At 60.7% G+C, this 114718-nt stretch carries 102 protein-coding genes, 1 tRNA gene and 1 pseudogene (2 of these 104 only partly in view); 61 read left to right on the top strand and 43 right to left on the bottom strand.

Going from position 1 to position 114718, the window contains the following annotated elements:
- The 5 genes from VLL26_RS07300 to VLL26_RS07280 form a co-directional block, all read left to right on the top strand.
- Positions 1-2558 carry the 3' portion of a YPDG domain-containing protein gene (locus tag VLL26_RS07300; RefSeq protein WP_342318460.1) on the top strand. The gene continues 1783 nt to the left of window position 1, outside the view, so only the last 2558 of its 4341 coding nucleotides appear in the window; its start codon lies off the left edge, out of view; its stop codon occupies positions 2556-2558.
- Positions 2559-2847: 289 nt separating this feature from the next.
- A complete protein-coding gene (locus VLL26_RS07295; protein ID WP_342318459.1) occupies positions 2848-3126 on the top strand; it encodes a hypothetical protein in 279 nt (92 codons plus the stop codon).
- Between the two features lie 451 nt (positions 3127-3577).
- A complete protein-coding gene (locus tag VLL26_RS07290; protein ID WP_342318458.1) occupies positions 3578-10255 on the top strand; it encodes a YPDG domain-containing protein in 6678 nt (2225 codons plus the stop codon).
- 315 nt (positions 10256-10570) lie between these two features.
- Positions 10571-11911 carry a phosphate acetyltransferase gene (pta, locus tag VLL26_RS07285; protein WP_342318457.1) on the top strand — a complete coding sequence of 447 codons (1341 nt, stop codon included), beginning with the start codon at positions 10571-10573 and terminating at the stop codon, positions 11909-11911.
- Positions 11912-13111, top strand: coding sequence for an acetate kinase (locus tag VLL26_RS07280; RefSeq protein WP_342318456.1), 1200 nt, complete (start codon positions 11912-11914; stop codon positions 13109-13111).
- 222 nt (positions 13112-13333) lie between these two features.
- On the opposite strand, the gene VLL26_RS07275 is transcribed toward VLL26_RS07280, so the two are convergent.
- From VLL26_RS07275 to VLL26_RS07265, 3 genes are read right to left on the bottom strand one after another with little or no spacing between them, the layout of a single operon-like run.
- The gene (locus VLL26_RS07275) at positions 13334-15739 is read right to left on the bottom strand and encodes a serine/threonine protein kinase (RefSeq protein WP_342318455.1); all 2406 of its coding nucleotides are present in this window, start codon (positions 15737-15739) and stop codon (positions 13334-13336) included.
- Complete coding sequence (locus tag VLL26_RS07270) at positions 15736-16773, bottom strand: glutamate ABC transporter substrate-binding protein (RefSeq protein WP_342318454.1); 1038 nt, start codon at positions 16771-16773, stop codon at positions 15736-15738. Before VLL26_RS07270 ends, VLL26_RS07275 begins: the two co-directional genes overlap by 4 nt.
- A complete protein-coding gene (locus VLL26_RS07265; RefSeq protein WP_342318453.1) occupies positions 16770-18227 on the bottom strand; it encodes a hypothetical protein in 1458 nt (485 codons plus the stop codon). The genes VLL26_RS07270 and VLL26_RS07265 overlap by 4 nt, the downstream gene beginning before the upstream one ends.
- 59 nt (positions 18228-18286) lie before the next feature.
- Here VLL26_RS07265 and VLL26_RS07260 point away from each other — a divergent pair, with 59 nt between their 5' ends.
- The 3 genes from VLL26_RS07260 to VLL26_RS07250 are packed head-to-tail and all read left to right on the top strand — an operon-like array spanning position 18287 to position 20397.
- Positions 18287-18754 carry an NUDIX hydrolase gene (locus VLL26_RS07260; RefSeq protein WP_342318452.1) on the top strand — a complete coding sequence of 156 codons (468 nt, stop codon included), beginning with the start codon at positions 18287-18289 and terminating at the stop codon, positions 18752-18754.
- On the top strand, positions 18747-19676 hold the full coding sequence (locus tag VLL26_RS07255) for an ABC transporter ATP-binding protein (RefSeq protein WP_342318451.1): 930 nt from the start codon (positions 18747-18749) through the stop codon (positions 19674-19676). The genes VLL26_RS07260 and VLL26_RS07255 overlap by 8 nt, the downstream gene beginning before the upstream one ends.
- A complete protein-coding gene (locus VLL26_RS07250) occupies positions 19669-20397 on the top strand; it encodes an ABC transporter permease (protein ID WP_342318450.1) in 729 nt (242 codons plus the stop codon). Before VLL26_RS07255 ends, VLL26_RS07250 begins: the two co-directional genes overlap by 8 nt.
- An 85-nt stretch (positions 20398-20482) precedes the next feature.
- Here the strand turns inward: VLL26_RS07250 and cls are convergent, their stop codons facing one another.
- From cls to VLL26_RS07230, 4 genes are read right to left on the bottom strand one after another with little or no spacing between them, the layout of a single operon-like run.
- Positions 20483-21946, bottom strand: coding sequence for a cardiolipin synthase (gene cls / locus VLL26_RS07245; RefSeq protein WP_342318449.1), 1464 nt, complete (start codon positions 21944-21946; stop codon positions 20483-20485).
- Positions 21943-22734, bottom strand: a complete 792-nt coding sequence (locus tag VLL26_RS07240) for an exodeoxyribonuclease III (protein ID WP_342318448.1) — start codon at positions 22732-22734, stop codon at positions 21943-21945. The genes cls and VLL26_RS07240 overlap by 4 nt, the downstream gene beginning before the upstream one ends.
- A gap of 10 nt (positions 22735-22744) precedes the next feature.
- A complete protein-coding gene (locus tag VLL26_RS07235) occupies positions 22745-23710 on the bottom strand; it encodes an N-acetylglutamate synthase, CG3035 family (protein ID WP_342318447.1) in 966 nt (321 codons plus the stop codon).
- On the bottom strand, positions 23711-24283 hold the full coding sequence (locus tag VLL26_RS07230) for a peptide deformylase (protein WP_342318446.1): 573 nt from the start codon (positions 24281-24283) through the stop codon (positions 23711-23713).
- Between VLL26_RS07230 and VLL26_RS07225 the strand changes: the two genes are divergently transcribed.
- The 3 genes from VLL26_RS07225 (at position 24282) to VLL26_RS07215 (ending at position 26697) form a co-directional block, all read left to right on the top strand.
- Complete coding sequence (locus tag VLL26_RS07225; protein WP_342318445.1) at positions 24282-24512, top strand: DUF3263 domain-containing protein; 231 nt, start codon at positions 24282-24284, stop codon at positions 24510-24512. The two genes, VLL26_RS07230 and VLL26_RS07225, sit on opposite strands and share 2 nt — an antisense overlap.
- Before the next feature lie 51 nt (positions 24513-24563).
- Entirely contained in the window at positions 24564-25307 is a 744-nt protein-coding gene (locus tag VLL26_RS07220; protein WP_342318444.1) for a hypothetical protein, read from the top strand.
- A gap of 259 nt (positions 25308-25566) precedes the next feature.
- A complete protein-coding gene (locus VLL26_RS07215; RefSeq protein ID WP_342318443.1) occupies positions 25567-26697 on the top strand; it encodes a glutamate--cysteine ligase in 1131 nt (376 codons plus the stop codon).
- A gap of 1 nt (position 26698) precedes the next feature.
- Here VLL26_RS07215 and VLL26_RS07210 read toward each other — a convergent pair whose 3' ends face one another.
- From VLL26_RS07210 to VLL26_RS07180, 7 genes are all read right to left on the bottom strand, one after another.
- Positions 26699-27088 (bottom strand): monovalent cation/H(+) antiporter subunit G, encoded by a 390-nt coding sequence (locus VLL26_RS07210; RefSeq protein WP_342318442.1) that lies wholly within the window; start codon positions 27086-27088, stop codon positions 26699-26701.
- Positions 27085-27363 carry a monovalent cation/H+ antiporter complex subunit F gene (locus VLL26_RS07205; protein WP_342318441.1) on the bottom strand — a complete coding sequence of 93 codons (279 nt, stop codon included), beginning with the start codon at positions 27361-27363 and terminating at the stop codon, positions 27085-27087. The genes VLL26_RS07210 and VLL26_RS07205 overlap by 4 nt, the downstream gene beginning before the upstream one ends.
- A gap of 7 nt (positions 27364-27370) precedes the next feature.
- Positions 27371-27880: a Na+/H+ antiporter subunit E gene (locus VLL26_RS07200; RefSeq protein ID WP_342318440.1), complete on the bottom strand. Its 510-nt coding sequence runs from the start codon at positions 27878-27880 to the stop codon at positions 27371-27373.
- A 2-nt stretch (positions 27881-27882) separates the two neighbouring features.
- Positions 27883-29595, bottom strand: a complete 1713-nt coding sequence (locus tag VLL26_RS07195) for a Na+/H+ antiporter subunit D (protein ID WP_342320176.1) — start codon at positions 29593-29595, stop codon at positions 27883-27885.
- A gap of 17 nt (positions 29596-29612) precedes the next feature.
- Positions 29613-30101, bottom strand: a complete 489-nt coding sequence (locus VLL26_RS07190) for a Na(+)/H(+) antiporter subunit C (RefSeq protein WP_342318439.1) — start codon at positions 30099-30101, stop codon at positions 29613-29615.
- Positions 30102-33230, bottom strand: coding sequence for a Na+/H+ antiporter subunit A (locus VLL26_RS07185; RefSeq protein WP_342318438.1), 3129 nt, complete (start codon positions 33228-33230; stop codon positions 30102-30104). It abuts the gene before it with no gap.
- A 166-nt stretch (positions 33231-33396) separates the two neighbouring features.
- On the bottom strand, positions 33397-34761 hold the full coding sequence (locus VLL26_RS07180; RefSeq protein ID WP_342318437.1) for a dipeptidase: 1365 nt from the start codon (positions 34759-34761) through the stop codon (positions 33397-33399).
- A gap of 424 nt (positions 34762-35185) precedes the next feature.
- On the opposite strand from VLL26_RS07180, the gene groL reads away from it, so the two are divergent.
- A complete protein-coding gene (gene groL, locus VLL26_RS07175; RefSeq protein WP_342318436.1) occupies positions 35186-36826 on the top strand; it encodes a chaperonin GroEL in 1641 nt (546 codons plus the stop codon).
- Positions 36827-36908: 82 nt separating this feature from the next.
- On the opposite strand, the gene VLL26_RS07170 is transcribed toward groL, so the two are convergent.
- Positions 36909-37955 carry an alpha/beta hydrolase family protein gene (locus tag VLL26_RS07170; protein ID WP_342318435.1) on the bottom strand — a complete coding sequence of 349 codons (1047 nt, stop codon included), beginning with the start codon at positions 37953-37955 and terminating at the stop codon, positions 36909-36911.
- Between the two features lie 505 nt (positions 37956-38460).
- Here VLL26_RS07170 and VLL26_RS07165 point away from each other — a divergent pair.
- The 4 genes from VLL26_RS07165 to VLL26_RS07150 all read left to right on the top strand — a co-directional run bounded on the left by VLL26_RS07165 (position 38461) and on the right by VLL26_RS07150 (position 40912).
- Entirely contained in the window at positions 38461-38649 is a 189-nt protein-coding gene (locus tag VLL26_RS07165) for a PorH family porin (RefSeq protein WP_342318434.1), read from the top strand.
- A 35-nt stretch (positions 38650-38684) separates the two neighbouring features.
- On the top strand, positions 38685-38888 hold the full coding sequence (locus tag VLL26_RS07160) for a hypothetical protein (RefSeq protein ID WP_342318433.1): 204 nt from the start codon (positions 38685-38687) through the stop codon (positions 38886-38888).
- 401 nt (positions 38889-39289) lie between these two features.
- Positions 39290-40189, top strand: coding sequence for a polyphosphate kinase 2 (gene ppk2 / locus VLL26_RS07155; protein ID WP_342318432.1), 900 nt, complete (start codon positions 39290-39292; stop codon positions 40187-40189).
- Positions 40190-40912, top strand: coding sequence for an enoyl-CoA hydratase-related protein (locus VLL26_RS07150; protein WP_342318431.1), 723 nt, complete (start codon positions 40190-40192; stop codon positions 40910-40912).
- A 117-nt stretch (positions 40913-41029) separates the two neighbouring features.
- On the opposite strand, the gene VLL26_RS07145 is transcribed toward VLL26_RS07150, so the two are convergent.
- The 3 genes from VLL26_RS07145 to VLL26_RS07135 all read right to left on the bottom strand — a co-directional run bounded on the left by VLL26_RS07145 (position 41030) and on the right by VLL26_RS07135 (position 45714).
- Positions 41030-44827 (bottom strand): Pls/PosA family non-ribosomal peptide synthetase, encoded by a 3798-nt coding sequence (locus tag VLL26_RS07145; protein ID WP_342318430.1) that lies wholly within the window; start codon positions 44825-44827, stop codon positions 41030-41032.
- 69 nt (positions 44828-44896) lie between these two features.
- Complete coding sequence (locus tag VLL26_RS07140) at positions 44897-45337, bottom strand: MarR family winged helix-turn-helix transcriptional regulator (protein WP_342318429.1); 441 nt, start codon at positions 45335-45337, stop codon at positions 44897-44899.
- A 77-nt stretch (positions 45338-45414) separates the two neighbouring features.
- Entirely contained in the window at positions 45415-45714 is a 300-nt protein-coding gene (locus VLL26_RS07135; protein WP_342318428.1) for a rhodanese-like domain-containing protein, read from the bottom strand.
- A 113-nt stretch (positions 45715-45827) separates the two neighbouring features.
- On the opposite strand from VLL26_RS07135, the gene VLL26_RS07130 reads away from it, so the two are divergent.
- The 3 genes from VLL26_RS07130 (at position 45828) to VLL26_RS07120 (ending at position 48803) form a co-directional block, all read left to right on the top strand.
- Positions 45828-46640 (top strand): hypothetical protein, encoded by an 813-nt coding sequence (locus VLL26_RS07130; protein ID WP_342318427.1) that lies wholly within the window; start codon positions 45828-45830, stop codon positions 46638-46640.
- A 134-nt stretch (positions 46641-46774) separates the two neighbouring features.
- Positions 46775-47491, top strand: a complete 717-nt coding sequence (locus VLL26_RS07125; RefSeq protein WP_342318426.1) for a hypothetical protein — start codon at positions 46775-46777, stop codon at positions 47489-47491.
- Between the two features lie 121 nt (positions 47492-47612).
- Complete coding sequence (locus VLL26_RS07120) at positions 47613-48803, top strand: hypothetical protein (protein WP_342318425.1); 1191 nt, start codon at positions 47613-47615, stop codon at positions 48801-48803.
- Positions 48804-49018: 215 nt separating this feature from the next.
- On the opposite strand, the gene VLL26_RS07115 is transcribed toward VLL26_RS07120, so the two are convergent.
- The gene (locus VLL26_RS07115) at positions 49019-49504 is read right to left on the bottom strand and encodes an inorganic diphosphatase (protein ID WP_342318424.1); all 486 of its coding nucleotides are present in this window, start codon (positions 49502-49504) and stop codon (positions 49019-49021) included.
- 68 nt (positions 49505-49572) lie between these two features.
- On the opposite strand from VLL26_RS07115, the gene dacB reads away from it, so the two are divergent.
- The 15 genes from dacB (at position 49573) to VLL26_RS07040 (ending at position 66740) form a co-directional block, all read left to right on the top strand.
- Positions 49573-50823, top strand: a complete 1251-nt coding sequence (gene dacB, locus VLL26_RS07110) for a D-alanyl-D-alanine carboxypeptidase/D-alanyl-D-alanine endopeptidase (RefSeq protein WP_342318423.1) — start codon at positions 49573-49575, stop codon at positions 50821-50823.
- Positions 50824-51717, top strand: coding sequence for a tRNA lysidine(34) synthetase TilS (gene tilS, locus VLL26_RS07105; protein ID WP_342318422.1), 894 nt, complete (start codon positions 50824-50826; stop codon positions 51715-51717). It abuts the gene before it with no gap.
- Between the two features lie 140 nt (positions 51718-51857).
- Complete coding sequence (hpt, locus tag VLL26_RS07100; protein ID WP_342320175.1) at positions 51858-52496, top strand: hypoxanthine phosphoribosyltransferase; 639 nt, start codon at positions 51858-51860, stop codon at positions 52494-52496.
- A 46-nt stretch (positions 52497-52542) separates the two neighbouring features.
- Positions 52543-54924, top strand: a complete 2382-nt coding sequence (gene ftsH / locus VLL26_RS07095) for an ATP-dependent zinc metalloprotease FtsH (RefSeq protein WP_342318421.1) — start codon at positions 52543-52545, stop codon at positions 54922-54924.
- Complete coding sequence (gene folE, locus VLL26_RS07090; RefSeq protein ID WP_342318420.1) at positions 54921-55499, top strand: GTP cyclohydrolase I FolE; 579 nt, start codon at positions 54921-54923, stop codon at positions 55497-55499. The genes ftsH and folE overlap by 4 nt, the downstream gene beginning before the upstream one ends.
- A 19-nt stretch (positions 55500-55518) precedes the next feature.
- Entirely contained in the window at positions 55519-56370 is an 852-nt protein-coding gene (gene folP / locus VLL26_RS07085; RefSeq protein ID WP_342318419.1) for a dihydropteroate synthase, read from the top strand.
- A gap of 2 nt (positions 56371-56372) precedes the next feature.
- Positions 56373-56753, top strand: a complete 381-nt coding sequence (gene folB / locus VLL26_RS07080; protein WP_342318418.1) for a dihydroneopterin aldolase — start codon at positions 56373-56375, stop codon at positions 56751-56753.
- Between the two features lie 2 nt (positions 56754-56755).
- Entirely contained in the window at positions 56756-57214 is a 459-nt protein-coding gene (folK, locus tag VLL26_RS07075; RefSeq protein WP_342318417.1) for a 2-amino-4-hydroxy-6-hydroxymethyldihydropteridine diphosphokinase, read from the top strand.
- Positions 57211-57678, top strand: a complete 468-nt coding sequence (locus VLL26_RS07070; RefSeq protein ID WP_342318415.1) for a DUF3180 domain-containing protein — start codon at positions 57211-57213, stop codon at positions 57676-57678. The genes folK and VLL26_RS07070 overlap by 4 nt, the downstream gene beginning before the upstream one ends.
- 10 nt (positions 57679-57688) lie before the next feature.
- Positions 57689-58753, top strand: a complete 1065-nt coding sequence (locus tag VLL26_RS07065) for a DUF6779 domain-containing protein (RefSeq protein WP_342318414.1) — start codon at positions 57689-57691, stop codon at positions 58751-58753.
- Positions 58754-59482 (top strand): hypothetical protein, encoded by a 729-nt coding sequence (locus VLL26_RS07060; RefSeq protein ID WP_342318413.1) that lies wholly within the window; start codon positions 58754-58756, stop codon positions 59480-59482. It abuts the gene before it with no gap.
- A complete protein-coding gene (locus VLL26_RS07055; protein ID WP_342318412.1) occupies positions 59472-60266 on the top strand; it encodes a pantoate--beta-alanine ligase in 795 nt (264 codons plus the stop codon). The genes VLL26_RS07060 and VLL26_RS07055 overlap by 11 nt, the downstream gene beginning before the upstream one ends.
- Before the next feature lie 313 nt (positions 60267-60579).
- Positions 60580-61779 (top strand): hypothetical protein, encoded by a 1200-nt coding sequence (locus VLL26_RS07050; RefSeq protein ID WP_342318411.1) that lies wholly within the window; start codon positions 60580-60582, stop codon positions 61777-61779.
- Positions 61780-61814: 35 nt separating this feature from the next.
- On the top strand, positions 61815-63365 hold the full coding sequence (lysS, locus tag VLL26_RS07045) for a lysine--tRNA ligase (protein ID WP_342318410.1): 1551 nt from the start codon (positions 61815-61817) through the stop codon (positions 63363-63365).
- A 639-nt stretch (positions 63366-64004) separates the two neighbouring features.
- On the top strand, positions 64005-66740 hold the full coding sequence (locus VLL26_RS07040; RefSeq protein ID WP_342318409.1) for an ATP-dependent Clp protease ATP-binding subunit: 2736 nt from the start codon (positions 64005-64007) through the stop codon (positions 66738-66740).
- Between the two features lie 92 nt (positions 66741-66832).
- On the opposite strand, the gene VLL26_RS07035 is transcribed toward VLL26_RS07040, so the two are convergent.
- Positions 66833-68167: a lipase family protein gene (locus VLL26_RS07035; protein ID WP_342318408.1), complete on the bottom strand. Its 1335-nt coding sequence runs from the start codon at positions 68165-68167 to the stop codon at positions 66833-66835.
- Positions 68168-68208: 41 nt separating this feature from the next.
- A complete protein-coding gene (zupT, locus tag VLL26_RS07030) occupies positions 68209-68982 on the bottom strand; it encodes a zinc transporter ZupT (protein ID WP_342318407.1) in 774 nt (257 codons plus the stop codon).
- Positions 68983-69031: 49 nt separating this feature from the next.
- On the opposite strand from zupT, the gene VLL26_RS07025 reads away from it, so the two are divergent.
- On the top strand, positions 69032-69202 hold the full coding sequence (locus VLL26_RS07025) for a DUF4236 domain-containing protein (protein WP_342318406.1): 171 nt from the start codon (positions 69032-69034) through the stop codon (positions 69200-69202).
- On the opposite strand, the gene VLL26_RS07020 is transcribed toward VLL26_RS07025, so the two are convergent.
- On the bottom strand, positions 69181-70068 hold the full coding sequence (locus VLL26_RS07020) for an A/G-specific adenine glycosylase (RefSeq protein ID WP_342318405.1): 888 nt from the start codon (positions 70066-70068) through the stop codon (positions 69181-69183). The genes VLL26_RS07025 and VLL26_RS07020 overlap by 22 nt on opposite strands.
- Here VLL26_RS07020 and VLL26_RS07015 point away from each other — a divergent pair.
- Together VLL26_RS07015 and VLL26_RS07010 are read left to right on the top strand one after the other, a co-directional pair.
- Positions 70067-70681, top strand: a complete 615-nt coding sequence (locus tag VLL26_RS07015; RefSeq protein WP_342318404.1) for a carbonic anhydrase — start codon at positions 70067-70069, stop codon at positions 70679-70681. The genes VLL26_RS07020 and VLL26_RS07015 overlap by 2 nt on opposite strands.
- 10 nt (positions 70682-70691) lie before the next feature.
- A complete protein-coding gene (locus tag VLL26_RS07010) occupies positions 70692-71405 on the top strand; it encodes a hypothetical protein (RefSeq protein WP_342318403.1) in 714 nt (237 codons plus the stop codon).
- Positions 71406-71421: 16 nt separating this feature from the next.
- Here VLL26_RS07010 and disA read toward each other — a convergent pair whose 3' ends face one another.
- Positions 71422-72486: a DNA integrity scanning diadenylate cyclase DisA gene (disA, locus tag VLL26_RS07005; RefSeq protein WP_342318401.1), complete on the bottom strand. Its 1065-nt coding sequence runs from the start codon at positions 72484-72486 to the stop codon at positions 71422-71424.
- 20 nt (positions 72487-72506) lie between these two features.
- Positions 72507-72758, bottom strand: a pseudogene (locus VLL26_RS07000) (DNA repair protein RadA); the annotation flags it as partial.
- 61 nt (positions 72759-72819) lie between these two features.
- Between VLL26_RS07000 and VLL26_RS06995 the strand changes: the two are divergent.
- Positions 72820-74060, top strand: a protein-coding gene (locus VLL26_RS06995; protein ID WP_342318167.1) for an IS3 family transposase whose coding sequence is annotated in 2 segments (ribosomal slippage) — positions 72820-73147 and positions 73147-74060 — 1242 coding nt in all. Because the reading frame shifts where the segments join, the coding sequence is not laid out codon by codon here.
- Here the strand turns inward: VLL26_RS06995 and radA are convergent.
- Together radA and VLL26_RS06985 are read right to left on the bottom strand one after the other, a co-directional pair.
- On the bottom strand, positions 74057-75238 hold the full coding sequence (radA, locus tag VLL26_RS06990) for a DNA repair protein RadA (RefSeq protein ID WP_342318400.1): 1182 nt from the start codon (positions 75236-75238) through the stop codon (positions 74057-74059). The genes VLL26_RS06995 and radA overlap by 4 nt on opposite strands.
- Positions 75239-75337: 99 nt before the next feature.
- Positions 75338-75889 (bottom strand): hypothetical protein, encoded by a 552-nt coding sequence (locus VLL26_RS06985; RefSeq protein ID WP_342318399.1) that lies wholly within the window; start codon positions 75887-75889, stop codon positions 75338-75340.
- A gap of 258 nt (positions 75890-76147) precedes the next feature.
- Here VLL26_RS06985 and VLL26_RS06980 point away from each other — a divergent pair, with 258 nt between their 5' ends.
- From VLL26_RS06980 to rlmB, 5 genes are read left to right on the top strand one after another with little or no spacing between them, the layout of a single operon-like run.
- Positions 76148-76759, top strand: coding sequence for a CarD family transcriptional regulator (locus tag VLL26_RS06980; protein ID WP_342318398.1), 612 nt, complete (start codon positions 76148-76150; stop codon positions 76757-76759).
- Positions 76760-76766: 7 nt separating this feature from the next.
- Positions 76767-77456 carry a 2-C-methyl-D-erythritol 4-phosphate cytidylyltransferase gene (gene ispD, locus VLL26_RS06975; protein WP_342318397.1) on the top strand — a complete coding sequence of 230 codons (690 nt, stop codon included), beginning with the start codon at positions 76767-76769 and terminating at the stop codon, positions 77454-77456.
- A 5-nt stretch (positions 77457-77461) separates the two neighbouring features.
- Entirely contained in the window at positions 77462-77944 is a 483-nt protein-coding gene (gene ispF / locus VLL26_RS06970; protein WP_342318396.1) for a 2-C-methyl-D-erythritol 2,4-cyclodiphosphate synthase, read from the top strand.
- An 8-nt stretch (positions 77945-77952) separates the two neighbouring features.
- Positions 77953-79353 carry a cysteine--tRNA ligase gene (cysS, locus tag VLL26_RS06965; protein WP_342320174.1) on the top strand — a complete coding sequence of 467 codons (1401 nt, stop codon included), beginning with the start codon at positions 77953-77955 and terminating at the stop codon, positions 79351-79353.
- Between the two features lie 10 nt (positions 79354-79363).
- The gene (gene rlmB / locus VLL26_RS06960; protein ID WP_342318395.1) at positions 79364-80305 is read left to right on the top strand and encodes a 23S rRNA (guanosine(2251)-2'-O)-methyltransferase RlmB; all 942 of its coding nucleotides are present in this window, start codon (positions 79364-79366) and stop codon (positions 80303-80305) included.
- A 4-nt stretch (positions 80306-80309) separates the two neighbouring features.
- On the opposite strand, the gene VLL26_RS06955 is transcribed toward rlmB, so the two are convergent.
- Genes VLL26_RS06955 through VLL26_RS06940 form a run of 4 tightly spaced genes read right to left on the bottom strand, consistent with a single transcriptional unit; the run spans position 80310 to position 83770 of the window.
- On the bottom strand, positions 80310-81104 hold the full coding sequence (locus tag VLL26_RS06955; RefSeq protein ID WP_342318394.1) for an alpha/beta hydrolase family esterase: 795 nt from the start codon (positions 81102-81104) through the stop codon (positions 80310-80312).
- A gap of 9 nt (positions 81105-81113) precedes the next feature.
- Positions 81114-81965 (bottom strand): metal ABC transporter permease, encoded by an 852-nt coding sequence (locus VLL26_RS06950; RefSeq protein WP_342318393.1) that lies wholly within the window; start codon positions 81963-81965, stop codon positions 81114-81116.
- Positions 81966-82670, bottom strand: a complete 705-nt coding sequence (locus VLL26_RS06945) for a metal ABC transporter ATP-binding protein (protein WP_342318392.1) — start codon at positions 82668-82670, stop codon at positions 81966-81968.
- A complete protein-coding gene (locus VLL26_RS06940; protein WP_342318391.1) occupies positions 82667-83770 on the bottom strand; it encodes a metal ABC transporter solute-binding protein, Zn/Mn family in 1104 nt (367 codons plus the stop codon). Before VLL26_RS06940 ends, VLL26_RS06945 begins: the two co-directional genes overlap by 4 nt.
- Positions 83771-83854: 84 nt before the next feature.
- Here VLL26_RS06940 and VLL26_RS06935 point away from each other — a divergent pair, with 84 nt between their 5' ends.
- Positions 83855-84940 carry a LacI family DNA-binding transcriptional regulator gene (locus VLL26_RS06935; RefSeq protein ID WP_342318390.1) on the top strand — a complete coding sequence of 362 codons (1086 nt, stop codon included), beginning with the start codon at positions 83855-83857 and terminating at the stop codon, positions 84938-84940.
- Here the strand turns inward: VLL26_RS06935 and otsB are convergent.
- The 5 genes from otsB to thrE form a co-directional block, all read right to left on the bottom strand.
- Complete coding sequence (otsB, locus tag VLL26_RS06930) at positions 84906-85649, bottom strand: trehalose-phosphatase (RefSeq protein WP_342318389.1); 744 nt, start codon at positions 85647-85649, stop codon at positions 84906-84908. The genes VLL26_RS06935 and otsB overlap by 35 nt on opposite strands.
- Complete coding sequence (locus VLL26_RS06925) at positions 85646-86086, bottom strand: hypothetical protein (RefSeq protein ID WP_342318388.1); 441 nt, start codon at positions 86084-86086, stop codon at positions 85646-85648. Before VLL26_RS06925 ends, otsB begins: the two co-directional genes overlap by 4 nt.
- The gene (locus VLL26_RS06920; RefSeq protein ID WP_342318387.1) at positions 86083-87387 is read right to left on the bottom strand and encodes an alpha,alpha-trehalose-phosphate synthase (UDP-forming); all 1305 of its coding nucleotides are present in this window, start codon (positions 87385-87387) and stop codon (positions 86083-86085) included. The genes VLL26_RS06925 and VLL26_RS06920 overlap by 4 nt, the downstream gene beginning before the upstream one ends.
- 14 nt (positions 87388-87401) lie before the next feature.
- Positions 87402-87773, bottom strand: a complete 372-nt coding sequence (locus tag VLL26_RS06915; RefSeq protein ID WP_342318386.1) for a hypothetical protein — start codon at positions 87771-87773, stop codon at positions 87402-87404.
- A gap of 72 nt (positions 87774-87845) precedes the next feature.
- Positions 87846-89327, bottom strand: a complete 1482-nt coding sequence (gene thrE / locus VLL26_RS06910) for a threonine/serine exporter ThrE (protein ID WP_425292258.1) — start codon at positions 89325-89327, stop codon at positions 87846-87848.
- Positions 89328-89454: 127 nt separating this feature from the next.
- Between thrE and VLL26_RS06905 the strand changes: the two genes are divergently transcribed.
- The 3 genes from VLL26_RS06905 to VLL26_RS06895 all read left to right on the top strand — a co-directional run bounded on the left by VLL26_RS06905 (position 89455) and on the right by VLL26_RS06895 (position 91902).
- Positions 89455-89530: transfer RNA gene (locus VLL26_RS06905), tRNA-Thr, on the top strand.
- 204 nt (positions 89531-89734) lie between these two features.
- Positions 89735-90442, top strand: a complete 708-nt coding sequence (locus VLL26_RS06900) for a response regulator transcription factor (protein WP_342318385.1) — start codon at positions 89735-89737, stop codon at positions 90440-90442.
- 68 nt (positions 90443-90510) lie between these two features.
- On the top strand, positions 90511-91902 hold the full coding sequence (locus VLL26_RS06895; RefSeq protein ID WP_342318384.1) for a sensor histidine kinase: 1392 nt from the start codon (positions 90511-90513) through the stop codon (positions 91900-91902).
- Between the two features lie 21 nt (positions 91903-91923).
- Here the strand turns inward: VLL26_RS06895 and VLL26_RS06890 are convergent, their stop codons facing one another.
- Complete coding sequence (locus VLL26_RS06890; protein WP_342318383.1) at positions 91924-92346, bottom strand: HIT family protein; 423 nt, start codon at positions 92344-92346, stop codon at positions 91924-91926.
- A gap of 31 nt (positions 92347-92377) precedes the next feature.
- On the opposite strand from VLL26_RS06890, the gene purD reads away from it, so the two are divergent.
- Together purD and purB are read left to right on the top strand one after the other, a co-directional pair.
- Entirely contained in the window at positions 92378-93631 is a 1254-nt protein-coding gene (purD, locus tag VLL26_RS06885) for a phosphoribosylamine--glycine ligase (protein ID WP_342320172.1), read from the top strand.
- A 28-nt stretch (positions 93632-93659) separates the two neighbouring features.
- Positions 93660-95099 carry an adenylosuccinate lyase gene (gene purB / locus VLL26_RS06880; RefSeq protein ID WP_342318382.1) on the top strand — a complete coding sequence of 480 codons (1440 nt, stop codon included), beginning with the start codon at positions 93660-93662 and terminating at the stop codon, positions 95097-95099.
- Here purB and VLL26_RS06875 read toward each other — a convergent pair.
- The gene (locus VLL26_RS06875; protein ID WP_342318381.1) at positions 95096-95791 is read right to left on the bottom strand and encodes a hypothetical protein; all 696 of its coding nucleotides are present in this window, start codon (positions 95789-95791) and stop codon (positions 95096-95098) included. The two genes, purB and VLL26_RS06875, sit on opposite strands and share 4 nt — an antisense overlap.
- Positions 95792-95893: 102 nt before the next feature.
- Here VLL26_RS06875 and VLL26_RS06870 point away from each other — a divergent pair, with 102 nt between their 5' ends.
- The 4 genes from VLL26_RS06870 (at position 95894) to VLL26_RS06855 (ending at position 100424) form a co-directional block, all read left to right on the top strand.
- Complete coding sequence (locus VLL26_RS06870) at positions 95894-96790, top strand: phosphoribosylaminoimidazolesuccinocarboxamide synthase (RefSeq protein WP_342318380.1); 897 nt, start codon at positions 95894-95896, stop codon at positions 96788-96790.
- Positions 96791-97015: 225 nt separating this feature from the next.
- Positions 97016-99196 carry a S9 family peptidase gene (locus tag VLL26_RS06865; RefSeq protein WP_342318379.1) on the top strand — a complete coding sequence of 727 codons (2181 nt, stop codon included), beginning with the start codon at positions 97016-97018 and terminating at the stop codon, positions 99194-99196.
- Positions 99197-99204: 8 nt separating this feature from the next.
- Positions 99205-99885: a DUF2334 domain-containing protein gene (locus VLL26_RS06860; RefSeq protein WP_342318378.1), complete on the top strand. Its 681-nt coding sequence runs from the start codon at positions 99205-99207 to the stop codon at positions 99883-99885.
- 32 nt (positions 99886-99917) lie between these two features.
- Positions 99918-100424, top strand: coding sequence for a glutathione peroxidase (locus tag VLL26_RS06855; protein ID WP_342318377.1), 507 nt, complete (start codon positions 99918-99920; stop codon positions 100422-100424).
- A gap of 4 nt (positions 100425-100428) precedes the next feature.
- Here VLL26_RS06855 and VLL26_RS06850 read toward each other — a convergent pair whose 3' ends face one another.
- The gene (locus VLL26_RS06850) at positions 100429-103050 is read right to left on the bottom strand and encodes an ExeM/NucH family extracellular endonuclease (protein WP_342318376.1); all 2622 of its coding nucleotides are present in this window, start codon (positions 103048-103050) and stop codon (positions 100429-100431) included.
- A gap of 265 nt (positions 103051-103315) precedes the next feature.
- On the opposite strand from VLL26_RS06850, the gene purS reads away from it, so the two are divergent.
- From purS to purL, 3 genes are read left to right on the top strand one after another with little or no spacing between them, the layout of a single operon-like run.
- Positions 103316-103546: a phosphoribosylformylglycinamidine synthase subunit PurS gene (purS, locus tag VLL26_RS06845; protein WP_342318375.1), complete on the top strand. Its 231-nt coding sequence runs from the start codon at positions 103316-103318 to the stop codon at positions 103544-103546.
- A complete protein-coding gene (gene purQ / locus VLL26_RS06840; RefSeq protein ID WP_342318374.1) occupies positions 103543-104214 on the top strand; it encodes a phosphoribosylformylglycinamidine synthase subunit PurQ in 672 nt (223 codons plus the stop codon). The genes purS and purQ overlap by 4 nt, the downstream gene beginning before the upstream one ends.
- Positions 104215-104222: 8 nt before the next feature.
- Entirely contained in the window at positions 104223-106517 is a 2295-nt protein-coding gene (purL, locus tag VLL26_RS06835; protein WP_342318373.1) for a phosphoribosylformylglycinamidine synthase subunit PurL, read from the top strand.
- A gap of 18 nt (positions 106518-106535) precedes the next feature.
- Here purL and VLL26_RS06830 read toward each other — a convergent pair whose 3' ends face one another.
- Complete coding sequence (locus VLL26_RS06830) at positions 106536-107486, bottom strand: acyl-CoA thioesterase (protein WP_425292257.1); 951 nt, start codon at positions 107484-107486, stop codon at positions 106536-106538.
- A gap of 52 nt (positions 107487-107538) precedes the next feature.
- Here VLL26_RS06830 and VLL26_RS06825 point away from each other — a divergent pair, with 52 nt between their 5' ends.
- The 3 genes from VLL26_RS06825 to purM are packed head-to-tail and all read left to right on the top strand — an operon-like array spanning position 107539 to position 110583.
- Positions 107539-107955 carry a sterol carrier family protein gene (locus VLL26_RS06825; RefSeq protein WP_342318371.1) on the top strand — a complete coding sequence of 139 codons (417 nt, stop codon included), beginning with the start codon at positions 107539-107541 and terminating at the stop codon, positions 107953-107955.
- 36 nt (positions 107956-107991) lie between these two features.
- Positions 107992-109506 carry an amidophosphoribosyltransferase gene (gene purF / locus VLL26_RS06820; protein WP_425292308.1) on the top strand — a complete coding sequence of 505 codons (1515 nt, stop codon included), beginning with the start codon at positions 107992-107994 and terminating at the stop codon, positions 109504-109506.
- A 3-nt stretch (positions 109507-109509) separates the two neighbouring features.
- Positions 109510-110583, top strand: coding sequence for a phosphoribosylformylglycinamidine cyclo-ligase (gene purM, locus VLL26_RS06815; RefSeq protein ID WP_342318370.1), 1074 nt, complete (start codon positions 109510-109512; stop codon positions 110581-110583).
- A gap of 54 nt (positions 110584-110637) precedes the next feature.
- On the opposite strand, the gene VLL26_RS06810 is transcribed toward purM, so the two are convergent.
- The gene (locus VLL26_RS06810) at positions 110638-110817 is read right to left on the bottom strand and encodes a DUF3073 domain-containing protein (protein WP_342318369.1); all 180 of its coding nucleotides are present in this window, start codon (positions 110815-110817) and stop codon (positions 110638-110640) included.
- Between the two features lie 144 nt (positions 110818-110961).
- A complete protein-coding gene (locus VLL26_RS06805; protein WP_342320170.1) occupies positions 110962-112074 on the bottom strand; it encodes a YgfZ/GcvT domain-containing protein in 1113 nt (370 codons plus the stop codon).
- Between the two features lie 34 nt (positions 112075-112108).
- Between VLL26_RS06805 and VLL26_RS06800 the strand changes: the two genes are divergently transcribed.
- On the top strand, positions 112109-113029 hold the full coding sequence (locus VLL26_RS06800; protein WP_342318368.1) for an aminodeoxychorismate lyase: 921 nt from the start codon (positions 112109-112111) through the stop codon (positions 113027-113029).
- Here the strand turns inward: VLL26_RS06800 and VLL26_RS06795 are convergent.
- A complete protein-coding gene (locus VLL26_RS06795) occupies positions 113026-113682 on the bottom strand; it encodes an FABP family protein (RefSeq protein ID WP_342318367.1) in 657 nt (218 codons plus the stop codon). The two genes, VLL26_RS06800 and VLL26_RS06795, sit on opposite strands and share 4 nt — an antisense overlap.
- 31 nt (positions 113683-113713) lie before the next feature.
- Positions 113714-114511 carry an LmeA family phospholipid-binding protein gene (locus VLL26_RS06790; RefSeq protein WP_342318366.1) on the bottom strand — a complete coding sequence of 266 codons (798 nt, stop codon included), beginning with the start codon at positions 114509-114511 and terminating at the stop codon, positions 113714-113716.
- A gap of 28 nt (positions 114512-114539) precedes the next feature.
- On the opposite strand from VLL26_RS06790, the gene mshD reads away from it, so the two are divergent.
- On the top strand, positions 114540-114718 hold the 5' end (the start) of the coding sequence (gene mshD / locus VLL26_RS06785; RefSeq protein WP_342318365.1) for a mycothiol synthase. It continues 682 nt past the right edge of the window; 179 of the gene's 861 nt are visible here — the first part of the coding sequence; the start codon lies at positions 114540-114542; its stop codon lies beyond the right edge, outside the window.

The raw sequence follows: 114718 nt of genomic DNA, 5'->3' as shown, positions 1-114718 counted from the left end.
CTTTGGATAAGGACACCATTGAGCAGTTCGATGTTCCGGTTGTGGTGACGTATCCGGATAATTCGGTGGATAACACTGATGCGCCGTTCCAGTTGGATACTGATGGTGATGATGACCCAGATGTCACGGATCCGGATGATGACAATGATGGTGTTCCGGATGGGGACGAGATTGATGCGGGTACGAACCCGAAGGATCCGGACCAGTCTGCGTACTACGACCCGACGTATGATTTGACGCTTGTTGTTCCGGGTACGCCTGCAACCTCGGCGCCGAAGTTTAAGAACAAGGCCGGTAAAGATGTTGCAGCGCCTGAAGGTGCGAAGTACGCCATCAAGGAAGGCTATGTCAAGCCGGCGGGTTATTCCGTTGAGATTGATGAGAACACCGGTGTGATCACGGTGATGGCTCCGCAGTCTTTGGATAAGGACACCATTGAGCAGTTCGATGTTCCGGTTGTGGTGACGTATTCGGATAATTCGGTGGATAACACTGATGCACCGTTCCAGTTGGATACTGATGGTGATGGTGACCCTGATGTCACGGATCCGGATGATGACAATGATGGTGTTCCGGATGGGGACGAGATTGATGCGGGTACGAACCCGAAGGATCCGGACCAGTCTGCGTACTACGACCCGACGTATGATTTGACGCTTGTTGTTCCGGGTAAGCCTGCAACCTCGGCGCCGAAGTTTAAGAACAAGGCCGGTAAAGATGTTGCAGCGCCTCAAGGTGCGAAGTACGCCATCAAGCAAGGCTATGTCAAGCCGGCGGGTTATTCCGTTGAGATTGATGAGAACACCGGTGTGATCACGGTGATGGCTCCGCAGTCTTTGGATAAGGACACCATTGAGCAGTTCGATGTTCCGGTTGTGGTGACGTATTCGGATAATTCGGTGGATAACACTGATGCACCGTTCCAGTTGGATACTGATGGTGATGGTGACCCTGATGTCACGGATCCGGACGATGACAATGATGGCTACCCGGACGGCGAAGAAATCGATGCGGGTTCGAACCCGAAGGATCCGGATAGTGTTCCTGGCAAGCCGAATTGGGAGGACACTTCCACTACCCCGGATCGGCCGGTGACGCTTCCGAACGTGGGCGCTAAGGTTCCGGAAGGCTCGACTGTTGCGACCACTGGTCCGGGCAGTGCACGCCTAGAGGGAGATGGCAGCTTGGTTGTCACTCCGTCGGGGGCTGCTAAGCCGGGCGACAAGATTGTCATTGTGGTTAACAACAAGAACGGCAGGGAGCTCGACACGGTTACCGTGACGATCGTTGCACCTGCGCAGGCTCCGGATTGGAATGACACTTCCACTACTCCGGATCGGCCGGTGACGATTCCGAACGTGGGCGGTAAGGTTCCGGAAGGAACGACTACTGTGACCACTGGTCCGGGTACGGCTGTGCTTGACGGCAATGGCAGCTTGGTTGTCACTCCGTCACAGGGTGCTAAGCCGGGCGACAAGATTGTCATTGTGGTTAGGGACAATGACGATAAGGTCATTGACACGGTTACCGTGACGATCGTTGAGCCTGCGCAGGCTCCGGATTGGAATGACACTTCCACTACTCCGGATCGGCCGGTGACGATTCCGAACGTGGGCGGTAAGGTTCCGGAAGGAACGACTGTTGTGGCCACTGGTCCGGGTACGGCTGTGCTTGACGGCAATGGCAGCTTGGTTGTCACTCCGTCGGGGGCTGCTAAGCCGGGCGACAAGATTGTCATTGTGGTTAGGGGCAATGACGATAAGATCATCGACACGGTTACGGTGACGATCGTTGCACCTGCGCAGGACCCGAATTGGAATGACACTTCCACTACTCCGGATCAGCCGGTGACGATTCCGAACGTGGGCGGTAAGGTTCCGGAAGGAACGACTGTTGTGACCACTGGTCCGGGTACGGCTGTGCTTGACGGCAATGGCAGCTTGGTTGTCACTCCGTCACAGGGTGCTAAGCCGGGCGACAAGATTGTCATTGTGGTCAGGGACAATGACGATAAGGTCATTGACACGGTTACCGTGACGATCGTTGAGCCGACTAAGGGCTCTAGCTTGGATGAGGATCAGCTTGGCCGTTGTATCGCTACGAGCCTTGGTTTTGGTCTTCCGTTGCTGGGCTTGATTCCGCTTGCGATTGCTTCGGAGATGCAGATTCCGGGTCTGGCCCCGATCACGGATCAGATCAACTCGCAGCTTGCGGATTTCAACGCGATGATTCAGCAGCGTTTGGGTCTGTTTGATCCGGCTCTTGCTGCGCAGGCTGAGCAGATCGACAACGAGTTGCGTAAGTTTGGTCTGAACCTTTCGCAGGCGATTGGTAGCCTCGCGGCGATCAGTGCCGTGGTGCTTGCAGGCCTCGTTATCGCGGATGCGTGTACTCCGGGTGGTCTTGGTTCTTCGGATAATAATCAGCAGGCTGGATCGTCCTTGGATGTGATTGGTGGTTCTTCGCAGGAGGGGATTGATAAGATTTCCTCTGAGAACAACTTGGGGTCTGGTGAGGGTAATACCAACGGTGGTTCTTCCTCGTTGGGATCTTCCTAGGGACTGATTCCGGTTGGAATGAGGAGCCAGTGTTGAAAGGCAGTAGCTTTTCAACCTAAAGCGCTTAGACCTCGCCTTCGATAGGAAGGTGGGGTCTAAGCGCTTTTAACGCGCAAAAAGCTGTGTTAACTGCTTCAAGTATTGTTTTCGCCGATTGACGCGGTTTTCATGGTCTTGTGGTCAGGGCTACCGGCCAAAGGGTTTTCTCGGCTTCAGTCGGTTTACGGTAGTCCGGACTATGGTGAAGCGATGAATCGTTGTACCACGTGGCCTATTCAAACGTCGCTTTATGGGAGCGGACATTGGTAATGTCAGGCGTCCATTATCGACTCGGCTGAGATCCTCGAAATTCACAGCTTATGATTTCGGTATTGCGCTTGACGCAGCAACTCTTGTTGTGGGAACGGGGGATCTTTCTTACGATGCTGACGTGGCGAGCGCTTTGGGTGTTGGCTTGCTTGTTTTGGCGGATTCCGAGCAGCGTGAGACTTATGTGGCGCGCAGGGCTGGTGAGTTGGGGGCGACGCTCGTAGGTGTTGTCACTGAAGATGGTCTTGAGGCTGCCTGAGCAACTTCTCCATTGCCTTAACAAGTCGGGGCCTCGGCCGGCTTTAAAGCCAAAAAGACTTGATTCTTCGTGGTCAAAAGCTGCATAGAGGGAATGGGATTACGCCTGAAACTTCAAATAATGGCACCATTCTGTGAAATTGATCAAAAAATGCATCCACAACTAACGTGTCGCGATGACTTATGAAAAATACCTGCCTGGTAACTGTGCGCTGCGTGGAATTATTGAAGAATCAGCCGACCCGCCTATCAAAAAAATGACACTTTGCTTGCCAATCACTGGGTTCTAATTTAAGTTTGTTTACGGAAGTAATCAATCCAGTATGCAATTTTCCTGCTGAATGTAGGTTGTTGTGTGACTTGCGGGCGGATGTTTTTGATTCCGTAGGCAAATCTGAGGACTTGTGTACTTCGTTCTTGAAATATTCGTCTCTTAAATGAGGAGATCCTCGATGCATTCTCGAAAGAATGGAGTTCGGCGGGGTACGACAATCGCCGCAGCGGCGTTGTCGCTTGCTCTTGTGGCCCCTGCCGTGGCCACTGTCTCGCCGGTCAAGGCTGGGTTTGTTGGTGCTGCGCAAGCGCAGACATCGGCACAAAATACTATCGATGCTGATGCAATCGCTAGCGGTTACGTTGCTAGCGAAAGTCACATGCAGGTCAAGCAGCATGTGCTGTCCGGTCGCGCGTATGTTCTTGATTCCACCGACATGAACACGTCGAATACCACGTGGACTGATCCGGTTCCGGAAGGAACGACGGTCTACTTGCGGTGGATTGACTCGGATGGTGCTGTGTCTCCGCTGTATACGGCGAAGACTTCCAACGCTTTGTCGAGTGTTGCCACTAGCCAGGCTGGTCCTGGTGCGTACGCGTTTGATCTGCGGGCGCCGTGGACGGATAACTTCGGCAGGGAGCACATCTACGAGGCGAAGTCTGATCAGCATTTCCGTATCTGGGTTGATCCTTATGATGATCCTGTCAACGGTGTGCGTCTTGAGCCTTTCCGTCAGGCGCCGGGTTTCTTCCCTGGTTCTTATGCTGAGTCTAGGTCTTTGCTCGGTGCGACCAAGGGTGGTTCCGGTATTAAGAATATGCAGCGGACTGCTGTTTTCATGACGCCGGCTAATGTTTCTAGCTACATGCACAAGCCGGAATCGGAGTGGAAGTATGATACTGAGACTCGGAATTTGTCTAATGTTGCGGTGAACCTGAATGCGAAGGGGACGACTTCAGGTTTTGTGTGGTTGGATACCCGCGATATTCGCATTGATGGGCCTAGCAAGACCGGAAGGGATGCTGCAGCTCCGAACTACGAGGTTGTTCTTTCGTATCTGACGCCGCAGGGTATTGCGGAGTATGCGGCAAGGGTGGAATCCTTGCCCATTCCGAACCAGCAAGCGGCTGCTCGCGAACTGCTGACTGATCATCCAGAGTATATCGCTGAGACAGTTTCGACCGAGACTACTGGGGATGGCTACTACGCTGTTCGCTTCAATGAGGCAACCTTCACGAATGAGACCAAGAGCTACATGTTCGGTTTCGTGCGCGATCCTGAAGGAAGGATTGTCAAGACGTACTCGCCGTTTATTGAGCAGTTGTATGTCCGGCCGAACGATAAGTTGGGGGTTACGCCGCAGACTGTTCCGGCGGCAAACCTTGTTGCCAACCCGATGTGGTACAACCTGAACTTCGCTATCATTCCGTACGCGGATGTTGATTTGCGGATTACGAACTTCAATACCACTGATCGTCCGGCTCAACCTGGGCAGACCGCGCTTATTGATGTCACGGGTATTTTGCCGCCGTCTGCAGGTGAGGCTACTAACCGTATTGTGTGGACGAACTCTGCGGGTGCTGAGCTGAAGGTGTGTGAAAACATCACCACTCTCGCCCAGGCGAATGAATGCACCTTGACGATTCCGAATAATGCTCAGCCTGGTGAGATTATTCGCGCCACGTTGTACTACGGGGATGCCCCCTTGGCGGCGGATTCGCTTATCGTGGCGAATGAGCCGATGAACAAAACTTTCGACCCGAAGTATGATTTGACGCGCGTTGTTCCGGGTACGCCTGCAACCTCGGCGCCGAATTACGGCGAGGATGCTGTTGGCAATGACATCGTTCCGCCTGCGGGGACGAAGTACGCCATCAAGCAAGACTATGTCAAGCCGGCGGGTTATTCCGTTGAGATTGATGAGAACACCGGTGTGATCACGGTGATGGCTCCGGAGTCTTTGGATAAGGACACCATTGAGCAGTTCGATGTTCCGGTTGTGGTGACGTATCCGGATAATTCGGTGGATAACACTGATGCGCCGTTCCAGTTGGATACTGATGGTGATGATGACCCAGATGTCACGGATCCGGATGATGACAATGATGGTGTTCCGGATGGGGACGAGATTGATGCGGGTACGAACCCGAAGGATCCGGACCAGTCTGCGTACTACGACCCGACGTATGATTTGACGCTTGTTGTTCCGGGTAAGCCTGCAACCTCGGCGCCGAAGTTTAAGAACAAGGCCGGTAAAGATGTTGCAGCGCCTCAAGGTGCGAAGTACGCCATCAAGGAAGGCTATGTCAAGCCGGCGGGTTATTCCGTTGAGATTGATGAGAACACCGGTGTGATCACGGTGATGGCTCCGCAGTCTTTGGATAAGGACACCATTGAGCAGTTCGATGTTCCGGTTGTGGTGACGTATTCGGATAATTCGGTGGATAACACTGATGCGCCGTTCCAGTTGGATACTGATGGTGATGGTGACCCGGATGTCACGGATCCGGATGATGACAATGATGGTGTTCCGGATGGGGACGAGATTGATGCGGGTACGAACCCGAAGGATCCGGACCAGTCTGCGTACTACGATCCGACGTATGATTTGACGCTTGTTGTTCCGGGTAAGCCTGCAACCTCGGCGCCGAAGTTTAAGAACAAGGCCGGTAATGATGTTGCAGCGCCTGAAGGTGCGAAGTACGCCATCAAGCAAGGCTATGTCAAGCCGGCGGGTTATTCCGTTGAGATTGATGAGAACACCGGTGTGATCACGGTGATGGCTCCGCAGTCTTTGGATAAGGACACCATTGAGCAGTTCGATGTTCCGGTTGTGGTGACGTATTCGGATAATTCGGTGGATAACACTGATGCACCGTTCCAGTTGGATACTGATGGTGATGGTGACCCTGATGTCACGGATCCGGATGATGACAATGATGGTGTTCCGGATGGGGACGAGATTGATGCGGGTACGAACCCGAAGGATCCGGACCAGTCTGCGTACTACGATCCGACGTATGATTTGACGCTTGTTGTTCCGGGTAAGCCTGCAACCTCGGCGCCGAAGTTTAAGAACAAGGCCGGTAATGATGTTGCAGCGCCTGAAGGTGCGAAGTACGCCATCAAGGAAGGCTATGTCAAGCCGGCGGGTTATTCCGTTGAGATTGATGAGAACACCGGTGTGATCACGGTGATGGCTCCGGAGTCTTTGGATAAGGACACCATTGAGCAGTTCGATGTTCCGGTTGTGGTGACGTATTCGGATAATTCGGTGGATAACACTGATGCGCCGTTCCAGTTGGATACTGATGGTGATGGTGACCCGGATGTCACGGATCCGGATGATGACAATGATGGTGTTCCGGATGGGGACGAGATTGATGCGGGTACGAACCCGAAGGTTCCGGACCAGTCTGCGTACTACGATCCGACGTATGATTTGACGCTTGTTGTTCCGGGTAAGCCTGCAACCTCGGCGCCGAAGTTTAAGAACAAGGCCGGTAATGATGTTGCAGCGCCTGAAGGTGCGAAGTACGCCATCAAGGAAGGCTATGTCAAGCCGGCGGGTTATTCCGTTGAGATTGATGAGAACACCGGTGTGATCACGGTGATGGCTCCGCAGTCTTTGGATAAGGACACCATTGAGCAGTTCGATGTTCCGGTTGTGGTGACGTATTCGGATAATTCGGTGGATAACACTGATGCGCCGTTCCAGTTGGATACTGATGGTGATGGTGACCCGGATGTCACGGATCCGGATGATGACAATGATGGTGTTCCGGATGGGGACGAGATTGATGCGGGTACGAACCCGAAGGTTCCGGACCAGTCTGCGTACTACGATCCGACGTATGATTTGACGCTTGTTGTTCCGGGTAAGCCTGCAACCTCGGCGCCGAAGTTTAAGAACAAGGCCGGTAATGATGTTGCAGCGCCTGAAGGTGCGAAGTACGCCATCAAGGAAGGCTATGTCAAGCCGGCGGGTTATTCCGTTGAGATTGATGAGAACACCGGTGTGATCACGGTGATGGCTCCGCAGTCTTTGGATAAGGACACCATTGAGCAGTTCGATGTTCCGGTTGTGGTGACGTATTCGGATAATTCGGTGGATAACACTGATGCGCCGTTCCAGTTGGATACTGATGGTGATGGTGACCCGGATGTCACGGATCCGGATGATGACAATGATGGTGTTCCGGATGGGGACGAGATTGATGCGGGTACGAACCCGAAGGATCCGGACCAGTCTGCGTACTACGACCCGACGTATGATTTGACGCTTGTTGTTCCGGGTAAGCCTGCAACCTCGGCGCCGAAGTTTAAGAACAAGGCCGGTAATGATGTTGCAGCGCCTGAAGGTGCGAAGTACGCCATCAAGGAAGGCTATGTCAAGCCGGCGGGTTATTCCGTTGAGATTGATGAGAACACCGGTGTGATCACGGTGATGGCTCCGCAGTCTTTGGATAAGGACACCATTGAGCAGTTCGATGTTCCGGTTGTGGTGACGTATTCGGATAATTCGGTGGATAACACTGATGCGCCGTTCCAGTTGGATACTGATGGTGATGGTGACCCGGATGTCACGGATCCGGATGATGACAATGATGGTGTTCCGGATGGGGACGAGATTGATGCGGGTACGAACCCGAAGGATCCGGACCAGTCTGCGTACTACGACCCGACGTATGATTTGACGCTTGTTGTTCCGGGTACGCCTGCAACCTCGGCGCCGAAGTTTAAGAACAAGGCCGGTAATGATGTTGCAGCGCCTGAAGGTGCGAAGTACGCCATCAAGGAAGGCTATGTCAAGCCGGCGGGTTATTCCGTTGAGATTGATGAGAACACCGGTGTGATCACGGTGATGGCTCCGCAGTCTTTGGATAAGGACACCATTGAGCAGTTCGATGTTCCGGTTGTGGTGACGTATTCGGATAATTCGGTGGATAACACTGATGCGCCGTTCCAGTTGGATACTGATGGTGATGGTGACCCTGATGTCACGGATCCGGACGATGACAATGATGGCTACCCGGACGGCGAAGAAATCGATGCGGGTTCGAACCCGAAGGATCCGGATAGTGTTCCTGGCAAGCCGAATTGGGAGGACACTTCCACTACTCCGGATCGGCCGGTGACGCTTCCGAACGTGGGCGCTAAGGTTCCGGAAGGCTCGACTGTTGCGACCACTGGTCCGGGCAGTGCACGCCTAGAGGGAGATGGCAGCTTGGTTGTCACTCCGTCGGGGGCTGCTAAGCCGGGCGACAAGATTGTCATTGTGGTTAACAACAAGAACGGCAGGGAGCTCGACACGGTTACCGTGACGATCGTTGCACCTGCGCAGGCTCCGGATTGGAATGACACTTCCACTACTCCGGATCGGCCGGTGACGATTCCGAACGTGGGCGGTAAGGTTCCGGAAGGAACGACTACTGTGACCACTGGTCCGGGTACGGCTGTGCTTGACGGCAATGGCAGCTTGGTTGTCACTCCGTCTGAGGGTGCTAAGCCGGGCGACAAGATTGTCATTGTGGTTAGGGACAATGACGATAAGGTCATTGACACGGTTACCGTGACGATCGTTGAGCCTGCGCAGGCTCCGGATTGGAATGACACTTCCACTACTCCGGATCGGCCGGTGACGATTCCGAACGTGGGCGGTAAGGTTCCGGAAGGAACGACTGTTGTGGCCACTGGTCCGGGTACGGCTGTGCTTGACGGCAATGGCAGCTTGGTTGTCACTCCGTCGGGGGCTGCTAAGCCGGGCGACAAGATTGTCATTGTGGTTAGGGGCAATGACGATAAGATCATCGACACGGTTACGGTGACGATCGTTGCACCTGCGCAGGACCCGAATTGGAATGACACTTCCACTACTCCGGATCAGCCGGTGACGATTCCGAACGTGGGCGGTAAGGTTCCGGAAGGAACGACTGTTGTGACCACTGGTCCGGGTACGGCTGTGCTTGACGGCAATGGCAGCTTGGTTGTCACTCCGTCACAGGGTGCTAAGCCGGGCGACAAGATTGTCATTGTGGTTAGGGACAATGACGATAAGGTCATTGACACGGTTACCGTGACGATCGTTGACTCTTCGCAGAGACCAGATTGGAATGACACCTTTACTACTCCGGATCGGCCGGTGACGATTCCGAACGTGGGCGGTAAGGTTCCGGAAGGAACGACTACTGTGACCACTGGTCCGGGTACGGCTGTGCTTGACGGCAATGGCAGCTTGGTTGTCACTCCGTCACAGGACGCTCGGCCGGGCGACAAGATTGTCATTGTGGTCAGGGACAATGACGATAAGGTCATTGACACGGTTACCGTGACGATCGTTGAGCCGACTAAGGGCTCTAGCTTGGATGAGGATCAGCTTGGACGTTGTATCGCTACGAGCCTTGGTTTTGGTCTTCCGTTGCTGGGCTTGATTCCGCTTGCGATTGCTTCGGAGATGCAGATTCCGGGTCTGGCCCCGATCACGGATCAGATCAACTCGCAGCTTGCGGATTTCAACGCGATGATTCAGCAGCGTTTGGGTCTGTTTGATCCGGCTCTTGCTGCGCAGGCTGAGCAGATCGACATGGAGTTGCGTAAGTTTGGTCTGAACCTTTCGCAGGCGATTGGTAGCCTCGCGGCGATCAGTGCTGTGGTGCTTGTTGGCCTCGTTATCGCGGATGCGTGTACTCCGGGTGGTCTTGGTTCTTCGGATAATAATCAGCAGGCTGGATCGTCCTTGGATGTGATTGGTGGTTCTTCGCAGGAGGGGATTGATGAGATTTCCTCTGAGAACAACTTGGGGTCTGGTGAGGGTAATACCAACGGTGGTTCTTCTTCGTTGGGATCTTCCTAGGGACTGATTCCGGTTGGAATGAGGAGCCAGTGTTGAAAGGCAGTAGCTTTTCAACCTAAAGCGCTTAGACCTCGCCTTCGATAGGAAGGTGGGGTCTAAGCGTTTTTTGCGTGCTGAGCGCGGTTGTGGGGAATCGTTGTAACAGTGTTCGTGTGATGTGTTGGGGTTAGACGGGTTCAACTTGGGGCAAATTGGGTGGATTTTGTAGCCAGATGTGACACGACTAACGTTCTTCTGCCAAAAACGCAGCGTGTTCACAACTAGAATGTTGGCAGGTACATGCCCTTTATGCGGGCGCTCCCGAAAGGTGGAAATATGGCAGCTTCCCAGTCTGTGCTTCTAACTCTTGCAAATCGCAATTTTGCTGGGGTGGATGTTGATGAGTTGGCGCGGCGTTCGGATAAAGGCGTTGTGATACTTGAGGGCACTGCCCAGGATTTCGGTATTGCGCTTGACGCAGCAACTCTTGTTGTGGGAACGGGGGATCTTTCTTACGATGCTGACGTGGCGAGCGCTTTGGGTGTTGGCTTGCTTGTTTTGGCGGATTCCGAGCAGCGTGAGACTTATGTGGCGCGCAGGGCTGGTGAGTTGGGGGCGACGCTCGTAGGTGTTGTCACTGAAGATGGTCTTGAGGCTGCCGTGAGCACTACGACGGTAGCGCGACAGGTCATGTCCCCGGTGGTTTTTGAGTCGTGGTTGCTCAATCGTGCGCGGCAAGCTGATGCGCACATTGTGCTTCCAGAAGGCGAAGATGACCGCATTTTGTTAGCGGCGGGGGAGTTGCTTTCAGGAGGTGTGGTCAAGCTAAGTATTCTCGGAGATGCGGGAGAGATTTCTCGCCGTGCCGAGGAACTTGGAGTTGATGTTTCGCAGGCGCAGATTATCAACCATGTTGAGTCTGACCTTCTTGAGGAGTTCGCTGTAGATTTTGCTGAACTTCGCAAGGCGAAGGGAGTTTCGCTTGAGGATGCCCGCGAAGCCATGCGGGATATTTCCTATTTTTCAACCATGATGGTGCATAAAGGGTTGGCTGATGGGATGGTTTCTGGTGCTGCACATACCACTGCGCATACCATCAAACCTGCTTTTCAGATTATTAAGACTGTGCCTGGTGCGTCGGTAGTGTCCTCGATTTTCCTCATGGTTATGCGCGACCGTTTGTGGGCTTTCGGAGATTGTGCCGTCAACCCCAACCCGACGGCTCAGCAGCTTGGGGAGATCGCTGTTGTCTCCGCTCGGACCGCTTCCCAGTTCGGGATTGACCCGAAGGTGGCGATGCTGTCTTACTCCACCGGCACTTCGGGCTCCGGGCCTGATGTTGAGCGTTCGGTCGCCGCGGTGAAGGAAGCTCGTTTTCTCGACCCGGAACTTGTTGTCGATGGGCCACTGCAGTTTGATGCTGCCTGTGATGAAGGTGTTGGAAAGAAGAAAGCCCCTGATTCCCCGGTGGCCGGACACGCCAATGTGTTTATTTTTCCTGATCTTGAGGCGGGAAACGCTGGTTATAAGATTGCGCAGCGCACTGGTGATGCGCTGGCAGTCGGTCCGATTTTGCAAGGGTTGAATAAACCTGTCAACGACTTGTCTCGTGGTGCGACTGTCCGCGACATTATTAATACGGTGGCGATCACCGCGATCCAGGCTGGAGGTAAGTAAATGCACGCGCTGGTTATCAATTCGGGGTCTTCGTCAGTCAAGTTCCAGATTGTCGATCCATCTGCTGATGCTTCCCAACCCCCGCTGGTTTCCGGGCTCGTTGAGCAGATTGGGGAGCCTTCTGGACGCATTACCGTCAACCATCCGGACGGCAAGGAGGTGTCTCAGTTACCCATCCCGACGCACACTGTCGGGCTGCGCGAGGCGTTTCGAGTGATGGATAGTCGCGGTGTTGGCCCAACTCAGTTGGATTTGGCGGCTGTCGGTCATCGAGTTGTTCATGGCGGCATGGTGTTTTCCGAACCGGAGTTGATTGTCGATGCGGTCGTTGACAAGATCCGTGAGCTTATTCCGCTTGCACCGTTGCATAATCCCGCCAACATCGACGGTATTGATGTCGCGCGTGCATTGCTTCCCGACGTCCCGCATGTTGCTGTTTTCGATACTGGCTTCTTCCGCCACCTTCCGCCCGCTGCGGCTCTTTACGCCATCAATGCTGACGTTGCGGGCGCCAACAACATCCGTCGCTACGGCTTCCACGGCACATCCCATGAGTTTGTGTCCTCTCAGGTGCCCGGACTGATTGACCGTCACCCTGATCACACCCGCCAGATTGTGCTTCATTTGGGCAACGGAGCTTCTTGCTCCGCGGTGGCTAATGGTGTGCCCATCGACACCTCAATGGGGATGACGCCGCTGGCAGGTTTGGTGATGGGCACCCGTTCTGGAGACATTGACCCGGGCATCATTTTCCATCTCGCGCGCCATGCGGGGATGTCTATCGACGATATTGACAACCTGCTCAACCGCAGTTCAGGGGTCAAGGGTTTGGCCGGTGTCAATGATTTCCGCGAATTGCGCAAAATGATCGACAACGAAGACCCCAACGCTTGGTTGGCGTACAACGTCTACATCAATCAACTTCGACGCTACATCGGTTCTTACATGATTGCTCTTGGGCGCGTTGACGCCATTACCTTTACCGCTGGGGTTGGTGAAAACGACAAGTTCGTGCGTATGGACGCTTTGGATAACTTGGATATGTATGGCATTGAAATTGACCCGCAGCGCAACGAACAGCCCAACGACGGACCGCATATCATCTCGACTGATCAATCGCGCGTGAAGGTTCTCGTCGTTCCCACTAACGAAGAATTGGCGATAGCGCAGAAGGCCGCTCAGGTAGCGCAGAAGGTTTAGAGCTCGGGCGGAAAGTTTTGGATGCGTAAAGCCGGTGTCAGCGGGTTTTACGCGAGAAAGCGATCTTCGCTACGACGTGGTTGTCTTTCGCGTGTCGACCCTGTGGAAGTAAAGGCAGAGGGGCAAGGGGTCTGTGGCGTCGTTAAGCAAGCGGCGTGAGGTGGCGCTGGTTGTTGATCGGGGTGTGTTCATGCTGCGGGAAGTCTGTGTGGCTGCATGTAGTTAGAACCATGTTGGGGGTCGGACTTTGTTGGCCATGTCGACGAGAGCGTAGCGGTGATGTGCGTAGGGTGCGATGCGTGCCTGCTCGCGCAGGGTTATGGCGAGGCCAGTGCGCAGGCCGCGCTCGGTGAAGGGGAACTCAAAGAGGTAACGGTCGGAGGTGGCTTTGTCCACGCCCGCTTCGCGGAGGAAGGTCAGGGCGGCGCGCTGCACGTACACCTTGATTTGGAGGAAACGGGGCTCGTTGCTGGGGATTTCTTCGAGGCGTCGAGCGGCACGGCGAATCCGCGATTCGGTGAGTTCGGCGGAGACTAAGTCAAGGATTGTTGTGAGGCGTGCCATGCGATGGTGTCGGGAGGAGGGGGAGACGCGGTCGAGGGCGGCGACAGCTAGTTCCACCTCGTTTTCTGCCATGAGCAGGCGGGCCAGTCCGAAAGCGGCGGAGACGGTGGCGGGATTGGTCTGCCAGACGAGGGAATACAGGTGCAAGGCGTCGTAGCGTAGCAGGGCGGGGTCATCAGAGAGTATTTGCCACTCGGAGTTCATCAGGCCGCGTGCTTCCCAGTTTTCGAAAATTTCGGAGGGGAGGTCGGCGGGGTTGGTTCGGATGCCGGCGGTGGCGCGGGCGACGTCGTCTTTGAGCAGTTCGGTTGTTTCGGGTGTGGATTGTTGGGTGATGAGTTCGTTGATCGCGGCGAGCGCGAGTTTGGGAGCTGCTTCACCGGGCAGCATGTTGAGTACGCGTGTGAAATCTTCGCGGGCTTCGCGGTTGTCGCCGCGTAAGATGTTGATGACACCGAGGTACCAAGAGTAGCGCCAGTTGCGGTTGTGCTTGTCGCTTAGCGACGCCATCCAGTTTCTTGCTTGGTATGTCAGCCCGAGGTCGAGCATGGCGCGCACCACACCGAAGGGGATTTCCATGGATTCTTCGTATTGGGGGGTTCGGATGGCTTGTCGCAGGTTTTCCAGCATTTCTTGGGGTTCCTGGTAGGAGGAGCCTTGGAGCATGGCGGCGCCGATGTCGGAGCGGTCGACGAGGGGGGAGGGCAGTGCTGCGACGAGTTCTTGTGGGGTGATCTCGACGGTGCGGGAGATGCCGTCGATTAGCTGGTCGGTGCGAAAGACTAGGTGTTTTGTGCCGAAAGTTGTGCGGTGCGGCGAAAATAGTGAGTGCTGGGCGGGGTAGGTGACGCCGTCGCGGATGGCGAGACATTCGCGCAGCACGCCCAGCATTTGGGTTTCCAGCTCCGCGACGTTAGCGAAGCGTTGTTGGGGGTCGGGGTGGCAGCAGCGCCGGATGAGGCGGTAGAGCGACAGGTAGCGCCGGAAGGTGGTTTCGACGGTGGGGGAGGGAATGTCGGGGTTGTAGATGCCGTCGGTGCGTGGCAGGTCGACGACGAGGGCGGCGAGGGTGCGTCCGACGGTGTAAATGTCGCTGCTTATCGAAGGCCCTTCAGACGCTACCTCTGGTGCTTGGAATCCTTTGGTGCCGTAGATGTAGCCGAAAGCGCCGATGCCGGAGGCCGCTCCCAGGTCGATCAGTTTCACCTGGTCTTCGGTGACGATGATGTTGTCGGGTTTGAGGTCGTTGTAGACCACCCCGCGTGAGTGCAGGTAGTCGAGGGCGGGCAGTATTTCGAGGATGTAGGCCATTGCGATGTCGACGGGCAGCAGGTGGTTGGCTTCTTCGTTGCGGCGCTCGCGCAGTGAGGGCCCGCCGACGTATTCCATGACGATGAAGCCGCCGGTGACGCGAGGGTCGTCGACAAAGTTGAAGATTTTGACGATTCCGGGGTGTGTGATGTCGGCGAGGAATTCGCGTTCGGCGGCCGCCGCGGCAGCTTCGTCATCGCTTTTCGACGCCTGCAAGCCTTTCAAAACCACAACCCTTCCTGCTACGTGGTGGTCGTGCGCAAGGTAGATCCAGCCCATGCCGCCATGCGCGATGACGCCCAGGATTTCGTACTGGCTGGCGACGATGTCACCGGGGTGTAGCTGTGGCAGTGGGATGCCTTTTTGGGCGTGGGGAATTTCCGGGTCTTTGAGCGCTTCTCGCGGATCCGTCTGCGGCACCCAGGGAAGCTCCACCATGCCGTCAGCGACTATGCGGGCGTTGCGTTTCGCCCCGCGGCGCTCCCGGAAGGTGTCTAAGGCGCGGCGCCGCGAGAGTTGCGATGAGTTTTCACCTGCGCGTCCTTCGCGCAGGTTGTCGAGGTCTTTGAGCAACCCAGCCATCTCACCAAGCCCGGCGTATTTATTGCCGCCGGTGGTGTCGGTGTCCTCGTTGTCCTCGGCGAAGGGGTCGAACTTCACGGCCTCGGTGACGGGGTCGTCGGTGTCCTCATTGTCCTCGGCGAAGGGGTCGAACTTCACGGCCTCGGTGGGTTGGTGCTCGTGGCGACTCATTGGTTACCTCCTCGTGCCTTTTCTCCATCTGCTGTTGCGGCTTCCTCGGGTTCGGGTTCTTGGCGGTAGCGTCCCGGGGGCAGGCTGGGGCTGGAGAGGGCGTCGCGTAGCCAGGTGTTTTGCATTCTGGACCATGTGCCGTCGCGGCGGATGCGTTCGATGGTGGAGTTGACTTGGCGCACAAGGGCATCGTTGCCCTTAGCTACACCCACGGCATAACTTTGCGTCCCGTACGTTTCGTTGAGTACCCGGGAGTGCGGGTCTTGGGCGTAAATACCGGCGAGGATGGCGTCGTCGGCAAGCACTGCGTCCGCCTGGTATTGCTGCGTGGCCATGAGGCAGTCCGCCCAGGAGCGGGTGCGCAAAATCTTGCTTTCGGGGGCGACTTTGCGTGCCAGGTCGAGCAGGTTAGAGCCATCAACAATGCACACCGTTTTGCCCGAAACTTCGTCGAGCGAGGCAATCTGCCTGTTCATTGGGGTAAACAGACGCACTGAGCTAGTCAAATAGGGGGTGGAAAAATCCGCGCGCTCCGCCCGGTCCGGGGTGATCGACATGGTGCGCACAATGATGTCCACCCCGCCGTTTTCAAGGGCGTCGAGGCGCCGACTGGAGTCAACGAAACGGAAATCAACCTTGCTGGGGTCGCCGAATATGTCGCGGGCGATCTCATGTGCCAGGTCAATCTCGAAGCCGCGCAAGTCACCGACCGTCGTGTCGCGGTAGGACAGCAGGTATTGGGACTGGTCCACGCCCACGATGATGCGTCCTCGTGCCACGATCTCCGGGATGCGTTCTTCCGGGGTGGCGTCGTCAGGCGCGAGCGAGCCGGGCCAATCTTCGTCGTCTGTGAACTCCTGGCTGGGGATGATGCCAGCCGGGTTAAGCTCCGCGCCGGGCGGCAGCGGTAAACCGGCGTAGGCGAGTGGGGGATCAGCCGGGGCCACCGGCGCAAAGTCCGTGTTCGAACACCCCGCTAACCCTGCCGCAGCGACAACAGTGGCGAGACACACAGCACGACGAGCAGTTTTCATAGGTACTCCCCCAAACGGCGACGGATGCCCAACCAGATCGAAACGATGGACAAAAGTGTAAGCACCAACACCACGCCGGAGACGGCGCGAGTGGCGTCGAGGGAAGCGTGGATGTAGTCGCGCATGTCTGCGCGGGACTGCTTAATCAACTCTGCGAGCACCGAATCAAGTTGCGCATAGGCTAAGGCGGAGGAGTATTCCTCCGTGTTGCGCGAAGTGTCGGTGATGAGCCCCGCTGCGTGCTCGAAGCGGCCCTCCATGAGGGTAACGGTGAGGTCTTCGTGGGCGGCCGACCACTTCGACAAAGCGTCGCGTCCCGACTTGATCAGGTAGGGGTCTGTAGTCGGCTCGGCTGTGTTGAGCGCGTACTGAACCTTGGCGTAGGTGGTTTCGAAGGAGGTGGTGGATTCGTCGACTGTTTGGCGGCGCAACAGCGCGAAGATCTCGTCGGTGCGGGATTCCTGGGCGCTGATACGCGCAGTGGCCAGCTCCTGCCATGGTTTCGAGGCCCTTTCAAAGCCCACCACGCCCGAGTGCCAAGAGGCGTAATTAGACACACCGACCCAACCGGTGGCCACCATCATCATCACGGTGGCCGCGACGAGACCCTTGTTGAGGCGACGGCGAAAAACCTTCCACAGCCAAAACTGTGCCGCCGTAAGAAAGCCGAGGGCTGCGAGCAAGCCCGACAGCGGAACCCACTGGGGTGAAGAAAGCCGCGCCATTTGCTCGCTGACTTGCTGGCGGGAAAGGGCGAAAAGTTCGGCGGCGTCTTGCAGCATGCGTGTGCGCATGATGTGCGAAGCTTCCGACATGTATGCCACGCCCACCGGATTGCCCATGCGTTGATTCGCTTTTGCCCGCTCCATCATGCCTGCATATATAGGTACGTCGCGTTGCACGCTGGCCACTAAAGAGCGCACCGCTTCGCGGTTGTCGCCGGTGTCCACCGTTGCCTCGAGGATCTCTAGGGCCGCGACCACCCCGCGATCCAGCGAAGCCAAATACAGGTGCATGTCATCCTGCGAAACTGTGCCGGGTGAGATGAAGCTGGTGGTTGACACCGTATCTGCTTGCGACAAAGAGGTGTAAAGCAGGTGTGCCGAGTTGCTCATCGGTTCCGTCGACGTCAACAACGTATTGAGGGAGTCTTGGCGCTTCGCCATGGATTGGCTCATTGCCCACCCTGCCGCGAACAGCGCCAGCGTGAGCACCAACATCATTGCGATCAATTTGCCTGGGGTAGTGGCCGCAAAGTCAATCAGGCGGCGCACCCAGCGCAGCGGGCCCGTGAACGTATCCGCAATGAAAGAGCGCACTCCACGGTTTTCTGGGCGGTCCTCCATTTCGTCGAGCCAGGTGTCTGCAGAGCCCTCGGGTGCGGTGGTGTTGCCGGTTCGCGGGCGCGTTCGGCCCACGTACAGCTCCTCAGCTTCACGCACAGCCTCACGCATAAGGTTAAAGAATATCGGTTTGTGCGGTGGCGGAGGCAGATTTGCCTATTGTGGGGGATATGGAAGGCGACGGTAACGGCTGGGTGACAACGCAGGACGGAAGTAAATTGTGGGGCCGCTTCGGTGCAGCGGGTCTGTTTTTGCAGGCGGGGGGCCGTGTGTTGATGCAGCATCGCGCGGAGTGGACGGCTCAGGGCGGGACGTGGGGAATCCCCGGTGGCGCCCGCGATTCCCACGAAACCTCAGCCGAGGCCGCGGTGCGCGAGGCGGTGGAGGAGTGCGCTCTTGACCCCGAGCTTGTGCGTGTTGACGGCGAGTTGGTCACTATGGGCCCGCTCGCCAACGGCTGGTCTTACACCACCGTTTTGGCGAAGACTACTACTGGCGCGCCGATCGGCACTGACCCGAACGCGGAAAGTGTGGAGTTGCGTTGGGTTGCCATTGAGAAGCTACGTGAGCTTGACCTCCATCCGGGGTTCGACGCTTCCCTTGATCTCATTTTGAGGCATACTAAGGCGCATGATTGAAGCGCACGACCTGACAAAGGTCTATGGTGAGGTCCGGGCAGTCGACGGCCTTTCCTTCTCCGTCAAACCAGGGGTTGTTACTGGGTTCCTCGGACCGAACGGCTCCGGCAAATCCACAACGATGCGTATGATGGTGGGCCTTGACACGCCCACTAAGGGATATTCGCTTATCGACGCCACCCCCTACCGGGCACTCAAAGAACCAGCCCGTAAAGTAGGCGCTCTTCTTGACGCCCGCAGTGCCCACCCCAACCGCAGCGCCCGCAACCACCTCCTGTGGCAAGCCCACGCCGCGGGTCTGCCGACTTCCCGCGTCGACGAGGTCCTTGACCTGGTTGGTTTGACAAATGTCGCGGCAAAAAAGGTTGGTGGTTTCTCCCTCGGTATGGGCCAACGTCTGGGTATTGCCTCAGCGATGCTCGGCGACCCAGAAATTCTCATCCTTGACGAACCCGTAAACGGTCTTGACCCCGAGGGCATCCGTTGGGTCCGTTCACTTTTGAAATCGCTCGCAGCCGAGGGACGCACGATTTTGCTGTCGTCCCATTTGCTTGCTGAGATGGCGCAAACCGCCGATCACCTCATCGTCATCGGCCGGGGCAAGCTCGTCGCAGACACAACTGTCGAGGCTTTCATTAACGATAACTCCTCCGTCACGACCTTGGTCCGGACAACTAACCCGGATGCGCTCGAAAACGCGCTTGCCGCGGCGAACATCGCCTACACCCGCACGACCGACTCGGCGGGGCGCCCCCAGTGGAGTATTGAAGGCCACACCAGCGAAGAAATCGGCGAATTGGCCTTCAACAACCACCTTCCCCTTTCTGAACTTTCCGAGCGCCGCGCCACACTTGAAGACGCCTACATGCACTCCACCGAGGGCCACGCCCAGTACACCTCGAAAGAGACTCCAGATGCTTAACCTCCTCCACTCCGAATTCACCAAATTGCGCACCACCCCCGCAGCCTGGTGGACCCTAAGCCTCATCTTGCTCATTCCCGCCCTGGCGGCCTTCGCCCTCGCCGGTATGAGCCGCACCGGCGTTCCCTATATCCCTTTGTCTGTTGTAGGCGTCGGGATTATACCCGTCCTGCTTCTCGTCATTATCCAATCCGCCATGGTCGTCACCACCGAATACAGGTTTAACTTGCCGGCCACCAACTACAGGCTCAACCCGAGGAGGTGGCAAGTTGGCGTCGTCAAGCTTTTGCTTTCAGCGACGACGGCTGCGGCCGGGACTTTCGTCGCTTTCGTCATTGCTTTCTTCCTCGGCGACCTCATAGCTGCCGTGCCCGCCAACTGGACCCACAACCCCGCGGTCCAACGCGCCCTGTGGGCCTTGCCCCTAGCCATGGCCCTCACGAGCGTGCTCAGCCAAGGAATCGGTTGGTGTCTCCGCAACACCGCCGGCACAATCACCCTCGTCATGGTGCTGCAAGTCATCGTTGAAAGTATCGCGCCGGTGATCCCGCGCTACGGCCAAGAAATCGCACAGTATCTGCCTTTTAGCAACCTCTACGCTTTCATGCTTAACCAACCACGCTCCGAAATTGGCACGTGGGGCGCCCTAGGTGTCTTTGCCGTGTGGGCAGTCGCGCTGTGGCTTATCGGGCTAGTTTCGCTGGAAAGAAGGGACGCCTAGGTTTTTTCTGGCCCCTCCCGCCCGCAAGACGCGCCAGGCACACGCGCGAACCGGGCTTTGTTTGCCCCAAAAAAGCTTGCCCTTTCTACTGCAACGCGGAGGTCAGTTTCATGACGTTGTCGATGTAGCGCCGGTACCAGGGTCGCTTCAGCCAGGTTTCGCGGGTGAGGCGTTTGGAAACGGCGAGGTATGTGTTGGTCAGGGTGGTGAGTTGGCCGAGGAGGGGGCCGTCAGCGATGAAAAGGGAGCTTTCGTAGTTGAGGGTAAAGGAGCGCATGTCCATGTTGGAGGAACCAAAGACTCCGACGCTGCGGTCGTCGTGGGGGTCGGCAAGAGCGAATTTGGTGTGGAGAACATAGGGGGCGGGAAATTCCCAGATGTGGACTCCGGCGTCGAGAAGCTCCTCGTAGTAAGAAGACTGGGCGTGGTGGACCATGAATTGGTCGGCTTTCTCGCTGACGAGGAGGTCGACGTGGACACCTCGGTAACAGGCGGTGAGGATCGCTTCGAGCAGTGTCGCGTCGGGGACGAAGTAGGGGGAGCACAACACGAGCCGGTCGCGGGCGTGGTTGACGAGCGTGTTGAACATGCGCAGGTTCGGTTCTGCTTGGTAGCCGGGGCCGGAGGGGACGAGTTGGACGATGTTGTCCCCCGTTTCCGCGCTGGGTGGCTCTAGGTCAATCCTTTCATCAGATTCGGTGTACCAGTCAACGGCAAACATGGATTCCAATGAGGTGACGATGGGCCCTTCGATTTCGACGAAGGCGTCAACCCAGCGCCGTCCGGCACGGCGGTGTTTGCGCAAAAGGTAAGTACGGTCGATGAGGTTGAAGCTGCCGAGCATGCCGATATGCCCGTCAACGATGATAATTTTGCGGTGGTTGCGGAGGTCGGGGCGGCGCCAACGCCCGCGCAGGGGGTCGAGGGGGAGCATGCGGTGGCAGTCGACGCCTATGTCGAGCAAATGGCGGCGCATTTTGCGGTATCCGGGGTATTTCATGGAGCCGATGTGGTCGAAAAGCAAACGCACGTGGACTCCCCGGGCGGTGGCGCGCTCGATGGCGTCGAAGACGCGTTGGGTGGTGCGATCGCGGGCCACGGCGTAGATCTCGATGTCGACGAAACTTTGGGCGCTGTCGATCAGCTCGGCGATGCGCATCATGGTCAGGTCGTAGTCTGTCCACAGGTGGCGCACTGTTGCGGGCACCGCGGGAAAGCCGGTGAGAGCGCGGTTGAGGTGGACGAGTTCTTCGACGTCTCGGCTCAGACGGGATCCTTCGAGCAGATCAGCGATGCCTGCGTGGACGTTGACCAGTTCGGATTTGGCGGCTGTTTGGATGCGGTGGCGGCGTCGGGAAACAAAATTGGACCCCATCATGAGGTATAGGGGCAGGCCGACGACGGGCAGCAGGAGGATGAGGAGGAGCCAGGCGTTGGCGCTGGAGGGGCGCCGGTCGGAGGGCACCACGCCGATCATGGCGAATTTGATTCCGTAGTCCAGCAGCATTAGCGCAAGCTGCCACCACGACAGGTCGAGAGTGAGATTCATCGGACGTTGTCAAGCGCGAGCTCTAGTGCGTCGAATTCGGCGATAACGGGAGCGTGGTCGCTGGCGCCTTTGCCGTGGCGTTCGTCGGTGTCGACCCACGCTTTTGCTAATCGACGCCCCATCGCCTCCGACACCAGTTGAAAATCGATGAGCATGCCTTCATTTCTTTGAAAGCGCATTGATTTGTAGTCCCAAAATGAGTAGCGCTCTTCGTGGGTGACTTGGGTAAGGCCGGACTCGATAAGCATGTGGAAGGCTGCGCGTTCCGGTTCGGTGACGTGGGTTTTGCCTTCGAACCAGGAGATGTCCCACACGTCCTCGTCGCGGGGTGCGATGTTGTAGTCGCCGCAGTAGACAGCGGCAGTGGCGGGGTCGATGGAGTCGCGCAAAGAATAAAGAAACTGCAGTTTGTAGTTGTAGTGGGGGTCCCCGATGGCGCGTCCGTTGGGGACGTACAAGCTCCATACCTCGACCCCGCCGCAGTTGGCTCCAACGGCGCGGGCCTCTACCGCGGGAGCGCCTTCTTTGGCAAAGCCGGGCTGGCGCGCAAAGGAGTCCCTCACGTTATCGAGCCCGACCCGCGAGGCGATGGCGACGCCGTTCCACTGGCTGTAGCCCACGTGCGCTACTTCGTAGCCTGCGGACAGGAAGGTGGAGTAAGGGAATTTTTCGTCGGTGGTTTTGGTTTCCTGCATGGCCAAAACATCGATGTCGCGGCGTTCCAAAAAGGCGGCGATGCGCTCGGCGCGGGTCCGAACGGAGTTGACGTTCCACGTGGCAATGCGCATGCCCTCTACCCTAACCCAGCCGGGCGTAGCGGTGCCGGTGGTGCTCGACAAACCCGATTTTTGTATACATGGACACTGCCGCCTCGTTGGAGGCGCGTGTTTGCAAGTAGGCGCTGTCGGCGCCCTGTTCGTGGCCCCAAGCAAGAAGGCTCGCGGTCAGTTCGGTGCCGAGGCCTTGCCGGCGCCACCTGTGCGCTACCTCCACTGCTGAATAACCCAGCCACGCACGGCCATCCTCGGAGTTGGTCAACGTGGCGCGGGTCACGGCGACTGTTTCCCCGTCGATGATGAGGCGGGCGAAGGCGAGGTGGCCGTCGATGTCGTCCTTGACAGCGTCGAGGGCGGCGCGGGGCAGTTTCTGGCCCCGGAAACGGTACATGGAAAGCCAGGCTTGGTCAGGTGTGGGGTCGATGGCGAAGCGAGGTGAGAGCGTGTGGGAGATGTGGTCAAGGCTCTGGGTCATGACCAGGATTTCCTCGCCAAGTTCCCAGCCGCCTTGCTCCACCAACTTCAACGCCGGTTTGCCAATGCGCTCCGGAATCAAAAGTTGCACCGGTTGGTTAAAGCGCGCGTAAAAATTCTTCAGCCCCTCGAGGGGTACCGGCTCGAAACCCGCGCTGTGGCCCAGAGGTACCGCCGAGTTGGAGCGCTCGGCGATGTCGGAGCCGGTGCGCGCCAACCAGCCGTCGATAAGCGATTGCTCCTGCCCCGGGAAAGCTTTCGCGTACGCAGTCTCCACGGCGCGGATGTCGCTGTTGCGTACCGTGCGCGGTGAAAGCTTTTTCACAATGTGGACCTGGCGTACTTCGATGGCGTCCTTGAAGGAGGGCAATCCGCCAACTTCCTGCGGGCTGATCGTGAGCGGATCCAGCTTGATGACGTGGCCGAGTACATCACTGAAACGCTCACCGCGGCGCTGGCGCACCACCACGCGATCGCCCACCGCGATGTCGTCGGAGCGGAAAAACCTGTTCATCTAATGGCCGAACGGGTCTTCGTCAATACCCGGAGTCCATGTGTTGCCGGCCTCAGTCCACCCGTTTTTCTTAATCACGCGCTTTGCTTCACGTTTGTAGCGCCCAGTCAGCACATCTGTGTAGAGGAAACCATCAAGGTGGCCCACCTCGTGCTGCAGGCAACGTGCGAAGAAGCCTTCGCCTTCTATCTCGACCTCATTGCCGTTTTCGTCCAGGCCCGTCACTTTCGCCCAGTGTGCCCGTCCCGTCGGCCAGCTCTCCCCAGGCACCGACAAGCAGCCCTCGTCGTCTTCGCCGTCGTCGCGTGGCATCGTCTTTGGGATCTCGCTGGTTTCCAGCACTGGGTTGATCACGGTGCCGCGACGCATCACATCGCCGTCCGGGCAGTTGTAGACGAACAGACGCAGATCCACGCCAATCTGGTTGGCGGCCAGGCCCACACCGTACGCGGCGTCCATCGTTTCGTGCATGTCTGCGATCAGCTCCTGCAGTTCCGCCACAGGCTGGTCGACTTTCCGGGTGGGGTTGTGCAAAGCAGGGTCGCCGTGGATCACGATCGGTCGAATTGTCATGGCTAACATATTAGGCATGCTTGCCGACGACGATTTAGCCATCCTCGATTTCGAGGCTCGCGCCCCTCGTGGTGTCGGCGCCAAAGAGGAAGCTATCCGTCGGCACTTGGGTCTCAGTCCGGTGCGCTATTTCCAACGTCTCAATGTGCTTATCGACGACCCCCAAGCCCTCGCTGCCCGGCCCCAACTTGTTCGCCGCCTCCAGCGCATCCGGGACAAAGGCATGTAAGGGGCCTGTCGTTGCTTGTTTTGGCCCCACAATGAAATTAGAGTGACTGATATGAATAAAGATAACTCTGCACACCCTGATGACTACGAATACGTCGACGCCTACCCCGACGACGAGCCCGAGGAGTACCGCGGCTCCCATAGAGCTGAAGATACCGGGGTTGCCACCAAGGCTTCTTCCAGCGCCACTTCTGGAGCTATGCCGAAACGTGGCCTCGGCATGATCCTCATTGCCATCGCCGCCATCTTGCTCCTCTGGGGCATCTACGCACTGACCCAAGACAAAGGCGAGTCCACGGATGAATCCATCACACGCTCTCAGGCTTCTTCTGCGGCGCCCGAGTCCTCGCAAACGGCGCCCATGCCAGAGCAAGCCCAAGAGCCGCAACCGGACGCAGCCCAGCCCAACCCGGCTGAGGGCACTGAACAACTACCGGGCGAAGCCGCGCCCGCACCAGGGCTGAGCAGAGAAAACGCCAACGTCTTGGTGTTTAACAACTCGCCCATACCCGACCTGGCCAACCAAACCGCCGAGCAACTTTCCCGCGACTACATGGTGGGCAACCGCACCAACGACCCCGCCCGGATGAACTTGCCCGAGCAACAATTCGGCATCTTCCCCGAAACAGCCGTGTTTTTTGACCCGGCCGTCCCCGGCGCCGAGCAGATCGCAGCCGACATTGCTCAACGCGTCGGCGGACGACCCCTTTCCATTCACGACGTCCCGCCAGGGGCCGCGCTTCCCAACGAAGCTACCGCCAACGGAAACGCAGTCACCGTAGTTCTTGCCGGATAAGTAACCCAACACGGTTGTTGTCTAACGCACCGTGTGAACCAAACGCAAAACCTTGCGGGAACGAGCGAACTGGGGTTTTCACCCCAGTTCTTCTTTCCGCTTAGCCCGCCGCATCTTTACCCGCCGCATCTTTACCCGCCGCATCTTTGCCCGGCGCATCTTTGCCCGGCGCGGCCTCCAAGAACCGTCTAACCCAAGAACCGTCTAACCCAAGAATCTAAAAGCAGTATCAGCAGCTCTGGCCGGTAAGCTTTCACGCATGGATCCGTTCCGCGACTTCGCCCGCTCCCCGAAGCCCACGTTGGGCGTGGAATGGGAGATTTGCCTTGTTGACCCGACGACACGTGACCTCGTGCCGCGTGCCGCGGAGGTCATCGATGAGGTGGGGAGGCGTTTTCCTGGCGTTTCGTTGGAGAAGGAGTTTTTGCAAAACACCGTGGAGTTGGTCACACCGGTGTGCGAAAACACTCGCGAAGCGGTGAGGTATTTGCAAGATTCGCTGGACAAAGTGCGCGTCGTTGCGGAAGGCGAAGGGTTGAGATTGTGGGCGGGTGGTGGACACCCGTTTTCAGATTTCCGTGAGCAGCCGTTAAGCCCGAAGTTTACGTATCAGGAGATCATTAACCGGACTCAGTATTGGGGCCGGCAGATGTTGCTGTGGGGGATACACTGTCATGTCGGGGTTCGGCATGAGGATCGGGTGTGGCCGATTATTAATGCGGTGATGACGAAGTATCCGCATTTGTTGGCTGTCTCGGCGTCAAGTCCGGGGTGGGACGGCTTAGATACGGGATATGCGTCGAACCGGACGATGTTGTACCAGCAGTTGCCCACAGCGGGGATGCCATACCAATTCGGTTCGTGGGATGAGTGGGTGCAGTTTATGGTTGATCAGCGCACGTCGGGGGTGATTAATCACACTGGTTCAATGCATTTTGATGTTCGTCCGGCGGCGAAGTGGGGCACGGTTGAGGTGCGTATTTCGGATGCGACGTCGAACTTGCGAGAATTAGCCGCGGTCGTGGCGTTGACGCATTGTCTGGTGGTGCATTTCGATCGCATGATTGATGCAGGCGAAAAGCTGCCGTCGTTACAACCGTGGCATGTGGCAGAAAACAAATGGCGGGGGGCGCGTTATGGGCTTGAGGCTTTGGTTATTACATCGCGGGAGACAGACGAGCGTTGGGTAACGGAGGAGCTTGAGGAGCTAGTCGCCGTACTCCAACCTGTTGCCAAAGATATGGGCTGCGTGGATGAGCTCAATTTGGTGTTAGAAATCATGGAGCGTGGAGCGGGGTATAGCCGCATGCGCCGGCTCCATAGCGCAAATGGTGACTGGAAACCGGTGGTGGATGCCTCGTGCCAGGAACTTGTGGAGTGGACTGTGTAGCCTAATCCTGTTCGAGGCGCCGCGTTTGCAGTTGGCTGGGCCGCTGGTTGACGGACAGGACTGAGTCATCGCCGTAGAGCCCTTCGCGTCGGGCGATGCGGCCGAGACGTTGTGCGGTAACAGGGTTGGTCATCAAGGCGAAGATGACCAACAGGACAAGAACTCCGACGTCGCCGCGTTCATGGACGCCGAACTCGGGGTGGAAAACAACCCGGATGAGCGTTCCTATCACCATGAGCACCAAACCAGTGGTTTGGGGTTTGGTGATGGCATGCACCCGCGCCATGGTGGATTTAAAGCGCACTGATCCGACAGCGGCGGAAAAGACCATGAAAGCCCCGGGCAGGATGAAAACCAACGAGACGATGTCTGCGATGAGGTGGAAGTTCACAAGGAACCATCCCTTCTGCGGAAGCGGGCGATAGCAAGAGATGAGATGAAGCCCAAAAGGGCAATGACCATCATCATGTAAACGGCGGTCGTGTCAAGAGTCCAAGCGATATAGAGAGCGAGGGCGCATTGGAGGGAAGCGGTGAGGGCATCATTGCCAAGGACACGGTCCATGGAGTCGGGGCCGACGATGATCCGCCAGCTCAGGATGAAAAACCCGACGATGATAAAGATGGCGGCAATGGTGAGAAAGAATGTGTAGAGGTTCGGGTCCACGGTGGAGCTACCTCCTGCTTTCAAAAATGTCGATCATTTGGCGCTCCAGTCTGCGCACGTTGTCAATTTCGCGTTCTATGTCTTCTTCAGTATCCGCGTCGAGGACGTGGATCGTCCATTCGCGGTTGGCGATGTCGATGTCGGAGACCGAACCACCCGGCTGCAAATTGTAGGCGCAGGTCGCCAGGTAGAGGACAAACTCGTTAGCCACGCGCATGGGGACACGCAAAATGGCGTTGCGCGGCGGGTCAGCGGGCCGCAACGCGAGCCAGGAGACTTTGATGGAGGCGAGGATGAGGTCGCCGAGCCAGCACAAAATGAACAACACCAGGCGCGGGTAGTGAATTTTAGTGTCGCCAATCGGCAGTCGGGGCAGAGGCAAAACAACAACAACTGCGGTGGACAAAAGAAGACCCGCGATGAGGTTTCCCCAGGTGAGTTCTCCTTGGAGGAGGATCCACATGCAGGTCAACCAGAAAACGAACCAGGGGTGGAGGCGGTTGATGAGGCCTTGCATGACTAGCGCGCACCTCCTTCAGTGCGTTCGGTGCGGTTGGCGATGGCGTCGCGGGAGTTAGCGCCGGCGTGTGGGGCGGGGCGGTCAAGTCGTCGGGTCGGAGGGTCTTGGGGGGCGTCGCCAAGCACGGCTTTTCTGTAGATGGAACGGTCGCTGGTGGAGTCCGCGGCGCGGTCTGTCACCGCGGCCATGGGGCCTGCGAGCACCGTAATGGCGAGCGAGGCGGCAACTAGCGTGGCGGTGGAGGCAAACATGCCGAAAGGCATCCGTCCGACGTCGCCGCGTTCCTCGGCGGAAACCGTTTCTTTAACATCGGACAGGGCCGAAGGGCGCGCGATGACCACATCGCCTTCGGGGGCGTCGGCGCGGTCGCGCAAGAAGCCCTTCGACCACACAATCACCATCACGTACAAGGTGAGCAGCGAAGTCACGACCGCGCCGGCGATGAGCACCCACGACAACCACGAACCTTCATTGGCGCCAGCCTCAATGAGCATAATTTTGCCGAGGAAGCCGGAAAACGGCGGGATACCACCGAGGTTCAGCGCGGGAATCATGTAAAGCAGCGCGATCAAGGGGGCGGTGTAGAGCAAAGAGCCAAGACGGCGCAACTGGGAAGTACCCACCTGACGCTCAATCAGGCCCACGACCAAAAACAGAGATGTCTGCACCAAAACGTGGTGTACGGCATAAAAGATCGCGCCGGAAAGCCCTTGGACAGTGCCGAGGGCGACGCCGAAAAGCATATACCCAATATGGCTGACCAGGGTAAAAGACAGCAGGCGTTTGATGTCATTTTGGGCAAGGGCACCCATGATACCCACGATCATGGTGGCAAGAGCCACCCACATCAGCATGGTGTCGAGGGAGCCATCGGTAAACACGGTCGAGCGCATCCGGATGATGGAATAAATGCCTACCTTGGTCAAAAGGCCGGCGAAGACGGCAGTGACAAGGGAGGCGGCGGTGGGGTAGGAGTCGGGAAGCCAGGCGTCGAGAGGAAAGACCGCAGCTTTGATGCCAAAAGCGACAAGCAACGTGGCGAAGATCGCCGAGCGTGTGCCCTCCGGGATCGACTCCATGCGCATGCCTGCCTGAGCCATGTTGACCGTGCCCACAGAGGCATACACAGTGGCCAAAGCGAAAAGAAACACCAAGGAGGAAGCCATGGAAACCATCACGTAGGAAATACCGGAGCGCACCCGCGCCGGGGAAGCACCCAAGGTGAGCAGGATATAAGACGCCACCAGGAAAATTTCAAAGCCGACGTAGAGGTTAAACAGGTCACCGGCAAGAAAGGCGAGGTTGACCCCCATGGACAGCAGCATGTAGGTGGGCAGGAAAACGGCAACGGGATCATCGTCGTCGCCGTCGCGAAGCCCCTGCGAAATGCCGAACCACATGACGGCGAACAACACGATGGATGACACTAGCAACATGACCGTAGATAGACGGTCGGCGACCAGTGTGATGCCGATGGGTGCGTCCCAACCACCCATCTGGACTGTTTGGATACCGTAAATATCAGCAACGAGCAGCAGGGTGGCCGACATCGCTGCCATCGCCAACAGGGCGAAGAAGGCCACGGCACGTTGCAGTTGCAAGCGTTTGCCGGTCACGAGGATGAAAGCCGCGGCGATTGCGGGCAAAAGCACCGTCATCGGGATGAGGTTGTGGGCGTGCGGCAGCGCCCAGGCGGCCCATGCGGAGAACATGGTGGAGATCGTGTCAGTCACCCTTGGCCTCCTTCTTGGGGGTCCTCGAAGCTGCGGGACCCGAAATCGTCGCTGGCAGAGTTGGTGCGCCCGGTTTGCAGGTCGTCGGATGCGTCGTGGTCGGGCGCGGCCGACGGGGTGGTAGGGCGCGCCGCGATGGCCTTGTCTTCTTGGTCGAGGTCGATGACGTCGGCGGTGCGGTAACGGTACTGCCGGTAGGCCAAGGCCAGCATGAACGCGACCATTGCCATGGAGATCACGATGGCGGTCAGGATCATTCCTTGGGCGAGCGGGTCAGCGATTTTCTCGCCGTACAGCACGCTTTCGCGCCCCCGCACCGGCGGTGAGCCGGCTTGCCCGCCGGCCTGCAGGATGAGCAGGTTGGCGCCGTTGCCCATGAGCATCAGCCCGAGGATCATGCGCATCATCACCCGGTCGAGCACAAGGTAGACACCCGCGGCGATGAGCACGCCCGAGCCGATGAGCAAAAAGAGGTTGGCCTCCATTTACCTTCCGCTCCTTTCGCTTGTCGACGCCCCACCTGCTCCCGGTCCGGCGCTCGAACCCGATCCGGCGCTCGAACCCGGTCCGGCACTGGAACCCGGTCCGGCGCTCGAACCCGGCCCGGCACTCGAACCCGGCCCGGCGCCGGGCCCCCGCGGTACATGCGTCGAGATGGCGCTGACCGCGGCGGAGCCTGAGCGGGCGGCAGCTTCGCGCCGGGCCGCACGCTCGTGGCGGCGCCGCGTTTGTTCTTCGCGGCGCAAGCGGTTTTTCTTCTGCAGTTGGAGGGCGCGCTGCCGGGCGCGTTCCTTGCGGGTTTCCTCCTCGTGGTCGAGGTGGGCACCCATAGAGGTAAGAATATGCATGGTCAGGCCCACCACGATGAGGTAAACGCCGGCGTCGAAAGCCAACGCCGAGGTCACCGCCACCGTGCCGATGAGCGGCAGGACAGGTTCGATGAAACCAGTGGTCAGCGGCGGGTAGCCCCAAAGCATGGGGGTTAGCGCCACCACTGCGGAGAGGATGAGGCCACTGCCAAGCAGCTTCGCCGGGTCGATCGGCAAAGCCGCCTCAATTTCGCGGCGACCGCCAGCCAGGTAGCGCAAGGCCAGTGCCAGCCCAGCGACGAGCCCGCCGGCGAAGCCGCCACCCGGAGCGTTGTGGCCGCTGAAGAAGAAGTACAGCGACAACAGCAGCATCGCCGGAAAGAGCAGCCGGGTGGACACGTCGACCATGATTGAGCGGTTTTGTGCTGTTTCCGAATCGACGGTGGCGGCGTGCCAGCGTGGTTTGTCGGTAAGCAGCACTGGCCGGTGCGAGCGGCGGTCGAAGGAGCCAGTGCCGAAAATTAGGCTGGCCACGCCGGTGGCGGCGATGACCAAAACGGAGATCTCCCCCAGGGTGTCCATGGCGCGCAGGTCAACGAGCAACACATTGACGGTGTTAGCGCCATGGCCGATGTCGTAGGCCAGGTCCGGCATAGCGGTGGAAATAGGCTCGTCGACACGGGCGGAGATGGCAGTCATGGCGACGACGACCACGGAGACACCCGTGCCGATGGCCAACCACGCGCGCAGGCGGTTGTCGGTGTCGCGGGCTTCGATCTCGGTGGGCATCTTGCGCAGCACGAGCATGAATACAACCATGGAGATTGTCTCCACAAGCACCTGTGTCAAAGCCAGATCTGGGGCGCCGTGCAGGGAGAAGATCAGCGCCATGGAGTAGCCGGTCAGACCCACCATGATCACCGCCGAGAGGCGGTTGCGCTGCAGCGTGGCGGCCACGGCCATCAAAAGCATGAAGGCCACCACAACCCCTTGGATGGGGCTGTCCCACACGATCATCCGGATCGCATTGGATTGGCCCAGGACGAGGCTGGCCAGCGGCACAACCATGAGGACGAAGAAGATCATGCCCAAGTTGATAGTCAGGGAGCCGCGCTGGGTGGAGGCAGTCAAGCGCAAAGACCAGGTGCGAAGCCTTGCCAGCAGAGTGTCCCACACGGCGTCGGCGCTGCCGAGGGCCGGTGGGTCGAATTGGGCCTTGGCCACCACTTTGCGCTGCCAGAACATGATGGAGCCTAAGCCGACGACCACCGCAGTTAGCAGCAGGGGCAAAGTAAAGCCGTGCCACAGCGCTAGGTCTGCGCCTTCGACGGCGGAAAAACGCACGTTCAAGTAGTCGTTGAAAGCTGTTGACAGCGGTGCGGGATACATACCGAACGCGAGGGAGGCAGCGGTGAGAATGAAAGGAGAGATCCACAGTGTCGGGCCGATGGAGTCCATGTTGTCCACCGACTCAGAACTTAGTCCTTCGCCTTTGGTGGCGAAGGCGCCGTGCAGGAAGCGCAAAGAATAGGCAACGGTGAGGATGGAGCCTGTGAGTAAACCAACTAGCATCATCTTGCCGGGCATACCCACCAGTAGCTCCTCGTGGAGGACGGCGTCGAGGGCGGTTTCTTTGGCCACGAAACCGAACAGGGGAGGCAAACCAGCCATCGAGGCTGCCGAGACGACCGCGAGGAGGGTAACAAGGGGTTCGCGGCGCCCCAGGCCGGAGAGTTCCCGGATGTCGCGGGTGCCGGTGGAGTGGTCGATGGCGCCGACGATCATAAATAGTGTCGCCTTAAACATCGAGTGGGCGAAGGTCAAAGCGAGCCCCGCCATGGTTGCTTCGCGGGAGCCGACTCCCATGACTGCGGTTATGAAACCAAGTTGGGACACTGTGCCGTAGGCCAAGATGAGCTTGAGGTCGTGTTGTTTCAGGGCCATCCAACCGCCGAGCAGCATGGTGAAAATCCCGGTGGAGATGACCAGGATGTGCCAGGTGCTTACCTCCGCCATATCGGGTGCGAGGCGGGCGACTAGGTAGATGCCGGCTTTGACCATGGCGGCGGCGTGCAGGTAGGCCGAGACTGGGGTGGGGGCGGCCATCGCGCCGGGCAGCCAGAAGTGCAACGGTGCTTGGGCAGACTTGGACAGGGCGCCGAGCATGATGAGCACGATGGCTGTGGAGATAGCGGGGGTGGCGGCGATGTCGGCAAATTGGGGGATCTCGGACAGCCGCCAGATGCCGGTTTGGCGGCCAAGCAGGATGATGCCGACAAGCATGCTCAGACCGCCGAAGGTGGTGACCATGAGTGCTTGTGTGGCGGAGCGTCGCGCGGAGGCGCGTTCGCCATAGTAGGCGACCAGCATTTGGGACAGGACTGAGGTTAGTTCCCAGAACACGTACATGAGCAGGAAGTTGTCCGACAGGACAAGCCCGTACATGACCATGGTGAAGGCGGTTAGCTGCGCGCCGAAAATGGCCAGACGCCTCGGGTTGGAATCGAAGTAGCCCCAGCAGTAGAGCAGAACCAAGGCGCCGACACCTAAGATGATGAGGCTAAATAGCCCCGCCAGCGCGTCGAGCCGGAACTCTAAGTTGAGGTGGGCGCTGGGCATCCAGGCGTAGGAGGCGTAGATTTCGCCGCCGCCGCGGAACACCCCCTTATAAAACAGCCCGGCCATCCAGGCGAAACCGGCGAGGGGCACGGTGGCGAGCAGTGCAAAGGCGACTCGCCCGAGCAGGCGGATGAGGAAAGGGGCGGCGGCGGTTGCGGCGATTAGCGCTGCCAATAGTGTTAACACGTTGCGGGCCCTCCTTGTGCTCGTGGGTTTACGGCCTGCACGTCACTGAAGTCCCATGGGAGGGGGGACACACCGCATCAGCTCAAAGGCGCGTCATGCCGTGGCGCGACCATCACGCTGTTACTTTACAGATGCCGTTTGGCTTGTCGACGCCTCACCCGCCGTCTTAGTTGCCGTAGCGCTGTAGGAATAGGGTTTCTGCCACCGCGATACGCTCGATTTCGGTCGGGTCGACCGACTCGTCGACGCCGTGGATGCCGCATTGCGGCTCCTCCACGCCAAACAGTGCGATCTCGGCGTGCGGGAATGTCTCCTGCAGGGCACTGGTCAGCGGGATGGAGCCGCCGGATCCGACCACGGCAAGTTCTTCAGCGCCGTAGGCTTCGGTGAGGCACTCGCCGAGCATTTTGGTGGCCGGGCCTTCCGGGTCGGTGGAGAAGGGCTGGTTGATAGCGGCGAGCTCGACGTCGACTTTTGCACCCCACGGGGTGTGGGCAAGGATGTGTTCCTTCATTTTCTGGGCGACGTCCGCGGCGTCCATGCCGGCAGGCACACGCAAATTGAACTGGGCTTCAGCGCGAGGGTTGACGGCGTTGACGGCCTCGGCAACTGGGGTGGAGGTGAAACCGATCATGGTTACGGCGGGGCGTGCCCAGACCATGTCGGCGGGTTCGTCGTCGACGGTGCCGAGCAGTTGCACACCGGCGAGCACTCCGGCGTCCTCGCGGAAGTCCTCGCGGGAGTAGGCATCGCCCTCCCATTTGTGCTGGGCGTTGACTCCTTCGATACAGGTGCGGCCGTGCTCGTCGAAAAGCGAATCGGCGATGCGCACCAGGGCGTGAGCGGCGTCTGGGGCGGCGCCACCAAAGCCACCGGAGTGGATCGCGCCCTTGAGGGTTTCCACGGTGACTTTGATTTGGGCACCGCCGCGCAGGGAGGTGGTCAAAGTGGGAACACCCACGGCGACGTTGCCGGAGTCAGCGATCAAGATGGCGTCGGCGCTAAACAGCTCCGGTTCAGCCTCAATGAGTCGGACCAGGCCGTCGAGCCCGCCGAGTTCTTCTGAACCTTCCACCACAACTTTTAACCCCAGGTCGGTGCCGCCGTTTTCTTCCAGCAGGCGTAGCGCCTCCAGGTGCATGGCCAGGTTGCCCTTGCAGTCGGCGGCGCCGCGGCCGTACCAGCGGCCGTTGCGTTCAGTCAGGGTGAAGGGGTCACTGGTCCAGGCGGTGTGGTCGCCGGCGGGTACGACGTCGTAGTGGGAGTAGAGAAGCACAGTGGGGGCATCACCGACCGGCGCCTTAGTGGCGATGATGGTGTCGGCATCGTCCACGGTCGGGTGGCGGGTCACAGACAGGCCCAGTTTTTCCAGGGCGGCAACGGTCCAGGCGCAGGCAGCCTCGTGCTCGTCGGCAAGCTGCGGCGTTGAGTGCGGCGAGTTGAAGGACACGAGGGCCGACAGGTCCGCGAAAATGCGGTCGCGCTGGGGTTTTAGGGTGTGAGGGGTCGTTGCGGTGTCTTGTGCAGTCATGAAGTCGAACGTACCACCGGGTTCAGGCGGGCCGTTGGCGCCTGGTGGGGTGGTGCCTCGTGCAGCGAAAATGACCGTTGGCAGGCTTGGGCGCTGAGGTGAGAAGGCTGTGCTACCTGGCTTCTCGTCGCCGTGGCTTCGTTGGTGGGCGGTGGTGGGCTGGTTCGGCGGGAAGTGAGTCCTCGGAGGCTTCGTTGCACTCGGGGGCCGAGAGTGCTAAAAATGGTTCCTAGTACTCGCTAGCACTCGTAGTGCTTGAGTGCTAAAACGTGAATACTTTAAGCGGGTGAGGCTGACGCCACTCATCAGCCGTGCCGTCGCGGGCGCCTGCTTAGCCGCTGACGACCGCCCTGGCCAAACCGGGGCGGTGGAGTGTCGTCGCTCGATGAAAACTCTCACTAGCTAAGAGGAGCAACAAACTCACATGGCAAAGATGATCGCATTCGACGAGGAAGCACGCCGTAGCCTTGAAAACGGCCTGAACACCCTCGCCGACGCAGTGAAGGTCACCCTCGGCCCGAAGGGTCGCAACGTCGTTTTGGAGAAGTCCTGGGGCGCGCCCACCATCACCAATGACGGCGTGACCATCGCCAAAGAGATCGACCTTGAAGATCCCTACGAGAAGATCGGCGCCGAGCTGGTCAAGGAAGTGGCCAAAAAGACTGACGATGTCGCCGGTGACGGCACCACCACCGCCACCGTCTTGGCCCAGGCACTGGTTCGTGAGGGCCTGCGCAACGTGGCAGCCGGTTCTAACCCCATGGGCATCAAGCGCGGCATCCAGGCCGCGACCGAGAAAGTCTCCGAAAACCTGCTCAAGACCGCCAAAGAGGTCGAAACCCAGGAGCAGATCGCATCGACCGCTGGCATTTCCGCCTCCGACCCGGAGATTGGCAAGAAGATCGCCGAGGCAATGTACGCGGTGGGCAACGGTGCCGTAAACAAGGAATCCGTCATCACCGTGGAGGAGTCCAACACCTTCGGCGTTGACCTTGAGGTCACCGAAGGTATGCGCTTTGACAAGGGGTTCATCTCTGCCTACTTCGCCACCGACATGGAACGCGGCGAGGCAGTGCTGGAAGATCCGTACATCCTCCTGGTTTCCTCCAAGATCTCCAACGTCAAAGAGCTCGTTCCGGTCCTCGAGCAGGTCATGCAGTCCGGCAAGCCGCTGCTGATCATCGCTGAGGACGTCGAGGGCGAGGCCCTGTCCACCCTCGTTGTGAACAAGATCCGCGGCACCTTCAAGTCGGTAGCTGTCAAGGCGCCGGGCTTCGGTGATCGTCGCAAAGCAATGCTGCAGGATCTAGCGATCCTCACCGGCGGCCAGGTCATCTCCGAGGAGGTTGGCTTGTCCCTTGAAACCGCTGGTGTTGAGCTGCTCGGCCAGGCCCGCAAGGTTGTGGTGACCAAGGACGAGACGACTATCGTTCAAGGTGCCGGCGACCAGGCGCAAATCGACGGCCGAGTCAAGCAGATTCGTGCTGAGATCGAGAACTCCGACTCCGACTACGATCGCGAGAAACTGCAGGAACGCCTGGCCAAGCTAGCCGGCGGTGTGGCAGTGATCAAAGTTGGTGCGGCCACCGAGGTTGAGCTCAAGGAGCAGAAGCTGCGCATCGAAGATGCTGTGCGCAACGCCAAGGCTGCTGTGGAGGAGGGTATCGTCGCTGGCGGTGGCGTTGCTTTGCTGCAGGCCGCCAAGGAGCTTGAGGGCGATCTTGGCCTGACGGGCGATGAGGCGACCGGTGTGAAGATCGTGCGCGAGGCGCTTTCGGCTCCGCTGAAGCAGATTGCCTTCAACGCTGGCCTGGAACCGGGCGTTGTCGCCGACAAGGTGGCGAACCTCCCGGACGGTCAGGGACTTAATGCCGCGACCGGCGAGTATGTCGACATGATGGCGGCAGGTATCAACGACCCGGCGAAGGTGACCCGTTCTGCACTGCAAAACGCTGCGTCCATTGCTGCGCTGTTCCTCACCACCGAGGCTGTCGTGGCTGACAAGCCGGAGCCTGCAGGTGCCGGTGCCGCGGGCATGGACCCGGACGCCATGGGCATGATGTAAGGCGCAAAAACGCCGCTATAGAAAAAGGGAGCGCGCACCCGGTTGCAACTGGATGCGCGCCCTTACTTTTTCTTCTGTGGGTCTAACTCAGGTGTTGGCGCAGCCACTCGCGCTGGACGGCGCTTGTCTCTAGCACGGTGTTGGAGTGGGTGATGTCCGCAACCTCCTGGTAGTCCACGTTGATGTTTTTGCCTTCCCAGGCCTTAATCACGGCCTTTAAAGACTCACGGTTGATTGTGGTGTCTTTGTCCCCGGCAAGAATAAAGATCGGCCCTTGCGGAGCCATCAGCTCAAGGCGCTGCTGGTCTAGCATGTCCTGCATTGGTTTCGTGTTGGCTTTGGAGATGAAAAGCTCCCCTCCTGAGGTGTCGGCCACTGCGTCGCGCATCTCGCGGAGGGTGAGCTGTTCTGCTTTGCCGACTAGCGCGTGGCCTTGCTCGCTTAAAAACTCGTCGCCGTCGACTCCCTCGAAGGCGTTGAGGGCGCCAGCGATAACCATGGGGAAAAAGCGCACGGACGTGCCTTTGAGCATGCGTGCCACATCCACGGGGCGAACCCCCATGCGGCGCAAGTTTTTGTTAACCAGCTCGGTATCGCCCGGGGCGAGAGCTACCGTGGCGAGCATTCCAGGCGCTGGGTTATCCGCGGCAGCTAAAGCCGCGTAGCCGCCCTGGCTGAACCCGACATTGATCCACGTCTCCCCGGCGTCGAGGTAGTCGCGGGTAGCTACGACGAGCTGATTGATCGACGCGGCAAGAGAAGCCTTGTGCATGTAGGTGGCGCGGACTTCCTCGACGCCTAAGCCCTCGTAGTCAGGTTGGGTGACAATGTATCCTTCATCCACCCAGCTCTGCAGGTATTGCGTCCACGGGATGATGTAGTGCTCGAGAGAATCGCCTTTGGTGTGTAAGGAGGGGGCACTGTTGGTGGACAGTCCCGTGGTGCCGTGGGCCCAGCTTAGGATCGGGCGATCGGCGCGCTGCTCGGCGGGTAGCGTGACGAGCCCGCTCATTGTGACGGGGCCGCGCGCCCCGCTAGCCGTGTAGCGCACGCGGTAGGTTTTTGCCCCCGTTGGGGCGGCGGGGACTTCCTCGTTGGCAACTTCAGTCCATTCACTCTGCGTAGTCATGCGTCTCCTTGGTGGCCCATCGGGTTGGGGCCCTTGGGGGGTTGTTTGCGTCCACTCTAGTGTGAGGGTCGGTGTGCTTTGCGCATGCGTGCACTGGTTGCTTTTGTGGAGATTGGTCGTGGGAGAGGATCGTGGGCGGGAAAGATACACCAGTGCGTCACCCCCAAATTGGGGCAATGGGAAAATGGTGGGATATGGAGGGGGAGAGCGAGACAATCGCGGCGTGTTTGAGGGGTGTTACACCGCTCGTGCGGTGTTTACCTGCAATTAATGCAAACAGTTGAATAAGCGCAGTTGAGGGCGATGATAAAAATCTCGTGAACCGTTCTTGCTTTCATCGAAGCAACAATCTCAGCACGGTTGGTTTTGAAGAAATATCGCGCGGACGGTTGACGGAACCGTTCGGTGTGGCAAGATGTCTCCCGTGACGCTCCGCAGTGGGTGTCAGAAGCTGTCAAGAAAGCCAGACATTCTCTGGCACCTAATCTCTCTAAAGGGGAAACACATGGATTTTGCTACCATCGCGACCCAGCTCGGTGACTTCGGCAAGTTCGCCGGCGCCTTCGTCGACTTCATGCAGAACATTGCCAAGGCTGTGCAGACCATCGCCGGCTGGACCGCAGCCGACAACAAGACCGTTGAGAACACCACCAATATCTTCGGCGGCGGTTCCTCCTCCGCTGCCGGCAAGTAAGTTCTTCCACCTTCCCCCTTCGAAAGGCTCAAATAATGGATCTGTCTACCAACAGCACCGCTACCGCTACCGCTACTCCGACCACCACCCCCGCTTCCTTCGATAGTGTTGCAAAGGGCTGGGTTGACCTGTCCTCCGGTGACACCATCACCGGCCAGCTTCTTAACTTTGTTAAGGCCATTGCAACGCTGGCTCGCAACCTCAGCGACATCCTCTCCGTGATCAACAAGTACATCTAAGGTTTCGCGGGCCGAAGCCCGCTAAGCCTTGCTTTGTGCGGAGCACCTCAATCGACCCCCGCTTGCTGGGAGGTCGATTTTTTATTTTTGGGGTGCTGTGGCGCAAGATAGCGCAAAATGGCGCTAGACCGGGTGATAGAACCGGGTGATAGAACCGGGTGATAGAACAAGGCGCGACCACGCTCAGGATTCGACCAGTTACCTGGCTTCGGCCATGTCGCCCTACCCTCTGCGTCTCAGGTGTTGACCATCGAGTTTTGTACTGGCTCATCCTATGGCCCACCTGTTTCGATCTGCGCTTTTGAAGCGTGCTGTGCAGTAAGGTTGCCCAAAGAAGGGCCTGTGTAACAGCCCGTTGGTTCGCAGGGCGCAACACCGCCTCGCCGGTTAGAATGATAGGTATGTCTGAGCACAAAGATGACGAGATGCCGATGATCGACCTCGCCCAGGTGGAAGGGTATTGGGTGGACGATTCGGACGAGGATGATCCGGTTCTTCTCAAGGCCGACGGCACTCCGATCGAGACGTGGCGGGAGAACTACCCCTACGACGAACGCATGAGCCGCGAAGATTATGAGAAGATCAAGCGCGCGCTGCAAATCGAGTTGTTGAAGTGGCAAAATTGGACGAAAGATACTGGCCAGCGGCACATGATTATCTTCGAGGGCCGCGACGCCGCCGGCAAAGGGGGCACAATTAAGCGTTTCAATGAGCACCTCAACCCCCGCGGTGCCCGCACTATTGCCCTCGAGAAACCCTCCCCACGCGAGTCCACGTCCTGGTACTTCCAGCGCTACATTCAGCACTTCCCCTCTGCTGGTGAGATCGTGTTCTTCGACCGCTCCTGGTACAACCGTTCTGGTGTTGAACGTGTTATGGGTTTTTGCACTGAGTCCCAACACGCTGAGTTTCTGCGCGAAGTTCCCATGCTGGAGAATATGATCCTCGGGTCTGGGATTTCGCTGACGAAGTTTTGGTTCTCGGTGACGCAGAAAGAACAGCGCACCCGCTTCGCTATTCGCCAGGTCGACCCGGTGCGCCAGTGGAAACTTTCGCCGATGGATTTAGCCTCGCTGGATAAGTGGGACGATTACACGCGCGCTAAGGAAGAACAGTTCAGGTACACGGATACCGATGAGTCCCCGTGGATCACCATCAAATCGAATGACAAGAAGCGCGCCCGCATCAACGCGATGCGCTACATTTTGAGCAAGTTCGAGTACACCAATAAGGACCATGACGTTGTCGGTGAACCTGACCCGCTGATAGTCAAGCGTGGCCGAGATCAGATCGGCGACTAAGTGCTCGTTATTTCTGAGCTTCGCGGCGATGTTGCGCTTGTAACAATAAATCGTCATAACAAGCGCAACGCGATCAGTGTGGAGGTGGCGCGCGCACTTGTCGACGCGCTAGAGGCGCTGCCCTCGCAGGTTCGTGCCGTAGTGCTTACCGGCGCGGGGTCTTCCTTCTCCGCAGGTGCAGACCTGGGGGAGGACAAAATTGCGGGCAATTTCTTTGCTGAGTTTTTCAAGCTCACGGACGCTTTAAGGCGCTACCCGGCGCCGGTGATCGCCCATATTAACGGCCCCGCAATCGGGGCGGGAATGATGCTCAGCATGGCCTGTGACCTGCGCACCATTGCTCCCGCGGCCCTGTTTCGTATTCCGCTCGTGGACATGGCGATCGGCGTCGACGAATGGACAGTGTCAACTTTGTCTGATTTGGTTGGGGGTTCGCGCGCCCGCCAGCTTCTTTATACAGGTGCTGCGTCGGAAGCTGAGACGATGATTGAGGCGGGTTACGGTCTTTCCGCCGCGCATCTCGATGAGGCTCTTTCTTTGGCCAGCTCCCTCGCTGCCAAGGCGCCGCTGACTATGCGCAGCATGAAGACCCAGTTTGAACGTGAGCTTTTCGACGCTCCCGCTCGACGCAACGCCATGATGGCAGCGTTTGAATCCCAGGATGTCTCCGAGGCCGCCCGGGCGCGCGCAGAAAAGCGCCCCCCGACTTTCCGGGGCCTGTAAGTTTCACGGCAACCTCACTGCGCCACCATTTTAAAAAGGGTGGTTTTCCGGCCGGTGCTTTCAGCCTACCCGCGAGCTAGTTGGTGGTTGCGCGCTGAAAAATTGTTGGTGCCTGCTTCAGAAAGGTTCGATGGGGTTGCCTTGCCAGAGTGTGTTGTCGGGGACGTCGTCGCCGCGCATCAGCAGCGAACCAGGTAGGACGGTAGCGCCGCGTCCGATGACGGAGGCCGGCAGTGCCACCGAGTGGGCGGCGAGTGTCGCGCCGGCTTCGATGGTGACGGTGTCCAGGCTCATCACGCGGTCTTGGAACAGGTGTGTTTGCACGACCGTGCCCGGGCCGACGGTGGCGCCGTCGCCGACGAAACACAAATCAGTTTCGGGGAACCAGTAGGAGTCGATCCAGGCGCCTTTGCCCACTTTCACACCGAGTAAGCGCAGCGCAATGTTCATCTCGCCGGTGCCGTAGGCGTGGGTGAAAAACCAAGGCGCAGCCACCATTTCGACGAATTGGTCCTGAAGTTCGTTGAGCCACACGAACCAGCTATAGAGCGGGTGTTCGCCGGGCACATGCTTGCCAACACAGAGCCATTTGGCGGTGGCGGTTAGCACGAGCGCTAAAACCGCGGTGGCTATGTAGAGCAGCCCGCCGAGCGCGAACGCCCACCAGCCCCATGCAACTAAGGCGGTGTGCGCGCCGATCAGGAATACGGCCGTGATCATCGCATTGGCCATTGGCGCGAGCAAACGCATCGTCTCAATCAAACCGCGCTTGCGTTTAACGCTTGCCGACGGCCGATAGGTGAGATCTTCCCCTCCTGCGGTTTCCACCTCGACGCGGCGCATCCGCTCCGGGGGAGAACCCCACCAGTTGGAGCCAGCCTTCGACTTCTTCGGCGTGGAGGACAACACCGCCACTAAGGAGTTCTTCGCCAGCTTGCGTCCTGGCACCGTAATTCCGGAGTTGCCCACGAAGGAGCGTTTACCCACGGTTGTCTCCCCGGTGCGCATCCAGCCGTGGCCCAGTTCGTAGGTGCCTACCAGTGTGTCGTCGGCAAGAAAAGCTCCATCTTTGACGGTGGTGAGGCTAGGCACCATCACGGCGGTGGAAATCTCCACGTCCCGGCCGACCGTAGCACCCAAAGAGCGCATCCACAGCGGGGTCAGCGCGCCAGCGTAGATCGGAAAGAGACGTGTGCGGGCATCGTCAAGCAAGCGCGTGATGGCCCACAGCTTCCATCCCCTAGCGGAGCGCACCGGGGCTACGCCCGGGCGTACACCGGGTGAAAGCGCGCGAACGAACAACCACGTCAGGGCCATGGAAACACCGAGGTAGACCACACCGCCGACCGGGGCGAACAACACTGCGGCCAAGGCTGGGGTGGCGCCGCTGAAAGAGATGAGGCCAAGGACACTGAGCGCGCCTGCAGCCGCCGCCACGACCGGCAGGGTGGACATCAGCACAGAGGTCAGGCCGTAGACCCACACCCACCGGCGCCGCCGCGGGGGCCGCTGATCAGGGAAGCGGTTTTTTGACCGTCCCACCTTGCGCGCCGGTGAGCCTGCCCACCGGGAGTTCTTCTTCACGGGCTTTAAGCCGGTAACGGTCGAACCGGCCTCAATGTGTGCGAAGGAGTGGATGACCGTGCCGGGCATGAGGGTAGAGCGGGCGCCGATGCGGGCTTCTTTTTCTATGGTGACGGTTCCTACGTGCAAGACGTCGCCGTCGAGCCAGTAGCCGGACATGTCCACCTCCGGCTCCACGGCGGCGCCGCTGCCGAGGGTGAGCAGGCCTGTGGTGGGTGGCAGGGAGTGAAGGTCTACATCGCGGCCCACCTTGGCCCCGAGGAGGCGGGCGAAGTATGCGACCCATGTCGAGCCGGACAGGTTCATTGCCCCCGAGGCGTGAACCCAGCGCTCGGCGGCCCACAACCTGAGGTGGGTGGTGCCGCCGCGAGGGTAGTCCCCGGCAACGATTCGGCCGCGGATGAGCCGCGCCCCGAGCGCGCCGATGTGCAGCCGTCCCAGCGGGGTACACAGCACGACGAAAAGGGCAGCCAGCGTCGACCACCTTAATTGGACTAAACCCAAGGCGTTGGCCAAAATAGCCCACCACGTGAGGTAGGTGGCGGCGTGCAGGGTTAACACGGGGATTTGAATAAGTGTTTGCGCTACGCGGGTGCCCGCACCGACGGCAGTGACCTCGCGCTCACGGGTAGTTACCGGTGTGGTGGCGGCAAGCGAGTCGATGAACTCAGCGAGCATTTCTAAACGCGGGTGGTCGTAGAGGTCGCGCACTGCGATGGTGGGTACGCGCTCGCGCAGCTTCGCTATGAGCGAGGCCGCTGCCAGCGAGGAACCGCCGAGATCGAAGAAGTCGGCGTTGCGCGACTCCACCGGCATGCCCAAAATATCTAGCCACACTCCCGCCAGCCACGCCTCGGTGGGGGTTGTGCCCTCGACTTCCGCGGTGGCGGGCAAAGGCCACGGCAATGCGTTTTTGTCTACTTTGCCGGAGGTGCGGATGGGCAGCTCCTCCATCACGTGCAGTCGCGGCACGAGGGCGGCTGGCATGACTTCGGCAAGTCGCTGGCGGGCGGCAGAAACGTCCCAGGGTTCGTCCGGGTTGTCGAGGGAGACGTAGCCAACCAAAACTTTGTCGCCGCCGCCGGTGGTTTGCACCGCCACAGCAGAGTTGTAGACCCCGTCAAGGGCAGCCACGTTGGCCTCGACTTCGCCGAGTTCGATGCGCCGCCCGCCGATTTTGACTTGGTCATCGGTGCGGCCGATAAACGCCAGACCTGTGTCGGTGACACGCACGTTGTCGCCCGTGCGGTAGGCGCGTTCCCAGTCACCCAAGGAGGCGTATTTTTCGGCGTCCTTGTCTGGGTCGAGGTAGCGGGCGAGACCGACGCCGCCGATGACCAACTCGCCGCCTTCACCGGGTTGATTTTCCAGTACTGTCAGGTCCCAGCCGTCGAGAGCCCAGCCGATGGTGACAGGTTCGCCGGGGTGCAGCCGCGCCGCGGAGGCAACGACGGTGGCCTCGGTTGGGCCGTAGGTGTTCCACATTTCGCGCTCTGGGGTAGCTAGGCGGTCGACGAGTTCCTGTGAGCAGGCTTCGCCGCCGACAATGAGCAGGCGTATATTATCCAGGGCTTCGGCGGGCCAGAGGCCGGCGAGGGTGGGCACGGTGGACACGACGGAAATGTCGCGACGGATCAGCCAGGGGCCTAAGTCCTGGCCGGAGCGCACGATCGAACGTGGCGCGGGCACGAGGCACCCGCCGTGCGCCCAGGCGAGCCACATCTCCTCGCAGGAGGCGTCGAAGGCGACGGAGAGTCCGGCGAGAACGCGGTCGTCGGGGCCTAACGGGTTGTCTTGGCAAAATAGGCGGGCCTCTGCGTCGACGAAGGCGGCGGCGCTGCGGTGGGTGACAGCTACTCCTTTCGGGGTGCCGGTCGAGCCGGAGGTGAAGATGATCCAGCAGTCGTCGTCGAGCGTGGGCTGCTTTGTGTCGCCGCCGCGGCCGGTGGTCAGGGGGCGGAAGCCTTCGTCTGTAAAGATGCCGTCGATGCGGGCTTGGCCAAAGACGATCTCGGCGCGTTCGTCCGGGTCGTCGGCGTCGACGGGCACGTAGGCGCAACCGGCCCAGAGAGTGCCCAAGATGGCGATGTAGAGCTCGCGGTTGCCGGAGGTCATGCGGATGCCGATACGGTCGCCGCGGCGGATGCCCTCGCGGTGGAGCTGGTCTGCTACCTCGTTGACTCGTTCGATGAGTTCCGAATAAGTGATGATGTCGCCGTCGTCGATGGCGGCGGCGTCGGGGTAGCGGGAGGCGGTCTTGGTGAGAACGTCGATAAGCGTGCGCGGAGGTGGAGCGAGGTGGCTGCGCCGCAGCCTATCGTTGTGGTTCATGGCTCACAGATTAATCCTCATTAGTGGGAAGGCAAAAAGGTTGGTGGAACTCCAGTAATTGCGGGCGTCTTACTCGCTGTCCTGCACAACCGCCTTGGACAGCTTCTTGAGGCTCTTGAGCTGCTTTTGCGAGCTGGCATCGAGGGCCCGCTCCTCCGCCTCGCCCACCTTGATGGCCAAATCTGCCTGGGCCTTGGTGCCCTTCTTTGTGGGCGTGACAATCTGCCGACGTCGATCCTTCGGGTCGCGGTCGCGCGTTACCCACCCGTGGTTTTCTAGCGAATCGATCAGGCGCACCATGTCGGAGGCGTCGATCGCTAAAAGCGACGAAAGCTGGGTCTGTGAAAAAGGCTTTTCCGCAACGCACGTAAGGATCCAAAACTCGCGCATGGTGGTTTTTGCCGCCGCAAGGGTGCGCTCGACCTCGTCTTTCGTATGGCGCCGAACGCGCTCGATTTGAAAGGAGGGCGACTTGGTCAACGCAGAGGGCAGGTCGGGGGTGTTGGGCATGTTTCCACGCTAGCGCGGTTGGTTGGTGCTGTAAAACGGTTTGCCTGGCCAATTAATTCTCCCCCCGTTGGCGCGGCTTAACTGGTGGGCAGTCCCGCGTCGAGCCAGGCGCCGGTGCCGCCTTCGACGTTGATAATGCGTTCGGGGTCCCAGCCGAGCGCGTTTTCTAAGTACTCGCAGGCTTGTGTGGAGCGTCCGCCAGACTGGCAGATTAGGTAAATGTCGCGCTGCTGGTCGATTTCCTGGTGGCGAGTGGTGAGCTCGCTGAGGGGAATGTTGACTGCGTTTTTCGCGTGGATAATGCTGAACTCATCGGGTTCGCGGACGTCGATGAGCTGGGCGTCGGAGGGAACTTCGGTGGTTTTAATTGGCTTCATGCGGCCAATCCTACTCGCGTGTTGCTGTGCAAAGGTGATAAAAAAGGTTAAAGTTGCAATTGAGACTTTAGTTTTCGGCTCTTTCGGGAGCCCGACCGACAGGAGAACACCGCATGAAGCGCACCCGCATCACCTTTGTGGCCGCGAGCCTCGCTGGCGCGCTCACACTCGCCCCAGCCGGATTCACCGCTTTTGCCCAAGAGGAACTTCCGGCGGAAACGGCCGCTACCACCGGCGAGGCATACTTCCTCAACTCGGCCCGCACCCACTACGTGCCCGAGCGCGACCTCGTGGACAAGGCCTTCGAGGAGCTGCCCAGCGATCTGCGTGAGCGTTCCGTGAAAGTCTCTGATGCTGCCGCAGCGGGCCTGGTCGAGGCCGGGCAGGAAGCTGAGCGCGACGCTGAGCGGCCCACCCGCGAGGTCACTGAGGAGGGCAAGCCAATGGAAGTGCCCTTCTCCGCCGATGATGTCGACCCAGACTCCCCGCACCCCGTGGCCGCTGGCTTAGTCGCCCTGCCGTCCGTGGTCGCGCTTGAGGGCAAGACCTACTACCTCAACGCCGACGGCGAAACCTACGTCGACTCCATTGATCGCATCGACAAGGAGCCGACGCAGGAAGAAAAGGACAACACCAACCGGTTGCTGTCCGACAACGGTGCCGAGGTGGGCCGCCAGGCACTCGCCGAGGCCAAAGCTGGAGGCAAAGAAAATACCGCAGGCGGCGGGCTAGTCGGAGTAAGTAAAACCGCCGGAGATGCCCACGACATGCCCCAGGTGCAAGCCCCGGTTGCTGCCGCCGCTTCGGAACGCGGCATGAGCGCGCAGACCGGCGATAACACGGTGCCGCGCGCTTTGGCGGCCTTGCTTGTTGCCTCCGTGCTGGGTGCCGCCTTCTACGCTTACGGGCGCCGCTGGCTGGCGTAGTGCCAACCAGTAGGCCTCGGCCGGGCTACGTACCCCGGACCCCGCCGCCCCGGCCGCCCCGGCCGCGCGCCACGCGCCGTGATGTGCGGGGCCGGGACCGGCGGGTTTTCTTCTATCGGCGCCTGGGCGCGCTGGTGGTGTTGCTGGCTGCACTTGCGGCGGTGGTCGCTGTGTGTGCGCAACCTGGCCAACACTTAAGCACCGAAGGTGCTGGCTCCGATGGGTCCGCGCCGCCAAGTGCGGCTGCGACGCTTAGTGCCCCGCGCCCGATTGCGCCGCCCGAATCGAAAGAGATCGCGCCGGGACGGCCCGTGCAGCTTGCCGTGCCTGCGCTTGGGATGGACGCGCCTGTTGAAAAAGGTGACTGTCGGGTGGTCGATGGCGCCATTGATCCTGCGCGGCTGCGTGAGGCATGCGCTTATACCGCACCGGATCGCCCGTACTCACTGCCGGGCAGTGACGCGCCTGACGTGGTGGTTATTGCGGGTCATGCGGCTGCGGGGGTTCCTGCCGTTTTCGATTCGCTTTACGACGCCCGGGCGAATCGTCATACCGTCTCACTCGGCGATGTTTTATATGTGCGTACTGAAGTCTCCTCCAGTGACTGGTTGGCCTATCGGGCCACTGATGTGCATGAGCCGCAGAAGGATGCGCTGTCGGCGTCTGCTCAGATCTGGGGCACGGGTGCCACGCCGGGCAGGTTGTTGACCATTAGTTGTATTCAGCCGGCGAATCCTTTGGCCGACTCGGTGAAAAACGCCGTGGTGGGGTGGCAATTTGATCAGGTGGTCAGTGAGCAGCAGGTTGCGGCGAATATGGGATGGGATGTACCCCCAGATAAGGGTAGTTAGGTATGTGGCTGGTGTGACTCGTGTGATTTGAGAGGTTTTAGTATAAATTGGGTTGCGACCTTAAACCCTCCCTTGAGACTTTAGAGTTTTTGGGAGTTGTCATCACCTGATGGAGCTACTTATGAACAACCTCACGAAGTCCCTCCCGGCGCTGGCACTGACCAGCGCTTTGACGTTCGTCGTCGCTCCGGCGGCCGACGCGCAGTCTGCCCAGGGCGGCTCCAGCGCCTCCTTCGGCGGATCCACCTCCGAAGAAACCACTGACAGCACCGTCACCTCAGGCGCACAAGGCCAGGAGGATTTACCTCCCCTCAAGGAGTGGATCGCCGGCGGCATCGCCGGAACCTACGAGGGCGCACAATGGTTCTACCACCAGGACACGAAGCATGTCGTGGAAAATAAAGAAGACTTTGAAAAGGACATCGCCCTCATCGATGCGGGCAAGTGGATGACCATTGAGGTCTTTGCGGACAAGGCTGGATACCGCACCCGCACCGAGGCTGATAGCGAGGCCGCAGCGCCTAGCGCCAGCGGATCTTCCTTAGCCGACAACGCAGCCCAAGTAGTTGGCCTTTCTTCCAGCAGCACGCTGCCGCAGGCTATCGTAGGCGAGCTCGCCGGTGAACTCGACGGCACAAAATGGTTCTACAACAAGGACATCAACTTCGTCGTCGACAGCCTTGAACGGGTCAACACCGACGTTAAAAGCGGTGATCAGGGTGTCAAGCTCACCATCGACTTTGCCAACGAGCTTAAAAAATCCCTCCCCGTCAACGTCATTATCAAAGAGTTTTCCAGCGGACTCGGCTCCTCCGGAAACGGCGCGCTGAACGAAGGCTTTTCCAATGGTGCCGCCGCCGGCAACGCGGGGTCGTCCGAAGCTGGACGCCTCGCCCTTATTGCCCTTCCGGCGGTGCTGGTCATCGGTGGAATTAGCTGGTACCTCAACCAGGATGGACGCACTTACGTGGAGAACTCCTCGCGCGTTGATACCACCCCCAGCCAGCAAGAAATGATGTCCTCCGAGCAGATGCTCAGCTCCAACCGTGGCGAGGTCCAGCGCCAGGCGCAGCTCGGTTCCTCCGAGGGCTTCTCCTTCGGCTTCGGCCAAGGCGATGGTAGCTCAGCCAATGCGCAACGAACCAGCGGGCAGGGCGACTTAAACTTAAACTCCGCAGTTTCTGCCCAAGCAGTTCGCGGCATGGCCGCCGAAACTGGCTCCAACTCTTTGGCCAAGGGGCTTATCGCCCTGCTGATTGCCTCCGTGGTGGGCACAGCGGTGTTCTTCTATGGACGCAAGCAACTGATCTAAAACCAACACAGCACAGCTTGAGGCGGCGCTGAAGCTGTCGAACGAGAGCGTTTGTGAAAGTGCTCCCGGCAACTGCGCCGGGAGCACTTTTGCGTTGGTGCAGGCTCACTAGCTAAAAGAAGGGCTAAGGGGCCACATCCGGTAGTGTGCGCGCGGGCGCAAAATCGCCCACGGAAACCTCGCCTGCCGCGGCGACGCGAAGGTCACAACCTCAATTAGTGCGCGGTGTTTTTGTAGTTGTCCAGGGATTCCTGCAGGATGCGTTCCGCCTCTGTGCGGTCGCCCCAGCCTGCGGCGGCGACTTCCTTGTTCGGCTCCAAGTCCTTGTAGTGGACGAAGAAGTGCTCAATTTCGTCTTTGGTGAACTGGTCAACATCGTCAATGTCCTGGTAGTGCTCGTAGCGCACATCGTCGATGACGCACAGCAGTTTGTCGTCGCCGCCGGCCTCGTCGGTCATTTTGAACACACCGATTGGGCGCGCGTGGACGATAACGCCCGGAAAGACCGGCTCCGGAGTGATGACGAGGGCGTCGAGGGGATCGCCGTCGTCGGCAAGCGAGTGGTCGATGAAGCCGTAGTCAGCCGGGTAAGCCATCGGGGTGAACAGGTAGCGGTCAAGGTAGACCTTGCCGGACTCGTGGTCGACCTCGTACTTGTTGCGGGAACCCTTCGGGATCTCGATGGTGACCTCAATAGCCATACTTGCTCCTTATGTCGTGCATGGACAGATAATTGCCCCCTATCATACGTGGACTACGATTTAGCCCGATGAAAGTATGGACATGGTTAGCGGGTGCTCTCGTACTCGCCGCAACAACCGGGGTTGCCGGTGTCGGCGTGGTTGCCCAACAGCAACGCGCGGCCCTCCACCACGAGCCTGCCTACGAAATGAACGCCCCGGACACCGTGGTTGAACCTGCCAGCCCCGCGCCTGTCGACGCCGCCGCCCGCGACGCCGCCATCGCCGCTTTCGCCGACAACCCCGATCTGGGTACCTTCCACGCCCGCATCTCATCGGCTGATACCGGCGAAGTTATCTACGACCGGATGTCTGCCGAGCCGCTGCGACCCGCGTCCTCGACGAAGGTGCTCACCGCTGCCGCGGCACTTCTTGCCCTCGGCGCTACGGACACCATCACCACCGAGGTCGTCGCAGGTACAAACCCCGGCGAAGTGGTGATTAAGGCAGCAGGAGATGTGTGGTTTTCCCACGAGACCATTGAAAAACTTGCCGCCCAGATCGGCCAGGCGAGCGCAGTTTACGTGGACACGTCCGTCTGGCCGGGCGAAACCATGTTGCCGGGCTGGGACCCGCAAGACATTGACGGCGGATACATCGCCCCGCTGGAGCCGGTGATGTTGGGCGGTGGACGCATCGGCGCCGACGAGGGCGATGTGCCCCGTTCCCACACCCCGGCCCTCGACGTGGCGCAGGCACTGGCTGACCGCCTCGGCGCCGACACCGTCGGTTATGCCCCTGCTTCGGCAGATGCCGAGGTGCTGGCCACCACCGAGTCGGAGGATCTGACCACGAGGCTTCACACCATGATGAAAAACTCCGACAATGTCATGGCCGAAGCCATCGGCCGTGAAGTGGCTCAACACCGCGGGACAACCAGCCCGCAGGCCACCTTGGATGTGCTTGCCGAGCACGGATATGACCTGAGTAACGTCACGCTCACGGATTCCTCCGGCCTGTCCACGTTGAACCTCATCCCGCCGCGGCTTTTAGACCAACTGCTTGTCGACGCCGCCCGGCACCGCGACCTGCGCCCCCTCATTGCCACGCTGCCTGTAGCCTTCGCGGAAGGCACGTTGGCCGAACGCTACGAGGACTTGTCTGGGCGCGGTTGGGTGCGCGCCAAAACCGGCACTCTCGACGGCACCTCCGCCCTGGTAGGTACGGTGACCAGCGAATCCGGCAACGTCTACACCTTCGCCTTGATGTCTAACGGCAGCGACATCCTCTCTGCGCGAAGGGCGATGGACGAGCTGGCCTCAGCGCTGCGGGAGTTTTAAGTGGAACCTTTCTGGCCGCGCCGCAGCCCGCATTTTCTCGCCTGTCGACGCGCCGTGCGCCCCTTCGACGGCCCCGCCGTCATCGGGCTGTCCGGGGGAGCGGACTCCCTCGCCCTCGTCGCCGCGGCGGCAGCGGAGCGCAAAGACGTCTCCGCCGTCGTGGTTGACCACCAACTACAGCCCGGCTCCGCAGAGGTGGCCAAGCGGGCCGCGCAGCAGGCCCGCAGCCTCGGGGTGGAGGCAGACATTGTTACCGTCGAGGTTGGTTCCGGCAATGTTGAAGCCGCCGCCCGCACAGCCCGCTACCGCGCACTGCACTCCTTCGGCCACGACGTGTGGGTGGCGCACACCGCCGACGACCAAGCAGAAACACTGCTGCTTGGAGCGCTGCGCGGCAACCCCGCCGCAATGTTGCCCCGCAGCGGTCGCCTGATGCGCCCATTTCTCAACGTGCGGCGCGCCGACACCGAGGGGGCATGCCGGGAAATTGGGATGCAGTGGTGGGACGACCCGATGAACGAAGATGAAGCGTATCGGCGGGTGGGGGTGCGTCGACAAGCGATTCCCCTGCTGAGCGAACTTGTCGGCGGCGACTGTGTGCCCGCGCTCGCGCACACCGCCGAGCGCATCGCGCGCGCACAAGAAATCGTCGATGCTTACGCCGCGGCGGAGAAAACCGTGCACTGCGCGCAACTGGCAAACCTGCCAGAAGTGGTGCGACGCACCCGCGTACACGCCTGGCTGCTTGAGCACGGCGCCACCGCCAACCGCGCCCAACTCGAATCCATTGACCGGCTCATCATCGCCTGGCGCGGACAGACAGGCGTGGACCTTGCCAACGGGGTGCAGGTAATCCGCAGAGACGGCGAGCTAGCTATCGTCCGCAGAAAATGACGGGGCAGCGCGCAAAATCGCTGGTGGTTGTTCCCCGCGCGGAGAAAGTGGCAAGATAAGGGAGTTACGCGCAATGAGCGGGCTTTGACAAGATGCGGGCTTCCAATGAAAGGGCACCGATGACCGACCAAACCCAAGCAATGCACAGCACCAAAGACTTCGATGTCCCCACCAACCGTTACGGCGACGACATCGAGGCGATCTTGATCTCGGAAGATCAGTTGCAGGCTCGCATCCAAGAGTTAGCGGACATGGTTTCTGAAAAATACAAGGACTCGGAGCGCGATCTGATCCTCGTGTGCGTGCTTAAGGGCGCGGTGTTTTTCCTCACCGACTTCGCACGCAAGCTATCCATCCCGTGCCAGCTTGAGTTTATGGCCGTGTCCTCCTACGGCAGCTCCACCACCAGCTCCGGTGTGGTGCGCATCCTCAAAGACTTAGACAAAGACATCCAAGACCGCGATGTACTCATCGTCGAAGACATCATCGACTCAGGCCTTACCTTGTCCTGGCTGATGAAAAACCTGCGGGGGCGTCAGCCGCGCTCCCTCAATGTCATCACCTTGTTGCGCAAGCCGGAGGTGCAAACCGCTAACGTCGATTTGATGGACGTCGGGTTTAACATTCCTCATGAGTTCGTCATCGGCTACGGCCTCGACTACGCCGAACGCTACCGCGATCTGCCCTACGTCGGCACGCTTCACCCGCGCGTCTACGGTGGCGAGGACAAGGAACCGGAGCCGACTCCCGAACCCGGACCGGAACCCACCGAAATCTAGCAGGGATCCGCCACTTTCACGTCAGCACTTCTCACACCAGGATTGTATGGACAACAAAAAAGTAATGCGGTGGGGCCTCATCGGCGCCATCGTCCTCATCGTTCTCTACCTCTTTACCCTCATTGGGGATGACACCCGCGCCTACCAGAAGGTAGACACCTCCGTCGCCATCGAGCAGCTCAACGAAGGCAACGCCGAGACCGTCCAAATCGATGACCGTGAACAGCGCGTTCGCATAGACCTGCGCGAGCCAATCACAGTCAAGCAACGCGAGGGCGTCGAAGCGGTCATGGCCGAGTACCCAGCCCGCACCACCCCCGACATCTTTTCGGCGGTGCAACAATCGGGTGCAGACACATACAAAACCAACGTGACCCAGGAGAACTTCCTGCTGTCCATGTTGGGCTTCATGCTGCCGATGCTGCTGGTTTTCGGCCTGCTGTTTTTCTTCATGTACCGCATGCAGGCCGGCGGCGGCATGTTCGGCATCGGCGGCTCCAAAGCCAAGCAACTGACCAAGGACAACCCGACCAACACCTTCGCGGATGTGGCGGGCGCCGATGAGGCCGTCGACGAACTGCAAGAGGTCGTTGACTTCCTGCAGGACCCGGCGATCTACGAGGAACTCGGCGCGAAGATCCCGCGCGGCGTGTTGCTCTACGGGCCGCCCGGCACCGGTAAAACGCTGATCGCCCGCGCTGTCGCCGGGGAGGCAGGAGTGGCGTTTTACACCATCTCCGGCTCGGACTTCGTGGAAATGTTCGTCGGCGTCGGCGCCTCCCGCGTACGCGACTTATTCAAGCAGGCGCGCGAGAACTCACCCTGCATCATCTTCGTCGACGAGATCGACGCTGTGGGCCGCCAGCGAGGCTCCGGCATGGGCGGCGGACACGACGAGCGCGAACAAACCCTCAATCAGCTCCTTGTGGAGATGGACGGCTTCGGCGACCGTGAAGGGGTCATCCTCATTGCGGCTACTAACCGGCCAGACATCCTCGACCCGGCGCTGCTGCGCCCGGGCCGATTCGACCGCCAGATCCCGGTGACTAACCCGGACCTGAAGGGCCGCCAGCAAATCCTGAAAGTGCACGCCAAGGGCAAACCCTTGGGCTCGGACGCCGACCTCGATGCGTTGGCGAAGCGCACCGCCGGCATGTCCGGCGCTGATTTGGCGAACGTGCTCAACGAGGCTGCGCTGCTTACCGCGCGCATCGGCGGCAACGTCATTACAGCCGATGCGCTTGAGGAGGCGACTGATCGTGTCATCGGCGGGCCGCGGCGCAGCTCGAAGATCATCTCCGAGAAGGAAAAGAAGGTCACCGCGTACCACGAAGGTGGCCACACTTTGTCGGCGTGGGCGCTCAAAGACATCGAGCGGGTCTACAAAGTCACCATCCTCGCCCGCGGCCGCACCGGCGGCCACGCCATGACAGCGCAGGAAGACGACAAGGGTATGTACAACCGCGACGAGCTTTTCGCCCGTCTCGTCTTCGCTATGGGTGGCCGCGCCGCTGAGGAACTGGTCTTTGGTGAAGCCACCACGGGCGCTAGCGCCGACATTGAGCAGGCCACGAAGATCGCCCGCGCCATGGTCACTGAGTACGGCATGTCGAGCGTGTTGGGCACCGTGAAGTACGGCACTGAAAACGGCGACCCCTTCTCCGGCCGCGGCGGGGGAGGCTCCCTCGACTATTCGCCGGCGGTTGCCGAAACGATCGACCGGGAGGTGCATGAGCTTGTTGACGCCGCCCACGAGCGGGCCTACACCATTCTCGCTGAGCACCGTGACTACCTGGATCTTCTGGCGGAGAAACTGCTGGAAAAAGAGACGCTGCGTCGGCCAGATTTGGAGGACATCTTCGACGGTATCGAACCGCAGCCCGCTGGCCTGCCCGATCTGGACACCCGCTTCCCAGCCCAGGCTGACCGCACACCAGTGATGACCCCCGTGGAGCTGGCGCAGGCGCGCGGGGAAGAACCGCCCAAGCGTGTCTCGCTGCTGGAAATGTCGCGTGCCGCCCGCAAGCAGCGCATGGCTGACCGAGAAACCGCGGAAAAGAACGGAGAAACAACTGAGGCAACCAGGTGGCGCTCCGGCAAGCACAGCCGCCCCGAGGAGGAAAAGTCGCGCTACGGAGGGCCGAAACCCCCAGCCGACTGGACCTATCGGGGCAGCGAAGGCCAAACCCGCACCCTCGAACCGCTGACGCGCAAAGAGGAGCATCCAGGCATGCGCAACTACGCACAGCCGGAGAAAAACACCACCCCAACGGCGGATAAACCCACGCCCGACGAGGAGCTGATCGGTTTCCGGCTGCCGGAAAACGAGCAGCCCAGCCGCAAGGAGGGCCCTTCGGACTACCCCACATCGGAGATTCCGCAGGTCGACGCGGCGGACGTCGCAAAGCCAGACAGCGAGGAGCAATGACGCACACGCCTAGCTTCGACCGGGAGCGCGCCGAAGCCGCAGTGCGGGAACTGCTCATCGCGGTCGGCGAGGACCCAGACCGCGAAGGCTTAACTGAAACGCCTGCGCGGGTGGCACGCGCCTACGAGGAAATCTTTGCTGGGCTGCACCAAGACCCGACCGAGGTGTTGGATAAAAGCTTCGCGGAAGACCACAGCGAACTCGTGCTGGTGCGCGACATCCCGATCTATTCCACGTGCGAACACCATTTGGTGCCTTTCTACGGCAAGGCCCACATCGGCTACATTCCCGGCGCGGAAGGCAAGGTCACCGGGTTGTCCAAGCTGGCGCGTCTAGCGGACCTTTACGCCAAACGCCCCCAGGTGCAAGAGCGGTTGACCAGCCAGGTCGCTGACGCGCTCGTTAATAAGCTCGGCGCCCAAGCCGTGATTGTGGTCATTGAGTGCGAGCACCTCTGCATGGCCATGCGCGGCATCCGGAAACCGGGGGCCGTGACCACGACTTCGGCGGTGCGCGGCGGGTTTAAGACGAACGCTGCTTCTCGTGCCGAAGTGATGAGCCTGATCCGGAACTGATGCGAAAAGGGATAAGGAAATGACCACGCTGGCAGAGCTAACAGTTCCGGGGCGCACGACGGTGATGGGCATAGTCAACATCACCGCGGATTCCTTTTCTGACGGCGGCAAATGGCTCAGCGTGGACAAGGCGCTAGAGCACGCCCGCAAACTCGTGGAGCACGGCGCGGACATTATCGACGTTGGCGCTGAATCGACCCGGCCCGGGGCAACGCGTGTGCCCGCCGAGGTGGAAGCGCAACGCATCCGTCCGGTCATTGAGGGGCTCAGCGCCGAAGGGATCCGCACATCCATCGACACCATGCGCGCCTCGACCGCAATGGTCGCCGCAGAGGCCGGGGTCGATCTGATCAACGACGTCTCAGGTGGGCTTGCCGACGCCAACATGTACCGCGTCATGGCCGAAACCAACCTTCCGGTGTGCCTTATGCATTGGCGTGCGCAGGTTTTCGGTGACGCTGCCGGCACCGCCGACCACGGAGGTGACGTGGTCGCAGACGTACACAAGGTGTTGAGCGAACTTGTCGCAAACGCTGTCAACGCGGGAGTCCACCCGGACCAAATCACGGTGGATCCGGGGTTGGGTTTTGCAAAAACCGCCGCTGATAATTGGGCGCTGCTTGCAGCACTTCCCGAGTTCGTCGCTGGTGATCATCCGGTGTTGGTGGGCGCGTCGCGCAAACGCTTCCTTACCGCCATCCGCCACAACCGCGGTCTGGCGCACACGCCTGTCGACGCCGACCCCGCCACCGCCGCCGTCACAGCCCTGTCTGCCCAGGCTGGGGCGTGGTGCGTGCGCGTCCATGAAGTTGCCGTTTCGCGCGACGCCGTCGATGTGGTGGCCCACTGGAAGCAAGCGGAGGCACGCTGACAATGGCTGATCGCATCGAACTCAAAGGACTGCAATTCCACGCCAACCACGGCGTGCTTGCCCACGAAACTGAGCACGGGCAGGCCTTCTCACTCGACATTGTGTGCTGGCTCGACTTCGCGGACGCTGCCGCACACGACGATTTAGGCGCCACCGTCAACTACGCGGAGATCGCCGCGCTCGCCTACGCCATCGCCACAGCAACCCCGCGCCAACTTATCGAAACAGTGGTGAGCGAGATCGCCGATGAGCTCATCAAACGCTACGAGGTTTTGCACGCAGTGGAGATCACTTTGCATAAGCCCCACGCGCCGATTCCGTTCGTCTTTGATGACGTCGCCGTGGTCGCCCGCCGCAGCCGCACACGCCACACGGGGAGGTAGCAATGCGCGCAGTTTTATCTGTCGGTTCCAACATGGACGACTCCCGCGCGCACCTGGCGCGGGTTGTGGACAATTTTCGCAGCGAGCTCATCGCCCACAGTTCCCTCTACGCCACCGCGCCCTGGGGTGGGGTTAGACAGCCGGACTTTCTCAACCAGACGCTCATTGTTGAGGTTGATGCCACGCCGAAAGAGCTGCTCGCCCGCTGCCAGCGCCTTGAAAAGGAAGCGAACCGGGTGCGCGAGGTGCGCTGGGGCCCACGAACACTTGATGTGGACATCATCACCATCGACGGGATGCAATCGCAGGACCCGCAGCTCACTTTGCCCCACCCGAGGGCTCATGAGCGGGCGTTCGTGCTCATTCCCTGGCTCGAAATTGAGCCGGAGGCGACACTTGGAGGAAAGCCAGTAGCGCAGATCGCGGATAAGCTTGGGCACCAAGGAGTGAAGAAGCTGTGACACGGACAAACATCGCCGCGCTGGCCGCCCTGGGCGGATTTTGCGCCGCCGCGACGTTCATCCTCGTGCGGCGCTACTACGGAGTTCTGGGCTCCATCGACGTGGTGTTGTCCATGCCGCTGTGGATCATCGCCGTGGTCTGCCTGTTTATCGCCTACATGGTGAAAAAACGCCGCGAGGAAGGCAAAATTGGCCTCGACCGCACCCAGCTCAACCCGATGATGGCGGCGAATTTCATGGTCTTTGGCAAAGCCTGCGCGTGGGCGGGAGCCGTGTGCGGCGGTATCTTCACCGGCACCTTCGCTTACGTGGCCCCGCGGGTGGATATGCTGATCGCCGCCGAGTCGGATCTGCCAGGAGTTATCTCCGGCGCGTTGGGCGCAATTGCGCTCGCCGTGGCCGGTATTTTATTGGAACGCGCCTGTGAGGTGTCCCCACCTCAAGATGGTGAGCCTGTTCAGTAAGGTAATGAGCATGAATGCCGAGAAACCGTCTCGTGACAATGGCTCTTTGTGGCTTGTTTCGCCCTTCGCGCTCGCCGTGCTGGGCACCATCGTCATGCTGTTCACCAACTCGGCGAACATGCTGAAACTCTCGCTTATCCTCGCCCTCTGGGCGGCCGCAGCAGGCATCATCTTGACTAGCCGTTTGCGCCGCGACCGCGACGAAGCTCAACGTGCCCTAGCTGACAGTGACAAACGCCACGCCGCGGAACTTGACGCCGCCAAGGCCCGCGGGGAAATCGCTGAGCCTGCACCCAACATGGACAACGAGGTGCTGCGCGAGATCCAGTCCGAGCTCAAGGCGCTGCGCACCCAACTTGAGGAAATGGCGGGACGCCAGTTCGAGTACGAACCGGCTGCCCTTAAAGCGCAGGCCCGCCGCATCGCGGAGATCGGTGGGGCGAAAGCGGAAGGAGGGTTAGGTCGCGCCACCTCCGCCGGTTTCGAAACCGTTGTGCCGGAGACACCCCCTGCCTTTAGCAATGTCACCGTCGAAGCAACTGCGAATCCTGTGGCAAATCTTGCGGAGAAGAAGGACCACGACGGACCTTCCGCCGCCGACACTGCCCGCCTGCAGCCGGTGCGCGAAGCCCCGGAGCCGAAACGTAGGCAGTCGCGTCCCTTCGGCGCCCCGACCTCCGACGCGATCGCCGGACGTTTAGGTGCCCAACCCAGCGAGCGAGCAAAGGAGCACAACCCGCTGTCGCAGCTCATTAGTGAGCGCCAGGCGGAAGTTGCTCGTGGCCGCGCGGAGCAGGACAAGCCGACGTTCGCAGCGCCGACACCCCCGGCACCCCCAGCAACCCCAGCAACCCCAGCAACCCCAGCAAACCCGGCACCCCCGGCACGCCCAGCAACCCCAGCGCCGGCACGCCCGGCCCCGGCACCCCCAGCAACCCCAGTACCTCCGGCACCCCCAGCGCCGAGCCCTGCCGCGGGTGAGCCCCGCCGCGGGCGACGTCGGCGCGACGAGCGCGGCGACAGCGCAGTCTCAGTCGCGGACCTCCTGGCCCGCAGCTCCAAGGGAAGCGAGTAAATGGCACCACGCCTGCGTGTGAAGGTATTTAACAATTCCGCCGCGGCAAGCCTGGGCAGGCTCGGAGAAAACCTGAACAACGCCGGCCACGACGTGCGAGCAGGGGAGAACTCCCACGACATTGAGGGCGCTGACCTGGTGGTGGTTGATTCGCGCAGCGCGGGCTGGGTACAGGGGTGCGTCGACAAGCTGGTGCCTTTCGTACGCGACAAACAGATGTTGCTGCACACCTGCCTGACGGAAGGCACGCAACTATTCGACGAAGCCGAATTACACGGTGCGATCCCCATGGCCGCCCACGAGATCATGCCGGGCTTTTGGGTCACCTCCGCCACCGACGAACTCGGTGAAGCAGTCGTGTCCATGCTGCTCGCCGAAACCCACGACGTCGCCATCCCGATCAAAGACTCCCAGCGCCCTCGGCTCGCCGCCGCGCAACGCATCTTCGACCTCGCCCAAACGGTCGGGTTCGACGCCGTCGAGCTGATGAAAGAAGCGCTTCCCGTCGCCTCCTTCCTTTTTGCCGAAGAACTCGAAGCCACCGCAGAGACCTATCCCGCGCCCCAAAGCCAGGAAGAAATGGAGCGCTTTCACAACGCAATCACCGACCCGGCCGTGGCCCGCTTCTACGCCGAACTGGAACGCCGCCACGCGGAGCGCACCGGCAACATGGAAGCAGAGCTGTGGGCGCTGTCAAAGACGATGAGAAAGGACAACAATGGGTTTTGAGCCAGGCCAAGCAATAGAAGTCACCGATCCGAAACGCTTGGCAACATACGGCCGAGCCTTCCGCAAAGTAGGCAAATCCGTCGTCGTGGTCCCCCTTGGCACAGGCCTTCACGCAGGCCACATCCACATGATCCGTGCGGCGCGCTCACTGCTTGGCTCCATCGTCATAGTCACCTACGCCGGCGCAAAAGTCCCGGAAGACTTCGCACGCGAGAAAGTCGACGTGGTATTCCACGGCACGCTCGGGGAAGGCGCCCGCGTCCACACCACCCTAAATCACCTGGAAAACCCCGAGGAGATCGCCCAACACGTCGCAGCCGTCCTTGCCGCAGTTAACGCCACCCACGCCACCGACGTTGTGTTGGGGGAGAAGGACTTTGAAACCCTCGTATCCGTCCAGCAGGCGGTCAACGCCTTGCGTATGGAAGTTCGTCTGCACAGCGTGCCTACCGTGCGCACCCGAGACGGCCTGGCCATGTCCCTGCGCAACGAGCACGTCGCCGCACACGAACGCGAACACGCACTAGCGCTGTCTGCAGCACTGACCGCCGGGGCCCATGTGGCGCAAAACGGCGGTCAAGCCGTGGTAGATACCGCCCGCAGCGTCCTCGCAGCGGCAGGAGTCGAACCTGCCTACCTCGAACTGCGCAACCTTGCCTTCGGGCCAGCCCCGAAACAAGGCGATGCGCGCCTGCTGGCCGCCGTCGACTTAGAAAAAGTGCGCCTCGCCGACAACGTCGGGGTGCCCGTCGGCATCGGCTTTGCTAACCTGCCCGCGCACTAGCCACCACGAACGAAAAAGCCGCAACAGACAACCTCGATGGAATCGCAAGCTTCCACACGTAGCTAAAGTCGGCACGCGCGAGGACAGTTCTTTTCAAGCTCCAAGCAGGCCGCGCCGGAGTGTGAAACGGGATGTGAGACTGCTTTTAGCGGCGCGGCATTGTCCGGCTTTTCTCACCCGAAAGCCCCACGCTGGCCCTCACTGTGGAGACGGCAAACCCACGTTGAGCACGAAACGCCAGGGGGATCCGTTAAAATCTGCATGTTGACGCACATGCGCGAACTTTTTGCCCGCAACTGTTAAGGATTTTTCCATGGCTGATAACTCACTCGCCGACATCGTCAGCGCCGCCGGCTACGAGCAGGTAGAGGAAGTTGCACGCACCGAAACCTCCACGCTTTACCGTGCGCAGCCACGCAAAGACAGTTCGGCGGTGGCGGACGTGGAGGTCGAGGAGTTCAACATCCCTTTGTCTCCAGGTGCGGCAGGGGAGGTGGAAAAGGTCGCGGCCGCAATGGGCAAAACCAACCTTCCCGGCGTGTTCAGCCCACGGATCGCACAGGTAACAGATGCCGGCAAGCTCGTAGTGGTGCGTGACGCTCCAGCCGGTATGCCGCTGAAAGAACTGGCGCGGGAGCGTTTTGCCAAGGAAGGGCACTTCAACACTGGCGAGGTTCTCAACCTTTTGCTCCCAGTCGCTGAGGCAATCGACCACTATGCGGAGATCGGGCAACCGGGATTTGTGTCTCGCTCCATTAACCTGGATCGTCTGCTGGCGCAGCCCGGTTGGGCATCGGCGCCGGTGAAGATGTCCATGGTGGGGCCTACTGCGCAGATAGATAACAGCACCGCCGGCCAAAACAGGGTGACTTTCATTGAGCTAGTCGCTGACCTGACGGGGCTTGCCATCGACCCGGAGATGGTGGCAAGCAGCGGTAACTGCCAGAACTACCTGCGCGTTCTCGCCGGTGAGCCGATTAAGCAGCCCCGCCCGCCGCGCCGTTTGCTCAAAAGTGTGCCCACAACTGGGTTTTCTTCCCCGTGGCCGGCAATCGCAGTTCTGCTTGCGTTGCTGTTGCTGCTTGGCTCCGGGCTGTGGTGGTGGATCAACGAACGTGGACAGGCCTGGGAGGGCGAACACGCGGCCCTGAAGGAAGCGTATCCCGAATTGATTTCCAGCCGTGACGGCGGCAAAGGCTGGCAAGATCTGACCTGCCATACGGTTGAGCCGGAGCAAAACCAGACGGCGAAGATCCGCTGCGCGGGTGAGAGCCTGGGGGTCAGCATTGCCAAGTACGTTTCCGAGCAGGACCGCGACGCTGGCCTTCCGGGCAAGGCGGAAGGTGTGGCTTTGGGTTCCGGGTCCTGCATGATTAATTCCTTTGAGGTTCCGGGGGTGACCCCGCCGGCGTTTGTGATGGCGCCGGAGGACCGCACTGATGTCCGCATCTTGATTAACGGCGCGAACGCTGAAGATGACCGTTTGCAGTTGCCGCTGTGCCCAGGTCAGTAGCATCTCGTCAGGGGCAGGCACTACTCTATGAGGGCGTGACTACCCAGGACCTTTCACAGCAGCAACAGTTCCGCCGCGCGAAGCGCCAGAAGCTTATCGATTCCGGCCGTGAGGCTTACCCGGTTGTGGTCGACCGCACCGAGTCGTTGAGCGAGATCCGCGAGCGTTACGTCGTCCTTGCCGAGGGCGAGACGGCTGACGGGGACGTAGTTTCCCTGCACGCGGGCGAGGAGACTCAAGATGAGGTCGCTGTTGCCGGGCGAATCATGTTCAAGCGTGACACAGGCAAGCTGTGCTTTGCTTCTTTGCAGGAGGGAAACGGCACCCAGTTGCAGGTCATGCTTTCGCTTGCTGAGGTCGGGGAAGAAGCTTTGACTTCCTGGAAGGAAGACGTCGATCTGGGCGACATTGTTTCCGTGCGCGGCCGCGTGATCGCTTCGCGCCGCGGGGAGCTGTCGGTGATGGCGAAGTCTTGGCACATGGCGGCGAAGGCGCTGCGTCCGCTGCCGGTGGCTTTTGCTGACATGAACGAGGAGCAGCGCGTCCGTCACCGCTACACTGACCTGATCATGCGCGAGGCGGCCCGCGACAACGCGATGACCCGAATCAAAGTGATCGCCGCGGTGCGCAAGTATCTGACGGGGCTGGACTTTGTTGAGGTGGAAACCCCGATGTTGCAGACGCTGCACGGTGGTGCTGCGGCGCGGCCTTTCGTGACTCGTTCCAACGCGATGGACATTGATCTTTACCTGCGCATTGCGCCGGAGCTTTTTCTCAAGCGCTGCGTCGTCGGCGGCATTGAGCGTGTTTTTGAGATCAACCGTAATTTCCGCAACGAAGGCGTCGATTCCTCTCACTCGCCGGAGTTCACCATGCTCGAGACATACCAGGCATGGGGAACCTACAAAGACTGCGCGGAGATGACCAAGGGTTTGGTGCAGTTTGCGGCGCAGGAGGTTTTCGGTTCGCACAAGGTCACGCTTGCCGACGGCACCGAGTACGACTTCGGCGGCGAGTGGAAGGTGCTGGAGATGTACCCTTCCCTCAATGAAGCGCTGCAGCGCAAGCATCCGGGCAGCATGGAGGTTACCGTCGATTCTTCCGTGGCGGAGCTTAAGGCCGTCGCGGAGGTAATTGGTTTGAAGGTACCTGAGGGTGAGGGCTGGTTGCACGGCAAGCTTGTTGAGGAAATCTGGGAGCACCTGTGCTCCGATCAGCTCTACGAGCCGACCTTTGTGATTAACTTCCCAGTCGAGACTTCTCCGCTGACCCGCGACCACCGGGAAAAGAAGGGCATGACTGAGAAGTGGGACCTCTACGTTCGCGGCTTCGAGTTGGCCACGGGCTACTCGGAGCTGGTTGACCCGGTAATTCAACGCCAGCGCTTCGAGGATCAAGCCCGTCTGGCGGCCCACGGCGACGATGAAGCGATGGTGCTTGACGAGGACTTCCTCGCCGCCATGGAGCAAGGCATGCCGCCGACCGCCGGCACTGGCATGGGTGTCGACCGCCTGCTGATGGCCCTGACGGGTTTGGGAATCCGCGAAACTGTCCTTTTCCCGCTGGTCAAGCCTGAGGCGAATTAGTCTCCGCAAACAACTCCGTTTGTTGTCATGTGCCTGACACGGTGAGGTGGCGGAGACCGCACGCTTGCGCCCCACCTCGAAACCCCGGCCCTGATTCGACTCGCAAGCTGCTCATGCGATGCTCGCCGCGGTGGAAATCTCCACGCGGGTTATAGCGCCGAACCACGCGGAGGTATGTATCCCATCCCCCTGAGCTTGTCGCCACCACAACATCAACGGATTCTGTTTTGGTGCTGGTCAATCCCGGGTGGGTCATAAACGTGCTGCAAGCGCCAGAAGTGCACCAGATTACGCAGCCACCCATCTTCGCTGCGGTTGGATTGCTTGCCTAGGAAATCCCAGCCGCCAACTCGATGAAAAATGGGGTGCTGCTGTTTGAGGGCGGGCAAGGCGGCGCCGCTGAAGTCTGGGCATGAGGTGGGAGAGGTGCTCCGACTATCGGCTGGTTGCAGTGATTGTGTGGGCGTGGAAAGTGCGGCGCTAAGAGATGTTCGCTACGGGCGAACACCGCCGTTGAACTGGGTAAATGGGGGAAAAATCGAAAGGGTGGCCACATGTGGGGAAGGGTTGTCCGCAGTGGGCGTTATGGTGGATGGCAACTTTTAGCGAATCTCACTTAGCAACAAGAAGGGTGACCACATGTTCGAGCGGTTTACCGACCGGGCCCGCCGCGTTATTGTCCTGGCACAGGAGGAGGCGCGGGCGCTGAACCACAATTACATGGGCACCGAGCACATCCTGCTCGGCCTAATCAAAGAGGGCGAAGGCGTCGCCGCGAAAGCGCTGGAGTCCATGGGGATCAACCTCGAGGATGTGCGCCGCGAGGTCGAAGAAATCATCGGCCAAGGCAGCCAGCCTGTCACCGGCCACATCCCCTTTACCCCGCGTGCCAAGAAAGTCCTTGAGCTTTCCCTGCGGGAAGGTCTGCAAATGGGCCACAAATACATCGGCACCGAGTTTTTATTGCTTGGCCTCATCCGTGAGGGGGAAGGCGTGGCAGCCCAAGTGCTGATCAAGCTGGGCGCTGATCTGCCGCGGGTGCGTCAGCAAGTTATCCAGCTACTTTCCGGCTACGAAGGCGGCGAAGGCCAGAACCCGGAAGCGCCCCAGCAAGGCGGAGGCTTCGCAGGAGCCGGAGCCGGCGGCGCTATGGGTGGCGGCGGTCGCGGAGGCCAGCAAGGCGAGCGTTCCAACTCGCTGGTGCTGGACCAATTCGGCCGCAACCTCACCGCGGCTGCCCGTGAGGGCAAACTCGACCCGGTGGTTGGCCGCGACAAAGAAATCGAGCGCATCATGCAAGTCCTGTCGCGGCGCACCAAGAATAATCCGGTCCTCATTGGTGAGCCAGGTGTGGGCAAAACAGCCGTCGTTGAAGGTCTGGCGCTAGATATCGCCAACGGCAAGGTGCCGGAGACTCTTAAAGATAAGCAGGTGTACTCCCTCGACCTGGGTTCCCTGGTCGCCGGTTCGCGTTACCGTGGTGACTTCGAGGAGCGACTGAAAAAGGTGCTCAAGGAAATTAACCAGCGCGGCGACATCATCTTGTTCATTGATGAGATCCACACCCTGGTCGGCGCTGGAGCAGCCGAAGGAGCCATCGACGCAGCTTCGCTGCTGAAGCCGAAACTGGCTCGCGGTGAGCTTCAGACCATCGGTGCGACAACGCTCGATGAGTACCGCAAACACATCGAAAAGGACGCTGCGTTGGAGCGTCGCTTCCAGCCGGTGCAGGTAGATGAACCCTCCGTCGAGGACACCGTGACCATCCTCAAGGGTCTGCGCGACCGTTACGAGGCACACCACCGCGTGTCTTACACCGATGATGCGTTGGCGGCCGCGGCGAACCTGTCGGACCGCTACATCAATGACCGTTTCTTGCCGGACAAAGCCGTTGACCTGCTCGATGAGGCGGGAGCCCGCATGCGTATCAAGCGCATGACTGCGCCGGAGGGCTTGCGTGAGGTCGACGAGCGCATCGCCGAGGTGCGCAAGGAAAAGGAAGCGGCCATTGACGCCCAAGATTTCGAGAAGGCCGCTGGGCTGCGCGACACCGAACGCAAGCTGGGCGAGGAGCGTTCAGAAAAGGAAAAGAAGTGGCGCGACGGCGACCTCGAAGAAATCGCTGAGGTTGGCGAGGAACAGATCGCGGACGTGTTGGCTAATTGGACCGGCATTCCGGTGTTCAAGCTCACTGAGTCCGAATCTTCGCGCCTGTTGAACATGGAAACTGAGCTGCACAAACGCATCATTGGGCAGGACGAGGCGGTGCGCGCCGTGTCCCGCTCGATCCGACGCACCCGCGCGGGCCTGAAAGACCCGAAGCGCCCATCGGGCTCGTTTATCTTCGCCGGGCCCTCAGGTGTGGGAAAGACGGAGCTGTCTAAGGCGCTAGCGGAGTTCCTTTTCGGCGATGAAGATTCCTTGGTTCAGGTGGACATGGGCGAGTTCCACGACCGTTTCACCGCCTCCCGCCTGTTCGGGGCCCCTCCGGGATACGTCGGTTACGAGGAGGGTGGCCAGTTGACGGAGAAGGTTCGCCGCAAGCCGTTTTCCGTTGTGCTTTTCGACGAAATTGAGAAGGCACACAAGGAGATCTACAACACGCTTTTGCAAGTCCTGGAGGAAGGCCACGTCACTGACGGGCAGGGCCGTGTGGTTGACTTCAAGAACACCGTTTTGATTTTCACCTCGAACCTGGGCACCAGCGACATCTCTAAGGCGGTCGGTTTAGGTTTTACGGGTGATACAGCGGTCGACGCCGACGCCCAATACGACCGGATGAAAAACAAGGTCCACGATGAGCTGAAGAAGCACTTCCGCCCCGAGTTCCTCAACCGTATCGACGAGATCGTGGTCTTTCGCCAGCTCACCCAGGAAGAAATTGTCCAGATGGTTGACCTGCTCGTCGGCCGGGTGGATAAGAACCTGGCGGCCCAAGACATGGGCATTGAACTGAGTGAGAAGGCAAAGAACCTGCTCGCCGTGCGCGGGTTTGACCCGGTGCTCGGTGCGCGCCCGCTGCGTCGCACCATTCAGCGAGAAATCGAGGACGTTTTGTCCGAAAAGATCCTCTTTGGTGAAATCGGCGCTGGTGAGATCATCACCGTCGATGTGGAGAACTGGGATGGTGACGTCGAGGCTGCCCGCAACGCTCGTGGCAAGGCAGCCGAGGGCGCGAAGTTCACCTTCACCCCGCGCCCGAAGCCGCTGCCGCCTGAGACTTTCGACGCCGCTGAAGAAGTCGAAGTCCGGGAGATCGACGAAGATGATTCAGCGCAGCCTGAAACCGTTTCGGTCAAGCCCGATGTTTTGCCCACCACAGATGAAGGCGAGGGGGGCGCAGGCTCACCCGCTGGGGCTGGCCAGCCGATGTAGATAAACAGGGGCGCAAATAAACCGCGCCGCCTCCCGCATCGAAGCGGAAGGCGGCGCGGTTTCGCGCTGTGCAGACGGGAAGCGCCAGCAACTTAGAAAGTGCCGCAGTTCGACGTGACCGGCACATCGTTGAAGCGGTCGTAGATCCACTGCATCGACGGGAAGGACTGGGTGAAGATCCCCACGCCGTGGTTGATCCCGATTTTGATGGTGGGGGTCAGCGGGGGAATGTTTTCGTTGAGCAGGTTTACGTTCATCCCGGCGGCGCAATAGTCGCGCGCCAACTGCACAACCTGCGGGGAGGGAACGAGGTCGTCGTTGCCGCCGGTACTGACCATGATCGGGGCGGAAAATGGGCGGCGGCCCAGCTGCTGGGAATCGAACAGGGCGCTTAGCTCCGGTAAGCGGGTGGCGATTTGCGCGAGCGATTCGCCTGTCGTGGTCAGTGAGCGTGTGTCCGTCAACGCCCAGCGCAGCGCCCCGTCGGGCATGCAGGAGTTGGCTGTGGAGTGGACGAATTCACGGCCGCGTTCGTTGAGCAGCGGTTCCACAGTTGCGCGCAGATGCGGGTAACGCTGAACCCAGCCGTTGAGCGCGTAGCCTAAAACAGCGGTGATGAGGGAGTTGTCTACGCCTTGCATGGTGGCGAAAAGATCCGCTGGGGGAGCACCCGCGAACGTGCCTTTGAGATTTAACTCAGGTGCGTAAGTGGGCTGCAACTCAGCGGCTGCCGCTACGGCCCCGCCGCCTTGGGAGTAGCCGTAGAAGGCGACGGGTTCACCGGCGGGCACGACGGCGCGGGCAGCGTCGAGGACAGCGCGGGCTTCCTCGTCGTGAAGCACGTAGGTGTGTGCTCCGGGAGTGCCTAGGCCGATGTAGTCCACCACGACCACACGCATGCCCAAAAGAGCTGCTGCGGTGTAGTTGGGCAGCTCGTAGTTGAAGCCCAAGGCGGGGGCCAAAACGTCGAGTTGGGCGGTCATCCACGGGCCGCGGGAGGGGGCGCAGACATCACCTGAGCCGCGGGTGCCGGGGGCGAAGACGACTGTGGGGGTGGGGCCTTTTCCGCGCCAGGGTTGCGCGGGCTGGATCACAACCCCGGAGGTAGCTATCGGCTCGCCGTGAACCGTGGTGGAGGTGTAAAGGATTTTCTCCGCGTAGCCGGGAAAGTCCGGGCCGAGGATGTTGAGCAGGTGGGGAGCTGGTTGGGTGCGCAGCTTCGTGCCCGGGGCGCCGAGGGCAGGGACCGGGTCGTCGTAGAAGGGGTCGTAGCTTGCGACAAGGTTGCCAGGAGGTGTGGTGGCGGCGTGGCGGAGGCCGTCGACAAGCTGCTGTGGGGTTGGGCCTGGTTGGGCGAGTGCGGGCACGGCGGGAGCGGCGAGGGCGACTGTGGTCAACAGTGCGGCGAGGAGGTGGCGGACTGACATGCGAAGGATTTTACTGAGGTGGACGAAAATATAAGCCGTTTTTAAGGCATTAAGATGAGGCTGACCGCCATGACCCCCATCCCGGCGATCACCCCATAAATGCCGTGGTGATGGTGCCCGGTCCGAAAAGCGCTGGGCAGAAGCTTGTCAAAGCTGATGAACACCATGATCCCGGCGACCGCCGCATAGGAGTAGCCGAGGGTAGATGGACCCATGAAAGGCAGCAGCAAAAGGAAACCGATGAGCGCGCCGAGCGGCTCCGCCAAACCGGAGAAGGTAGCCCAGCCGGCGGCGCGCCACTTGCGCCCAGTCGCTTCGCGTAGCGGGGCGGCCACCGCAATGCCCTCCGGAATGTTGTGGATCGCGATGGCGACGGCGATCGGGGCGGCGAGTACCGGGTCGGCCAGAGCCGCCATGAACGTGGCGAAGCCTTCCGGGAAATTGTGCGCCGCGATGGCTACCGCGGTAAGCAGCCCCGCCTTAGCTAGGCGCGAGGACTGCTGTGCTTCCAAAGGTTCATGGGGGTTGACGTCCTCCGGCACCAGCCGGTCAATGACTGCGATGAGCGCCACCCCCACGAAAAAAGCAGCCACCCCGGGCGCTTCGCCGACTTCCGCGATACCTTTCGGGAGGATTTCTACCAATGAAATGTAGACCATCACGCCGCTGGAAAAACCCAGTGAGGAGGCGAGGAAGCGGTGCGAGGGGGAAGATTTCAGGGCGACGATGAGTCCGCCGATGCCCGTCGATAAGCCAGCGAGCATTGTCATGGCGAAAGCCAGCGCAACCGTTTCCCAGCCGTATCCCGCCACCATGTGCATAAGCACACCTTAATACGGACGTTGCGCAGTAGAATTAATCCCCATGGGTATCTTGTATCGCCAAAAGAAGAAGCTGGGCAAAGGTTCTTGGCTCAACATTTCCAAATCCGGCGCGTCCGTGTCCACCAAGGTGGGGCCGGTGACTTTCAACTCCCGCGGCGGCATGTGGGTCAACCTGCCGGGCGGTTTGCACTACCGCGGCAAGTGGAAGTAGCCCTTGTCGTCTTGCTCGGCGAGGCGGTCTTGAAGTAGCGAGTACAGCGCGCGTGAGAGCTGGACCTGATCGGCCCACAGCAGGTCAATGTCGCTGCGGGGCACCGGTTTGGGCGCCTCACGCAGACACTTCATAATTTTGCCGCGCACTTGTCGGTCGGTGCCTTCGAACTTCTGGACCTTCTTTCGCTTCAATTCCGCGGCGCTGGGCTCAGGTTTGCCGGCACTGACCCACGCGCAGGTTTTTTCCAGCGGGCACTGTGGGCACTTAGGTTTCGTCGCCGTGCACACCACAGCTCCCAACTCCATCAAACCTGCGGAGAATACAGGCCCATTGTGGCGCGGCAACAACGCTGCGACATTGGTGCGTTCTGCGGCCCGCGGGTGCGCGAGGAATTTCCCTTCCACGGCTCGGGCGTAGACGCGGCGCACGTTGGTGTCCACCACTGGCACGTTTGTGCCGAAGGCGAAGCACGCGACGGCGCGTGCGGTGTAGTCGCCGATGCCGGGCAGCGCGAGCAGCTTGTCGACGTCTCCGGGCACTTCTCCGCCATGCTTATCGACGATCACCTGCGCGCACTGCAGCAACCGCAGCGCTCGCCGTGGGTAACCAAGCGTGCCCCATGCCCGCAGCACCTCATCGGTGCTGGCCTGCGCGAAATCTTGTGGCGTGGGCCAACGCCTAATCCACTTTTCCCACACGGGTGCTACGCGCCCAACTGGGGTTTGGTGGCTCATAACTTCAGACAGCAGCACACCCCATGGTGTGGTGCCCGGGCGGCGCCACGGCAGGTCGCGGGCGTTGTCTTTGAAAAACCTGATGATGTCGTCTTGTGTGATCACAATAGGTGCCACAATAGTGACCATGATTGATGCTTCGACACCCAGTGGTGTGTGGGAACAACTGCTTGCGGGCAACGCCCGCTTCGCCCATGATTCCCTTGATCATCCCCGCATCGACCGCAACCGTCGTGAGGAGCTGCGCGGCGGGCAGGCCCCCGTGGCGGCCATTTTGTCTTGTTCTGATTCGCGGGTGCCCGTCGAGTTGCTTTTCGACGCCGGCCTGGGCGACATCTTCGTCATCCGCACCGCCGGTGGTTGCGTTGACGCCGCAGTCTCCGGATCGCTGGACTTCGCCGTCGAAGCCTTGGGGGTCAAACTGGTAATCGTGCTCAGCCACGAAGGCTGCGGCGCTATCGGCGCGGCCATCAAAGCCGTCGAAGAAGCGGAAATTCCCGTCGGGCTGCAAAGGGTTTTCGTGGAAAAAATTGCCCCCAGCGTCATCGCTGCCCACGCCGTTGGCCACGTGTCACGCGACGAGGTGGAAAAGGACCATGCGGGGATCACCGCCGAGCACCTCGTCGACCGCATCCCCGCCATCCAGGACAGGGTGAAAAGCGGCACGCTTGGCGTGGTTGCCGCACGATACAGGCTCGCAGACGGCCGCGTCGAGACTGTCGCGGAGCATTTCGCCCGCTAAGGTTGATGCCGTGAGCTACCACCGACCAGACCCCCACCGCGACCCGAGGCCGCTGCCGCCCGAGATCTACATGCGTCGCCGTGTGGCAGCGCTTGCTGTTGTGCTTGTGGTCGTGGCGCTTGTGGTGTGGGGACTTACGGCTGCTGCCCGCTCCGGCACCTCCGACGCGAGCGACACCTCGGCCCCGGCTTCACCGACGGAGCAGTACACCACCGAGCCCACCGTGTCTTTGGCGGAGCAACCGTCCAACGCCACGAGCACGAAGCCTGACGCCAGCGACACAGCAGGCGAGCCCACCACCCAGGCGCAAGCCCCCGCCGAAGGCAAAGACACTTGCAGCTTGGAGGACCTGATTATCACGGCACGCACCAGCGAGCCTAGTTTCGGCCCGGGCCAGCAGCCGACGTTTTACATGCACGTGGAAAACCCCACCCAGGCCGATTGTGTGATTGACCTAGCTGCCCAACAGTTGCGCTTCGAGGTCTACGATATGGCCTCCAACCAGCGCGTTTGGTCGGACACCGATTGTCATCCGGCCGTTGTCACCGGCGAGGAGACTTTCGCGCCGGGCAAGGCCCGCGACTTCGCCGCTGTCTGGTCACGCAAAGACTCCCAGCCAGGGGCGTGCTCCAACCGCCAAGACGTCCCGGCAGGCTCCTACTTCCTGCATGCGGTGATCGGCGAGCACGCCTCCGACCCGGCCGATTTCAACCTGCGTACCTAAAGCCCAAGGAGTTGTTTCAGGCAAAGCGGCGCAGGCCATCGTAGATGTGGCGCGCCCACAGCGGCGAAACACCTTCTGCGGCCCGGATATCGTCGAGTTCCGCGCTGAGCAGGGCCGGCAGTTCACCGAAGGCGGCGACTAAATGATCCATGAGGAATTTCTGAACCCGCGGGATGCGTGACAGGGCGCGGTAGCCCCGCGGGGTCACGTTTTGCATCAGGCTTTCTTCCGTGGCCGGCAACCCCAGCGCCTGCGCGAGCGAGGATGAGTTGAGAAGCTGCGCGTCTTCTAGCTGCTCCAATTTCTCCATGACGGCCCCGACCTGATCAGCCGTTGGGATGGACGCGGCCGGAATGTAGTCACTAATTAGCATGAGGGAGTCGTTGTTGCCCGCCCGCAGCTCTGATAACTGCAAAGTTAGTTGGCGGGCATCGGTGCCCAGCTCGGTGAGAGTTTCATCCATGTCGTCTGCGGCGCGTTCCAGCATGATCATCCTCTGCAACACCCCCACAACGTCGCTGATGGTGGCGTAATTGTTGCGCTCAGCGACTAATAGGCGCTTGTTGGCCACATCAAGGCGGCTGCGGTAGCGCTCCACCGTGGACAGAGCTTGGTTGGCCCGCTGCATTACAACGGCCGGCTCCTCTAACAGGCGGCGCTTACCGTTGGCGTATAACGTCAGGGTGTTCATGGAAGCCGACACTGCGATCACCGGGACACCGGTTTGCAGCGCCGTGCGTTCGGCGGCGCGGTGGCGGGTGCCGGACTCGGAGGTGGGGTAGGACGGCGCCGGCACAAGTTGGACATTGGCGCGGCGAATGTGAGTTCCCCCCTCGGTAAGTACCACCGCCCCGTCCATTTTGGACAGCTCCCGCAAAAGGGTGGGCTGGAAAGGAATGTCAAAGACGATTCCGCCATCGCACAGCTCAGTGACGGCGGGGCCGTCGCCGATGACAATGAGCCCGCCTGTGTGGCCGCGCTGGATGCGCTCCAACCCATCACGAAGCGGGGTGCCCGGGGCCAGCAGCTCAAGAATGTCGCGCATGGGGATTTGTGCGGCGGAGGAATCGACGTCCGTCATGGTCAATTATTCTAATCGGCTCAGGCGTCGGCGTTCGCGGCATGGATCGCCTCACGCAAGGTAGAGACAAGGCAGACTTCCATGCCCTTGACGCTGATGCGCTCCCCGGCGGGAACGATCGCACGGGTGTAGCCCAGGCGGGCAGCTTCGTGCAGACGGCGCGGAAGGTGAGGCACGCGGCGCAGCTCGCCTGCTAACCCCACCTCGCCCACCACGACGGTTTTCGCCGGCAAGGGACGCTCATGCAGGCTTGACCAGGTGGCGGACCTGACCCCTTGGTGGTGGACACGCTGAAACCAGCATTTCGCTGGGGAAGTGAGGTACCTTTCCACCATGCCACGCAAGACCTACACCGAGCAGTTCAAGCGTGACGCAGTGACGTTGTACGAGTCGACCCCTGGAGCCACGATCAACGCGATCGCCTCCGATCTCGGGGTCAACCGCAACTCCCTGCGCACCTGGCTCGACGCCTTCGGCACCGGCACCAAAACCAACGCCAACGGTGAAAAAGTCGCCAGCCCGATCGCCGCAGCCAACAGCGAACGTACTCCTGCTCAAGGACTCTCCGATGCCGAACGCATCCGCATGCTGGAACGCGAAAACGCCACGCTACGGGAAGAACGAGAGATCCTGCGCAAGGCGGCCAAATATTTCGCGGAAGAGACGAACTGGTGAACCGCTTTCAGTTCGTTGATGACCACCGAGACTTCTACGAGGTCAAGCGGTTATGTGAGGTCCTGAAGATCAACCGGTCCTCCTACTACAAGTGGAAATCTGCTGCTCCTGCCCGCCGGCGACGCCTCGTCGCTGACGCGGCGCTGGGAGCGAGGATCAAGGCCGTGTTCACAGCTGAGAACGGCTGTTACGGGGCGAAACGCATCACAGCGGCCATCAACTCGGATCCGACCAGCGATGATCGCCTCAATCACAAGCGCACCGCCAGGCTGATGCGCCAGATGGAATTGTTCGGCTACACCAAGAAACGCCGCGTAAAGACCACGGTGTCTGCGAAACGCGCTCCGACGTTTCCGGATCTGCTCGCACGCCGTTTCACCGCGGAGAAACCAAACACGGTCTACGTCGGCGATATCACCTACCTCCCGATTGCAGATGGGTCGAATATGTACCTGGCGACGGTCATCGACTGCTACTCGCGGCAGTTGACCGGTTTCGCGATCGCCGTCCACATGCGTACGGAGTTAGTTGAAGAGGCTTTGATGATGGCTTACGGGATCCGTGGCGGGCTTGACGGAGCGATTTTCCACTCCGATCATGGCAGTGTATACACCTCTGATCGGTACCGAAGACTATGTGAACGTCTCGGTGTTACCCAATCGATGGGAGCAATTGGTACCAGCGCGGATAATTCTCTGGCGGAGTCGTTCAACGCCACGTTGAAACGGGAAGTCCTTCAAGATGCACCTGTTTTCGCCAGTCAGCTGGTGTGTCGCCGGGACGTGTTCCAATGGTGCAGTCGCTACAACACCAAACGCCTGCACTCGAGGTGCGGCTATCGTTCGCCGAACGCCTTTGAATCTTCCGAAACAGCTATACTCAAAACCGCATCTGATTAAAACTCCGTGTCCACTTTCCGGGGTTCAGACCCGGCCAAGGCAACGGCAAGGTCAGTGGCGGTTTCTGTGATGCGCACACCTCCGACGGTGGCCACGTAGGCGTCTTTGTCGTTTGTGCGCTGCCCGCAGCGCGCCTGCAACACCGCCAACACCATGGGCACCCGGTTGAAATCCAGGCCGGTGACCACTCTGCGGGGGCTTTTGTTGACCGGGTCGACGGTCAGTGCCTGGACCTCGGCAAGCATTGGTCGCACACCATCCATGGCGACCGTCACCGCCGAACCATCCGGTGTTTGTCCCCGGTGGGACAGAAAAAGCCCGGAAGGGTCGGGAACTTCCCGGATGCCCCCGGCGGTTTGCTCGAAGCAGCCGACCTCATCGGTTGTGCCGAAACGGTTTTTTATCCCGCGCAGCATGCGCAGGCTCGACTGGCGGTCTCCTTCAAAGTTCAGCACCACATCAACGAGGTGTTCAAGCACACGTGGACCTGCCACATTGCCATCTTTGGTCACGTGCCCCACCAGAAGGATCGGCAGGTTAGTGGTCTTAGCCAAAGTGGTCAACGCAGCGGTAACCGCCCGTGACTGCGCTACACCGCCGGCTACACCTTCCACCCCGGGCGCGTGCATGGTCTGCACCGAATCCACAACCAGCAGCGAGGGTTTGAGTTTCTCGGCGTGCCCGAAGATGACGTCCAAGTTGGACTCCGCCGCCAAATACAGCGAATCTGCAAGCGCGGCGGTGCGCTCGGCACGGGCGCGCACCTGCCCGGCTGATTCCTCAGCGGTGACGTACAAAGCGGTGCGTCCTTCGTGTTTGGCCCAGCGCGAGGCGACCTCCAGAAGCAAGGTAGATTTTCCCACGCCTGGCTCTCCCGCCATGAGAACAACTGAGCCGGGCACCACACCGGAGCCCAGCACACGGTCTAGCTCCCCAATGCCCGACTTTATCGCGGCCGCTGCTGTCGCGTTGACGGCAGTAATCGGGGTAGCGGGCTGGCTCGGGATCAGCGCCTGGAGCGAAGTCGTGGCTCCAGCGGCGTTCCCAGTGGCCGCCACCAGTGGAGACTGCTCGTGCAAGGTACCCCAGGAACCGCAATCGGGGCAGCGGCCAAGCCACTTCGGGGAGGAGTAACCGCACTCGGAGCAGGTGTGCGAACTGCGCTGTTTCTTTGCCATGGCAACACCATAAAACACCACCCGGACATGTGCCCTGAGCAGCAAAAACCGCCGCATCAACGCAAAGAAATGATGCGGCGGCGGAAGAAAAAGCGGGAACTACTTGTGGGCTTCGCCGCGCTCGCTTTGGCCCGACTGGACGGTCGGGGCGGAGATGGTAGCGGTGACGTCGACAGTAGCCACATCGAACTTGAACTGGACCGGGACGTTGCCGGCGTAGGCAAAGTTCTTGTTCGGCAGGGAGGTGGTGACGTATTCGATGCAGTTACTGTCGGACTTCGGCATAGCCTCAAGCGCCTCGGCGGAATCCGCGACGAGGGAGCACTCGGAAGCGATCGTCGTAGAGCCATTCAACTGCACTGGGGTGCCATCGACGGTGACGGACTGCAGAATATGCGGCTCACGCTTGGTGTTTTGGTTGATGGCGGTGAACTTCAGGGCTGACTGGCCCTCCGAGTCGAGGACGACGGTGACATCATGCACCGCAACTTCCTCGTTGTCGCTGATGGCGCTGGCGCCGTCGACAGCCGCGACCTGCTCAGAGGTCTGAGTGATGTGGCCTGCGGAGCAACCGGCGAGTAGTAGAGCGGACGCAGCGATGGCGGAGACGGCGGCGGCCGGCTTCAGGGACTTCACGTGAGTGTCCTCCATACTTTTAGTTCACGTAATTATCTCCGTTTACCTTAACCCCTTGCGCCCCCGATTTCCCACTTTCGGCTAAGAGGTAGGGCCGGGGTCACATTTAGTGAAGGTAAATCGGGGGTAGGGGAGGCTTGAACAGCCCGCGGAAGGATATCCTGCACCGGCTTGAACCAGTGCGTGGTGCTAAAGTTGGGAGGCTGTAAACGCGTTTGTGTGCGCTTCGGTGGGGGCAGATTCCACCGGGGCGAGTCCGGGCAAGGAGAGTTAATGAAATTTAATGTCGGAGAAGTTGTCGTCTACCCGCACCACGGAGCGGCCCGCATCGCCGACATCGAGCAGCGCGAAATCGGTGGGCAGACACTCGATTTCCTCGTGCTGCAGATTCTCCACTCTGACCTGGAAGTTCGCGTCCCGGTGAAAAACACCGAGCTGGTCGGCGTGCGTGACGTAGTCAACGAGGACGGCCTGCAAAAGGTGTTCTCGGTGCTGAGGGAGACAGATGTGGAGGAAGCGGGCAACTGGTCGCGGCGCTACAAAGCGAACCAGGAACGCTTGGCCTCCGGCGACATCAACAAGGTCGCCGAGGTTGTGCGCGATCTGTGGCGCCGTGACCAGGGCAAGGGCCTATCCGCTGGCGAAAAGCGCATGCTGGGCAAGGCCCGACAGGTCCTCGTCGGTGAGCTGGCGCTGGCCGAACCGGTGGATGAGAAGAAGGCCGACAAAATGGAAGCTGAGATTGCCAAAATCATCGACGATCAGGTCAAAGCTGGCATTTCGCTAGATGCTGAGCTCAGCGCCGTGGCAGATGACGACGATGTTGACCTTGACGACTTAAGTTTCGACGACCGCGACGACACCGACCCCGACGACGAGAGATAGGACGGCCATGGCACGCCGCGTCTTCGGCGTCGTCGCGGCCGCCGGACAGGGAACGCGCCTCGGAGCGCAGCTGCCCAAAGCTTTCGTTGACTTAGCAGGCGAAAGCCTGCTTCAACGCAGTGTGGGTTGCCTGCTTGGATCCGGTTGCGTCGACCATGTCGTCGTCGTTGTTTCCGCGGAGATGGAGCACTTGGCTCGCGGGCAGCTCGCGGGAGCGCAAAACGTCAGCTTCGTTCACGGCGGAAAGGAGCGCGCCGAGTCCATCTTCAACGGGCTGCGCAGCTTGCCGGACGAAGATGCCGTGGTGTTAATTCATGACGCTGCGCGTTGCCTGACCCCACAGGCTGTGATCCGCCGGGTGGCTGAGGCCGCCGCGAGCGCCCCGGCTGTCATCCCGGTTGTTGCGGTGGCCGACACCATCAAAAAAGTCGATGGTGATGTCGTGGTGGACACACCAGCGCGAGCGAGCCTGCGGGCGGTGCAAACTCCCCAAGGTTTCGACCTAGCGGCGTTGTTGAAGGCCAACGAGGCGTATTTCGCCGCTGAGCGTGGCGGCAGTTTCGTGCCCACCGATGACGCGAGTTTGATGGAGTGGTTCGGGGTGCCCGTCGTCACCGTCGAGGGCGACCCGTTGGCTTTCAAAATCACCACCCCGCTGGACATGCGGCTGGCGCGTACCTTGCTGCAAGTACCGTAGGGGACATGACTAATCTTCGCGTTGGCAACGCTTTCGACGCCCACCAGATCGAGCCGGGGAAACCATGTTGGATCGCTGGCATTTTGCACGAGGGTGCCGACGGCTGCGAGGGGCACTCCGACGGGGATGTTGTCAGCCACGCCGTGGTCGACGCGGTACTTTCCGCTGCGGGTTTGGGCGATCTGGGTTCCTTCGTGGGCGTCGGCCGCCCCGAGTACGAGGGGGTAACTGGTGTGCGTTTGCTGAAAGAACTCAAAGAGTTGCTGCGCTCTCAAGGGATCACCGTGGTCAACGCTTCCGCCCAGTTAATCGCCCAGACGCCGAAGATGGGCCCGGTGCGTCAGCACGCTGAGCGGGTGCTCTCCGAAGCGCTTGGGGCGCCGGTGTCTGTTTCGGCGACGACAACAGACCACATGGGTTTTACCGGTTCCGGGCAGGGCCGGGCGGCGATCGCCACCGCCCTGGTTGAACTAAGCTCAGGCAGGTGAATACCGGCATGGTTGACTTTCCGCAAAAGATCTACGACACGGCGACGCGCAGCCTGCGCGACTTCGAGCCGATCAGGCCTGGACACGTCTCGATGTACGTGTGCGGGGCGACGCCGCAGTCCTCCCCCCACATTGGGCATTTACGTTCCGGGGTCGCCTTCGACATTGTGCGCCGTTGGTTTCTCGCCCAGGGCTACGATGTTGCTTTTGTCCGTAATGTCACCGACATCGACGACAAGATCTTGGACAAGGCGAAGGCCAACAACCGCCCCTGGTGGGAGTGGGTTTCCACCTACGAGCGTGAGTTCACCCGCGCCTATGACACGCTGGGTGTGCTGCCGCCTTCGGTGGAGCCTCGGGCGACGGGACATATCACCCAAATGGTTGACTACATGCAGCGATTGATCGCTCGCAATTTCGCCTATGAGGCGCAAGGGTCCGTGTATTTCGATGTGGAAGCGTGGGTGCGCGCCGCCGGCTCCGACTACGGCTCGATCTCCGGCAACAAAGTCGAGGAGATGGAGCAAGGCGAGGGTGAGACTCACGGCAAACGCGGCAGCCACGACTTCGCCTTGTGGAAGGCCGCGAAGCCAGGTGAGCCGAGCTGGCCCACGCCGTGGGGGATGGGCCGCCCGGGTTGGCATCTGGAGTGCTCCGCTATGGCTACGTGGTACTTAGGTGGGAGGTTCGACATCCACGGTGGCGGGCTCGACTTGCAGTTCCCACACCACGAAAACGAGCAGGCGCAGTCGCACGCCGCGGGCGATGGTTTCGCTAATTTTTGGATGCACAACCACTGGGTCACCATGGCCGGCGAGAAAATGTCGAAGTCTTTAGGCAACGTGCTTGCCATCGACAACATGCTTGAGGTGGTTCGCCCGGTGGAGCTGCGCTACTACCTCGGCTCGGCGCACTACCGCAGTGTGCTTGAGTATTCGCCGGAAGCCCTGCAGGAAGCGGCGGCGGGTTACCGCCGCATCGAGGATTTCGTCGTGCGCGCCGGGGCACCAGAGCCCACCTCGTGGACGCAGGATTTCGCGGCGGCGCTTGCCGACGACTTCGCCGTGCCGCGCGCCCTCGCAGAAATTCACCGCACAGTACGGGAAGGAAACAAAGCCCTCACCGGCGGGGAGGACGAACGAGCCCGGGATATCGCCGCGCAGGTCCGGGCCATGGCCGGTGTGCTCGGGGTAGACCCAGGCAAGTGGGGCAGCCAGGCGTCGACAAGCGATGCCGCCGACACCGCCCTCGACGTGCTGGTGCGTGCAGAGCTTCAACGACGCACCGCAGCGCGTGCCGCGAAGGATTGGGCAACCGCAGACGAGGTGCGCGACCGTCTCACCGCCGCCGGCATCGACGTGACCGACACCCCGAACGGCCCACAGTGGGCACTGAAAAACCACAACTAGGAAGTAAACAATGGCGAAACCGTATCAGCGCCCCGACAAGATCAAGACCAACAAGAAAGGCGCCACAAAAGGCTCCGGTGGACAACGCCGCCGCGGCCTCAAAGGCAAAGGGGCGACCCCGAAAGCCGAAGACCGCGTCTACCACTCCGCCCACAAACGCAAACTGGAGCGGGAAAGGCGCGCATCCGGGCGCCACGAACGCGAAACCCCCGACCTCGTTGTCGGCCGCAACCCTGTAGTGGAGTGCCTCCACGCCAAAGTCCCCGCCGAAGCCCTTTTCGTCGCCCAAGGAACCGGCCACGACGACCGCCTCAGCGAGGCAGTCACCCTGGCCAACTCCAAGGCCATCCCCGTCCACGAGGTGCCACGGCGCGACCTAGACGCCATGACCGGCAACGGCATGCACCAAGGCATCGGTTTGAAAATCCAGCCCTACAAATACGCGGATGTCTTTGACTTAATTTCGGGCGTCGCCGACCGCGGCGAGACCGGCATGTTCGTCGTGCTGGACAACATCACCGACCCGCGCAACCTCGGCGCGGTCATCCGCTCCACCGCTGCCTTTGGTGGACACGGAGTGATCATCCCCGAGCGTCGCTCCGCACAGGTCACCGGCGTCGCCTGGCGCACCTCCGCGGGCACTGCCGCGCGCCTGCCTGTGGCCAAGGCAACCAACATCACCCGCATGATTAAGCAGTTCAAGGACAACGGTTACATGGTTGTCGGACTCGACGCCGGCGGCGAGCACACCCTGGACAGCTTCCACGCAGCCACCGACCCAGTGGTCATCGTGGTCGGATCAGAAGGCAAGGGCATTTCGCGCCTCGTGCGGGAGAACTGCGATGTGATCATGTCCATCCCCACCGCAGACTGGGTGGAATCGCTCAACGCCTCCGTCGCAGCAGGTGTCGTGCTCAGCGAGTTCGCCCGCCAGCGCCGCGTGGCTAAATAGGCAGCTACAAGTCGAAAAAATCCGCCACGAGCTGGGCACCAACAACTTTGTTGGTGCCCGGACCGATGCGCGGATGAAGCTTCTGCGGGGAAGGCACCAGGTGGCCTACACCGCGCAAAGACACCAGCTTCACATCAGCTTCACCGCCGGTCCACCTGTCCACAGCCACCACCTCGCCGTCCGGCCCGCGACGGTGTTCGGTGCAGCCGTTGAGGGCAGCGAAAAACTCAGCCGAAGCGCGCGCCGAACGTACCTCGCCACGGTGAGCCACACTGCCGCCCGCGATCCCACCGGCAAAAGGCACGATGGGATCCGCGGTGCCGTGCACTGTCAACACCGGCACGGGCAAATAGTCTGAGGTATCGCTCAAACAGTTGCCAGCAGTGGGCATGGGGGCACCGAAAAGGGCGGCGCCGTGGAAGGTGCCGGGGGCGTCGAAAAGCATCCGCATGAGCATCTGGCCGCCGTTTGAAAAACCGCAACCAATCACGCGCCGGGGCGAATAGGACTCGATGAGCGCGCCGATAAAACCGACGTCGTCGACCTGCAACAGACGCGCTGACTCAGCGAAGTCGCGGCGCAAATCGTTGAAATGGTGCCCCACCCCGTCGGGGTAGAGCACTGTGCAGCCGCGCCGCGCCAGCTCGTCAAACGTGCCGCCGGTGAAGGCACGCGCAACGTTGGATGACTGCCGGGAACCATGCAGAAAAACAACCAGGGTGTCGGACTTGCCACCGGCGACTTCGAGCCAGGTGCGCTCCCGCTTGTCCCACATCATTAAGCGGCGTTGCACATTCATAACCCAACCCTAAACAGCCGGAGAAATCCGCCTCGCGCGTAGCCCCCCAATGCCGCGGCAGATCACAAAAATGGCAAAAGAGATGAAAGAAACCACAACGCTGATCGGCAGACCCGGCGCCAGGGACAGCAACACACCGCCAACCGCGGCGAGTTCGGCGAAAAGAACCGACCAGAAAACAACGGCGATCGGGTTGGCGGAAATCGACACCGCGCTCGCGCCGGGGGCGATAAGAAGCGCCATGACCAACAACACACCCACAATTTGCACTGTCTGCGATGCGGTCAGACCCAAAAGCAACGCGAATACGACCGCCATGGTTTTAACAGGAACCCCGGAGGCGGCGGCCATCTCCGGGTCTGCAGAAGCAAACAGCAGGGGGCGCCACAGCACCGCCACCGAGACGACCACGAGCGCCGCCACTGCGGCGAGGGTGCGCACACCTGCGTCGGACACGCCGACGATCTGGCCGGTCAGCAGCGCCATCGCCTTGGTCGAGTTGCCGGGATACAGGTAGAGAAAAAGTACGGACAGGCCCATGCCGAAGCTCATCACCACGCCAATAGCGGCGTCGTCACCGCCGCGGCGACCCAAAAAGACCAACAATAAGGCCGCGGCGATCGAACCCGCGATCGCTCCCATACTCAAATTGAACCCGAAGAAAAGGGCTGCGGCCGCTCCCATCAGGGCGAGCTCGGAGGTGGCGTGGACCCCGAAAGACATGTGGCGCAGCACCACCAGCGGCGCCATGACGCCGGAGACTCCGCCGAGCAGGGCCGCCGCGACCAAAGAGGAGGCGACAAAGTCGTAGCCCAAAAGGTGGCGGGTTTGCTCTACTGCATCCATAAGGGAGCTAAGCATCTAGACAATCACCGTCTTCCCGCGCACCTGCATGACATCCACAGGGCAGCCATAGAGCTCGCTTAACACCTCGGAGCGCAGCACCTCATCTGCAGGGCCGAGGACATGTCCACGGGGACCTATGTAAAGAATGCGGTCTACAAGCTCCAAAACGGGATCTATGGAGTGTGTGACCATGAGTACGGCGGCGTCGAGGGAGTGGAACCTTTCGGCGGTTTCGCGTTGGCGGGAAACGTCGAGGGAGAGGAAAGGTTCGTCGGCAAGCAAAAGGTCGGGTTGGTTCGCCATCGCCTGCGCTTGGCGCACAAGCTGCTGCTGGCCTCCCGAAAGAGTTCCCACCCGCTGTTTCGCGAGGTGGCCTGCGTTGACGAAGTCAAGCACCTCATTGACGTCGCTGCGCCGCGCCGTGCTCCGCCCGAACAGACCAGCGCCGACAACGCCGTGGTTAAGCGCCAGGGAAACGAGGTCGCATGCCCGGAGGGGAAGATCAGGCGGAAACGTCCGCTGCTGCGGGATGTAGCCAATGCGCCCGGCGACCTCCACGCTGCCGGAGGTGAGTTTGCGGGTGCCAGTCAATACGTTGAGCAAGGTGGATTTTCCGGAGCCGTTGGGCCCCAAAATAGCCACCATTTCCCCACGTTTGAGTTCTAGGTTGAGGTTTTCCCAAAGCGGGGAGACGGTGGCGTTGCGAAGCCGTGCTATCACGCGGCGGCCTTGGCGATGTTGTCGACCACCTTTTCGAAGTAGTTGAAGAAGTTCTCGCCGTTTGGAGGGGTTTCGTGGACCTCGACAACGGGCACGTCGGCTTCCTCGGCGGCGTCGACGATGCGCTGCGCCGAGCCGTTGGGGCTTTGCGGGTTGGAGATCACCACGTCGATGTCGCCGGCCTTGATCGCGTCAATGAACTCAGCTACTGCCGCGCTCGACGGTTCAGTGTGGTTTAAGGCAGCCGAGCGGTAGGACTGCGGTGTGACCAGCTTGAGGGTGGATTCTTCCAGTAATGCGTCGGCGATCGGGTGGACCTGGGCGATTCGGGCGGCGGGAAGCGCGTCGATCTTCTGCTTGATTGTCATGAGGCGCGCGTCGAGACTGTCGGTGTTCTTTCCGGTTTTCTCGGCGATCTTCGCGCCCATCTTGGCGACGTTTACGGTCGAGTACCAGGTGTGCTCGTTCTCGCCGTGATCACGGTCGTCATCGTTATCGTCATCGCCCTCGTCACGTTTAGCGTCGTCGTGGTCGTGGTCACCGGCGTCGTCGTGGTCACCGTCGTGGGTGTCATCACCCTCGGCACGGTTAGCGTCGTCGTGGTCGTGGTCACCGTCGTCGTCGTGGTCGTGGTCACCGTCGTTGTCGTGGTCGTGGTCACCGTCGTCGTCGTGGTCGTGGTCACCGGCGTTGTCGTGGTCGTGGTCACCGGCGTCGTCGTGGGCGTGGACTCCGGTCAGCGGGAGAGAGGAGATGATCTTGCTCGGATCGACGTCCTGGTAAAGGGCGGCGTCGTAGCCACCGCCGTTGGCGATGAGCAGGCTGGCGGAGGCGATTTTGGCGCGGTCCGTTGCGGTGGGCTCATAGTCATGTGGGTCTGTGGAGGAGTTGGCGATCACGGCCTCAACCTCCGTGCCGAGTACTTCGCTGGCGACATCCGCCCACACCTTCGTGGTGGCCACGACGCTAGCTTCGGTCGTTTCCTCGCTCGCTGCGGGTGCGGGATTTTCACCGGCGGGTGAACATGCCGAGATGGCAATGGCAGTGACCGTTGCGGTGAGCGCGCCCGCTAATGCGCGCAGTGGATTGTTCTTGGGCATAGTTTCGATTAGAACACTGCCGGGAATAATTTTCAATTAGAACGCATCGGCTCCTCCCGCAGCATTGTTTATACGATGGGACGCATGCCGCATCGTCGTGCCCGCAGTGCCCCCCGCGCCACCCTCGCCTCGTTGGCGAAGGAACTCGGTGTTTCCCGCACGACGGTGTCTAACGCCTACAACCGCCCCGACCAGCTTTCGCCGGAGTTGCGCGCACGTATTCTCGAAACTGCCCGCAGTGTCGGCTACGCGGGCCCTAACCCGACAGCGCGTTCTTTGCGCACCCAGCGCGCTGGCTCCGTCGGCGTTATCTTGACTGAGAGGCTCTCCTACGCTTTCGAGGACCAGGCTTCCGTCGATTTTTTGGCCGGCCTGGCGGTGGACAATGATTTCTTTCTCACCCTCATACCTTTGGGGCCGGAGGCGCAGAGTTACCGCCACCCCGATGTTGTCTCCAGCGCGATCGTCGACGGCTTCGTCGTCTATTCTGTGCCCGCCGGGGACCCGCACCTGCAATCGGCGCGCCACAGTGGTCTGCCCGTGGTGGTTTGTGACCAGCCCGCCAATTTGCATGGCGTGTCTTACGTGGGCATTGATGATTTCGGCGCTATTCAGCCGGCGGCTCGCGCGCTTGTCGACGCCGGCCACACCCAAATCGGCATCCTCACCAAACGCCTGTTTTCCGCTCCGCGCGACGGCCATGTTTTTGCCTGGGAGGTTCCGGGATCTGACATGCACGTTCAGCGCGACCGGGTGCGTGGCGCCCTTGAGGTTTTCCGCGATGCCGGTTTAGGCGATATTCCGATAGTCAATCGGCATTTCAACGACCTCGCTTCGGCTGCCGACGGAGCCCGGGAGCTAATTGGTTCCCATCCGGAACTATCCGCCGTGCTGTGTACCACGGATTCGATGGCGTTGGGTGTTTACGAGGCTTTTCGCGAGCGCATTCCCCATGATTTGTCAGTGACCGGCTTCGACGGTATTGCCCCGGCGCGTTCGTTGGGTTTGACTACCGTGCAGCAGTACAACCACGGCAAGGGGGAGCAGGTGGGCAAACTTTTGCACTCGCAAATCACCGACGAAGCGGAGGCGACGGAGCAGATCATCTTGCCGACCCGTTTCATGCCCGGTAGCTCTATTGCGCCTCCCGGCGGGCGCGGGCCAACCTAGTCAGAAACAGCGCCATTTCTGGCACCCCAGCCAGGCGGTTGGGGGCCACCGACTCTTTCGGGCCTACCTTGATGCCCACATCGTGAGGACCCAGTCGCGCGAGGGCAGTTTCGTCGGTGGTGTCATCCCCGGCAAAGAGTGTGGTTGAAAAACCAGTTTTGTACTCCGCGAGCCAGTCTCCTTTGGTCACGTCCAAGGCGGAGAACTCGACGACGTTGTGGCCCTGTGTCACCGGCCGACCATGGCTGTTAATCTCCGTTGCGCGTTGGAGTAGTGCGCGTGCGGCGGCAGGATCTTTCGCGGCCAGGGCGGCCACATGCATCACCCGCTGGTAGGGTTTGATTTCCACGAACGCAGGCGGCACAACAATTGATGTAAGTTCGGCCTCAATTTGGTCGAGGTAGGCGGCGTCTGCGGGGGAAAGCGGGGGGCCGCCGGAGGTGGGCTCAGCGCCATGGCAGCCCACCAGCACCACCGGTTCGCGCAGGGGGAAGACTTGACGCAAACCCTCCAGGTGGCGGCCACTGAGCACCGCTACTTGCGTGCGGGGCAAAGCTGAAAGCTCCGCGATGGCCTTCAGGGCAGCCGGGTGGGCGCGGGAGTCCATGGGGTTGGTAACAAGCTCGGAGATGGTGCCATCGAAATCCAGGCACACCAACAGGGAGGGCGCTTGGGCCAGCGCCGCAATGACCTCTTCGAGCTCCTTCATAGCGACATCAGACGGATTGAGGGCGGGTTAATTGCATCACTTGCGGCGGTGAGCAGCATTTCGTTGTCGCTCATGTGGCGCAGGACGAACTCGGCGTCGGGGGTGAGGAGTTGCTTCAAGGTGGCGTCGACAAGCTCTGTGCCCCCGCTGCAACCTTCGTCTGTCGCACCGTATTCGACCGTTTCCAACCTGATGCGCTCCTCGCGCGCATCAATGGTGGCGCGCAGCGGGGTGCAGCCGGTGAAGCCTTTGACTTCTTGCCCACCCATAATGAAATAAGCCTTGCCTGCGGCGTCGGCGGGTAAGGCGCCTGGCGTGTTCGGGTCGGTATATAGTGCGACGATCTGCCAGGTTTCCCCGCGCTTTTCCGCGGAGCAGCCCGCCACCGTGAGCGCAGCAGCGAGCGCGGCGGCAGAGAAAAGCCGTGTTGTTTTCACAGCGCCTCCAAAAAGGAAGCAGCCCATTTGTCCACGTCGTTGTCTTTGACCTGCCGGTACATCTGGCGCATCGCTTCCGGCGCACCGTCCACGGCGCGCAAGATTGCTTCCTCCACGGATTCTAGGTCGAAAGGGTTGCACAGAAAAGCCTGCTTGAGCTCGACGGCGGCGCCTGCGAACTCGGAGAGCACCAACGCCCCGCTACCGTCCGGGTGGCAGGACACATACTCCTTGGCCACCAGGTTCATCCCGTCTTTGAAGGGGGTGACAAGCATGACGTCGGCGGCGGAATAGAACACGCCCAACCGCTGCTTCGCCACCGGCCGGTGAATGTAGTGAACGACGGGGCGCCCCACCTCCCCGAAGCGGCCGTTGATCCGCCCGACAGCTTCCTCGACTTCGCGCCGTGTCTCTTGGTAGCTGTCGATGCGCTCGCGGGAGGGGGTGGCGAGTTGGATGAAGGTGGCGTCGGAAAGCTTGCCTTGTTCAAGTAGCCTTTCTACCGCCAGCAGCCGCTGCAAGATCCCCTTGGTGTAGTCGAGGCGGTCCACGCCCAGCATCAGCGTGCGCGGATTGCCCACCTCGGCACGCAGCTTATCGACGTCACCTTGCGCCCCACGCCGCACCGCCTCCGGATCGATGGAGATGGGGAAAGTCCCGGAGCGCGGCAAACCCTCACCGACGAGTGCGCGGAAGTTCTGTTCGTCCTCGGCACGCTGGAAACCGATCAGATCGCAGCCAGCCAGACCTGTGGTGATTTCTTCGCGCCACGGCAACTGGCGGAACAAATCGGGGGCGGGGAAAGGAATGTGCAGGAAAAACCCGATGGTCAAATCTGGCCGCATTTCGCGCAAAAACCCGGGCACGAGCTGAAGCTGATAGTCCTGCACCCACACCACCGCACCGTGCTCGGCGGCCGCGCACGCCGCCTCCGCGAAACGACGGTTAACGTCGCGGTAAGCCTCCCACCACTGCGCTTTGTAGTCGGGTGCAACGATCAGGTCGTGGTAGAGCGGCCACAGGGAAGAATTGGAAAAACCCTCGTAGAAGTTTTCGTAATCGTCGCTGTCCAAGGTGACGGGGCGCAGGTCTATGCCCTCAAAGTCGAAAGGTTCGACCTTCAGATCGACCTCGCCAGGCCAGCCCACCCAGCAACCCTTGTGCGCCCGCAGCACGGGGGCCAGGGCCGCTACCAGTCCTCCCGGGGAGGCCTCCCAGCCTTCGCCGGAGCTGGCACGATCCACTGGGAGGCGGTTGGACACCACCACAAAACGGTTCGCGCCAGTTGCAGCTCCAGTCATCGCGTCGTCCCAGCTTAGGACTTCGTCGCTTTCTTGGTGGTTTTCTTCTTCGTGGCTTTCTTGGTGGCTTTCTTTGTTGCTTTCTTCGTGGCTTTCTTGGTGGCCTTCTTTGTTGCTTTCTTGGTGGCCTTCTTTGTTGCTTTCTTCTTGGTCGCCTTCTTGGCCGCGCCAGAGGTCTGCTCGTCCTCCGACGGAATGACCGCCTCGGCGTACTTCTTGTAGACGAAGCCGCGCGGTTCCACGCCCAACATGGACATCAAGGTCACACCGTCGAAGAAGTCCTCGGCGTAGGTGGCCACGATCCGCCGAGCGCCGGAGGCTGTCTGCTCCTCAACCGTGTGGAGGGCCTCGGGGGAGGGGCGAGAATCGGTGATCTTAGGTGGCACTGAAAGCTACTCCTTCTTAAAGACTATGCACTTAGCCGAAATAGGGCCCGGCTCAGGCCCTCCCATCCTACGCTACTTCGGTGCAGCTTCGGGCGCGGGCCGGCGGCGCCGGCGACCACGCGCCGCCTGCTCGGCACGGCGGATCTGTTGGAAAGTGACACGGCCAGCGCGGCGGAAAGCCGAATACGGGGTGAAAATCTGCGGGCGGCGGATTCGACGGGCGACCCATTCGCCCAACACCACGCCGCTAGCCAGCGCCATACACGTGCCCACGGCGACGGCCAAGTTGGTCAGCCCCACAACCATCTGCTCATTGAGGATGGCGTACATGCCGCGGTAAATGCCGGAGCCAGGCAAAAATGGGGTAACACCCGCCACCGCAGTGATCACCGGGTTGATCAAAAAGCGACGCGAGATCAAACCACCAGCTAAACCGACCGCAGTGGCGCAGGCAAAAGTGGCCAAAATACGCCCCGTACCCAAAGGCAACAAGAACACGTAGTACATGGTGGAGCCAGCCAGCGCCGTCGCCGCCGAAACGAGCACGGCTGGCCGCTCAGCGAAACTAGTTACCGCAAAAGCCGCGGCAGCGACCGCACTTCCGACCACGCGCACCGCAGCCGAACCAAACGTCGGGGTGCCCAACATCGTCTCCAGTGGGGGCAGGCCCACCCCGAACAGCTCGTAAACACTGATTCCAGTAGCCACGCCGGCGACAATGCCGCCGGTAAACAGCATCGTCTGGAAAAAGCGCGCCGAGGCCGTCACGGGCGAGCCGGTGATGCCGTCGAGAAGCGACTGCACCAGGGTCAAACCCGCCAGCAACACGACGATGCCAGTGGCAATGACCTGGCTGGGCACCATAGTCACCCCGAAAGAAGAGGAGAAATGGTAGAAAATCACCGCCGGCAACGTGGCTAAGAACCCGCCGATGCCGCAGTGGAAGAAATACGGCAAATCGTTGCGCGAGAGCACCTTGCCGATGCCCATAATGAGCGCCGCAGTCACCGCGCCGAGAAACGCCATGACCAACCCGCCGCCCAGCAAGATCGCCACGGCGGCACCCATGACCGCCCAGCCCGCCAAGAAGCGGGTGTTGCGCCACGGAATGTATTCGTTTTCAATCTCGTCGAGGATGCGCTCGGCGACATCAGGGGCGGTCGCACCTGAGCGGATCGAGCGGATCAGCCGGTCAACTTCCTGCAGCTTGTGGTAATTGTACGAAAAGTCGTTGACCACACGAAATACACTGACCGGCTGGCGCCGCTCCACACCGATGCTGGTGTGGATCGTCATGGTGTTCACGGTGATGTCCACATGGCAGTAATGCAAACCATACGAAGAAGTCACCGTGTGGATCTGCGCCTTAACGTCCGAACTTGTGGTGCCATTAGTGATCAAAATTGACCCAATGCGAGCAGCGATGTTCATCACCGCCGCGACCTGGGCAGGATCTGTCAGATCGACCGGGGCCAGCACAGACGGAGGGGGAGAAGTGCGGGCCTCGTCAATGGTTGCGACATTTCGCGATTTCTGCCGGAACCCATCCAGCACTGACCTAAACCTGTGCCCTGCGCCCGACTCTGCACCAGCCCCTGAAGTCCCTGTTCTCACACGCAAAACACTAGCCCGCGGGACCGTTTAACGCACCTACGGGGGGCCGTGTAAACTCTCGCATATTGCTGGAGTGGCGCAATTGGTAGCGCAACGCACTTGTAATGCGTAGGTTGCGAGTTCGAGTCTCGTCTCCAGCTCCACTTTTTCTCCCCGGCGGGAAGCGGGGGCGCCGTTAAGCGACGCGCATCACACAAACGCCTTCCGTCGGCGCTTAAGGTTTGTCCAGGTCAGCAAATCTATTCAATGCGACGCAAAGAAAAACCAACGCCCCAGTCTATACTCAGGGAATTGTCAGGGTGCCCGCGTTTACTGGTTTGGCAGTACATTGAAAGGGAGCAAAAGACATGGCAGACACCAACCTCGGCGTGAAGGTTCTCGTCGTCGACGACGAACCTAATATCGTCGAACTACTCACCGTTTCCCTGAAATTTCAGGACTTTGAGGTCGAAAGCGCACAATCCGGTGCCGAGGCGCTGAAGATCGCGCACGAGTTTCGCCCCGATGCTTACATTCTTGACGTGATGATGCCCGAGATGGACGGCTTTGAGCTGCTGGGCAAGTTGCGCGCCGAGGGCCTCGACGGGCCCGTACTTTTCCTCACCGCGAAGGACGCGGTGGAAGATCGCATCCATGGTTTGACAATCGGTGCCGACGACTACGTCACCAAGCCTTTCTCGCTTGAGGAGGTCATTACTCGCCTGCGCGTGATTTTGCGCCGCGGCAACGTCACCGACGGAGAAACCAACGACGGAACTTTGCGTTACGCGGATTTGACGCTTAACGACGACACCCACGAGGTGACCAAAGGCGACGAAATTATTGATCTGTCTCCGACCGAGTTCAACCTTTTGCGCTACCTCATGCTCAATGCGGAGGTTGTGTTGTCTAAAGCGAAGATCCTTGACAACGTCTGGCATTACGATTTCGGCGGCGACGGAAACGTCGTGGAGTCCTACATTTCCTATCTACGCCGCAAAATTGACACCGGCGATGTGCCCTTGATTCATACCGTACGCGGTGTGGGCTACGTGCTTCGCACCCCGCGTCAATAAGGGCATGCTTGAACACTTGGCTAGTTTGCGGTCCGGCCGCAGACTAGCCGGAGACTAGGCTGGGCCGAATGATCCGCACGACAAGTTCTTTGCTGGGCCGGACCACGCACCGCATGTCGCTGCAAAAGACACTGCCGGCAATCGTGCTGGCGGTGTCCATGCTGGCGATGACGCTGAGCTTTACCGCAGTGTATTTGCTGATGCGCGGTCTGCTTTATCAGCGCGCTGATGACCAGTTGCAGGTTGGGCTCGAAACGTGGGTGGGCCAGCCCGCCCCGTGGCCGAGCACAGGCGCGCCCAGTGAGTTCACCCAGTCGATTTACTACCCGGGCTTGAACAGGATGATCAACTTCATGCCTCGGGTTTATCCGCCGGATTACAGCCAGTTGGAGGGCTTTGGACCGCAGACTATCACCTCAGAAAAAACCGGGGGTGAGCTGCGTTACTACCGTGCGGTGGCGCGTTTCCAGGAAGATGGAAACATTCAGTACGTGGCTAAATCCCTGGACACGGAGCGCCGCCTTTTGACGTCCCTTGCCGTCATTGAGCTGGGCTTGGGTGGCATCGGATTGTTCTTTATTTTCTTCGCGGGCACCTATTCGGTGCGCCGCGCGTTGGCCCCGCTGCGCGAGGTGGAAAACACCGCCTTGGCGATCGCCGATGGTGACATCTCCCGCCGCGTGCCCGCTTGGCCCCGTGAAACCGAAGTGGGTAAGTTGTCTTACGCCGTAAATACCATGGTGGGCCAGCTGCAGGAATCCATTGAGGAATCTCGCGCCAAGGAGGAGCAGATGCGTCGCTTTGTCGGCGACGCCTCCCACGAGCTGCGCACCCCGCTGACCAGCATCCGCGGCTACACGGAGCTTTACCACAAAGGTATGGCCCCGGACGCAGATATGGTGTTGAACAAGATTGACCAGGAGTCCGGGCGCATGAAACTTCTGGTGGAGGATCTTTTGGCTCTGACCCGTGCGGAAGGCACCCGCCTGGATACGCGGGTGATCAACATGGTGGAGATCTGTCAGGCCGCCGCCGACTCTAGCTGCGCTGCTTTTCCTGAGCGCGAGATCCATGTCTACGACGATACGTTGGGCAAAGCGCTTGTCGACGGCGACCCGGACCGGCTCCACCAAGTCTTTATGAACTTGATTGCCAACGCCTTCAAGCACGGCGGTCCCCAGGCCCGCGTCAAGGTGACCGTGCGGCAGAACTTGGACAAGGTGTTTATCGATGTCACCGATGACGGGGTGGGTATGAGGCAGGAGGATGCTGAGCACATCTTCGAGCGCTTCTACCGCGCCGATTCTTCGCGCAACCGTGCTGGGGGCGGCGGTTCCGGGCTTGGCCTGGCCATCACCCGCTCATTGATTGAGCAGCATGGCGGGGTAATCAGTGTCGATTCCTCCCCTGGGCGCGGCTCTACCTTCACCGTTTCCCTGCCCATGGCCAGCAACAATTGACCTTGCCCGGCCCGCGTGGGATTAACGCCGCCCCGCCTCGTTGGTGCCCAGCTTCTCGCGCAGCAGCTGCGCGGCCTCGTCCATCTTCGCCTGGTCCGTCTGGTCGGCGGGCGTGACGTTGGCCAGGTTGTAGCCGGACATGTCGTTGGCGGGAAAGACGTGGATGTGCGCGTGGGGCACTTCGAAGCCGGCGATGAGGTAGCCGGCGCGCGCAGAACCGTAGGCGTCGATAAGTGCCTGTCCGATCTCTTTGGCCACCTCGTTCATGTGGGTCCACAGGGCGGGAGAGAGGTCGGTCCACTTGTCCACCTCCTCGACGGGCACAACGAGGGTGTGGCCGTAGGCGATCGGCTCGATGGACAAAAACGCAGCGACCGTCTCGTCGCGGTAGATGAAGCGGCCGGGCAATTGCCCGTTCAAGATCTTGGTGAATACTGTGCTCATGCCCGCCCAGGCTACCGGTAAGTTAGGGGCCATGCGCATCCTTGTTATCGGTTCGGGCGGCCGTGAACACGCCCTTCTGCATGGACTGGGCGGTGGCGAGCTGCACGTCGCGCCGGGCAACGCCGGGATGGCTTCGCTCGCTGAGGTCCACCCGGTGGACGTGGCCTCGCCGGAGTCGATCGTGGCGCTTGCTCGGGACATCGAAGCCGAGCTCGTGGTCATCGGCCCGGAGGTGCCGCTCGTCGCCGGAGCGGCGGACGCACTTACCGAAGCTGGCATCGACGTCTTCGGCCCGACGAAGGCCGCCGCCCAGCTCGAGGGCTCCAAGGCCTTCGCCAAGGAGGTCATGGCGGCGGCGGGCGTGCGCACGGCGTCGGCCACCAGCGTGCGCAAGCTCGGGGAGATCGAGGCAGTGCTCGACGAGTACGGCCCGAACTACGTGGTCAAAGACGACGGCCTGGCCGGCGGCAAGGGCGTGGTGGTCACCCAGGACCGCGCGGCTGCCGAGGCGCACGCCCGCGCCGTGATCGAGGCCGGCAACCCCGTCCTGTTCGAGTCCTTCCTCGAAGGCCCCGAGATCTCCCTGTTCTGCCTCGTCGACGGCGAAACCGTCGTGCCGCTGCTGCCCGCGCAGGACCACAAGCGCGCCCATGACAACGACGCCGGCCCCAACACCGGCGGCATGGGCGCCTACACGCCGCTGCCGTGGCTGCCGGACAACGGCGTCGAGCGTATCGTCGCCGAGATCGCCGAGCCCGTCGCCCGCGAGATGGTCGCCCGCGGCATCCCCTACCGCGGCGTTCTCTACGTCGGCGCCGCCTGGGGGCCGGAGGGCCCGGCTGTCGTCGAGTTCAACGCCCGCTTCGGCGACCCCGAGACGCAGCCCGTGCTCTCGCTGCTGAAAACGCCGCTTGTCGACGCCTTAACCGCCGTCGCCACCGGCACCCTCGCCCAGTTGGCCCCGCTTGAATGGGAGGACGGCTTTGCCGCCACCGTCGTGCTCGCCGCTGAGGACTACCCGGCCGCAACGCGCACCGGCGACGCGATTACCGGCGAGGGCCTCGACGACCCGGCCCGCATCCTCCACGCCGGCACCGCGCTGCAGGACGGGGTGCTTGTCTCCTCCGGCGGGCGCGTGCTCAACGCGATGGGCAAGGGGGCCACGCTGGAGGAGGCCGTCGATAAGGCGTACGAAGCTATCGGGAAGATCATGCTGCAGGGATCCTTCTACCGCCGCGATATCGCGCGCAAGGCGATCGAGGGCGACATCCGCGTGGACAGCTAAGTTCTGCTGGTCAGCGCAGCGTGCGATAATGACACCCGTGGCTGAAAAACCGATGAACGCGAATGTCCTGTCCAACCGCTACGCCTCGCCTGAGATGGCGACTCTGTGGAGCGCCGAGCACAAGATCATCCTGGAGCGCCAGCTCTGGGTCGCCGTGATGAAGGCCCAGCAGGGCCTCGGCGTGGACATTCCGGACGAGGCCATCGCCGCCTACGAGGAGGTGCTCGACCGGGTGGACCTGGACTCCATCGCCAAGCGCGAGAAGGTCACCCGGCACGACGTCAAGGCACGCATCGAGGAGTTCAATGCGCTGGCCGGCCACGAGCACATCCACAAGGGGATGACCAGCCGCGACCTGACCGAAAACGTCGAGCAACTGCAGATCGTCCGCGCCCTGGAGCTGACGCGCGACAAGGCGATCGCCCTGCTCAAGGCGGTGGGCAACCGCGCCGAGCAATACAAGTCGCTGGTCATGGCGGGTCGCTCCCACAACGTCGCGGCGCAGGCCACCACGCTGGGCAAGCGCTTTGCCTCTGCGGCGGATGAGATCCTGCTCGCCGTCGAGCGCATCGAACAGCTGCTAGGAACCTACCCGCTGCGCGGCATCAAGGGCCCGATGGGCACCGCCCAGGACATGCTCGACCTCATGGGTGGCGAGGAGGCGAAGCTTGCGCAGCTCGAAGCCCAGATCGCCCACCACCTCGGGTTCGCCCGCACCTTCGACTCGGTGGGCCAGGTCTACCCGCGCAGCCTCGACTTCGACGCCATCTCCGCCCTCGTCCACCTGGGTGCCGGGCCGTCGTCGCTGGCCACCACCATCCGGCTCATGGCCGGCAACGAGACGGTCACCGAGGGCTTCAAGGAAGGCCAGGTCGGATCTTCGGCCATGCCGCACAAGATGAACGCGCGCTCCTGCGAGCGCGTCGGCGGCTTCCAGGTCATCCTGCGCGGCTACCTCACCATGGTCGCGGACCTCTCCGGCCAGCAGTGGAACGAGGGCGACGTGTTCTGCTCGGTGGTGCGCCGCGTGGCGCTGCCGGATGCGTTTTTCGCCATCGACGGCCAGTTAGAGACTTTCCTGACGGTGCTCGACGAGTTCGGCGCCTTCCCGGCCATGATCAACCGTGAGCTGGACCGCTACCTGCCGTTTTTGGCCACGACCCGGATCCTCATGGCGGCGGTGCGCGCGGGCGTCGGCCGTGAGACCGCGCACGAGGTGATCAAGGAAAACGCCGTCGCGATGGCGCTGGACATGCGCGAAAACGGTGCGGAGCAGAACCTTATCGAGCGCCTCGCCGCAGACGAGCGCCTGCCGCTAGACCGCGCCGCCCTCGACGCCGCGTTGGCCGACCGTCACGTATTCATCGGGGCCGCCGAGTCCCAGGTCGACGCCGTGCTCGCGCGCATCCAGACGCTTGTCGACGCCCACCCCGATGCCGCAGGCTACACCCCGGGTGAGATCCTTTAGTTGCCCTCGAACCAGGTAACCGACTGCGCTGGCTGCGCCGGATTGCGCGGGCTGATCAGCGTATTTAGCCGCACCCCGGTGCCGACGATGCCGGGGTCGCGATGGCCCTCCCAGGTCACCACGGCTGTTTCGTAGGGGCGGCCTTTTTCGATGTCGGCGGTGTAGGCGGGGACCTGCTCGTCGGGGTTGAGTCCGCAGTACTGCTCCGCGCCAGTTTTGACGAAGTTGGCGTTGGTGCCGAAATCGTCGACAGGTGTGAGGGTGGGAAGCTCGACGGTTGTTGGAGCGTCGGAGCGGCCCAGGCCGGTGCCGAGCGGGGTGAATGTGACTTTAAAGCAGCGGAACTTTCGGATGGGTTCGGCTCTTTTCTCGTCGAAGTTTTGTGGGTCACGCCCGAGGTGCTCCGCGACCTCCCTGACCGTCAGCTCCTTTGGCGGGCCCACGGTGACCTCCCAATACACGGGGACGCCGGAGGTGAAGTTCGTCGTCACGATCTTCGCCGGTTCGTTGAATTGCAACGTGGCGCCGTCGTCGGTGGGTTTAAATCCTTCCGGCTGGTTGCGCAGCTCTGTGACGGGTTGGCTGTCTGCGGGGTCGACGGAGCCGCAGGCCGACAGGGCCAGCGGCAGGGCGGTGAGCAGCGCTGCGGCCAGTGGGCGAAAGGCAAAGACAACACGGCGGGGCTCGTACATGGCTTTTACTTTAAGCCACTACACCCGTGGGACTACTGCCGCCGTGGTGTTAAACGCTGGCTACCTGCGTGATCTCTTTGAGCTGGGGTAAACTCCGTCATCATGCGTCCAGAGCTTTCTGACTACGACCACCTGTCCGGCGGCAAGGTCCGCGAAATCTACGAGGTGGATTCTGACACCCTGCTGATGGTGGCCACCGACCGGATTTCCGCTTTCGACTTCTCGCTCGATCCGGAGATCCCGGATAAGGGCCGGGTGCTCACTGCAACGTCGATGTTCTTCTTCGACCTGCTGTCTGACGTCCCGAACCACCTTGCTGGCCCGATCGACGATGAGCGCATCCCCGAGGAGGTCCTCGGCCGCGCCCAGGTGGTCAAGCGCCTAGAGATGATCCCCTTTGAGTGTGTCGCCCGCGGTTACCTCACTGGTTCCGGCAAGAAGGAGTACGACAGCGAGGCCGCTGTGTGCGGCATCCAGCTTCCCGGTGGCCTCGTGGAAGCCTCTCAGTTGCCGGAACCGATTTTTACCCCGGCGACGAAAGCGGAGCAGGGCGACCACGACGAAAACGTGCCCTTTGACTATGTTGCTGACAAGTTGGGTACGGATCTTGCTGACAAGCTACGCAGCGCCACTTTGGATATTTACACCCGCGCCGCTGAGTACGCGGAGACTCGCGGCATCATCCTTGCTGACACGAAGCTTGAGTTCGGCCTCGACGAAAACGGCACGCTCGTGCTTGCCGACGAAGTCCTCACCCCCGATTCTTCCCGTTACTGGCCGGCTGACACGTATGAAGAGGGCCGTGTCCAGCCCAGCTTTGACAAGCAGTACGTGCGCAACTGGCTGACTGGACCGAAGTCCGGTTGGGACCCAGCCAGCGGTGTGGAGCCGCCGGAGCTTCCGGGTTCCGTCGTCGAAGCGACCCGCGACCGCTACGTCGAAGCGTACGAGCGGCTGAGCGGCAAGAAGTTTGCCAAGTGGCCGGGGGCCATGGCCTAGGCGTGACGTTGGCAGGCTGAACAGACTTCTTTGCGCAGGTGGTGATTTCTTGCTGTGGGGCGATTGCTTTGCGGCACCATCGGTGGCGTCGAATGTGCTTAAGGCTTGGTGGCTGAAGCGTTAATGTGGTCGTGGCCGTGGGTGTATGAGCGAAAAACACTCCGCCCACAGGGCAAGCCCACCTAGCCCTCTTTGGTGGACGCGGCCCGCGTAGACTGATCTGCCATGACGATGGAGAGCGCAGAGGCGAATATCCAACCCCCGAGGGCCCCGCAACGCCCGGTGACCCGGACCTTCCACGGCCGCGAGTTTGTTGACAACTATGAGTGGCTGCGCGACAAGGAAGCGCCGGAAACTTTGGCTTACTTGGAAGCGGAAAACGCCTATACCCAGCAGCAGACCCAAGACTTGGAAGCACTGACGGAACAGATCTACTCCGAGATCAAATCGCGCGTGAAAGAAACGGACATGTCCGTCCCGCAACGCCAGGGCGGCTGGTGGTACTACGGCAGAACCATTGAGGGCCAGAACTACCCCAAGAGCTGTCGGCTGGCAGCGCACCCGGACAACCCGTGGACCCCGCCGGAGCTTCCGGAGGACGGCTCCGCACCCGCCGGTGAAGAGGTGTTGCTGGATCTCAACGAATTGGCTCAGGGTCACGAGTTTTTCTCCCTGGGCGCTTCCTCAGTCACCGAATCCGGCCGCTACCTCGCGTTTTCCACCGATACGGAAGGAGATGAGCGCTTCGAGCTGCGGGTCAAAGACCTTGAGACAGGCGAGCTTTTGGCAGACACCCTAGAAGGCATCTTCTACGGCGCGACCTGGGCGGGGGAGGACTACCTGTTCTACACCCGTGTCGACGAGGCGTGGCGACCGTACCAAATCTGGCGCCACCGCATCGGCACACCGGCGAGTGATGACGTGCTCGTCTTTGAGGAAGCAGATGAGCGCTTCAATGTTTCGATCGGGACCGACCGTGCGATGAAAAACCTCTACATCTCCACTGGGTCCAAGCTGACCAGCGAATGGCACGTCCTGCCCATGGACAACCCGGAGGGCCAGTTCAAGGTGCTTTGGCAGCGGCAGCAGGGAGTGGAATACGACGTTGACTACGCCGAAATCGGCGGCAGCCCAACGTGGCTGGTCACCCACAACGCTTCAGGCCCGAACTACGAGGTGGGAATGTGCGGCGTCGGCAAGCTTCCTGCCCTTGCAGACCTTGAGGTGCTCATCGCGCACGACGACGCAGTACGCATCGAAGGCATCGACTCCTACCGTGACTTCGCGTTTTGTGCCTACCGCCACGGCGGCATCGCAAAGCTATCCGTGGCGACGGTGGGGCAGACTCTCAGCGACTTCCGCCCCATCGAGTTCGACGAGGAACTCTACACCGCAAGCCTCGGAGGCAACCCTGAGTGGGATGCGCCGATGGTGCGCGTCAGCTACACCTCCTACACGCAGCCAACGCAAGTGCTTGACTACGAGGTGGCAACCGGCAAATTCACCCTGCTTAAGCAGCAGGAGGTCTGCGGCGACTTCAACGCGGACGAGTACGTGGCGACGCGCATGTGGGCCACGGCACACGACGGCACCCGCGTTCCCATGTCTGTTGTCCACCGCGCCGACCTCGACCTAAGCGAACCAAAGCCGACGTTGCTCTACGGCTACGGCTCCTACGAAGCGTCTATGGACCCGGGTTTTTCCATCGCGCGGCTGTCACTTTTCGACCGCGACATGGTCTGGGTCTGCGCCCACGTGCGCGGCGGCGGCGAAATGGGTCGGCTGTGGTACGACCGGGGCAAAGGCAAGGAGAAAATCAACACCTTCACCGACTTCATCGCCTGCGCCGACGCTTTGGTGGCCCAAGGTATCACCACCTACGGGCAACTGGTTGCCGAAGGCGGCTCCGCCGGCGGCCTACTGATGGGCGCGGTGGCGAACATGGCCCCGGAAAAGTTCGCCGGCATCCAGGCGCTCGTTCCTTTTGTGGACCCATTGACCAGCATCCTCATGCCTGAGCTGCCGCTAACGGTCACGGAGTGGGAAGAATGGGGCGACCCCTACCACGACGCCGAGTTCTACGACTACATCGCAAGCTACGCCCCTTACGAAAACATTGAGGCGAAGAAATACCCAGACATCCTGGCAGTGACCAGCCTGAACGACACCCGCGTGCTTTACGTCGAGCCCGCCAAGTGGGTGGCTAAACTGCGGGAACTGTCTACCGGAGGCGAAATACTTTTGAAAACGGAGATGCAAGCTGGCCACGGCGGAATCTCCGGACGCTACGCACGCTGGAAACAGACCGCGTTCGAGTACGCCTGGACACTCGCGCACAGCGGCGCAATTAAACATCAAGCCGGGGCAAATGCAGACCCCGGCGCGGATGCGCAGACTGTGCGATAATTTTCCCCATGCCCGGCCACGTTCTCGTCTCGTTGTCTTCGATTTTCGACGCCACTGTTGACGATGTGGCCACCGTCGTCGCCGACCTGGAGCGAGAAAACATTCCGGTTTCTTTGCTGGTGGCGCCACACATTGACAAAAAATGGCGGCTGGCCAAAGATGACACAACACGAGGCTGGCTAGACGAGCAACGTGCCGCGGGCCGCGCCCTGATTCTCAACGGCTTCGATCAGCCTGCCCAGGGCCGCCGCGCCGAGTTCGCCACTCTGGGCGCCCACGAGGCGCGTTTGCGGCTCAAAGGCGCGACCCGGCAGATGAGCTCTTTGGGCTACGAATTCGACATCTTCGCCCCGCCCCGCTGGCAGCTTTCCGAGGGCACCCTCGCTGTGGTGGAGGACTTCGGGTTTAAGATGGTTGCCTCCACCAGGGGGCTGCATCTGGTGGAAACTGGAGGTTTCTTCCGCTGCCGTAACCTCTCCGTCGGTGAAGGTTTCGGTGCGGCCAAGTGGTGGCGCCGAAACGTCATTCGCGCCGCTAGCCGTGGCGCCGCGAAGGGCAATACAATCCGCCTGTCCGTCTCGGGGCGCGAACTGGACGAGAAGAAAGTCCGCCGAGACTTCATTGCCGCAGCCGTCGGTGCAGCCGAACACGGTGCCGTGCCCGCCGACTATCGGCTGTTCTTGCCCTGACGGGCGCTGAGTTCGCCACTATCGTGGGCGCCATGACAAAGACCACTGAAAACCTCCGCGACATCGAGCTCACCCTCAACGACGGCACCACCGCCACACTCAACGGTATCGCCGGCGATGACGTCGTTCTTTTAGTCAACGTTGCCTCCGAATGTGGCTTAACCCCGCAGTATGAGGGTTTGCAGAGCTTGCAGGAAACCTATGGTGAGCAGGGGTTGATGGTTATCGGTGCGCCCTGTAACCAGTTCATGGGGCAAGAACCTGGCACCGATGAGCAGATCAAGGATTTTGCGTGCACCCGATATAGCGTGACTTTCCCTTTGTTGTCCAAATTGGAGGTTAACGGTGTTGGCGCCCACCCGTTGTACCGGCGTCTTACCGAAGTGAAAGACGCCGCAGGCGAGGCTGGGGATGTGGCGTGGAATTTCGAGAAGTTTCTCATTGGGCGTGATGGTCGTGTGGTGGCGCGAATTCGCCCCAAGACGAAGCCGCAGGACTTTGAGGTCATTGCGGCTGTCGAAGAAGCGCTGAGTTTTTAAGTGCCTAGCGGCGAGGCGCGAAGGAATTGATCACTTCTTCTGTCTGTGTCCGCACGCCCGGCACGAAGTTGTAGATCGCTGTGAGGATTCCGCCGATGATGACGATGATCGCCGCGATAATTCCGAAGGTGCCGCCGCTAGCAAGCGCGCTTGGTTTAGGGCCCGGTGTTGGTTTAGTTTTTGTTTCGATATTGAATCCGACTTTGATTGGGTCGTGGTCGGAGGAGCGGAAGGGGTTGCCGTAGCCGTAGAGCGGGTGAGGGCCGTCGCCGAAGAAGTCTTGGATGTTGTAGTTGCGGCGGGAGTATTCGAAGGCGACTGGTTCGTCGCTGTTGATGTTCCACACTGCGGAGTCCTGCACGAGGCTGCGGGCCTTTTCGTTGGCGAGGATGTGGTCGAGGGAGCCTACCTCGCCGTCGAATTGGTAGGAGGCTTGGTCGAAGTTTTTGTCGTGGTGGATGATGTCGAAGCCGCCTCGGTTCAGGGTGCGTATTGAGTCTTCCCGTGTGTAGGAGTTGAAGTCGCCGATGAGGAAGATGGGCAGGTGTGCCCAATCGTGGCGCTGACGTACATGGTGAAGTAGTGCCTCGGCTTGGGCGTTGCGTAAGTTTGCGTTGTTGCCTTGTCCGTCGCCGGTGTCGGCATCGTTGTGGGCGACGCGGCCTTTGGATTTGAAGTGGTTGACCACAGCGACAAATGCGTTGCCGCCACTGGCTGGTTCGAAGGCTTGGGCGAGTGGTTGGCGGGCGGTGCCGGTGAAGGCGGCGGCGTCGAGGATGTGAGACTCGCCTACGGGTTTGACCGTGGAGGGGTTGTAGATGAAGGCGACGCGGATGGCGTCTTCGCTGGCCGGCAGGGTTGTCGGGGAGGCAACGTAGGCCCAGCGCTCATGGCCTGCCTTTTTGTTTAAAGCGTTCACCAGCGCTGCGAGCGCCTCATCGCGTTGGCTGTTAAGGCCGGTGACAGTGGCGGTGTTTTCAATTTCGGACAGGCCGAGTACATCCGTGTCGAGTGCGTTGATCGCTGTCACGATTTTCGCTTGTTGGTCTTGGAAGGAGTGCTGGGAGTAGGCGCCGCGGACAATGCAGTTGGTGGTGCCGATTGGGTTGCCGTGGATGTCGTTGTAGGGCATGCATCCGGGGGTGTCCTCGCCCAAAGTGGTGAAGTAGTTCAGCACGTTGAAAAAGCCGATGGAGTAGTCGCCGTTGACTGTCGATGGCACCTCGAGGGTTGCTGCGCGGGAGTCTTTCCAGGTGATCGGCAGCTCATCTGTTTGGTTTTTGCCGGTGATCGGTTCGAGGGGTTGGAAGCGCCACTGGTTGAAGGAGTAGTCGACAACCACGTCTGTTTGGAAGTCGACCATGTCGCCGGTGCGGATCGATTTCACGCCCGCGTCGGAGGTGAGTATGTAGGGCAGAGGGCTCTGTTGGTCTCCGCGGTTGTAGTTGCGGGTGCGGCCGTCGTCAAGGTAGACGACCTCCGCGTCGTTTCTCCGCGCCAGCTCCTGTGCCTTTTCGCCTGGGTCTACGACGTCAGTCGGGCTGCGGTGGGCGCGGTTGCCGGGTGCCAGCCCAATCTCGCCCGTGTTGATGAGGTTGTAGTTGTCGGTCACGGTGTAATCCCCGGTCGGGCGAACAAGCATCCCTTCGAAGGCCTCGCGCGCCGCCGCACCCGCCGGCAGGTGCTCAATGTCTAAGGCTTTCGGCGGTTCCAGATCTTGGTAAAGCACGCTTATCGACGCCACCGTGATCTGTGTCTGCTCGTAGAATTCGCTGACGGAACCTGTGACGCGCACCGAGTTGCCTCGCGCCGGGAACCGTTTGTATTTGTCCATGTAGACGAAGATTCCGTCGGAGGCGGAGCCTTGCTCTTTCGGTTCGGTGCCGGTGCCTGCGGTTTGGAGGAAGAAGCCGTTTTTGCCGCCTTCGGCGTAGACGGCGGTAACGACTCCTTCGGTGGTCACGGTTTGCCCTTCTAAGGGGGAGGTGGCGCCGGTGCCTTGGATCTCAGCGATCGGGGTGTACGTCGTTGTTGTTTCGGCGCCGCTGTTCTGCGGGGTGGGTGCTTGAACGATGAAATCAGCAAAGTTGTCGTCGGTGTCGACGGTGGGGTTGGTGCGTTGCACGGAAGTAGTGGAGTTCGTTGCGGCGGCAGGCCTTGTCTCTGAGCGTGTGGCAACACCCCAGCCCACGAGGTCGACGCTGGTGGAGGTGGCGTCGATAAGCTCGGCGATGGCGGCGGACGCGCTGAAGTTGAAAGAGCCCTGCCAATCCGCGGCGGGTACAGCCTGGCCGTTGGCTCCGGCGCTGTTGCCTTGGATGAGGAAGTGGGATCCGGCGGGGACCACTCCGCTTAGTGTGACGGAGGAGCCGACGTTGCCTTTGGCGGAGGACTGCTCGAGGCGCCAACCAGTGACGTCGATGTCTGTAGAGGTCGGGTTGTAGAGCTCGACGAAGTCATGGGAGTGGACGGCGTTGGAGTTGCCGCCGCCTCCGTAGACCTCGGAGATGACGATGGTGGAGCCGTCGGTTGCACTTCGTGCCGGGGAAGATGCGACGGCAATGGTGCCAGCGGCGAAAGCGATGGACAACGCCGCAGAAAGGACGGGGCGAAACAAGCGTGTCATGAAGTATTCCTTTGGGAATGTGTCCAGAAAACCGCAGAAGGCTGAGGGGTTTGGCCACATCCTAAGGCTTGCGGCACGGTTGGAGCTACTTCCTAGACACGAATTCATCCTGGGTTTAGAAAAATGGCGATCTTTTCGCAGGGCGATCCCCGTTTCGCGTGGCCTGAGTGCGCCTGATTTGAGGGTTGTCTCATCCTATATACTGGCGCTGTCTTTGGATGCCTCCTGACGTCCAAGTGTGGATTCCAACTAGCAAAGGAAACTCATGGCACGTGTCGTGGTAAATGTCATGCCGAAGGAAGAAATCCTCGATCCGCAGGGCCAGGCCGTCCTGCGTGCACTGGGCCGCATCGGCGTCAGTGGCGTGGAGGATGTCCGCCAGGGCAAGCGCTTTGAAATTGAGGTCGATGACTCTGTTACCGACGAGGAATTGCAACGCGTCGCGCAGACGCTTCTGGCTAACACCGTCATTGAGGATTTCGAGGTTGTTCGATGACAGCGACCATCGGCGTTATCACCTTCCCTGGCACGCTTGACGACGTCGACGCTTTGCGCGCGGTCCGCCGCGCTGGAGCCGAAGCCAAAGAGCTTTGGCACGCCGACGACGACTTGACCGGTGTTGACGCTGTGGTCGTCCCCGGTGGTTTTTCCTACGGCGATTATTTGCGCTCCGGTGCGATCGCCGCGCAAGCCCCGATGACGAAGGCGGTCGTTGCAGCTGCCGGTAAGGGCATGCCAGTGTTGGGTATTTGCAATGGTTTCCAAATCCTGACGGAGGCGGGTCTTTTGCCGGGCGCTTTGACCCGTAACCAGAACCTCAATTTCCACTGCGTGGATACCTACCTTGAGGTGTGTAACTCTGAGACTGCCTGGACTAACTCCTTTGACGAAGGAGCGAAAATTCTTGTCCCGGCGAAGCACGGCGAAGGCCGTTTCCAGGCTGCCCCGGAGACTATTGAGGCGTTGGAGAAAGAAGGCCGCGTTGTCTTTCGTTACACGGACAACTTCAACGGCTCCCTTAACTCTATTGCGGGTGTCACCAACGAAACCGGCCGCGTTGTCGGCCTCATGCCCCACCCTGAGCACGCCATTGAGGCGCTGACCGGCCCGTCTGAGGACGGTCTAGGTCTGTTTTTGTCCGCTATTTCTTCGATCGGAGCGTAAAAGTCATCGTGACCGGTAATTCTGCTGCTAACGCTGTGCGCAACGACACGGTCGACAACGCACAAGCTACCCCGGAGTTGGCCCAACCCTACGCGGAGCTGGGTTTAAAAGACGACGAGTACCAGCGCATCCGTGACATCTTGGGGCGGCGCCCCACCGATGCGGAGCTGACGGTCTACTCCGTGATGTGGTCCGAGCACTGCTCCTACAAGTCCTCGAAGACTCACTTGCGCTACTTCGGTGAGACTATGACCGAAAAGATGGCGTCGAAAATTCTCGCCGGTATCGGCGAGAACGCCGGTGTGGTTGACATCGGGGGCGGCGATGCGGTGACCTTCCGCGTGGAAAGTCACAACCACCCTTCCTTTGTCGAGCCCTACCAAGGTGCGGCCACCGGTATCGGCGGGATCGTCCGCGACATTATGGCCATGGGGGCGCGCCCGATCGCGGTGATGGATCAGCTACGTTTCGGCCCTCTTGACGCCGCGGACACTAAGCGTGTGCTTCCGGGTGCTGTTCATGGCATCGGCGGCTACGGCAACTCCTTGGGCCTGCCCAACATCGGAGGCGAGACTGTTTTCGACGCCGCTTACGCGGGAAATCCGCTGGTCAATGCTTTATGTGTGGGCACTCTCAAGGTTGAGGATTTAAAGCTTGCCTTTGCTTCCGGCACTGGCAACAAGGTTGTGTTGTTCGGTTCTCGCACCGGGCTCGATGGGATCGGCGGTGTGTCTGTTTTGGGTTCCGCCACCTTCGAGGAAGGTGAGGAGCGCAAACTTCCCGCTGTGCAGGTCGGCGACCCCTTCGCTGAGAAGGTGCTCATTGAGTGCTGTCTGGAGTTGTACCAGGCGGGCGTGGTCGTGGGTATTCAAGACCTAGGTGGCGGCGGCCTCGCCTGCGCAACTTCTGAACTGGCGGCAGCAGGCGACGGTGGCATGCGCGTCGATTTGGATGCAGTGCCGCTGCGCGCCAAGAAGATGTCCGCGGCTGAGATTCTCGCCTCGGAGTCGCAGGAACGCATGTGTGCTGTGGTTGCCCCAGAAAATATCGACCGCTTCATGGAGATTTGCGCCAAGTGGGACGTCAATGCGGCTGTTATCGGTGAGGTCACTGATGAAAAGGACCGCTACGTCGTCTACCACAACGGTGAGATCGTGCTCGATGCCCCGCCGTCGACCATCGACGAGGGCCCGGTCTACGAGCGTCCCTTCGCCCGCCCCGCATGGCAAGATGAGGTGCAAGCTGGTGGTGATGTCGATACGTCCGTCGCCATCACCGAGGCATGGAAGAAGATGGTTGCCTCGCCGGCGTTGTGTTCCCGCGATTTCATCACGCAGCAGTATGACCGCTACGTGCGCGGCAACACCGTGCAGGCCAAACACGCCAACGCTGGTGTTTTGCGCATCAACGAGGACACCTCTCGCGGTGTCGCCGTCTCCGCCGACGCATCGGGACGCTACACCTATCTCGACCCGAACATGGGTGCGCGTCTGGCGCTGGCCGAGGCTTACCGCAACGTCGTGGTCACCGGCGCGACCCCGGTCGCTGTGACGAACTGTCTCAACTTTGGATCTCCGGAGAACCCGGACGTGATGTGGCAGTTCCGTGAGGCTGTGCATGGGCTTGCCGACGGCTCCCGCGAGCTGGAAATCCCCGTCTCCGGTGGCAACGTCTCCTTCTACAACCAGACCGGCGAAACCCCCATCTTGCCCACCCCGGTTGTGGGCGTGCTGGGCGTGATCGAGGACGTCAATACAACCATCCGCAACCGGATCACCGGCGAGGATGAGGACTACGAGCTGGTTTTGTTGGGTGAGACCCGCGAGGAGTTCGGCGGTTCGGTTTGGCAAGATATCTCCGGTGCGGGACTGTCGGGTCTGCCCCCGCAGGTCGACCTAGCCAACGAGGCGCGCTTGGCGGAGTTCTTTCGCAACCACGGCGGCATCAACGCCGCGCACGACCTGTCGGAAGGTGGTCTGGCGCAGGCCATTTTCGAGTTGCTGCAAGGTTCAGGAAAGGGCGCGCAGCTCGATGTTGATCAGGTTCACTCCGATGCCTTCACCGCCATGTTCTCCGAGTCGGCCTCACGGGTACTCATTGCGGCGACTTCCAATTTGGTCGACGGCATCATTGAGCGTGCCGTGGGCCTGGGCATCCCGGCGGTGGTCATCGGCAAGACCAATGGTTCCGGCGAGATGAAGGTTGGCGGTGAAACTATCGCGCTGGCCGAACTGGTCAATGCCTGGTCGGCGACGTTGCCGGAGCACTTCGGCCACGCCACCGCCCCCAACGCGGCGGTATAGGGGCGGTTTGGCTGCTACCTACAGCAGTTGGGCCGGGCCCCGCAGCTCGACGAGGGGGATGGGTGCGTACTCGGCGCGCAGGTCTTTCAGCGTCTGAGTGTGCTCCCACAAGCGGAGGTCTTCTTCTGTTTGCGGGGTGAACTGACGCGCCGCCAAGGGCTCGCCGTCGATGTTGACACCGATATAGGTAAACGTCGCGTGGATCGCGCTGGTCAGGTTCTCGCGGCCGCCGCGGGGGCTGCCGGAGCGCACCTCCACCGCGCAATGCATGGAGCGGGCGTCGGTGCGTGTGATACGCGCGTCGACCTCGATGAGGTCGCCGATGGAAATAGGTTTGTAAAAGCGGATACCGCCAGCGTAGACCGCTACCGTGCGTTCGCCTGACCACTCCATAGTGCAGTTGATCCCGGCCTCATCAATCCATTCCATGGCTGTGCCGCCGTGGACGTTGCCGCCCCAGTTGATGTCGGTGGGTTTGGCAAGGAAGCGGTGAATGACACGGGGGGCGGTCGAATCGTCGGTGTAGGTTTGCTTGAGCATCTCCGCTTCGATCTCCTTGCGTAAACCGATGCGGGTAAGTGCGGCAGCTTCGACGCGTTTATCGTCCTCGGTCAACGGCTTGAAGGTGGGAACTTCCATTGGTTTGCCGCTGGAGGGGTCTTTCGCCACGAAGATGACTAGGCAATCGCAGGCGCTGGTGAACACACCTTCGCGTGGGTCGGCCGAGAGTACCTCGTTGACGATGTGCATGGAGGAACGGCCCGTCAGGGCGATCCGGGAACGGATCTCCACCATGTGGCCTGAGGGGATAGGGCGGGTGAAGTGGATGTGCCCTACGTAGGCGGTGACGCAGTAAGTGCCGGACCACTGGGCGGCGCAGGCGTAGGCCGCCTTGTCAATCCATTCCAGGACCCTGCCACCGGAGACTCCTTGAGCCCCCGCAAGAATGACATCGGTTGGTGAGGCCATGAAACGGAGGGTAACTTCAGGGGATTTCCCGGTTGAGTCGGAAGCAACAGTCATGGCCATATTCTACGTAGATGGTTCGTATGATGTGGTCATGACCTTTAAGAATGATCCGGCGACCACGCGTGCCGCGCTCAACGCTGTCGTTCCGTGGCTGCGCGGAGAGGCAGAGATGCCAGCAAGGGCAGTGTTAGCTCAGGCGTGTCGGCAAAGTGCGCGCGCCCTCGCGGCGAAACTTCCGGGGCATGCCGTCGAGGTGCGCGTCCCGCCTTTCGTGGCTGTCCAGTGCATTGAAGGCCCGCGCCATACTCGCGGCACGCCGCCGAATGTGGTGCAGTGCGATGCCCGCACGTGGCTTCTTTTGGCCGTTGGTGAGCTAGAACTCGCAGAAGCGATGCGCGCCGGGACGGTGGAGGTGAGCGGATCGCGTGCGGGCGAAGTGGGAAAAGGGCTGCCGGTGATTGCCATTTAAGGGGGGTAATCCGTTAAAGTGGGGCACGTGCAAACCGTGAACACCGGGGTCTTTGACGGCTCCGCGCCCAGTGACGCGTCAGGCAATGTTAGCGACGAACCGCGTGAAGAATGTGGGGTGTTCGGGGTATGGGCCCCGGGCGAGGATGTTTCTAAGCTCACGTACTTCGGGTTGTTCGCCCTGCAGCACCGCGGTCAGGAGGGTGCGGGTATTGCTGTGGGCGATAAAGAAAACATTGTTGTGTTCAAGGACACCGGCTTGGTTTCTCAGGTTTTTGATGAGTCCGTCCTCGATGCTCTCCAAGGCGATGTCGCTGTCGGACACACTCGCTACTCCACGGCCGGTGGCAATAGTTGGGAAAATGTCCAGCCGATGTTTCGCAATTCGCCTAACGGCACCGATGTGGCGTTGGCGCACAACGGCAATTTGACGAATTACCAGCAGTTACAACAGGAAGCGATCCAGCGCAAACTGATCCCGGCTGATGGTGTGGAAGGCCAGGGCTCATCCTCCGACACGGCAGTGGTCTCGGCACTGCTGAGCGACGCTATCCGAGACGATGCGACGCTTCTCGACGCCGCCCGCGGACTTCTCCCCCGCATCGAGGGAGCGTTTTGTTTCATGATGACCGACGGCCACACTCTTTACGCCGCCCGCGACCCGCACGGGGTGCGCCCGCTGGCGCTTGGCCGCTTAGACCGGGGATGGGTGGTCGCTTCCGAGACGTGCGCCCTCGACATTGTCGGCGCCACCTTTGTGCGCGACATTGAGCCGGGCGAGTTGATCTGCATTGATGAATCTGGTGTGCGCACTGAGCGCTTCGCGGATAAGCCGCGTGCGCACTGCGTTTTTGAGTACGTCTACGTGGCCCGCCCCGACTCGGTCATTGAGGGTCGCTCTGTCCACGCTTCCCGCATTGAAATAGGACGCCGCCTGTCACGCGTCGCCCCCGTCGACGGTGATTTAGTTATGCCGGTGCCGGAGTCTGGCACGCCCGCCGCGATCGGCTACGCGGAGGCTTCGGGCATTCCGTTTAAGCAGGGCTTGATGAAAAACGCCTACGTGGGCCGCACGTTCATTCAACCTTCGGATACGCTGCGCCAGTTGGGTTTGCGTTTGAAGCTCAACCCCGTCCGCGAGATTATTGCGGGCAAGAAGCTAATCGTGGTGGATGATTCGATCGTGCGCGGCAACACTCAGCGCAAGTTGATCAAGCTTTTGCGCGAAGCGGGTGCCGCTGAGGTGCACGTGCGCATCGCCTCCCCGCCGGTGAAGTGGCCGTGCTTTTACGGTATCGACTTCGCTAGTCCCGGCGAGCTCATTGCCAACAGTGGTGTGGGCGGCGGCGACACTGCTATCAACGAGTCGATCCGAACGGTCATTGGTGCCGACTCTTTGGCGTTCGTGTCCACCGAGGACATGATTGCCGCCACCGAGCAGCCCGCCTCCGCCCTCTGCGCTGCCTGCTTCACCGGCGAGTACCCGCTGGGGCTTCCCGAGGGCAACCACAATGCGGACCTCGTCCGCCGGCTTCAGAAAGGTAGCAACTAGCCCATGACGACCAACGACGAACGCCCGCCAGTTTCCTACGAATCCGCCGGCGTGTCCATTGAGGCCGGCGACAAGGCCGTTGAGCTTTTTGCGCCTTTGGCTAAACGCGCCAGCCGCCCGGAGGTGCGCGGTGGCCTAGGCGGTTTTGCGGGTCTTTTCGCCTTGGGTAAGTACCGTGAGCCGTTGCTTGCCGCGGGATCCGACGGCGTGGGCACCAAACTTGCTGTGGCCCAGGCGATGGATAAACACGACACCATCGGAATTGACCTCGTCGCCATGTGCGTCGACGATTTGGTGGTCTGCGGCGCGGAGCCGCTGTTTTTGCAGGATTACATCGCCATTGGCAAGGTTGTGCCCGAAAAGGTCGCCGAGATTGTTTCTGGCATCGCTGAGGGTTGCGTCCAGGCTGGCTGTGCCTTGCTGGGGGGCGAGACTGCTGAGCATCCCGGCGTGATGGATCCGTCTGATTATGATGTCTCCGCCACCGCCGTCGGTGTTGTGGAAGCTGATGAGCTGCTCGGGCCGGACAGGGTCCGTGTCGGCGATGTGATCATCGGCATGAAGTCTTCCGGTTTGCACTCCAACGGCTACTCTTTGGCGCGCCATGTTTTGCTTGAGCGTGCTGGTTTGCCTCTTGACGGGCACATGGAAGAACTCGGTCGCACCCTGGGTGAGGAGCTTCTCGAGCCGACCCGCATCTACGCCCTCGACTGCCTCGAGTTGGCCAACGAGTGCGAGGTCCGCACGTTTTGTCACGTCACCGGTGGTGGCTTGGTGGGCAACATGGAGCGCATTATCCCTGAGGGGCAGGTGGCGGAGATGAACCGCGGGTCGTGGACGCCGCAGCAGATCTTCCGCACCATCCGCGCGGTGGGTCAAGTGCCGGATGAGGAGATGGAAAAAACCTTCAACATGGGGGTCGGGATGGTCGCGGTCGTCGCCCCGGAGGACCGTGACCGAGCATTGGCAATCCTTGCCGCCCGCCACGTGGAGAGCTGGGTTGTGGGCGAGGTGCGCCGCGCCCGGGAAGGCGAGGACGCGCGGGCCGTGCTGGTGGGCGCTCACCCGAAGTTCTAAGGCATAGAAAGTGCCCCCGGGTGGACAAACCCGGGGGCAAATGAGGCAGGTTTCTTAGCGGCGGTCCCAGTTGGCGTAGTCCGAGTGGGGATCGTCGGAGTCGTCGTCCCACCCGCGTCCTGAGGATTCGCCGGCGAGTTCTCGCTGCAGGGACTCGAGGTCCATCTCAGGAGTGTGGTACTTGAGTTGGCGAGCAACCTTGGTCTGCTTTGCTTTGGCGCGTCCGCGGCCCATAGCGTGACCCCCTTGAGGTGGTTTCCGGCGACCCAGTTTAATGGGCGGCCTCTATTAATCGTTTCTGTATTGTCCTGTGCAACATAATAGCCTGTCGTTGCAAAAAATTCCGCAAAGGTCCATGAACTGGGCAAATAGTCGAAATTAGTTGTTTGAGCGCAACTTTTCCACCGCGCGGCGCCCCGCTTTCTCACCTTCTTCGGCGGGCACTGAATCGCTGTCAATGGACGCCGAAATCTCGACCTCGCCGACAATGGTGACAGTTGTGTGGCGCAGGGCGGAACGTTTCACCGCGGCTAGCGCGATGGGTCCGTATTCCGCGTCGTGGACAACAGTGCCCACCCGCCCGGCGCGGCGGCCGCCGACGGTAATTTCGCTGCCGGGGGTGGGTTCGATTGGGGCGGAGCCGTCGAGGTGCAACATGACCATGACGCGGGGGGAGCGGCCGAGGTTTTCCACGCGCGCCACCGTTTCCTGGCCGCGGTAACAGCCTTTATTCAGGTGGACCGCGCCGATGTGTTCGCCGCGGTTGATGAAGGACTCTACCTCGTGGGGGATCGACTTGTCGTCGAGGTCGGCGCGCGGCTCCGGCTCACCGGCCCAGACACGTTCGGCGGTAAAGGCCATCAGGCCCGCCAGCGCGCCGCCCGCTGTGATGAACTCCTCCGCGGCGCGAGGAAGGTCTTTGCGGGGCAGGGCGATGTCGGTGCGCTGGACGCGGCCCCACGTTGACGGGCCCCTGGTAAAGACCGCACCGAGGTCTGTCAACGTTTCGTGGCCGGCGGGGGCCAGGATGGTGATGATCCCTAGGTCGCTGTCTTCAATGGTGACCTCGGACCAAAACACCATGCGGTGCAGAAATGTCGAAAAGCTTTGCGCCTGATAGGACGGCAGATCCAAAAAGTAGGCGTCGCCGTCGAAGTAAATGTCAGCCTGGTGCAGGATATGGCCGTGGATGTCTAAGTCAAGCGCGGAGGCGGAGAAGCCAGCGGCCACGTCGTCGAGCTTCTGCGACAGGAGGTTGTTTAAAAAACTCGGCGCATCCGGGCCGTGAACCTTGATCACGCGGCGGTGTGAGCGGTCGATGAGCACAGGTGTTGTACTCAGGGCGCGTTGCTCACCGAGGGGGTTGCCGTAGTGCCAGGCGACACCGGCGGCGTCGAGAAGCGTTGTGGTTGCCTCCGGCAGTTCGACGGCCTCCGCCCGGGAAAGGAGGGGAGAACGGTAAAGCTGGGTGTCGTCCTCATTGTGCTGCATCACAGGCCACATCATACGTGCATAATGAGGGATCATGGGCCAGTCACTTCTTCCCCCGCAGCCGGTGATCTACCTCATTGAACCTTATGGTGGGTCGGTGCGGCGACAAAACGCCCACATGCCCCATGTGTTTTGGGACGACAGCGCCGTTACCCGCGGCGATGGCATCTTCGAAACTATTTTGATCCGCCGGGGTCGTACCGTGAACCTCAAGATGCACTTGGAGCGCTTCCGCGTTTCGGCGGCCGCGTTAGATCTGCCGGACCCGGCGGCTAGTCAGTGGCTGGAGGCCACCACGGCAGCGGTTGCGGACTACTGCCGCGAGCGCGGCGATGAGACGGGCGAAAGTATCGAGGCGACTTGTGTGTGGACGATGACCCGCGGGCGCGAATCCACTGGTGTGCCTTCCGCGTGGCTGACAGTTCGCCCTGTAAATCCGGAGTTTGCCAAGCAGCGCAAAAGTGGGGTCAAGGTGGTCACCACTGGGCGTGGCTACACGCTGCAGCAGGCTGAGAACGCCGCGCCGTGGCTGAAACAGGGTGCGAAGACGCTGAACTATTCCGCTTCCCTGGCCGCGTTGCGGTGGGCGCGCGAGAACGGCTATGACGACGTTATTTACATCGACCCTGAAAGTGGCCGTGTGCTTGAAGGTGCGATGTCGACGGTGTTGGTGGTCAAAAGTCGTGCGCGGCTTCGCACGCCGGAGCCAGGCAACGACGTTTTGCGGGGCACAACCCAGCGCGCCGTGTTCGACTACGCTGCTGGTCGCGGCTGGAAATGTAAGGCTAAAACGCTTTTTGTTGAGGATTTGTTCAGTGCTGAATCTGTCTGGTTGCTTAGTTCGACGCGCCGCGGGGTGAGAGTCACCGCGATCGACGGCACAACACTGCCAACGCCCGATAACGCCGAGGACATCGCCATGCTTATCGACGCCTCCTTGGGCGCCGTATCTTAACCAGCGACCCGCTTGAGTTCAGCGGACATGTACGGCACCATCTCCCCATCAACGGCACGCTCGTCTACCCAGCCAAGGTTGTTGTTGGGCATTAAACCGTAGAGGCGTTTGCCGGCGCCGTGCCTTTCCGGGCCTGTCGTGGTCACGATCGTCGAGGCGCTTTGGAGCTGCCAGGCCCGTTCGTTGACCGGATCGCCGTACATGATCTCCACCAGCCCACGTGAGTTGGTCAAGGTCACCTCAATTTCATCGGCAAGTGAGATGCGCCAAAAGCCAACTTCGCGCTGGTCCGCGCCGATGCACTCTCCTTCCGAGTTCAGCCGCCACAGGCGGGATTCAAAGCGCAGGTAATTTTCACCGTCGTGGGAGATGATGAGTTGCTGGCCGAAGGGGTACTCCTCACCATTGTCGTTGGCTTGGCCAGTGCCGGACCACACGCCCACGAGGGGAAGCAGGGCCAAAAGGCCGTCGTGAAGCGAAGGGCCGTGGCGTAGGTTCGCCGTGTCCTCGGGAAGTGGGAAACCTTCGAACCCGAAGCCGGGGATGTTGCGCTGCGCGGTGGTCTTTGACTGCTCCGCGGCGAGGTTGACCGCCTCGCTGCCGTCAAGTTTGGCAGCCGGGATGCTTTTCGCGTCGTCTTCGCTTTTGTTCATGGGCCCAAGCGTACCCACCGCTTCGGCACCGCTAAGTGGCCGGTTGCTTATCTGCAGCCAATGGGGTTAAGTCCTCCGGCCTCAGGGTTACGTTGATGCGGTCGCGGGAGAACTCAATCGAACCGCCGGAGAGCTGCACTAAGTCAGCCGGACCACCTAAAGGCAGGTCCCGGGTGTCGCGCTCGAAGGTAAAAGCGGCGAGAACTTTCTGGGTGTCGGTGGTGGGGACGTCGATAAGCTTGCTCGGGCGCATGTGGAATACGCCCTGTTCCAAACGCAGCGTCACCACGACTGTCGACGGCTCCTGCGCCCCCGGCACCGTCCCGGTCAGCCGTGCCTCACTGGCGACCCCTCCCAGCGGCGACATGTCGTAGGGGTTGGCAATGTCTAAATCCGTCATCCCCAGCAACTCGCCGAAGGCCACCCCGTCGAGGCGCACCCGGCGGCGCGTCATGGCGGCTTCGCCGCCGGTGAAATTTGCCGCCAGCACTTGGGCGCCGGAAATCTCTATGTCGAAGGCTTCCGCAGAGGCGTTGATTAACCCAAAACCCTCGACCGGAACATCGAGCACTTGCACACCCACACGCGGCACTTTGTCGGTAACAAGCACGGCGAGAAAGGGAAAACCCGCGATGTAGGTGTCCGGGGAATAAGGCAGGTTGTCTCTAAGCTCTAAACGGGTAGAAAGGCGATATTCCGCCCGGGCGGCCAACGCCGTATCGGAAACAAAAGCGCAAGCGGCAACGACGGCGAAGGCCAAGAAAACTCGGGTAGACAGAGAGGACTTGCGGGGGGTCTTCTCCTGGGGGTTTCGCTGCTGCACCGTCACAAATCTATTTCTACCGTAGCCTGGTGGCATGGCCGACATGAAAGAGCGATTGGACCTCGTTGATGCAGCCGCAGCCCACGACGGCGTCGCCGCCTTCTCTGAACCTTTCCGGCGGGCGTTACAACGCGAAGCGGGGCACATTTACTTCGAACGTTTCGAAGCCGAAACGCTCGTTGGGCTGGCGGCCCTCGCCCCCGATGGGTCCGC

The organism is Corynebacterium sp. BD556, assembly GCF_038452275.1.
GTDB classification, from domain to species: domain Bacteria; phylum Actinomycetota; class Actinomycetes; order Mycobacteriales; family Mycobacteriaceae; genus Corynebacterium; species Corynebacterium mayonis.
The sequence above is the reverse complement of the archived record's forward strand: the minus strand, read 5'-3'. Positions and strand labels throughout refer to the sequence as shown.

Bases quoted from the DNA above. Each gene is read 5' to 3' on its own strand.
- VLL26_RS07295 (WP_342318459.1), top strand. From the start codon at position 2,848: ATGGGAGCGGACATTGGTAATGTCAGGCGTCCATTATCGACTCGGCTG.
- VLL26_RS07290 (WP_342318458.1), top strand. From the start codon at position 3,578: ATGCATTCTCGAAAGAATGGAGTTCGGCGGGGTACGACAATCGCCGCA.
- pta (WP_342318457.1), top strand. From the start codon at position 10,571: ATGGCAGCTTCCCAGTCTGTGCTTCTAACTCTTGCAAATCGCAATTTT.
- VLL26_RS07280 (WP_342318456.1), top strand. From the start codon at position 11,912: ATGCACGCGCTGGTTATCAATTCGGGGTCTTCGTCAGTCAAGTTCCAG.
- VLL26_RS07275 (WP_342318455.1), bottom strand. From the start codon at position 15,739: ATGAGTCGCCACGAGCACCAACCCACCGAGGCCGTGAAGTTCGACCCC.
- VLL26_RS07270 (WP_342318454.1), bottom strand. From the start codon at position 16,773: ATGAAAACTGCTCGTCGTGCTGTGTGTCTCGCCACTGTTGTCGCTGCG.
- VLL26_RS07265 (WP_342318453.1), bottom strand. From the start codon at position 18,227: ATGCGTGAGGCTGTGCGTGAAGCTGAGGAGCTGTACGTGGGCCGAACG.
- VLL26_RS07260 (WP_342318452.1), top strand. From the start codon at position 18,287: ATGGAAGGCGACGGTAACGGCTGGGTGACAACGCAGGACGGAAGTAAA.
- VLL26_RS07255 (WP_342318451.1), top strand. From the start codon at position 18,747: ATGATTGAAGCGCACGACCTGACAAAGGTCTATGGTGAGGTCCGGGCA.
- VLL26_RS07250 (WP_342318450.1), top strand. From the start codon at position 19,669: ATGCTTAACCTCCTCCACTCCGAATTCACCAAATTGCGCACCACCCCC.
- cls (WP_342318449.1), bottom strand. From the start codon at position 21,946: ATGAATCTCACTCTCGACCTGTCGTGGTGGCAGCTTGCGCTAATGCTG.
- VLL26_RS07240 (WP_342318448.1), bottom strand. From the start codon at position 22,734: ATGCGCATTGCCACGTGGAACGTCAACTCCGTTCGGACCCGCGCCGAG.
- VLL26_RS07235 (WP_342318447.1), bottom strand. From the start codon at position 23,710: ATGAACAGGTTTTTCCGCTCCGACGACATCGCGGTGGGCGATCGCGTG.
- VLL26_RS07225 (WP_342318445.1), top strand. From the start codon at position 24,282: ATGGCTAACATATTAGGCATGCTTGCCGACGACGATTTAGCCATCCTC.
- VLL26_RS07230 (WP_342318446.1), bottom strand. From the start codon at position 24,283: ATGACAATTCGACCGATCGTGATCCACGGCGACCCTGCTTTGCACAAC.
- VLL26_RS07220 (WP_342318444.1), top strand. From the start codon at position 24,564: ATGAATAAAGATAACTCTGCACACCCTGATGACTACGAATACGTCGAC.
- VLL26_RS07215 (WP_342318443.1), top strand. From the start codon at position 25,567: ATGGATCCGTTCCGCGACTTCGCCCGCTCCCCGAAGCCCACGTTGGGC.
- VLL26_RS07200 (WP_342318440.1), bottom strand. From the start codon at position 27,880: ATGCAAGGCCTCATCAACCGCCTCCACCCCTGGTTCGTTTTCTGGTTG.
- VLL26_RS07195 (WP_342320176.1), bottom strand. From the start codon at position 29,595: ATGTTCTCCGCATGGGCCGCCTGGGCGCTGCCGCACGCCCACAACCTC.
- VLL26_RS07190 (WP_342318439.1), bottom strand. From the start codon at position 30,101: ATGGAGGCCAACCTCTTTTTGCTCATCGGCTCGGGCGTGCTCATCGCC.
- VLL26_RS07180 (WP_342318437.1), bottom strand. From the start codon at position 34,761: ATGACTGCACAAGACACCGCAACGACCCCTCACACCCTAAAACCCCAG.
- groL (WP_342318436.1), top strand. From the start codon at position 35,186: ATGGCAAAGATGATCGCATTCGACGAGGAAGCACGCCGTAGCCTTGAA.
- VLL26_RS07170 (WP_342318435.1), bottom strand. From the start codon at position 37,955: ATGACTACGCAGAGTGAATGGACTGAAGTTGCCAACGAGGAAGTCCCC.
- VLL26_RS07165 (WP_342318434.1), top strand. From the start codon at position 38,461: ATGGATTTTGCTACCATCGCGACCCAGCTCGGTGACTTCGGCAAGTTC.
- VLL26_RS07160 (WP_342318433.1), top strand. From the start codon at position 38,685: ATGGATCTGTCTACCAACAGCACCGCTACCGCTACCGCTACTCCGACC.
- ppk2 (WP_342318432.1), top strand. From the start codon at position 39,290: ATGTCTGAGCACAAAGATGACGAGATGCCGATGATCGACCTCGCCCAG.
- VLL26_RS07145 (WP_342318430.1), bottom strand. From the start codon at position 44,827: ATGAACCACAACGATAGGCTGCGGCGCAGCCACCTCGCTCCACCTCCG.
- VLL26_RS07140 (WP_342318429.1), bottom strand. From the start codon at position 45,337: ATGCCCAACACCCCCGACCTGCCCTCTGCGTTGACCAAGTCGCCCTCC.
- VLL26_RS07135 (WP_342318428.1), bottom strand. From the start codon at position 45,714: ATGAAGCCAATTAAAACCACCGAAGTTCCCTCCGACGCCCAGCTCATC.
- VLL26_RS07130 (WP_342318427.1), top strand. From the start codon at position 45,828: ATGAAGCGCACCCGCATCACCTTTGTGGCCGCGAGCCTCGCTGGCGCG.
- VLL26_RS07120 (WP_342318425.1), top strand. From the start codon at position 47,613: ATGAACAACCTCACGAAGTCCCTCCCGGCGCTGGCACTGACCAGCGCT.
- VLL26_RS07115 (WP_342318424.1), bottom strand. From the start codon at position 49,504: ATGGCTATTGAGGTCACCATCGAGATCCCGAAGGGTTCCCGCAACAAG.
- dacB (WP_342318423.1), top strand. From the start codon at position 49,573: ATGAAAGTATGGACATGGTTAGCGGGTGCTCTCGTACTCGCCGCAACA.
- hpt (WP_342320175.1), top strand. From the start codon at position 51,858: ATGCACAGCACCAAAGACTTCGATGTCCCCACCAACCGTTACGGCGAC.
- ftsH (WP_342318421.1), top strand. From the start codon at position 52,543: ATGGACAACAAAAAAGTAATGCGGTGGGGCCTCATCGGCGCCATCGTC.
- folE (WP_342318420.1), top strand. From the start codon at position 54,921: ATGACGCACACGCCTAGCTTCGACCGGGAGCGCGCCGAAGCCGCAGTG.
- folP (WP_342318419.1), top strand. From the start codon at position 55,519: ATGACCACGCTGGCAGAGCTAACAGTTCCGGGGCGCACGACGGTGATG.
- folB (WP_342318418.1), top strand. From the start codon at position 56,373: ATGGCTGATCGCATCGAACTCAAAGGACTGCAATTCCACGCCAACCAC.
- folK (WP_342318417.1), top strand. From the start codon at position 56,756: ATGCGCGCAGTTTTATCTGTCGGTTCCAACATGGACGACTCCCGCGCG.
- VLL26_RS07065 (WP_342318414.1), top strand. From the start codon at position 57,689: ATGAATGCCGAGAAACCGTCTCGTGACAATGGCTCTTTGTGGCTTGTT.
- VLL26_RS07060 (WP_342318413.1), top strand. From the start codon at position 58,754: ATGGCACCACGCCTGCGTGTGAAGGTATTTAACAATTCCGCCGCGGCA.
- VLL26_RS07055 (WP_342318412.1), top strand. From the start codon at position 59,472: ATGGGTTTTGAGCCAGGCCAAGCAATAGAAGTCACCGATCCGAAACGC.
- VLL26_RS07050 (WP_342318411.1), top strand. From the start codon at position 60,580: ATGGCTGATAACTCACTCGCCGACATCGTCAGCGCCGCCGGCTACGAG.
- VLL26_RS07040 (WP_342318409.1), top strand. From the start codon at position 64,005: ATGTTCGAGCGGTTTACCGACCGGGCCCGCCGCGTTATTGTCCTGGCA.
- VLL26_RS07035 (WP_342318408.1), bottom strand. From the start codon at position 68,167: ATGTCAGTCCGCCACCTCCTCGCCGCACTGTTGACCACAGTCGCCCTC.
- zupT (WP_342318407.1), bottom strand. From the start codon at position 68,982: ATGGTGGCGGGATACGGCTGGGAAACGGTTGCGCTGGCTTTCGCCATG.
- VLL26_RS07025 (WP_342318406.1), top strand. From the start codon at position 69,032: ATGGGTATCTTGTATCGCCAAAAGAAGAAGCTGGGCAAAGGTTCTTGG.
- VLL26_RS07015 (WP_342318404.1), top strand. From the start codon at position 70,067: ATGATTGATGCTTCGACACCCAGTGGTGTGTGGGAACAACTGCTTGCG.
- VLL26_RS07020 (WP_342318405.1), bottom strand. From the start codon at position 70,068: ATGGTCACTATTGTGGCACCTATTGTGATCACACAAGACGACATCATC.
- disA (WP_342318401.1), bottom strand. From the start codon at position 72,486: ATGACGGACGTCGATTCCTCCGCCGCACAAATCCCCATGCGCGACATT.
- radA (WP_342318400.1), bottom strand. From the start codon at position 75,238: ATGGCAAAGAAACAGCGCAGTTCGCACACCTGCTCCGAGTGCGGTTAC.
- VLL26_RS06985 (WP_342318399.1), bottom strand. From the start codon at position 75,889: ATGGAGGACACTCACGTGAAGTCCCTGAAGCCGGCCGCCGCCGTCTCC.
- VLL26_RS06980 (WP_342318398.1), top strand. From the start codon at position 76,148: ATGAAATTTAATGTCGGAGAAGTTGTCGTCTACCCGCACCACGGAGCG.
- ispD (WP_342318397.1), top strand. From the start codon at position 76,767: ATGGCACGCCGCGTCTTCGGCGTCGTCGCGGCCGCCGGACAGGGAACG.
- ispF (WP_342318396.1), top strand. From the start codon at position 77,462: ATGACTAATCTTCGCGTTGGCAACGCTTTCGACGCCCACCAGATCGAG.
- cysS (WP_342320174.1), top strand. From the start codon at position 77,953: ATGGTTGACTTTCCGCAAAAGATCTACGACACGGCGACGCGCAGCCTG.
- rlmB (WP_342318395.1), top strand. From the start codon at position 79,364: ATGGCGAAACCGTATCAGCGCCCCGACAAGATCAAGACCAACAAGAAA.
- VLL26_RS06955 (WP_342318394.1), bottom strand. From the start codon at position 81,104: ATGAATGTGCAACGCCGCTTAATGATGTGGGACAAGCGGGAGCGCACC.
- VLL26_RS06950 (WP_342318393.1), bottom strand. From the start codon at position 81,965: ATGCTTAGCTCCCTTATGGATGCAGTAGAGCAAACCCGCCACCTTTTG.
- VLL26_RS06940 (WP_342318391.1), bottom strand. From the start codon at position 83,770: ATGCCCAAGAACAATCCACTGCGCGCATTAGCGGGCGCGCTCACCGCA.
- VLL26_RS06935 (WP_342318390.1), top strand. From the start codon at position 83,855: ATGCCGCATCGTCGTGCCCGCAGTGCCCCCCGCGCCACCCTCGCCTCG.
- otsB (WP_342318389.1), bottom strand. From the start codon at position 85,649: ATGAAGGAGCTCGAAGAGGTCATTGCGGCGCTGGCCCAAGCGCCCTCC.
- VLL26_RS06920 (WP_342318387.1), bottom strand. From the start codon at position 87,387: ATGACTGGAGCTGCAACTGGCGCGAACCGTTTTGTGGTGGTGTCCAAC.
- VLL26_RS06900 (WP_342318385.1), top strand. From the start codon at position 89,735: ATGGCAGACACCAACCTCGGCGTGAAGGTTCTCGTCGTCGACGACGAA.
- VLL26_RS06895 (WP_342318384.1), top strand. From the start codon at position 90,511: ATGATCCGCACGACAAGTTCTTTGCTGGGCCGGACCACGCACCGCATG.
- VLL26_RS06890 (WP_342318383.1), bottom strand. From the start codon at position 92,346: ATGAGCACAGTATTCACCAAGATCTTGAACGGGCAATTGCCCGGCCGC.
- purD (WP_342320172.1), top strand. From the start codon at position 92,378: ATGCGCATCCTTGTTATCGGTTCGGGCGGCCGTGAACACGCCCTTCTG.
- purB (WP_342318382.1), top strand. From the start codon at position 93,660: ATGACACCCGTGGCTGAAAAACCGATGAACGCGAATGTCCTGTCCAAC.
- VLL26_RS06875 (WP_342318381.1), bottom strand. From the start codon at position 95,791: ATGTACGAGCCCCGCCGTGTTGTCTTTGCCTTTCGCCCACTGGCCGCA.
- VLL26_RS06870 (WP_342318380.1), top strand. From the start codon at position 95,894: ATGCGTCCAGAGCTTTCTGACTACGACCACCTGTCCGGCGGCAAGGTC.
- VLL26_RS06865 (WP_342318379.1), top strand. From the start codon at position 97,016: ATGACGATGGAGAGCGCAGAGGCGAATATCCAACCCCCGAGGGCCCCG.
- VLL26_RS06860 (WP_342318378.1), top strand. From the start codon at position 99,205: ATGCCCGGCCACGTTCTCGTCTCGTTGTCTTCGATTTTCGACGCCACT.
- VLL26_RS06855 (WP_342318377.1), top strand. From the start codon at position 99,918: ATGACAAAGACCACTGAAAACCTCCGCGACATCGAGCTCACCCTCAAC.
- VLL26_RS06850 (WP_342318376.1), bottom strand. From the start codon at position 103,050: ATGACACGCTTGTTTCGCCCCGTCCTTTCTGCGGCGTTGTCCATCGCT.
- purS (WP_342318375.1), top strand. From the start codon at position 103,316: ATGGCACGTGTCGTGGTAAATGTCATGCCGAAGGAAGAAATCCTCGAT.
- purQ (WP_342318374.1), top strand. From the start codon at position 103,543: ATGACAGCGACCATCGGCGTTATCACCTTCCCTGGCACGCTTGACGAC.
- VLL26_RS06830 (WP_425292257.1), bottom strand. From the start codon at position 107,486: ATGGCCTCACCAACCGATGTCATTCTTGCGGGGGCTCAAGGAGTCTCC.
- VLL26_RS06825 (WP_342318371.1), top strand. From the start codon at position 107,539: ATGGCCATATTCTACGTAGATGGTTCGTATGATGTGGTCATGACCTTT.
- purM (WP_342318370.1), top strand. From the start codon at position 109,510: ATGACGACCAACGACGAACGCCCGCCAGTTTCCTACGAATCCGCCGGC.
- VLL26_RS06810 (WP_342318369.1), bottom strand. From the start codon at position 110,817: ATGGGCCGCGGACGCGCCAAAGCAAAGCAGACCAAGGTTGCTCGCCAA.
- VLL26_RS06805 (WP_342320170.1), bottom strand. From the start codon at position 112,074: ATGCAGCACAATGAGGACGACACCCAGCTTTACCGTTCTCCCCTCCTT.
- VLL26_RS06800 (WP_342318368.1), top strand. From the start codon at position 112,109: ATGGGCCAGTCACTTCTTCCCCCGCAGCCGGTGATCTACCTCATTGAA.
- VLL26_RS06795 (WP_342318367.1), bottom strand. From the start codon at position 113,682: ATGAACAAAAGCGAAGACGACGCGAAAAGCATCCCGGCTGCCAAACTT.